At 42.1% G+C, this 91559-nt stretch carries 86 protein-coding genes, 1 tRNA gene and 1 riboswitch; of the genes, 40 read left to right on the forward strand and 47 right to left on the reverse strand.

Translation table 11 applies throughout. The features are described from left to right. The first annotated feature begins 183 nt into the window (after nucleotides 1-183). The 7 genes from LZG71_RS27245 to fabF all read left to right on the forward strand — a co-directional run bounded on the left by LZG71_RS27245 (nucleotide 184) and on the right by fabF (nucleotide 5411). Nucleotides 184-1449 (forward strand): sorbosone dehydrogenase family protein, encoded by a 1266-nt coding sequence (locus tag LZG71_RS27245; protein WP_233825900.1) that lies wholly within the window; start codon nucleotides 184-186, stop codon nucleotides 1447-1449. 91 nt (nucleotides 1450-1540) lie between these two features. After that, nucleotides 1541-1768: a UPF0175 family protein gene (locus LZG71_RS27250; protein ID WP_233825901.1), complete on the forward strand. Its 228-nt coding sequence runs from the start codon at nucleotides 1541-1543 to the stop codon at nucleotides 1766-1768. A gap of 178 nt (nucleotides 1769-1946) precedes the next feature. Next, nucleotides 1947-2219 (forward strand): DUF3368 domain-containing protein, encoded by a 273-nt coding sequence (locus tag LZG71_RS27255; protein WP_233825902.1) that lies wholly within the window; start codon nucleotides 1947-1949, stop codon nucleotides 2217-2219. 82 nt (nucleotides 2220-2301) lie between these two features. Continuing rightward, nucleotides 2302-2889 carry a TetR/AcrR family transcriptional regulator gene (locus LZG71_RS27260; RefSeq protein WP_233825903.1) on the forward strand — a complete coding sequence of 196 codons (588 nt, stop codon included), beginning with the start codon at nucleotides 2302-2304 and terminating at the stop codon, nucleotides 2887-2889. 186 nt (nucleotides 2890-3075) lie between these two features. Beyond that, nucleotides 3076-3810 carry an SDR family oxidoreductase gene (locus tag LZG71_RS27265; protein WP_233825904.1) on the forward strand — a complete coding sequence of 245 codons (735 nt, stop codon included), beginning with the start codon at nucleotides 3076-3078 and terminating at the stop codon, nucleotides 3808-3810. A 29-nt stretch (nucleotides 3811-3839) separates the two neighbouring features. After that, nucleotides 3840-4085 carry a DUF2798 domain-containing protein gene (locus tag LZG71_RS27270; RefSeq protein WP_233825905.1) on the forward strand — a complete coding sequence of 82 codons (246 nt, stop codon included), beginning with the start codon at nucleotides 3840-3842 and terminating at the stop codon, nucleotides 4083-4085. A gap of 72 nt (nucleotides 4086-4157) precedes the next feature. Continuing rightward, nucleotides 4158-5411, forward strand: coding sequence for a beta-ketoacyl-ACP synthase II (gene fabF / locus LZG71_RS27275; protein WP_233825906.1), 1254 nt, complete (start codon nucleotides 4158-4160; stop codon nucleotides 5409-5411). A 192-nt stretch (nucleotides 5412-5603) separates the two neighbouring features. Here the strand turns inward: fabF and LZG71_RS27280 are convergent, their stop codons facing one another. After that, nucleotides 5604-6410 carry an HAD family hydrolase gene (locus LZG71_RS27280; RefSeq protein WP_233825907.1) on the reverse strand — a complete coding sequence of 269 codons (807 nt, stop codon included), beginning with the start codon at nucleotides 6408-6410 and terminating at the stop codon, nucleotides 5604-5606. Between the two features lie 189 nt (nucleotides 6411-6599). Here LZG71_RS27280 and LZG71_RS27285 point away from each other — a divergent pair, with 189 nt between their 5' ends. Beyond that, nucleotides 6600-7499 (forward strand): EamA family transporter, encoded by a 900-nt coding sequence (locus LZG71_RS27285; protein WP_233825908.1) that lies wholly within the window; start codon nucleotides 6600-6602, stop codon nucleotides 7497-7499. A 521-nt stretch (nucleotides 7500-8020) separates the two neighbouring features. On the opposite strand, the gene LZG71_RS27290 is transcribed toward LZG71_RS27285, so the two are convergent. The 4 genes from LZG71_RS27290 to LZG71_RS27305 form a co-directional block, all read right to left on the reverse strand. Then, a complete protein-coding gene (locus LZG71_RS27290) occupies nucleotides 8021-8251 on the reverse strand; it encodes a hypothetical protein (RefSeq protein WP_233825909.1) in 231 nt (76 codons plus the stop codon). Nucleotides 8252-8357: 106 nt separating this feature from the next. Next, nucleotides 8358-8996 (reverse strand): class I SAM-dependent methyltransferase, encoded by a 639-nt coding sequence (locus tag LZG71_RS27295; protein ID WP_233825910.1) that lies wholly within the window; start codon nucleotides 8994-8996, stop codon nucleotides 8358-8360. 13 nt (nucleotides 8997-9009) lie between these two features. Then, nucleotides 9010-9921, reverse strand: coding sequence for a UbiA family prenyltransferase (locus LZG71_RS27300; protein ID WP_233825911.1), 912 nt, complete (start codon nucleotides 9919-9921; stop codon nucleotides 9010-9012). Nucleotides 9922-10026: 105 nt separating this feature from the next. Beyond that, complete coding sequence (locus LZG71_RS27305; protein ID WP_304488670.1) at nucleotides 10027-10290, reverse strand: acyl carrier protein; 264 nt, start codon at nucleotides 10288-10290, stop codon at nucleotides 10027-10029. A 309-nt stretch (nucleotides 10291-10599) separates the two neighbouring features. Between LZG71_RS27305 and LZG71_RS27310 the strand changes: the two genes are divergently transcribed. The 3 genes from LZG71_RS27310 (at nucleotide 10600) to LZG71_RS27320 (ending at nucleotide 15804) form a co-directional block, all read left to right on the forward strand. Continuing rightward, the gene (locus LZG71_RS27310) at nucleotides 10600-12150 is read left to right on the forward strand and encodes a M20/M25/M40 family metallo-hydrolase (RefSeq protein ID WP_233825912.1); all 1551 of its coding nucleotides are present in this window, start codon (nucleotides 10600-10602) and stop codon (nucleotides 12148-12150) included. 179 nt (nucleotides 12151-12329) lie between these two features. Continuing rightward, nucleotides 12330-14579 (forward strand): M1 family aminopeptidase, encoded by a 2250-nt coding sequence (locus LZG71_RS27315; RefSeq protein ID WP_233825913.1) that lies wholly within the window; start codon nucleotides 12330-12332, stop codon nucleotides 14577-14579. Nucleotides 14580-14949: 370 nt separating this feature from the next. Beyond that, entirely contained in the window at nucleotides 14950-15804 is an 855-nt protein-coding gene (locus tag LZG71_RS27320) for a hypothetical protein (protein ID WP_233825914.1), read from the forward strand. A gap of 171 nt (nucleotides 15805-15975) precedes the next feature. On the opposite strand, the gene LZG71_RS27325 is transcribed toward LZG71_RS27320, so the two are convergent. The 3 genes from LZG71_RS27325 to LZG71_RS27335 all read right to left on the reverse strand — a co-directional run bounded on the left by LZG71_RS27325 (nucleotide 15976) and on the right by LZG71_RS27335 (nucleotide 19439). Further along, nucleotides 15976-16407 (reverse strand): hypothetical protein, encoded by a 432-nt coding sequence (locus tag LZG71_RS27325; protein ID WP_233825915.1) that lies wholly within the window; start codon nucleotides 16405-16407, stop codon nucleotides 15976-15978. A 349-nt stretch (nucleotides 16408-16756) separates the two neighbouring features. Next, nucleotides 16757-18085: a rhamnogalacturonan acetylesterase gene (locus LZG71_RS27330; RefSeq protein ID WP_233825985.1), complete on the reverse strand. Its 1329-nt coding sequence runs from the start codon at nucleotides 18083-18085 to the stop codon at nucleotides 16757-16759. After that, nucleotides 18051-19439, reverse strand: coding sequence for a glycoside hydrolase family 105 protein (locus tag LZG71_RS27335; protein ID WP_233825916.1), 1389 nt, complete (start codon nucleotides 19437-19439; stop codon nucleotides 18051-18053). Before LZG71_RS27335 ends, LZG71_RS27330 begins: the two co-directional genes overlap by 35 nt. 180 nt (nucleotides 19440-19619) lie before the next feature. Between LZG71_RS27335 and LZG71_RS27340 the strand changes: the two genes are divergently transcribed. The 3 genes from LZG71_RS27340 (at nucleotide 19620) to LZG71_RS27350 (ending at nucleotide 23068) form a co-directional block, all read left to right on the forward strand. Beyond that, nucleotides 19620-21023, forward strand: coding sequence for a M17 family metallopeptidase (locus tag LZG71_RS27340; RefSeq protein WP_233825917.1), 1404 nt, complete (start codon nucleotides 19620-19622; stop codon nucleotides 21021-21023). 146 nt (nucleotides 21024-21169) lie between these two features. Then, entirely contained in the window at nucleotides 21170-22384 is a 1215-nt protein-coding gene (locus LZG71_RS27345; protein WP_233825918.1) for an acetyl-CoA carboxylase biotin carboxylase subunit family protein, read from the forward strand. 138 nt (nucleotides 22385-22522) lie between these two features. Beyond that, nucleotides 22523-23068 carry a hypothetical protein gene (locus LZG71_RS27350; protein WP_233825919.1) on the forward strand — a complete coding sequence of 182 codons (546 nt, stop codon included), beginning with the start codon at nucleotides 22523-22525 and terminating at the stop codon, nucleotides 23066-23068. A gap of 85 nt (nucleotides 23069-23153) precedes the next feature. On the opposite strand, the gene LZG71_RS27355 is transcribed toward LZG71_RS27350, so the two are convergent. The 7 genes from LZG71_RS27355 to LZG71_RS27385 form a co-directional block, all read right to left on the reverse strand. Next, nucleotides 23154-23585 (reverse strand): nuclear transport factor 2 family protein, encoded by a 432-nt coding sequence (locus tag LZG71_RS27355; protein ID WP_233825920.1) that lies wholly within the window; start codon nucleotides 23583-23585, stop codon nucleotides 23154-23156. Nucleotides 23586-23644: 59 nt separating this feature from the next. Next, nucleotides 23645-24925, reverse strand: coding sequence for an MFS transporter (locus LZG71_RS27360; RefSeq protein WP_233825921.1), 1281 nt, complete (start codon nucleotides 24923-24925; stop codon nucleotides 23645-23647). 36 nt (nucleotides 24926-24961) lie between these two features. Next, on the reverse strand, nucleotides 24962-26521 hold the full coding sequence (locus tag LZG71_RS27365; RefSeq protein ID WP_233825922.1) for a tagaturonate reductase: 1560 nt from the start codon (nucleotides 26519-26521) through the stop codon (nucleotides 24962-24964). Between the two features lie 40 nt (nucleotides 26522-26561). Continuing rightward, nucleotides 26562-27635: a pectate lyase gene (gene pelA / locus LZG71_RS27370; RefSeq protein ID WP_233825923.1), complete on the reverse strand. Its 1074-nt coding sequence runs from the start codon at nucleotides 27633-27635 to the stop codon at nucleotides 26562-26564. Nucleotides 27636-27644: 9 nt separating this feature from the next. Next, the gene (locus LZG71_RS27375) at nucleotides 27645-29474 is read right to left on the reverse strand and encodes a glycoside hydrolase family 88 protein (RefSeq protein WP_233825986.1); all 1830 of its coding nucleotides are present in this window, start codon (nucleotides 29472-29474) and stop codon (nucleotides 27645-27647) included. 167 nt (nucleotides 29475-29641) lie between these two features. Further along, nucleotides 29642-29986, reverse strand: a complete 345-nt coding sequence (locus LZG71_RS27380) for a cupin domain-containing protein (protein ID WP_233825924.1) — start codon at nucleotides 29984-29986, stop codon at nucleotides 29642-29644. A 356-nt stretch (nucleotides 29987-30342) separates the two neighbouring features. Further along, on the reverse strand, nucleotides 30343-32679 hold the full coding sequence (locus LZG71_RS27385; protein WP_233825925.1) for a glycosyl hydrolase family 28 protein: 2337 nt from the start codon (nucleotides 32677-32679) through the stop codon (nucleotides 30343-30345). A gap of 324 nt (nucleotides 32680-33003) precedes the next feature. On the opposite strand from LZG71_RS27385, the gene LZG71_RS27390 reads away from it, so the two are divergent. Continuing rightward, on the forward strand, nucleotides 33004-34167 hold the full coding sequence (locus LZG71_RS27390; RefSeq protein WP_233825926.1) for a DUF4105 domain-containing protein: 1164 nt from the start codon (nucleotides 33004-33006) through the stop codon (nucleotides 34165-34167). A gap of 57 nt (nucleotides 34168-34224) precedes the next feature. Here LZG71_RS27390 and LZG71_RS27395 read toward each other — a convergent pair whose 3' ends face one another. The 6 genes from LZG71_RS27395 to LZG71_RS27420 all read right to left on the reverse strand — a co-directional run bounded on the left by LZG71_RS27395 (nucleotide 34225) and on the right by LZG71_RS27420 (nucleotide 37876). Then, nucleotides 34225-34461: a DUF6364 family protein gene (locus LZG71_RS27395; protein ID WP_233825927.1), complete on the reverse strand. Its 237-nt coding sequence runs from the start codon at nucleotides 34459-34461 to the stop codon at nucleotides 34225-34227. A gap of 151 nt (nucleotides 34462-34612) precedes the next feature. Continuing rightward, nucleotides 34613-34951 (reverse strand): DUF86 domain-containing protein, encoded by a 339-nt coding sequence (locus tag LZG71_RS27400; protein WP_233825928.1) that lies wholly within the window; start codon nucleotides 34949-34951, stop codon nucleotides 34613-34615. Then, on the reverse strand, nucleotides 34941-35243 hold the full coding sequence (locus LZG71_RS27405) for a nucleotidyltransferase family protein (protein ID WP_233825929.1): 303 nt from the start codon (nucleotides 35241-35243) through the stop codon (nucleotides 34941-34943). The genes LZG71_RS27400 and LZG71_RS27405 overlap by 11 nt, the downstream gene beginning before the upstream one ends. A gap of 170 nt (nucleotides 35244-35413) precedes the next feature. Continuing rightward, on the reverse strand, nucleotides 35414-35782 hold the full coding sequence (locus tag LZG71_RS27410) for a hypothetical protein (RefSeq protein WP_233825930.1): 369 nt from the start codon (nucleotides 35780-35782) through the stop codon (nucleotides 35414-35416). Between the two features lie 255 nt (nucleotides 35783-36037). Continuing rightward, on the reverse strand, nucleotides 36038-36868 hold the full coding sequence (gene kduI, locus LZG71_RS27415) for a 5-dehydro-4-deoxy-D-glucuronate isomerase (protein WP_233825931.1): 831 nt from the start codon (nucleotides 36866-36868) through the stop codon (nucleotides 36038-36040). 237 nt (nucleotides 36869-37105) lie between these two features. Then, entirely contained in the window at nucleotides 37106-37876 is a 771-nt protein-coding gene (locus tag LZG71_RS27420) for an SDR family oxidoreductase (protein WP_255713257.1), read from the reverse strand. A gap of 422 nt (nucleotides 37877-38298) precedes the next feature. Here LZG71_RS27420 and LZG71_RS27425 point away from each other — a divergent pair, with 422 nt between their 5' ends. From LZG71_RS27425 to LZG71_RS27450, 6 genes are all read left to right on the forward strand, one after another. Continuing rightward, nucleotides 38299-39333 carry a LacI family DNA-binding transcriptional regulator gene (locus tag LZG71_RS27425; protein WP_233825932.1) on the forward strand — a complete coding sequence of 345 codons (1035 nt, stop codon included), beginning with the start codon at nucleotides 38299-38301 and terminating at the stop codon, nucleotides 39331-39333. Nucleotides 39334-39345: 12 nt separating this feature from the next. After that, nucleotides 39346-39837, forward strand: a complete 492-nt coding sequence (locus tag LZG71_RS27430; RefSeq protein WP_233825933.1) for an NUDIX hydrolase — start codon at nucleotides 39346-39348, stop codon at nucleotides 39835-39837. A 130-nt stretch (nucleotides 39838-39967) separates the two neighbouring features. Beyond that, nucleotides 39968-40576 carry a peroxiredoxin gene (locus LZG71_RS27435; protein ID WP_233825934.1) on the forward strand — a complete coding sequence of 203 codons (609 nt, stop codon included), beginning with the start codon at nucleotides 39968-39970 and terminating at the stop codon, nucleotides 40574-40576. 123 nt (nucleotides 40577-40699) lie between these two features. After that, entirely contained in the window at nucleotides 40700-41863 is a 1164-nt protein-coding gene (locus LZG71_RS27440; protein ID WP_233825935.1) for a methionine aminotransferase, read from the forward strand. A 79-nt stretch (nucleotides 41864-41942) separates the two neighbouring features. Then, nucleotides 41943-42374, forward strand: a complete 432-nt coding sequence (locus LZG71_RS27445; RefSeq protein ID WP_233825936.1) for a hypothetical protein — start codon at nucleotides 41943-41945, stop codon at nucleotides 42372-42374. Beyond that, nucleotides 42371-42838, forward strand: a complete 468-nt coding sequence (locus LZG71_RS27450; protein WP_233825937.1) for an RES family NAD+ phosphorylase — start codon at nucleotides 42371-42373, stop codon at nucleotides 42836-42838. The genes LZG71_RS27445 and LZG71_RS27450 overlap by 4 nt, the downstream gene beginning before the upstream one ends. A 3-nt stretch (nucleotides 42839-42841) precedes the next feature. On the opposite strand, the gene LZG71_RS27455 is transcribed toward LZG71_RS27450, so the two are convergent. Further along, the gene (locus LZG71_RS27455) at nucleotides 42842-44077 is read right to left on the reverse strand and encodes an FtsX-like permease family protein (RefSeq protein WP_233825938.1); all 1236 of its coding nucleotides are present in this window, start codon (nucleotides 44075-44077) and stop codon (nucleotides 42842-42844) included. A 28-nt stretch (nucleotides 44078-44105) separates the two neighbouring features. Here LZG71_RS27455 and LZG71_RS27460 point away from each other — a divergent pair, with 28 nt between their 5' ends. Then, nucleotides 44106-44360, forward strand: coding sequence for a hypothetical protein (locus tag LZG71_RS27460; RefSeq protein ID WP_233825939.1), 255 nt, complete (start codon nucleotides 44106-44108; stop codon nucleotides 44358-44360). 38 nt (nucleotides 44361-44398) lie between these two features. Beyond that, nucleotides 44399-46459 carry an NAD(+) synthase gene (gene nadE, locus LZG71_RS27465; RefSeq protein WP_233825940.1) on the forward strand — a complete coding sequence of 687 codons (2061 nt, stop codon included), beginning with the start codon at nucleotides 44399-44401 and terminating at the stop codon, nucleotides 46457-46459. A gap of 69 nt (nucleotides 46460-46528) precedes the next feature. On the opposite strand, the gene LZG71_RS27470 is transcribed toward nadE, so the two are convergent. The 4 genes from LZG71_RS27470 to LZG71_RS27485 form a co-directional block, all read right to left on the reverse strand. Continuing rightward, nucleotides 46529-47536 (reverse strand): hypothetical protein, encoded by a 1008-nt coding sequence (locus LZG71_RS27470; protein ID WP_233825941.1) that lies wholly within the window; start codon nucleotides 47534-47536, stop codon nucleotides 46529-46531. A gap of 66 nt (nucleotides 47537-47602) precedes the next feature. Further along, nucleotides 47603-49360 (reverse strand): STN and carboxypeptidase regulatory-like domain-containing protein, encoded by a 1758-nt coding sequence (locus LZG71_RS27475; RefSeq protein WP_233825942.1) that lies wholly within the window; start codon nucleotides 49358-49360, stop codon nucleotides 47603-47605. A gap of 82 nt (nucleotides 49361-49442) precedes the next feature. Beyond that, nucleotides 49443-50480 carry a FecR domain-containing protein gene (locus tag LZG71_RS27480; protein WP_233825943.1) on the reverse strand — a complete coding sequence of 346 codons (1038 nt, stop codon included), beginning with the start codon at nucleotides 50478-50480 and terminating at the stop codon, nucleotides 49443-49445. A gap of 2 nt (nucleotides 50481-50482) precedes the next feature. Continuing rightward, nucleotides 50483-51103, reverse strand: a complete 621-nt coding sequence (locus LZG71_RS27485; RefSeq protein WP_409013687.1) for an RNA polymerase sigma-70 factor — start codon at nucleotides 51101-51103, stop codon at nucleotides 50483-50485. A 185-nt stretch (nucleotides 51104-51288) separates the two neighbouring features. On the opposite strand from LZG71_RS27485, the gene LZG71_RS27490 reads away from it, so the two are divergent. Then, nucleotides 51289-52005: a head GIN domain-containing protein gene (locus tag LZG71_RS27490; RefSeq protein WP_233825944.1), complete on the forward strand. Its 717-nt coding sequence runs from the start codon at nucleotides 51289-51291 to the stop codon at nucleotides 52003-52005. Nucleotides 52006-52008: 3 nt separating this feature from the next. Here LZG71_RS27490 and LZG71_RS27495 read toward each other — a convergent pair whose 3' ends face one another. From LZG71_RS27495 to LZG71_RS27515, 5 genes are all read right to left on the reverse strand, one after another. After that, nucleotides 52009-52716, reverse strand: a complete 708-nt coding sequence (locus LZG71_RS27495) for a M15 family metallopeptidase (RefSeq protein WP_233825945.1) — start codon at nucleotides 52714-52716, stop codon at nucleotides 52009-52011. Between the two features lie 76 nt (nucleotides 52717-52792). Further along, a complete protein-coding gene (locus LZG71_RS27500) occupies nucleotides 52793-53812 on the reverse strand; it encodes a LiaF transmembrane domain-containing protein (protein ID WP_233825946.1) in 1020 nt (339 codons plus the stop codon). 5 nt (nucleotides 53813-53817) lie between these two features. Further along, entirely contained in the window at nucleotides 53818-54003 is a 186-nt protein-coding gene (locus tag LZG71_RS27505) for a LiaI-LiaF-like domain-containing protein (RefSeq protein WP_233825947.1), read from the reverse strand. 57 nt (nucleotides 54004-54060) lie between these two features. Beyond that, entirely contained in the window at nucleotides 54061-54696 is a 636-nt protein-coding gene (locus LZG71_RS27510) for a PspC domain-containing protein (protein WP_233825948.1), read from the reverse strand. 232 nt (nucleotides 54697-54928) lie between these two features. Further along, nucleotides 54929-55552, reverse strand: coding sequence for a hypothetical protein (locus tag LZG71_RS27515; protein WP_233825949.1), 624 nt, complete (start codon nucleotides 55550-55552; stop codon nucleotides 54929-54931). Nucleotides 55553-55703: 151 nt separating this feature from the next. On the opposite strand from LZG71_RS27515, the gene LZG71_RS27520 reads away from it, so the two are divergent. Further along, the gene (locus tag LZG71_RS27520) at nucleotides 55704-56351 is read left to right on the forward strand and encodes a hypothetical protein (protein ID WP_233825950.1); all 648 of its coding nucleotides are present in this window, start codon (nucleotides 55704-55706) and stop codon (nucleotides 56349-56351) included. 54 nt (nucleotides 56352-56405) lie between these two features. Here the strand turns inward: LZG71_RS27520 and LZG71_RS27525 are convergent, their stop codons facing one another. The 9 genes from LZG71_RS27525 to fumC all read right to left on the reverse strand — a co-directional run bounded on the left by LZG71_RS27525 (nucleotide 56406) and on the right by fumC (nucleotide 65046). Next, entirely contained in the window at nucleotides 56406-56666 is a 261-nt protein-coding gene (locus LZG71_RS27525) for a DUF2442 domain-containing protein (RefSeq protein ID WP_233825951.1), read from the reverse strand. Further along, nucleotides 56663-56965 (reverse strand): DUF4160 domain-containing protein, encoded by a 303-nt coding sequence (locus LZG71_RS27530; RefSeq protein ID WP_233825952.1) that lies wholly within the window; start codon nucleotides 56963-56965, stop codon nucleotides 56663-56665. The genes LZG71_RS27525 and LZG71_RS27530 overlap by 4 nt, the downstream gene beginning before the upstream one ends. 121 nt (nucleotides 56966-57086) lie before the next feature. Then, nucleotides 57087-58229, reverse strand: coding sequence for an aldose epimerase family protein (locus LZG71_RS27535; protein WP_233825953.1), 1143 nt, complete (start codon nucleotides 58227-58229; stop codon nucleotides 57087-57089). Between the two features lie 26 nt (nucleotides 58230-58255). Continuing rightward, nucleotides 58256-59443, reverse strand: coding sequence for a galactokinase (gene galK / locus LZG71_RS27540; RefSeq protein ID WP_233825954.1), 1188 nt, complete (start codon nucleotides 59441-59443; stop codon nucleotides 58256-58258). Between the two features lie 54 nt (nucleotides 59444-59497). Then, nucleotides 59498-60439, reverse strand: coding sequence for a D-2-hydroxyacid dehydrogenase (locus tag LZG71_RS27545; protein ID WP_233825955.1), 942 nt, complete (start codon nucleotides 60437-60439; stop codon nucleotides 59498-59500). Nucleotides 60440-60516: 77 nt separating this feature from the next. Then, entirely contained in the window at nucleotides 60517-61878 is a 1362-nt protein-coding gene (locus LZG71_RS27550; RefSeq protein WP_233825956.1) for a sensor histidine kinase, read from the reverse strand. A gap of 192 nt (nucleotides 61879-62070) precedes the next feature. Next, nucleotides 62071-62862, reverse strand: a complete 792-nt coding sequence (locus LZG71_RS27555) for an META domain-containing protein (RefSeq protein ID WP_233825957.1) — start codon at nucleotides 62860-62862, stop codon at nucleotides 62071-62073. A 60-nt stretch (nucleotides 62863-62922) separates the two neighbouring features. Further along, nucleotides 62923-63495, reverse strand: a complete 573-nt coding sequence (locus LZG71_RS27560; RefSeq protein WP_233825958.1) for a hypothetical protein — start codon at nucleotides 63493-63495, stop codon at nucleotides 62923-62925. Nucleotides 63496-63642: 147 nt separating this feature from the next. After that, on the reverse strand, nucleotides 63643-65046 hold the full coding sequence (gene fumC / locus LZG71_RS27565; protein WP_233825959.1) for a class II fumarate hydratase: 1404 nt from the start codon (nucleotides 65044-65046) through the stop codon (nucleotides 63643-63645). Between the two features lie 202 nt (nucleotides 65047-65248). Here fumC and LZG71_RS27570 point away from each other — a divergent pair, with 202 nt between their 5' ends. The 7 genes from LZG71_RS27570 to LZG71_RS27600 all read left to right on the forward strand — a co-directional run bounded on the left by LZG71_RS27570 (nucleotide 65249) and on the right by LZG71_RS27600 (nucleotide 73009). After that, complete coding sequence (locus tag LZG71_RS27570; RefSeq protein ID WP_233825960.1) at nucleotides 65249-65473, forward strand: hypothetical protein; 225 nt, start codon at nucleotides 65249-65251, stop codon at nucleotides 65471-65473. 207 nt (nucleotides 65474-65680) lie between these two features. After that, a riboswitch (cobalamin riboswitch) is annotated at nucleotides 65681-65908 on the forward strand. A gap of 247 nt (nucleotides 65909-66155) precedes the next feature. Continuing rightward, a complete protein-coding gene (metE, locus tag LZG71_RS27575) occupies nucleotides 66156-68477 on the forward strand; it encodes a 5-methyltetrahydropteroyltriglutamate--homocysteine S-methyltransferase (RefSeq protein ID WP_233825961.1) in 2322 nt (773 codons plus the stop codon). 73 nt (nucleotides 68478-68550) lie between these two features. Beyond that, nucleotides 68551-68937: an acyl-CoA thioesterase gene (locus LZG71_RS27580; RefSeq protein ID WP_233825962.1), complete on the forward strand. Its 387-nt coding sequence runs from the start codon at nucleotides 68551-68553 to the stop codon at nucleotides 68935-68937. 348 nt (nucleotides 68938-69285) lie between these two features. Next, nucleotides 69286-71151, forward strand: a complete 1866-nt coding sequence (locus tag LZG71_RS27585) for a carbamoyltransferase (protein ID WP_233825963.1) — start codon at nucleotides 69286-69288, stop codon at nucleotides 71149-71151. Between the two features lie 44 nt (nucleotides 71152-71195). Then, nucleotides 71196-72317 (forward strand): SGNH/GDSL hydrolase family protein, encoded by a 1122-nt coding sequence (locus tag LZG71_RS27590; protein ID WP_233825964.1) that lies wholly within the window; start codon nucleotides 71196-71198, stop codon nucleotides 72315-72317. A 75-nt stretch (nucleotides 72318-72392) separates the two neighbouring features. Next, on the forward strand, nucleotides 72393-72542 hold the full coding sequence (locus tag LZG71_RS27595; protein WP_233825965.1) for a DUF5989 family protein: 150 nt from the start codon (nucleotides 72393-72395) through the stop codon (nucleotides 72540-72542). A gap of 104 nt (nucleotides 72543-72646) precedes the next feature. Then, the gene (locus tag LZG71_RS27600) at nucleotides 72647-73009 is read left to right on the forward strand and encodes an SxtJ family membrane protein (protein WP_233825966.1); all 363 of its coding nucleotides are present in this window, start codon (nucleotides 72647-72649) and stop codon (nucleotides 73007-73009) included. A gap of 45 nt (nucleotides 73010-73054) precedes the next feature. On the opposite strand, the gene LZG71_RS27605 is transcribed toward LZG71_RS27600, so the two are convergent. From LZG71_RS27605 to LZG71_RS27620, 4 genes are all read right to left on the reverse strand, one after another. Further along, nucleotides 73055-73939 carry a Ppx/GppA phosphatase family protein gene (locus tag LZG71_RS27605; protein ID WP_233825967.1) on the reverse strand — a complete coding sequence of 295 codons (885 nt, stop codon included), beginning with the start codon at nucleotides 73937-73939 and terminating at the stop codon, nucleotides 73055-73057. 90 nt (nucleotides 73940-74029) lie between these two features. After that, on the reverse strand, nucleotides 74030-75493 hold the full coding sequence (locus LZG71_RS27610) for a hypothetical protein (protein WP_233825968.1): 1464 nt from the start codon (nucleotides 75491-75493) through the stop codon (nucleotides 74030-74032). Then, on the reverse strand, nucleotides 75483-76097 hold the full coding sequence (locus tag LZG71_RS27615; protein WP_233825969.1) for an RNA polymerase sigma factor: 615 nt from the start codon (nucleotides 76095-76097) through the stop codon (nucleotides 75483-75485). Before LZG71_RS27615 ends, LZG71_RS27610 begins: the two co-directional genes overlap by 11 nt. A gap of 263 nt (nucleotides 76098-76360) precedes the next feature. Continuing rightward, entirely contained in the window at nucleotides 76361-76837 is a 477-nt protein-coding gene (locus LZG71_RS27620) for an Lrp/AsnC family transcriptional regulator (RefSeq protein ID WP_233825970.1), read from the reverse strand. A 200-nt stretch (nucleotides 76838-77037) separates the two neighbouring features. On the opposite strand from LZG71_RS27620, the gene metH reads away from it, so the two are divergent. The 4 genes from metH (at nucleotide 77038) to LZG71_RS27640 (ending at nucleotide 84285) form a co-directional block, all read left to right on the forward strand. Further along, on the forward strand, nucleotides 77038-80859 hold the full coding sequence (gene metH / locus LZG71_RS27625; RefSeq protein WP_233825992.1) for a methionine synthase: 3822 nt from the start codon (nucleotides 77038-77040) through the stop codon (nucleotides 80857-80859). A 318-nt stretch (nucleotides 80860-81177) separates the two neighbouring features. Then, complete coding sequence (locus tag LZG71_RS27630) at nucleotides 81178-81690, forward strand: hypothetical protein (RefSeq protein WP_233825971.1); 513 nt, start codon at nucleotides 81178-81180, stop codon at nucleotides 81688-81690. Nucleotides 81691-81937: 247 nt separating this feature from the next. After that, on the forward strand, nucleotides 81938-83176 hold the full coding sequence (locus LZG71_RS27635; protein ID WP_233825972.1) for a NupC/NupG family nucleoside CNT transporter: 1239 nt from the start codon (nucleotides 81938-81940) through the stop codon (nucleotides 83174-83176). Between the two features lie 188 nt (nucleotides 83177-83364). Beyond that, nucleotides 83365-84285: a YihY/virulence factor BrkB family protein gene (locus LZG71_RS27640; RefSeq protein ID WP_233825973.1), complete on the forward strand. Its 921-nt coding sequence runs from the start codon at nucleotides 83365-83367 to the stop codon at nucleotides 84283-84285. 178 nt (nucleotides 84286-84463) lie between these two features. Here the strand turns inward: LZG71_RS27640 and sppA are convergent, their stop codons facing one another. Then, a complete protein-coding gene (gene sppA, locus LZG71_RS27645; RefSeq protein ID WP_233825974.1) occupies nucleotides 84464-86230 on the reverse strand; it encodes a signal peptide peptidase SppA in 1767 nt (588 codons plus the stop codon). A 195-nt stretch (nucleotides 86231-86425) separates the two neighbouring features. Here sppA and LZG71_RS27650 point away from each other — a divergent pair, with 195 nt between their 5' ends. Both LZG71_RS27650 and LZG71_RS27655 read left to right on the forward strand, forming a co-directional pair. Then, nucleotides 86426-86944: a histidine phosphatase family protein gene (locus LZG71_RS27650; protein ID WP_233825975.1), complete on the forward strand. Its 519-nt coding sequence runs from the start codon at nucleotides 86426-86428 to the stop codon at nucleotides 86942-86944. A 37-nt stretch (nucleotides 86945-86981) separates the two neighbouring features. After that, the gene (locus LZG71_RS27655; RefSeq protein ID WP_310587794.1) at nucleotides 86982-87140 is read left to right on the forward strand and encodes a hypothetical protein; all 159 of its coding nucleotides are present in this window, start codon (nucleotides 86982-86984) and stop codon (nucleotides 87138-87140) included. A gap of 3 nt (nucleotides 87141-87143) precedes the next feature. Here the strand turns inward: LZG71_RS27655 and xerD are convergent, their stop codons facing one another. Then, entirely contained in the window at nucleotides 87144-88040 is an 897-nt protein-coding gene (gene xerD, locus LZG71_RS27660) for a site-specific tyrosine recombinase XerD (RefSeq protein WP_233825978.1), read from the reverse strand. 123 nt (nucleotides 88041-88163) lie between these two features. Between xerD and aroQ the strand changes: the two genes are divergently transcribed. Next, the gene (gene aroQ / locus LZG71_RS27665) at nucleotides 88164-88580 is read left to right on the forward strand and encodes a type II 3-dehydroquinate dehydratase (protein ID WP_233825980.1); all 417 of its coding nucleotides are present in this window, start codon (nucleotides 88164-88166) and stop codon (nucleotides 88578-88580) included. A gap of 70 nt (nucleotides 88581-88650) precedes the next feature. On the opposite strand, the gene LZG71_RS27670 is transcribed toward aroQ, so the two are convergent. Beyond that, nucleotides 88651-91140, reverse strand: a complete 2490-nt coding sequence (locus tag LZG71_RS27670; protein WP_233825982.1) for a M14 metallopeptidase family protein — start codon at nucleotides 91138-91140, stop codon at nucleotides 88651-88653. Between the two features lie 261 nt (nucleotides 91141-91401). Here LZG71_RS27670 and LZG71_RS27675 point away from each other — a divergent pair. Further along, nucleotides 91402-91476: transfer RNA gene (locus LZG71_RS27675), tRNA-Glu, on the forward strand. Nucleotides 91477-91559: the final 83 nt, after the last annotated feature.

The raw sequence follows: 91559 nt of genomic DNA on the forward strand, positions 1-91559 counted from the left end.
ATTTAAAAGACATCGAATAGTCCTTCTGCGTTCGTTTAACATACTTGGTTTCAGGATTCTCTTGCATAGCTGTACAATTTGTGTATCGCTATTTCAGGACGGGACAATTATTTATGTAAAAGGGGTGTCCGGCAATTGCCGGACACCCCTTTTACATTTAGTAGAAACTGAAATAATCTAGTTATGAAGAAAATTCACGTTCTAGTAGGCTACCTGGCAACCGTCGGCATACTTGCGAGCTGCGGAGGTAATACAAAACAGGAAAAGGATGAAGCCAGAGCTTCCGGACCTGATTCCGTCCAAACGGTTACCGATAGCCTGGTTTTACCAGCACCATTCGCCACTGAATCGGTTACTAACAGACCCGAGGAAGCTGGCTGGCCGGAAGGGAAAATGCCTGTGGCACCAGAAGGATTCACGGTAATGAAGTTTGCAGACAAGCTGAAAAATCCCAGATGGACTTACATCGGGCCCAACGGGGATATTTTCGTTGCAGAGTCAGCAACCAAGAAAAGCGCGGATCGCATTACACTCCTAAGGGATGTTAATAAGGACGGTGTGCCTGAACTAAGAGAGATATTTCTGGAAAAACTAAAACAGCCGCTGGGAATGATGATTCTCAAAAACCACTTTTACGTAGCCAATACCGACGGATTGTACAGGTATCCATATAAGGAAGGAGATACCAAAATAACGGGCAAGGGTGAGAAAATTATAGAGCTGCCCGCCGGAGGCTATAACAATCACTGGACGAGGAATTTGTTAGCGAATGCTGATGGATCAAAAATTTATATATCTGTCGGCTCGGCAAGTAATGTTGCAGAGCACGGCATGGATACCGAGATTCGCCGGGCCAATATTCTGGAAATCAATCCGGATGGTACAGGCGAGCGGATATATGCAAGCGGTTTGAGAAATCCGGTCGGGATGGACTGGGCTCCCGGGACCAATACCTTATGGACTGCCGTGAATGAGCGGGATAAGCTGGGCGATGAACTCGTTCCTGACTACATTACCAGCGTTAAAGACGGCGGATTTTACGGTTGGCCATATTCTTATTTCGGACAGAACAAGGATCCAAGAATGAAAGGAGCAGGAGCTGATCTGGTTGCAAAGGCGATTGTGCCTGATGTACCGGTAGGATCTCACACGGCTTCTCTCGGACTTGCCTTTTATGATAAGACCAGGTTTCCTGCAAAGTATCACAACGGTGCTTTCGTGGGACAGCACGGGTCGTGGAACCGGTCAAAATTGTCGGGTTACAAGGTGGTTTTTGTTCCGTTTAAAAATGGAAAACCAGCAGGTAATATGGAAGATTTCCTAACTGGATTTGTTGACAGCGAAAAAAAGGTATTTGGTCGGCCAGTCGGTGTGACCATTATGAATGATGGTTCGCTACTTGTAGTTGACGATTCTGGAAATACGATTTGGCGGGTTGTTGCAAAGTGAGGCGATCTCTAAGAATCAATAAAAAAGTGACTCATTTCAAGCGAATTGAATCACTTTTTTATGAAGGAAATTTTATTTGTATATTTACAGTATGACTACGATAACGCTTAATGTTCCCGACAGCCTGGTTGAATATCAGAATGATACCATTCGGTTTATAGCTGCCAAACTATATGAGTCGGGAAAGTTGTCACTTGGCCAGGCAGCAGATATGGCGAGTCTGTCCAAGCTCGCATTTGCGGAAATTTTAAAAGACTATGGTGTTTCACTTATGAACTACCCATTGTCCGAAATTTGGAATGATGCAGAAGGATTATGAAGTAGTTATTGCGGATACAAGCTGTTTTATTCTTCTATCTAAAATTGGAGAGTTAGAATTACTTCACACCATTTTTGGGCAGGTTACAACAACCGCGATCATTGCAAAGGAATTTGGAATTGAATTACCTGCATGAATTTCTATAAAGTCAGTTCAAAACATTGCTCTTCAAAATTCTTTGGACGTTGATATAGGCGAAGCTAGCGCCATTACATTGGCATTAGAAACAGAATCTTCACTACTAATTATTGACGACAACAAGGGTAGAAAACTAGCGAGAAAGTTTGACCTCAAAATAACGGGAACACTTGGAGTTCTGTTAAAGGCAAAACAGGATGGATTTATTCCTTCACTGCTACCACTGTTACTTAAAGTTCAGGAAACAAATTTCCGTTATTCTAATGATATGCTTGCCTACATTTTATTGTTGGCTGGTGAAAGCGATGTTTGAAATGGCTGGTTTTAAATAAGGTGGATTTTTTTTTGCAAAATAATACCAATCGGTATATATTTGCATCGCAATAACAAATACCATGAGCAAAGCCGAGAGAACCAAACAGTTTATTGTTGAAAAAACTGCGCCGATTTTTAATAAAAAGGGGTACGCAGGAACTTCACTCAATGACATGATGGATGCTACCGGTCTTACGAAGGGAAGCATTTATGGCAACTTTGTGAATAAGGACGACGTTGCTCTTGCTGCTTTTGACTTTAATTTGAAAAAAGTAAACACCATTATTAGCCAGGAGATTGCTGCCTCTTCTTCATTTAGAGAAAAACTAATGGCGTACACCAAAGTCTATGAAAACTATTTTGGATTTCCTTTTCCAGATGGCGGATGTCCGGTGCTCAATACGGCTGTGGAAGCAGATGACACGCATCCTGAATTAAAGAAAAGGGCTGCCGAGGCGATCATTTCGTGGAAAGACATGGTTTCTTCTTTAATCCGGAAAGGAATAGACAGTAAAGAATTCAGGTCGGATACAGATCCTGAGCAAATAGCGCTGACAATGATTGCCACTATCGAAGGTGCCATCATGATTACCAAACTTACTGGAAGGCTCAACTACCGTGCATCTATTATGAAGTCTGTTGAAAAATTGATCAATGATTTAAGTTGAATTTTTTTTGTATAAAAATATACCGATCGGTATTAATTTAAGATTAGGAGTTAAGAATGAACCAGGTGGCGGGGACAATTGAGAAGGAGATTCCGGTCTGTACGCTTTTGGGTGGACTGAACGGTGTTTGTATGAATTAAGAATGAACCGGGGTCGTGTTAGACAATTAAGAAATTTTATTATAAAATGAAAACAACAGAAAATACAGTACTAATCACTGGCGGGAGTGCCGGGATTGGGTTTGAAACGGCTAAAATACTATTAGCAAAAGGGAACAAAGTGATTATTACAGGCAGGAACAAAGACCGGTTGAAAAAAGCTCTGGAAGCCCTGCCAGGTGTAACTGGTTTCGTATGTGATGTGACAAAAAAGGAGGAAGTAGACGAGCTTGTACAAGTTTTAGAAAGGGATTTTACAAGCTTAAATATGGTGATCAATAATGCAGGGCAAGCATTTGTGAATACTTTAACTAGTGGAGATGCAGCTGGTAAAGCAGGTGAAGAGATGCTGACGAATTATCTGTCCATCGTCAGGATCAACGAAAAAGTATTGCCCTTGCTTGGAAAAAATCAGGATTCGGCAATTGTGAACGTATCCAGTATAGTCGCTTTTGTGCCTAATCACATCATGGCGACTTATGCAGCCAGTAAAGCAGCACTACACTCCTATACACAGTCATTGAGAATTTTACTTGCAAAGACCGGTGGAATAAAAGTATTTGAACTGATGCCGCCGTTGGTCAATACTGATTTTTCTCAGGAAATTGGAGGTGCCAATGGAATTCCTCCTGTTGCAGTTGCCCAGGCATTGCTGGAAGCACTGGAAGCCAATCACTTCGAGATCCACGTTGGTCGCACTGCTGATGTATATCGTTTGTCGTTAGCTTCACCTGCTGATGCGTTGTTGGCGATGAATCCATAATCAATATCCCCGACCCAAACAGAAACTGTATGAAAACGAAAGTCGCTTTTGCCATGATAATGGGCATAATTACTACGGGAATAATTTCTTTCACGCTGATTTCCATCAATATCGGTTTAAAACCGGGGTTTGTTGCCATTTGGATGAGATCCTGGACAATGGCTTACATCATCGTAATTCCCGTTATTTTACTTGTCGGGCCAGTAGTACAAAATTTTGTTGAAGACATTTTCAAGGAAAAAATCCCATTGGACATTGAAAAGCACAAGGAATGAATATTTTTGCGCAAAAATTAAAGTATTCACAAAGGAAAACAGCTAACGGCCACAAGCTAACAGCCCATCAATATGAAAAGAGTAGTAGTAACAGGCCTTGGTGCACTTACGCCGCTGGGGAATACAGTTGACGAGTTCTGGAAGAATATTCTGGCCGGTAAAAGTGGTGCCGGACCAATTACCAAGTTTGATACTTCAAAGTTCAAAACGCATTTTGCCTGTGAGGTGAAAGGTTTTAACGCAGAAGAATTCATTGATAAAAAGGAGATAAAAAAATACGACACTTTCACGCAATATGCGATCGTGGCTTCTGATGAGGCTATCAAAGATGCAGGACTGGACTTCTCGCAAATGAGCGAAGAGGAGCGTTACGAAGTAGGAGTGATTTGGGGTAGTGGAAACGGAGGCATCGGAACTTTTGAAGATCAGTTACGTGAATTTCATACCGGTGACGGGACACCAAGGTTCAGTCCATTTTTTATCCCTAAAATGATTGTGGATATAGCGGCAGGTGTTGTTTCTATCCGCCACAAACTGCACGGGCCCAACTACTGTACCGTTTCGGCCTGCGCGTCGTCAAATAATGCGATCATCGCGGCATTTGACACAATCCGCTTGGGCAAGGCCACCATTATGATTGCAGGTGGCTCCGAGGCTGCCATTACACATTCTTCGTTAGGTGGTTTCAGTTCGGCTCAGGCTTTATCGAAACGCAACGACGATCCCGAAAGGGCTTCCCGTCCGTTTGACAAAGATCGTGATGGTTTTGTAATGGGCGAAGGTGCAGGTGCGCTTGTATTGGAAGAACTGGATCACGCTTTGGAACGCGGTGCAACAATATATGCTGAAATGATCGGAGGCGGAATGGCTGCTGATGCATATCACCTGACAGGAACTCCTCCTGACGGTTTAGGAGCCTACCTGGGTATGGCCAACGCGTTAAAAGATGCAGGTATTTCTGCTGATAAAATTGACTATGTTAACGCGCATGCTACATCTACCGGCTTGGGAGACATGAGTGAATTGAACGGGATCAAGCGGGTTTTTGGAGAACATCCGGTGTTAGTAGGTGCTACAAAATCCATGACCGGACATTTACTTGGAGCTGCCGGTGCTGCTGAGAGCATTATCAGTATTCTGGCGATAAAAAACGATGTGATCCCTGGTACGATCAATACCGAAAATCTGGATGAAAATATTCCAGCAGGTTTGAATATTGTATTGGGAGAACCTGTTCACAAGCCTGTTAATTACGTACTGAACAACACTTTCGGCTTTGGCGGACACGTTGCAAGTTCTATATTCAAGAAGTTCACAGGAAAGTAACAGGGTTAGATTACAGTGAGTTTCTCAGAGAAACTAAAACGAGTTTCACAGAGGTTTAATACTCTCCGTGAAACTCGTTTTTAACTAATATTCAAATGAGCCCGGTAGTACCCTGAGACACATATAAAAATTTGAGGTCTTGCCTTTTGTTCTTATTTTCTTTGCGTGAAACAGGCAAGCAAAATACCTTCCTTACTTTCTTCCTTCAAGCAACTCGCTCAGCACCTCCACCACACCATTCTCATCGTTGCTTTTGGCAGCGAAGCGTGCAATATTCTTAATATCCGGATGTGCATTAGCCATGGCGTACGAGAAATAGCCCTTTTGAAGCATTTCAACGTCATTGAAGTAATCGCCGAAAACCATCGTCTGATCAAACGTAACCCCAAATTTCTTTTGCAATACATCCATTGCCACACCTTTGTTGGCCAGCGGATGGGAAATATCAAGCCAGATCGGTCCTGACACTTTAACTTTCAAGGTATTTTCCAGGTGTTTGTAATGTGGATAGCTGTTGGCTTCTGATCCTGTAAGATCGCACAATGTGAATTTGAGAAATTGGTCATCATCCACCTTCAAAAGGTCTTCAACAATCTCATAACGTTCAAAATACAGTTCGAGCCGACTTATAAATTCGGGTTCTGAGTTTTGCACATAAGCTTTCTTTTTTCCACAAATGATCGGGAATGTGTGCGGAATACTTTTTGATATCCGGATCAGATCCCGAACAATTTCATGATCAATCGGCTGAACATGAATTTCTTCGTCTCTGAAAACCACATAACTTCCATTTTCAGCAGCAAAAATGACCTCGTCCTTCACTTCATCCAACGCTTTCAAGAGGTTATAATATTGTCGTCCGCTTGCTGCCACGAATACAATTCCCTGTTCTTTTATCTTTCTGAAAACGGGTACAAAAGAGTCGTTGAGTTCATGTTTTGAATTTAAAAGGGTGCCGTCCATGTCGGTGGCAATAAGGCGGATATCGGAAATCTCCATAATTCTGTTTTAGGTGCTAATCAATTTAGAAAGTCAAAAAAGCCGTGCTTGGTTCCGTTTTGGATCACTTATTGGCTGATATTCAACACAGGTGAAAACTTTAATCAGCCAATAAATGAACCTGGCTTTACTTCCTGCTGTTTGTTTCAGCATAAGTTACCGCTGCAAATAAAACGTTTTTCTGCTTTTATGAAGTTGTCTAAGTATTATCTGATCGCTTTTCTTTCTTTTGTGATCTGGGGTTTTTTCAGTTTGGCACTAAAACCGTTACACGATTATCCTTCCCTGGATATTCTCTTTTACCGTGTTTTTTTGTGTGCAGTCATTATGCTCGTGATCAGCCTGCTCGTTCGGGGAAGTGTCCTGAAACGGAATATTGCAATTTTTAAAGCAATGCCGGCAAGAGAGAAGAAAAGTATTATTCTCAGAACACTGGGAGGTGGTGTGTTGCTGACTGCCAACTGGTTTTTCTTCATCTATGTAATGAACCACATTAGTGTAAAAGCGGCATCTTTCGCTTATCTGGTGTGTCCTATATTGACAACTGTTATCGCTTTTTTTGTCTTACAGGAAAAACTGAGTAAATGGCAATGGACGGCTGTTGCACTAAGCATCATGAGCTGTTTGTTGTTGTCTTTCAATAATATAGCCGATGTGGCTTATAGTATGATCGTTGCCTTGTCTTATGCTTTGTATCTGGTAACGCAGCGTAAGAATTTTGGCGTGGATAAGTTTCTCCTGCTCACAATCCAGATCGTATTTTCGGCATTGATACTGTTGCCCTTTTACCCGTCATTCAGCGCACCTCTGCCAACAGAACCTATATTCTACGAATTCATATTGCTTATAGCAGTACTCTTCACGATCATGCCTCTTTATATGAACCTTTACGCTTTGCAGGGCGTGAACTCATCCACGATGGGCATTATGTTGTACATCAATCCGTTAATGAATTTCACAATAGCATTATTATACTTTCACGAACCCATCAACATGTTCCAAATTGTTGCCTATTCGCTGATATTACTGTCCATTGTGGTATTTAACGAGCGGCATATTTTTAGAAGAAGGAGTGTTTTGGCCGGGTGATAATTTATCGGTCAATCAAAGATCTTACCACCAATACGGAGCTGGATTACGTATTTCCACCAAATATCAGATTCCAACTGAAAGTCCCACAAGGATGTTTTATCAGGATGCATTTCATATTGTGGCACAATCACGAAACGTTCTTATGGAACGTAGGTTAGATTTGGATGTCAACGCTTTCTACCGACAAGACGTCCCGAGAGAGACGTTTGTAGACGGTATGCTGAACCGGTAGGTTCAAAGATTGAGTCATAAAAACGTTTTCCATTAGAGTGATTGGCGAGTAAAACGACAATTTGCAATGCGCCCTTTTATCAAGCTGTTTTTTGCTCAAGCACAAATCTCGTCACATCAGAAGCGCTCGTCCCAATAGGGACGATTTGTCGGTAGAAAAATAAATGGGATAAATTGATCTCGTTCCGTCGGAACGTTTTGTGAGGAACACAACAAACTGAAACACCTTCGTAGCTGGAATATTTCCTTCTATCCTGGGATTCGAGCCCCGGTAACAGAAATTGCCACTACTGCGCTTCTTTCCGCGACTTGTAAATACCAAAAGCGATGGAGGCAACCACGTATACAACTAGCTTAGTGGAGTTGAAACTCACGGCTTTCCAATACGCGTAAGCATCAGAGAAGGAAATTCCTTTGATGAGTTGAAAACCAACTTCAAGAATAAAGCTCACAGCAAAAATGGTAACAAAAAATCTGAGCGCGTAAATGGCTATTACATTAAGTTTTAAATCTTTCATCTGAGGTTGGCTTGTCTATTAATTCGGCAAAATAGGAATAATTTTCAGTGAAGCAATGAGCCACTTCTTTACAGTCAATGGCCGAATTCGGTCCACAAACAACCATCTATATCTGAGATAGTCTTACGTAGACCGACGATTTTATGAAGCTATACATCCGTTCATAAGCATACATTTCCTGAAAATGATTTCCTTCAAAAAACGATTTCATAGGGATTACCTTTCGAGCTTCTATGTTACATACAACTCTGAAAAAGAATAACATAGAAGTAAGCAAACCTCTTTGCCACCATTTGCTTTTCTTTTCGTTTATGTTAAAATCAACAAAAAGCCATTTGCCATTTTCTGTAAGCATTCCGTCAAGTTTTTTGAAGACCAGCTCTGCCCGCTGATCTCCGAAGTTATCAAACAGAAATGCAGTAAAAACAATATTAAAAAAACTGTTGGTGGAAAACTCTTCAATCGGTTGATTTACAAAACGTACCTCATTCTGAGCTGCGTCCCGTTTACGGGCAAGCTGAATCATTTTCTCTGAAATTTCCACGTAAGTGATATGCAAACCGGAGGGGTGAACTTTCGATATTTCTTCCAGTATCCAGCCCGTTCCTCCACCCACAATCAGAATGGAACTATTGGCAGGAATGTGTTGAAGCAGGCAGGTTTGAGAAAGCACCAGGTTGCGGCGGAAAATAACTCTGCTCAGCCAGTCGTAATTGCTTGCAATGGGGTCATAATTGTTTTTCACAGTGTGTTTTGGGTTAAGGAAATGCTCGCAGCAATACAATGCCTGATATTCCACATAAAGCTTTAACGAGCAGCAACCCATCGATCACAATCAAATAATAAAGAATCTTTTTGGGTCTTTGTAATGAATAGGCAACATATAAAAGACTCAAAAAGGGCAGAAGGTTTACGCCAATAACCAGGGCGCTGAAATTTTTGTAATGGGTAAAAATCAGTAACGACACAATGCCGATAATTAATAAAGGGATCAGTACAAAAAATATGGTTTTTTGTAAACCGAACCTTACCACAAATGTTTTGAGCTGTCTGTTGGCATCATCGTCATAGTCTTTGATATCAAACATGATGGCGTTTACGGTGCAGAACATCCAGTTTTTCAGGAATAGCCAGAGCATAAAACCCGGCTCCGACACATGTATTCCGTATTCAATTTTCGCCATGGTGACAGGCAAAAAATTTACACAGCCAGCCCATACAAATCCGATTACGAATGCTTTGAACCAACCGGTATTCCGAAGATTAAATGAGCTGGGAAGCAGGCCGTAATACAGCAGCCCGGCTACGGGAATGGAAACCAGCAATAGCCAGTAATACAAGGGCAACTTCAGAATGGCTTCCTGATATTGATAAAAAAGAATGACTGCCGCCATAAGGCAAATGACAGCAAAAAATTTTTGACTCTGTCGGACAAAAGTGTGATGCTGGCGGTACCACTCGGTTCTTGGATTGGAAGATATCGCAGAAGCCGCAGCGCCGGAATAGGCATAGGTGTAGTACATCACTGTTGCCGAAAACAACAGGATGTAATATACCGGCGATGCAAGGGGAAGTCCGAGTTGAAATACAGTTTCTACCGATAATGCAACCGCAAGCAGACCAACAAAATAATTAGCAAAAAAAATGAACTGAATTATTCCTGAACGCATCTTTAAATGTAAGCATACCTCAAATGTAAAAATAGCTTTTCGGGCTTACATTGGATGTATGTACTGTCAAATAAGAAGTCCACACAGTCCTGATTGTTGTTTCAGTTATGCCATTACAGCGTTTTTGTGCTGTAAATATTCATATATAGCTCCCACCGTCTTGAGCTTGGGATAATCTTCGTCGGGAATGCTTACTTTGAAGTGATCTTCCATTTGGAGTACCAGATCCACGGTATCCAGGCTATCAAGGCCGAGATCGTGGGTGAGGCTTGCTTCATCAGTTATAGAGGAGCCGGGAAGGCCTGTGGTTGCTGCTAAAAGGTTACGAAGTTGCTCTTTCATCTTACATGGTTTTGGGTAAATACTCATTCGGGAAAAATATTCCTGTAAAGTTCAACGCATGCAATGGGATTTGTGTGAGAAAAAGTATGAATGGTTACTTAGACTGCCAACGGGAAAACACAGTTCAGTTATATATCAATTACTATAAATCTTTCGAACTTGTGGCAAAGTATTACTAAACGGTTACCAAAATCTGGAGGCGAAGAAGGGTTCTCATAGCCTGATGTAGTTAATTTGGTATAATTGCCTGATTCAATTCGAATGTTTGGGCACGATGAGTCAATCTTCCGGCGGATTTTATAAATTAGAAATTCTTAACAATCCTACTTAAACTCTATGAAAAAAATATCCTGTTACCTGGTGGCAATTATGTTGTTTGCTGGCGGCCCGGGCATCGCTCAGAGAAATGATGCTATTGTCGAGGGCATCGTGAAAGAAGCAACAGAAAATTCACAACTGGAAAAACTTGCTCATGAACTACTTGACGTTATCGGACCCAGACTTGTAGGGTCACCTCAAATGCAACAGGCCAACGACTGGGCTGTTGCTAAATACAAAAGCTGGAACATTGTTGCAAAAAATGAGAAATGGGGCGAATGGAGAGGATGGGAGCGTGGCGCTTCACATATTGACATGGTGGCTCCGCGAGTGAAATCTCTGGAAGGAATGCAGCTGGCATGGAGCCCTGGTACGGCGGGTAAAACCGTTACGGCTGATGTGGTGATCGTTCCGGATCTGGCCGATTCTCTTGCTTTTCAGAAATGGTTACCTACTGCCAAAGGTAAGTTTGTGATGATCAGCATGTATCAGCCTACAGGCCGTCCGGATTACAACTGGAAAGAATTTGCCACGGAAGAGTCATTTGAAAAAATGAAAAAGGAGCGCGACCAGCAGACAGAAGCCTGGACCAAAAGGATTGCTAAAACAGGATTAAATGCACGCACTTTGCCGGCGGCTTTGGAAAAAGCGGGAGCAGCAGGAATAGTGATGTCGTACTGGTCGAAAGGTTTTGGTGCAAATAAAATTTTTGGAGCAAACACGAAAAAGATACCAACTGTTGATATTTCGCTTGAAGACTACGGCCTGCTTTACAGACTTGCGGAATCGGGCAATACGCCTAAAATAAGCGTGCGTGCGGATGCAAAGGAACTTGGCGTTGTGCCTACGTTTAATACCATCGCTGAAATTATAGGAACTGAAAAACCGGAAGAATATGTGATTCTATCCGCACATTTTGACTCATGGGACGGCGGAACCGGAGCAACAGACAATGGAACGGGAACTATTGTGATGATGGAGGCGATGCGAATTCTTAAAAAACTTTATCCAAATCCTAAAAGAACGATTCTGGTAGGGCATTGGGGCAGCGAAGAGCAGGGATTGAACGGGTCGCGTGCCTTTGTTGAAGATCATCCTGAAATTATAAATAACATACAGGCTGTTTTTAATCAGGATAACGGAACGGGAAGAGTTGTAAATATGGCAGGACAGGGTTTCCTGAATTCTTATGACTATCTGACCCGCTGGTTGTCAAAAGTTCCTGAACCTATTCGTAACCAAATCGAGACGAAATTCCCGGGTGCTCCCGGTGCAGGCGGATCTGATTTTGCCTCTTTTGTAGCGGCTGGCGCACCGGCATTTTCGCTGAGTTCACTCAACTGGTCGTATGGGACTTACACATGGCATACCAACCGTGATACGTATGACAAAATCGTGTTTGACGATGTTCGCAGCAATGCAATACTTGCAGCTATTCTTGCATACGAAGCCAGCGAGGATCCTGCCAAAACATCTCGAGACAAGAGTGTATTGCCTTTGAATTCGAAAGGTGAACCCGGCGTTTGGCCAAAACCTCAAAAAGCTACGCGCAGAGGAGGGTTAGATTAAAAATATACGCAGCAAGATTAGCCGGCATAACCAGATTTTAAACTCTGGCTCTGCCGGCTTTTTTCTTTTATCAGCTTTTTAAGTCATGTGATTATCGCGCTAATTGCTTACGGCTAATCGCCAGCAGCTACATATAAATTTTAAATCAATCATTATCTTTAAGGATAAAATTGAAATCTATGCGCGCTATTCTACTCGTTTTTAATCTATTGATTTATAGTTATGTATATGCTCAAAAGGATGCCCATCTGGTAAATTCGGATTTCTCTACTGACAGTATTTCTGCGATGGAACAAAGTCGGCATAGCAAACTATTTTCAGCCCGCAGCACGGCAGCATTGGCTTCCACCAATTTTGATGTAAAATACTACCGCGGAGAATGGGAAGTGGATCCGGCGATTAACTACATCAAAGGAAAACTGACCGCCTATTACGTAATGACCGAGGCGGGCAATTCCATTTCGTTCGACTTGTCGGGAGCATTGTCTGTTTCGCAGGTTCTGCAACGAAATACACCTTTGGTCAAGTCGCAAACAGGTGATGTGTTACAAATCACCTTTCCTGCAAATGTTGCCGTGGGAACACTCGATTCTGTCAGCATAATTTATGAAGGCGTGCCTGTAAGTTCCGGCAACGGATCATTTATAAAAACAACCCATGGAAGCCCAGCCGTACCGGTGATCTGGACGCTGAGTGAACCTTTTGGAAGTAAAGACTGGTGGCCTTGCAAAAATGGTCTGGACGACAAAGCTGACGACGGAATTGACATATTCATCACACATCCCAACATCTACAAAGCCGCAGCCAACGGTGTACAAAAAAGTGAAACACCAATTGCCGGAAATAAGACGGTTACGCATTGGAAACACCAATACGCGATAGCGAGTTATCTGGTTTGTTTTGCGGTGACCAACTATACCGTTTTTAACAACAGCGTAACGATTGGATCAGTCAACCTGCCTATGCAGACGCACTGTTATCCGGAAAGTCTGACGGCCTTTCAAAATGGAACACAAAACACGCTCGATGGACTTCAATTGTTTAGTAATCTATTTGGAACGTATCCTTTCATTACGGAAAAGTACGGGCATGTGCAATTTGGCTGGAACGGAGGAATGGAGCATCAGACGAGTTCATTTATGTTTAACCTGAGTGAAACGCTTGTGATGCACGAACTGGCGCACCAGTGGTTTGGGAACAAAATTACATGTGGCAGTTGGGAGGATATCTGGCTTAACGAAGGATTTGCGACCCATTTGGCCAGTATTTACATGGAAAACAAGTATCCTGCCACTACGAAAACAACCAGGGCAAGTGAGATCAACTTCATCACCGGTACCCCAGGCGGATCGGTAAAAGTGGATGATGTGACCAATGTTTCCAGAATTTTTAGCAACAGATACAGTTATTACAAAGGATCACATTTGCTCTACATGCTTCGCTGGATTCTGAGCGATGCGGTATTTTTTACAGCCGTGCGTAATTACCTGGATGACCCTGCACTAGCATTTAATTTTGCCAAGACCCAACATTTAAAAGCGCATCTCGAAAGCGCAAGTGGTAAGGATCTTACCTACTTTTTTGACCAATGGTATTCCGGGCAGGGTTATCCTTCTTATCAATTGGAATGGTCTACGGTTGGGAATTCTGCCAGGTTTAAGCTAAACCAAACAACTTCCCACGCCAGTGTTGGCTTTTTTCAATTGCCTGTTCCATTGTTATTCAAAAATGAGGGTGGTACGCAACAAAAACTGGTTGTGGCAAACAACACTTCCAGCGGGCAATCATTTATAGAGGATCTGGGTTTCATAGCTGAATCTGTGGAAATAGATCCGGATTTTTGGCTTATCACCAGAAACAATAGCATAGTGAGAGGTGATCCCTTGCCGGTTGTTTTCACCTATACCAAAGTCGGATGTGTGGGAGAAGCAGCTCAAATCTCCTGGGGAACAACATCAGAAAAAAACGCTAGTCATTTTGAAGTAGAAAAAAGTAGCGACGCCATTCGCTGGTCTTTAATCGCTTCGCTGGATGCTGCCGGAAATTCTACTGAGATAAGAAATTACAGTTTTACTGATCAATCTGCGTCCAGCGGAAAAACCTATTACCGCATTGCGGAACATGATCTGGATGGAACGGTGATGTATACCCGAGTCCTGCAAAGCAATTGCGGTTCGGAATTGGTAAATAACTTATTCATCACACCCAATCCGGCGTATACCAATCTGGAACTGCATAACGCCAATGGAATTGTGAAGCCAATCTCGTACCGAATTTTCGATATACTCGGACGAAAAGTTTTTGAAGGGAAACGTTTACAAACTCAGGGCAGTATTCCGGTTGCCGGGCTAACGTCGGGGCTTTACATTTTGCAATTGGAAACGGGGAAAGGGGATGTTTCCAGGTCGTTTCGGTTTGTGAAGAATTAGGTTGTGAGAAGTGAGAGTACACTGTTTACGTCCCAAAATCAATCTGGATAGACAACATTGGAGAAAGCCTAAAATCTGATGATATTGGAGAAAATAGTATAGGGCTTGGGTCGCAACAGGAGAAAATTGAGGTTGAGCATATCCGACATGGGATTCAAGCTGATATCTATAAAAATGAACTTCAGTTAGCAACGGACCGGGATAAACTTCGGAGGGAAGGGTATGATGTTGAGAAAGGTCAAAATAAAGGATTGATTCCCGGATAAAAAAATCGCCGATGGGCAGATTTTACAAATATCAGCGAATTTTGCTCTGTGAAACCCAGGGCAATTTTTGCACCAAATTTTAATTTAGCCTATCCATTTTCTCTATGATACAACCCAATAAGAAATACTCCATAAGTGCGGTGTATTCTCCAATACAGCGCATCAGAACAATTGTGAGAATTGGTCAAAACGAACATGATTGTACTGAGAAAATGAGATCTGAGGGCTTTACCGATCCTTTTAAAGTAACAGAATTAATTGATGATCCATCGGAAAGACAAATGAGTTACGCAACAGATTTAGGTTTAACTATACCTGCTCGCGCGAGTATGCAGGATGTAGCAGCAATGATCGATTTTAAAAAGGATAACGACAGCAATCCGGATTCGGGACTCTTGGAATTTGCTTATCAGGAACGTTTATATGTTTCTAAGTATATTGGAGAAAAAGCGTTGTATGACTTCATTTTTGAGTCGGTTGACTTGCCAATTAAAATTGCCTTTTTTATTTTCTCTGTACATCGAAATCATCATAAAGGAGAGAACTACAACCTAAATGAACACCCTCACAAGGATCATTTTATGGATTTTGCAACTCAAAAAATACATGATGTTCAGTTTAAAAAATCCATGAATAGGTATTCAGGTAATGAGCTCCAGTATTTTGGAGAATCCAATCAGGCTGATTATGAATATGTACATAGAGGAAGTAAAGCAACGATAGCATACAAAGCGGCATATGACTTTTTAAAATCAAAGGAATTAGTGAAGTTGCCTAGTGAACAAGCATCAAAATATCAAAAGAAGTCTAACTATTTTTCGTTAGGGAAAAACTATCCAATATATCAGGAGAAATATTCGGGCTATCAATATAAAAATGAGGAGAATTCAGGAGTGAAAGGTTGTATTATATCATTAGTGGCTATATTCTTCTTAATATATCTTTTATTTTCTTGCTAATAAAAAAAGTACGATCTGTTTCACTTAGTTGCATTGTAATAAACTATAACAAAACCCATAAAGGGCCTCTGGAGTTTGCATAACCCATTTTTATGTTAAGTAACAAAGCACAGAACGATACCCAGGCAGCCGTTTTGTGAAAGTTCTTCGGATAGTACAAGGTCAGCTGTATCAATTCACTTTATCTAACCAAACCATACTTCCATTGATTAGATTTTTTGATGGGTAGTCGTTACCAATGTTTAAAGTTAAAGTAGTGCCCACTAGACCACCTTTTATTGATAATATTGTTTCTACGGATTCACCTGGCTGCCCTCCAAAATTGGTAAATTGAGTCTCTTTGTGATCGATAACCATCATTTCATTAACGGTAACATCCTTAAACTTCCAAGTACCCCATGTTTGTGCTTGATCTGTCAATTCTGTTGTTCCGATGTATCTTTTGACACTTCGTATGTAAGCTAGATCTACTGCGTTTATGCTTGAGGTAGATTTTGTAATTTCCATTTGTGTGAATATCGTTGAGGTACCACCATAAACATCTTTGGATTCATTTCTTGACTGATATGTCCCTAATAGCTCTGATACATAACTTGGTGGCATAGGATCCTTTGTTGTGTGCTTGCAGGACGAACAAAATAGTAAAGCGCACAATAACAGGAGAGATGATGTCAGTAGATTCAAATATTTGAGCATAGTTTTCTTCAGTTACTTATAGTCTATTATAATTCTTTCCCATTGGATCACAAAATATCATTTTGCGAGCTGATCTGAGTTATTAACCCGACGGCACTGTATCGATATTTTCAAAGGTGTAAATTGTTAGAAATCAAAATTTTGTAACTGTATAAAATTACGTTAAATATCCGTCGGGTTAATAGTGAGACGCCGATTACTTTTCCCATTATTCAATGAATAATCTCACATCTCAACCAAAAGTCAACCCGTTACACTAGTTCCCATCTGGTTTTACCACATTTACCAACGGACTCAACGGAAAATCGAATGAGTTTGTCGGATCCGGTTGTGAAGGATCGTAAGTTGGGATGCCGGGGAGTAAATAGGCGGCCAGATCTTTATCTGCTTTTTTGATACCTTCAACAATACACTTTGCCAACTGGTAGGCACCATAATTGCTAAAATGCGTGTTGTCTTTTATTTCTTCGGTTCTTCCAGGAAATGTATTTGCAGGATAGTGAACAAATGCTTTTTTCGATTCTTCTTCTCCCAGAGCTTCCCAAAGGGTTTTACTCATCGCGTTCAGGTCGATCAGTGCTACGTTGTGTTCTTTGGCGGTGAGTCTTGCCGCTTCCGGAAAGTCGCCCAGGGTGTTGATGATGTGACCTGTTGAATCAAAATTGCGGCGGTGCATGGAAGTGACCAATACAGGAATTCCACCTTTTGCACGTGTTTCGGTTATAAACTTTTCAAGAAGCGCCTTGTAACCAACAAACGGAAGCAGATCCTTTTGTTTTTGATCGTTGTGTGCAAACTCTATGAAAAGATAATCTCCTTTTTTCATTTGGGAAAATACCTTGTCCGAACGTTTGGCAGCGATAAAGCTTTTAAGCGATTCGCCGGATTCGGCATAATTGGCGACAGCAACCGACTTTGGTTCAAAAAAACGGGGAATCATTTGTCCCCAGGAAGCATAAGGTTCAATAGCCTGGTCTACTACCGTGGAGTTGCCAGCCAGGAAAATGGTTTTTGCCGTCTCATTCCGGGTAATTTCCAGTGCGCAAATTTTTGGTTGTTTGCCCGTAAATTCAAATGTCAGCTGGTCGTCCCAATGTAAATAATCCAGCTCTCTTGGTTTCAGAGATATTTTCTCCGTGGCGTTGATTTGTGGCGTACGAACATTGACAGTAAAGATTGAATTCGCGAATTCACCATTTTTAGTAACCACATTTTCAACCATCAATCTTCTGCATTCCACTTTCACAGTGGTGTGCGAAGTGCCGTTTTTATCGCCGGTGACAAGTTTTACGTCGTAGTTGCCTTCGGGAAGTTTTACAGAGAAAAAGAAAGGTGAATCTGCCGTAACATAATCTGTTTCGAGCCGATTTTTTCCTTTGGTTTCAATGCTTTTAACCTGAGTTCCCGGAAGGAATCCGTATCCTTTAGCCTTGTCATAAATGACATCCGGCGTAACCTGCGTATAGCCTTTCTGTACTTTGCCTGCTCCGAAATCAAACCGTAAGGATTGAGCCGGAGCAAGCTGAGAAATGCCGATAAGGATGAAGAAACTACTTTTTCTGAAGTAACTGAACAGAGCTGTCATTGATCTCAAAGGACTTGTTGTTAAGTAAGCTGATCACCTCTGCACCAGCCATAATCACCGGGCCGTAACCATGCGCTGCAAACGGGCTGATCGGTCGGTGGTAGTAAAATGCAGGATCAAATCCCATTCCTGTTCCTACACAGGTTCCTTCAACTTGTCCTTCTTTATTGATTTTGGTCGAAACCGCATTCCATGCCAATAAGGTCATTGGTGCGTAAGTAAGTCCGTCAATCCAGCCGCTGTTGATGGCTTTTGCAATGGAGTACGCATAGATTGCCGTAGCAGAAGTTTCCAGATAAGAATCGTTGCGATCCAGAAGCTGGTGCCAGAAACCCGAGCCCGACTGATACGAAGCAAGTCCTTTTACGTGCGCTTTAAGTAATGCAAGAATTTTCGGTCTGGCAGGGTGGTTGGCAGGAAGTACGTCCAGTAATTCTACCTTAGTCAGGATCGCCCAACCGTTGGCACGTGCCCAATGGAACTGCGGATGCTCTGTCATACCTTCAACCCAACCGTGCATGTATACGCCTTTGGTTTTGTTAAACATGCGGTCAGATATTTGCAAAACCTGCTTCACAGCTTCGTCATAGTATTTTTTATCGCCCGTCAATTTACCCATTTGTGCCAATGCTGGAACGGCCATAAACAGGTCGTCAAGCCAGATTGTATTGGGCTGGGGGCGCATTCTTGCCAAAGAGCCATCTTTCAGTTTATGCTCTTTGTTCATAATGTAATCAATGTGGCTATCGATCAGCGGGCGAAAATTTCCTTTGCTGCCATCTCTGGTTGCTTTGATCATTGCGGCGCACATGGCTCCACAGTCGTCCAAAGCATGCGGATCAACCAAACCACGTAACGGACCGGAAGTTGCCCAGTCCGCATGTTCCTGGCTGGTCTTTTTGAAAAACGGAACAGATTCTACTATAAATTGCAGACGTGTGTCCGAATATTCTTTAAACTTTGGATCGCCTGTAACTTTGCTTGCAAGCAGCATAGCGGCATAAGTAACACCCCATTCATAACTCACAATGCGGTAATCGCCTTTGGCCAAAGCTGTATTCTGGTCAATTTTGGTAAGATCTGTAACTGGTTTACCGGTTTTGGAATCTACAAAAGCAGTAGGTGTTACCTTGTTGAGATAGGCATGAATGCGATTCAGATCTTCTACAATGTTTTCCTTCTTTACGATGCCGTATGGTACCGGATAATCTGGCTGTAAAAGGTGTAACGGTGTGTTGGAGTCATTGGCTTTTGTCTCGTTGCGCTGTGCGAAACTGGTACTGCTAACGGCAATGAATGCGGAAAGAACCGTAGTTGCGGCTATATGTTTCTTTAATAAAGATATTGCTGTCATATGGGTGTGGTTAGAATCAGGGAAATGTTTACAAATATGCCACTTTAATAATATTTCACAGTCCCGTACTCACCTGCCCGAAATAGAATAGGGTAGGTGCGAAGTTTCTTTCTGAGAAATTTTTAGAAAATACATGTACTCTTTTTTAGCTTTGGTTTTATCAGAAACTAAAATACTAAAATGCATATCAGTCAAATACTGGAAGCGGCAGAAGATACGCTGCTACTTCGCACTTTCGAACAAGGATCAGAGCCAGGCAACCAACACATGTTTAAGGCCGAAAAAGGAGAAATGTGGTGGTATTCTTCACAGGAATTGTGGCTTGGGTTGGGAAAACAACCGAAAACATCTGCATTGATCAAGATTTTTCGCTCCCTGTTTTTCAAAAGAAAAGACCGTTGGTCAAACAGTATAACACTTGATGCGCGGAGCTTGTCGCCGGAATCGGTCGAGGTAATTGTAAATGGCATCATACTTGGTGGTTATGATTTACAGCTATACAAGTCTGAGCCAAAACCTTTAAGCGCATTTTTCGGAAACGAAGGGCGCTTGAATATTTTGGTTGAAAAGGAATCCGAAGAAACTGGAGCTGCGATTGATATTGCTCAAAAAACGGCATTGGTACAAATCCGCGTTATGGACCTGATGAATGCACCTTCTAATTATAAAACACCTCAAACACTGGCTCAGTGGGCAGTAGATTCAGGAAGTGAAAATAATTATAAAGTGACCATTCTTGAAAAACACGATTTGCAGCAGATGGGCATGCATGCCTTGCTTGCGGTTAGTAAAGGGAGCGATGCGCCACCGGTGATGATCGTGACGAAATACACGCCTGAAACTTATACGAAAACAATAGCTTTTGTGGGTAAGGGCGTCACTTTCGATACGGGTGGGATCTCTATTAAGCCTTCTGCCAACATGCATTTGATGAAAAGTGATATGGGTGGCGCAGGCGCGGTATTGGGAATTGTTGAACTTGCTGCGCAGTTGAAATTACCCGTCAGGATTATTGGCATTATTCCTTCCACCGAAAACAGTGTGGATGGGTCGGCCATGAAGCCGGGAGATGTGATTGGCTCATATGGTGGAAAAACAATAGAAGTAATTGATACGGATGCCGAAGGAAGGCTGATACTTGCCGATGGACTTGCGTACGCGGTAAAACATTTTAGTCCGGATGTACTTATTGATTTGGCTACGTTAACAGGAAGTGTAATCCAGACGCTTGGTTATGAGGCCGCAGGTTTGTTTACACCAAATGATAATCTGGCAAACGAACTGACTGTTGCCGGAGAAAAAACAGGAGAAAGGCTTTGGAGATTACCGGTTTGGGACGAATACAAAGAAGAAATTTCATCCGATATAGCAGATTTAAAAAACTATCATGGGAAACCTTTGGCCGGTGCCATTGTAGCTGCCAAATTCCTGGAAATGTTTACTGAAGAACATGCTTCATGGGCACATCTGGACATTGCCGGCACTGCATTTGGAGACAATGAATTTGCTCCCGGTCGGGCAGGAACAGCTTATGGCGTTCGTTTACTGAGGGAATTTTTAACTTCGTCTGTAAGTAACAACTAATTTACAAAGGCTTGTCAGATAACTGATTTCACGGAAAATTAAGATGATTTTTCTTGTGAAATTGGTTCTTTTGGTTAGATTTGAGAAAGTAAGAATACGCCACATCCACAACTAAGTTACGCTATCATCCACCGACAAATATTCATATGAGCCAAACATTAACCTTTCTTTGCATATCGACATTTTTTAAAGGAAATGACTTTTTGAGAGCCTGTAAAAGTGCTGGAAATACGGTTTTTTTATTAACGGCAAAAAAACTGGAACATAAGCCCTGGGCAAGAGACAGTGTGGATGAGTTCTTTTACGTGGAAGAGCGGGAAAATGGCCAGTATGATATGGATCAGATCATTACCGGGCTTGCCTTTGTGATGAGAAGCCGGCCAGTGGACAGGATTGTTGCACTGGATGATTTTGATGTTGAAAAAGCAGCACATCTGAGGGAATACTTCCGTATACCTGGTATGGGACAAACCACCGGAAGGTATTTCCGCGACAAACTGGCTATGCGTACCAAAGCAGCTGAATCGGGAATATTGGTTCCGGGTTTTTCGTCGCTTTTTAATGATGAGGAAATTAACAGGTTTATCGACAAATATCCGGGTCCGTGGATGATCAAACCGCGTTCGGAGGCTTCGGCGACCGGTATTAAAAAAATGCACAACGTGGATGAGCTGTGGGAGACGATCCATAGCCTGGGAGATAACCGGCATGCCTATCTGGTTGAGCAATTTAAGCCCGGCGATGTTTACCATGTTGATTCTATTTCGTACAACGGTCGGGTAATCTTTTTGTGGAACAGCAAATATCTTTCCCCGCCTTTCGACGTGGCGCACGGTGGAGGTATATTCAGGTCGGTAACTGTTCCTTTTGATTCGTCTGAAGAACATGCACTTGAAACACTTGCGGTAGATTTGTTGAAAGCTTTTGGTCTGCGGCACAGCGCGTCACATACGGAAGTGATCCGTTGCCACGACGATGGGAAGTATTACTTTCTGGAAACATCTTCAAGAGTAGGAGGTGCAAATTTGTCGGAAATGGTGGAAGCTTCGTCGGGTATTAATCTTTGGAAGGAATGGGCGAAGATGGAGACCGCTGAAGCCAAAGGCGAAGGATACAAACTACCTCCTCTGAGAAAAGATTATTCGGGAATTATCATCTCGCTCACCAGACAGGAATATCCTGATCTAACGCAGTTTGCTGATCCTGAAATTGTATGGAGAATGGAAGAGCCTTATCACATCGGACTTGTGGTTCGAGCTCAAACACGTGAAAAAGTAATGGAGCTTTTAGATAAGTATGCAGAAATTATCCAGCAGGATTTCCATGCATCGGCCCCCGCTCCGGAAAGACCAACTCATTGAGTAATAAAGTTAATTAGTAAAGGTAGTGAGGGTATAATTTGAGTTTATATATAAGAATAGCATCCGGATCACGAGCGTTTTGCTGTAAATTCCGGGTGCTTTTTTATTGAATGTGATACAGTTTCAACCAATGCAGGAATGACAAGTCTTAAAAGAATACTTTACCTTTTTATTTTTCTATCCGCTGTATGGGGTTGCGGCAATAATGATATTGAACCAAAGAATCAGGTGTTTAATGATGGCGTTTCATACGAGCTCGATAAAGGAGCGGTCATAGATTATGGAAGGACGGATGGCGCGACACAGGGATACAGTCTCAATTTGTACCTGATGTCTCCCGAAATTTCAATTCTCGGCAAAAATGGCGTGCCGGATTCGATTTCAGGAAAGGGACATTTAATATTGTTTGAAATGTACAGTTCCACAGCGAAGGAACTGGCAATAGGGAAATATGAATTTGATGCTACTGCTTCTACGAAAGAGAAGTCTTTTGGACCTGCGCGGGCGATATTCAATGCGAATTATCAGACAAAAACGGGAGATGAATATCAGATTGTTTCCGGATACGTAATCGTTTCAAAAAGGGATAACCGGTACATCATCGATTTCGACTGCATGGACAATCGTGGAAAGCGAATGAATGGTTATTACAAAGGAGAAATTGCTTATTACAACATGGAATAAGCTGCGCTGTATATTTTCTATTTGAACTAAAAAGCCCGCCATTCCTGAAAATAGCGGGCTTTGATATTTTAAATCGGCAGAGTGTTTAAGGAAGCTTAAATGCCTGTCTTGCAACAAGAAGCCACTCACTTTTTGTTTTTTGGAAAACCAATAGCACGCCGAGTTTTACTGAACCTGGCTCTTTCCCTTTATTATGGGTTTCTCCAATCAATTTATGGCGTACCAAAGCAACATCGCCGGAAACGGTAACCGTCTGCTCACTCAGGTCTATTTTGGTAAACTTGGATTCACCGCTTACAATAGCCCTAACAAACTCCTTTTGATCTTCAAGTAAACCATTAGAATGGCCGTATGTAAGTTTGGGTGACGTAAGTTTGTTAAGCTCAGCCTCGTTGGCACCCACAATAGCCACACGTAGTTTTTCAACCGTAGCAGCAACAGCAGCTTCATCTTTTTGAGCAAAAGCAACGAAGTTTATCAAAAGAAGAAAGGCAGCAAAAAAGAGTGTTTTTTTCATTTTAATTAATAAAAAGTTGAAACTTAAATTCTCACAAACGGATTTCGCTAACAGCTAACTTAAATCTTCACCTGCTCCATTTTAGGTGCAAACAAGTGCATAACCAGCCAGGCTACTAAATAAGCACATCCGCAGATGATAAATATTATGTTGTAACCTGCCCCGATATTACCTAATAGTTTGTATTTGTCAAGAATGATACCAACCATAAGCGGGAAAAGAATGCCACCTACTGATCCGGCCATTCCACCAATTCCTACTACGGAGCTCACTGCTTTTTTCGGGAACATATCTGATGCAGTTGTGAAAATGTTGGCACTCCAAGCCTGGTGAGCCGCGGCAGCAAGGCTGATCAGGAATACGGCCTGCCAGATATTGGTTGTATACTGAGCCGCCATGATAGGCATTACCAGCAAAGCAAAAATAAACATGGATGTTTTTCTTGCCTTAAAAATCGGCCAGCCTTTATTAATCAGATAACCGGAAAGATAACCTCCACCAATACTACCGATTGTTGTAGCCGTATACACAATTACAAGTTCGAGACTTGGTTTCGAAAGATCAAGTTTGAATGCTTCTGCGAAGTAGGATGGAAGCCAGTATAGGAAAAACCACCAGATTGGGTCTGTAAGCATTTTACCAAAAACGAAAGCCCAGGTCTGGCGAACTTTGAAAAGATCCAACCATTTTACTGGTGACTCTTTGCTTGTATCAGGCTCGTTGTCGCTCAAGATGTATTCAAGTTCAGCTGCGTTGGCGCGTGGTTGCTTGCTTGGGATTTCATAATATTTTATCCAGAAAAACAACCAGATGAAACCCACGGCACCGGTGATCAGGAATGCTTCCTGCCAGCCGTAAGCACCCAGAATCCAGGGAACCATAATTGGGGCTACTACCGCTCCGATATTGGCACCGGAGTTGAAAATGCCGGTTGCAAGTGCACGTTCTTTTTTAGGAAACCATTCCGCCGTTGCTTTAATGGCCACCGGAAAGTTTCCTGCTTCACCTAACCCAAGCAAGGCGCGCATAAATCCGAAACTGAAAGTTCCTGTTGCAACTGCGTGTAATACGGCAGCGATACTCCACACAACTACTGAAATAATGTAACCCAGTTTGGTGCCTATTCTGTCAATAATAGCACCAAATCCAATTAATGATATTGCATAAGCGGCCTGGAAAGCCATTACAATATGACTGAAATCAGATTCTGTCCAGCCGAACTCTGCTTCAAGTGTAGGTTTTAGCAAACCTAATACTTGCCTGTCCAGATAGTTGATTGTCGTTGCAGCGAAAAGGAGTGCTACAACTCGCCAACGGTATTTCGTCATTTGGTTTTCCATGTAAAGGTTTTTTGGGTTAGTGGTTTAAAATTCGATTTAATATTGGGTAGGGGTTTCGATCTGGTTTACCAGACTGTACTCCGTTTTATGTCTGAATATTTTTAAAGCTTCCAGAGCTCCGTGTTCTTTGATGGACTCAAGATAGACGACGACACTCTCCCCGGTTGTCCCTACTTGTGTAAGGTCCTCGCCCCAGATAAACGGATCTTTCATGATTGCATGTACCATGTCAGGAAGTGATGGTATCTGCCATTTTTGATGAAAATATGACGCTCTTGCGTCCTGGATAAGATAATATTTTCCGTTGGCGAATCCGTAGTAATTGTCTCCTCCTTTTCTTGCCGGCTTCATGTAATAGATGTAAGCTGCGAATCCGAACGTCATGAAATCAGGATTTTGACCAAACAATTTTTCATAATTCAGAAAAGTGGGCATTACCCTGGAAAGCATTTTGGCTGAAAAATTAAAATTGATATTCAGCCATTTATGTTGGATGTAGGGATTTCTGAACCGGTCAAGAACCATCCTTCCAAAGTTGCGCGCTACTTCCTGTTCCAGGGGATAAGGTATCGCAGGAGCTATTTCATTTCCCAGCAGATTACTTAAAAATCCTGAGAAGAAAGGATCATCCATGGCTTCCACAACCGTGGTGAATCCGCATAGATGTGCAAGACCTCCGCCCAGTGTATGCGCCCCATTCAATAATCTGAGTTTGAGCTCCCGGTAAAGTTCTATATCCGGCTGAATCACGATGCCTCCTTCGCTGGCCTCTGCAAAAGAAAGAATGTTTTTCACCCTTTCGTCTCCTTCAATGGCCCAAAGATGATAGTGTTCTGCGGTGATCATCAGTTCGTCCTGAAAACCGAGTTCTTCCTCCATTTCCTTTTTGGTAACATCGTCCGGCCGACCGGGTACGATACGATCAACCAATGAGTTACAGAAAGAATTATGCTGTTCGAGCCAGTCAATGAAATTACTTTCGAGCCCGTTTCGATGTGCGAGTTCCAGCACGATCGATTCCAGTTTGGTGCCGTTTTCGGCAATGAGTTCGGTGGGAACAACGACCACGCCATGATCCGGACTTCCGCTGAATGCAACAAAACGAGCATAAAGAAACGCCAGGAGTTTGCCCGGAAAAGAAACCGGAGGCCACTGGTAAATGTCATCCGGAACGAGCTGAATTCCCAGTTCGGTAGTATTAGAAATCACAATACTGATGGCAGGATTACGTGCCAGATCAAGCACCAACGACCATTGTGTACGGGCAGAAAGTACACGACTGATTGAGGAAGAAATGATGTTTTCTTCAACCATGCGGCCTTCTTTTATTCCCCGGCTACAAATTGTATAAAGGTTGTCCTGACGATCAAATGCCTTTAAATCGCCCTCGTCCGTGGATTTAACTACCACAATACGGCCGTTGAAAATCCCTTCACGATTGGCTTTATCGACAAAGTAATCGGCCAGACCACGGAGAAATGCGCCGGTACCGAACTGAAGAATTTTTTCAGGAAGTTTGAAAATAGCATCCTGCGGAACTTCAACCGTAGGATGTCCTCTTAATTGCCGTAGGTTTTCACGAAAAAGATGGTTCATTTTCAAGTCCGGTCAGATGGATGTAAAATTTTTCTATAACTTATTTTGTTTGCCAGCCTTCGTAGGTAGCTGAAAGTAATTTTTCCGGCCAGGTGCCATAATAGGCATAACCAACCCTGCGCTCATTCTCTATCTCACTCAAATTTTCTTTTTTGATCCCGTCGCGTCCGCAGAAAAATGGCTTTCCAGTTTCCAGATCATAGAACCTGGCCCATATTTTCGCTCCCGGCGCAGGAACCACTACCACATCCTGTCCTTTGGGTTGTAATGGATCTTTAATTCTTTTCGCTTGAATATCTTTAATTGTAGCGGAATTCAGCCAGGTCAAAGCACCCAACACAGCCTCTTTTATTTCCGGTGTTGGATTGGGAATTTTCATGAGGAAGCGGGTGATGTCCACACTTTCTGCCCCGCTGAATGAAGCCAGCTCAAAAGCCCGCGCCTTTGCCGGTTGGTAGGTAACAAAATCATGTTGTGCACACCAAACCGTTGGTTTCCCATTGATTCTGATCTGCGTTTTTAGAATACATGCAATGCCCGATTCAACTGCCTGAGCAGCCTGTTTTTTCAATTCTGTGTTGACAGGCTCAAATGCCCCTTTGCTTTCAGACACCTCTTTCAGGATCTGCAAAGCGTTGATCATGGCATTGTCGTTGTACGTAATGTGTTTACGATAGCCGCTCGTATCCGGGAAAAATTGAGGGAAACCTCCGTTTTTATATTGCATTTTAAGTAAATACCGAATCCCGGTTTCTGATGCTGCAAGGTATTTCGCATTACCTGTTTCTTTGTATGCTTTTACAAGAAGGCGGATTTCACGGGACGTACCATGATTGTCAATGGTAGCATCCGGTTTGTTGAAACCAGCTTTTACAGCCCCGATAAATTCCTCACTCCATTTGTTGTTGTAGTCAAATGCCTTGGTGTCTATCTGCTTTGGCCAGCCTCCTGATATACGTTGTGCAAGAAGAACTTTTTCTGCGGTAGTGTCAATGTCGACAGTTGATTCAGAATGAAGCTTTGGTAAAACAGATGTTTTACCAAAGCTTTTTATAGAGAAGCTAAGACCAAATACGACTAAAATGATTACCAGAAAGTGACGCATACCTGTCATTGGGTTTCCTTATTTAGCCTGTTTCAACAACCATTGGGCAAGATCTTTCCCTGCTTCAAAGTTCTCAAAGCTGGTATCGATTCTTCTTCCGTCGGTATACTCATTGTAAAGCCATGGATCACCAACGGCGAACACAGTTCCTTTGCCATATTTAGAAATACCAAATATGATATCACCATCGTCTGTAAGTCCGGATTTTGCAGGACCTGTTAAGGCCAGCGGAGACAGCTCCTTGATGTAAATTTTAGAGGTGTTCTTGAAAATCGGGTCACCTGCCGGAATGTTCAGTTTTCCCTGTTCAAACTGCAAACCCTGCACCATGTTACGGTTTTTACTGGTAAACTGAATGCCAAAAACCTTTGCAAGCTGATTGAAATGAGGAATTTCGCAGTTAGCCGTATCATTGGCCATCAGTACAAGTACACCTCCTGCTTTTACCCATTTTTCGATCGCGGCAATATCCTTTGCTTCAACGAAGTTCGGTGCAGCAGTCTCCTTTTTTGTATCCGGGTCAACGATGATATATACACCCACACCTTTCAGATTTTCCGCAGTAGGAGCGGTAGGAATGGATACGGTTTCTGCACCAAGTTCACGGAATGTATTGCCCCAAAGCCAGAAGCCAGAATGCGCCCGGTCTTCCCAGGTATAGTGAAACTGCTCCTGTTTTCCATTCAGATCTTTTCTGAACTCACGGTTGAAATGATAATCCAGACCTACTTTTTTGCCTTTTCCAACTGTATTTTCTGCTGCAATCTCCATTTCCACAGCGGCGAAAATAAATGGTCCTATTCCTTTCAGGTCATTTTTACGGATGGGCTCGCTCAGGTAGTATTCATAACTTCCGTCACGATAAGGGGATCCTCCAAGACCTCCAACGCTCACCGTTTTATTCAGGCTCAACAAACCATCAGATTCTACTTCTACGAAGTTTTTAATAATTCCGTCGAATCCTTTTTTCGCACTTGTTGCATAGGTTGCCGGAATGTAACCCAAACGTGAAGCTTTTGCCAATGCATATACGAACATACAGGATGCTGATGCTTCCAGGTAATTGCCCTCACGTGTTCCCTGGTCAACGATCTGATACCAAACGCCAGACTTCTTGTCCTGATATTTTGTCAGAACCGGAGCAAGTCTTTGAATGTAGCTGATCAGTTGTGCCCTTTTAGGGTGGTTTTCAGGGAAATAATCCAGCACCTCTACAATGGCAACGGCGTACCAGCCAATGGCTCGTGCCCAGAAATGTGGTGAACGACCAGTTTTTTTATCTGCCCACTGCTGCTCGCGGCTTTCGTCATAAGCGTGGTAAACCAGTCCTGTTTTTTCATCAACGGCGTATTTTTCAATCAGTTCAAATTGTTTAGCGATGTCGTCGAAATGTTCAGGATGATCGAAAATTTTGCTGTATTCTGCTGCAAATGGCTCGCCCATAAACAGCCCGTCTAGCCACATTTGGTTTGGGTAACGTTTTTTGTGCCAATATCCGCCTTCTTTGGTGCGCGGCTGCTCTTCAAGTTGTTTCCAGAGTAGGTCTGCCGCTTTTTTGTATTTTTCCTTACCTGGCATGGTTTGCTGGTAAAGTGTAAGTAATGCACGTCCGGTTGGGATGTTGTCGATGTTGTAATCCGCAAATTTATAGGTGCGAATGCTACCGTCTTCCTTTACGTACTGGTCAATATCTTTTCGGATGTAATCAAAATATTTCCCTTCACCTGTGCGGTACCACACTTTTTCAATTGCTTTCAACATCAGCCCCTGCTCGTAATCCCACCTAGCGTAAGTATTTTTTCCAACCAGAATGGAGTCTTTATGACGGGCAATGAATGAGTCTGTCATCCTCCTGGACCAGGGTGCATCCTGGGAGAATGTGGCTGTTGTGATGAATATCAGCAGGAGAGAAGAGAGCCAGGTTTTGAGTCGTAAGCGGTTATTATTCATTGTTTTTTCTAAAAAGTAATTCCTTTATTTTGAGCTGAGGCATCTTTGTGAACCACTGCTTTTGTTCATTTGACAAAATCTTCACGCATAGGTGTGAAGACATCAATCAGCACACCCGCTTCCAGGCACAATGCGCCATGAACTACATTTGGCGGGATGTAATAACCGTCTCCGGTTTTAAGTACACCCACTTTATCCCCGATTGTCATCTCAAAAACGCCGCTTTCAACATAGCTCATTTGTGTGTGATAGTGACTGTGTAATGCACCAATGCCGCCGGTTTCAAAAGCTACTTTTACCATCATCACGTTCTCGTCATAAGACATGATTTTACGTTTTACACCGCCGCCAAGCTCTTCCCAGGGGATGTCGCTGTCGTTGATGAATTGATTTTCTTTTATTTCTAACATATTATAGTTTTTTTGAAGAACTAGATTGATTAATCGTGGATGCTGTCACACTGAGCGGAGTCGAAGTGTTAGCCATAACGCTTCAATTGGTACACTGAACAGGTTGGCATTAGTTAATTAACGTCAAGTGATTAGCACCAACTTGTTTTACACTTCGACTCCGCCATTAATGACGATTTTTGTAAGTTTTGATTATTAATAATTTAAACTTGGTTGCTCGCACTTCGACTCCGCTCAGTGTGACAAGCATTTTAGCGTCATCGCACCAGGGATCCGGTCATATTGTTTTTTATAAAATAAAGTTATCCCTCAGTCTGACCGGCTCTTCGCAGATTCTTATGAAGATTATAACCTTCTCAATTCCTGCTAAAAACCTTTTCACTTGCATTACCACCAAACTGAACTGCTTTCTTGGCTTTCTTCTCATCTGTATTGATCAGCTTGATGGACTTGGAACGATCGCCTGTAACATTTAGCAGCAGATCCCGTCCTTCCGAATATTTAATGCCATCCATTGTCACTTTTGAGCTGTTCTGAATCTGCATGACCGTTTTGTCTTTTGTAAAAAACGATACATTTTTCAGGTTGATGTTTTCACCTTCGATGCACACAAAACCTTTATTACTTTGTAACACAGCATTTTCAATGTTGATATTTTTGATGCTCATTTCCGGTAAGCCGCGAACCATGATGCCCGTTTCTGCTCCTTTGCACACGACATTACGGATGTGGAAATTTTGGAATTGCGGTGTTCCATCATTAACAGGCTCGGATTTCATCACCGGCAGTTCGTTCTTCTCGCCAGGTTGAGGAACAGGATCTTTGGCCATGTAGTACATGTCAAACAGGATGGCTTCACCCGGAATGTTGGTCATGTTTACGTCAGAAACAAAAATATTCTCCACTACGCCACCACGGCCACGTGCTGTTTTGAAGCGTAAACCCACATCCGTTCCAAGGAAATTACAGTTGGTGATGAAAATGTTTTTAACACCACCCGACATTTCACTTCCAATAACAAATCCACCATGACCATGGAAAACGGTTGAATTTTGCACAATGATGTTTTCAGTCGGTACGCCACGTTTCCGACCTTCTTCATCTCTCCCCGATTTAATACAAATGCCATCGTCGCCCACGTCAAATGTACAATTATCGATCACTCCAAACCGGCAAGATTCCAGATCCACACCGTCGCCATTTTGGGCATACCATGGATTACGAACCGTCAGATTTGTCAATGTAATATGTTCGCAGAGCATGGGGTGAATGTTCCAGGCAGGGGAGTTCTGGAAGGTTACGCCATCCAGAAGTATTTTTTTACAGTTGGTAAACCGAACCATATTCGGGCGAAGGAAATCCTTGAATTCAGCCACGTTACTTTCGTTGTATCCCGCAGCAATGTTGCCGGCTCCTTTTGTATTGTTACCAAGGAATGATTTTTCGGTTGGGTACCAGATCCGCTGGTCTTTATCCAACACACCGCCTGATGCCACAAGCTTTTTCCATTGTCCGTCTGTCAGTTTATCTTTTTTAACAGAACGCCAAACCTGACCCGCGCCATCCACAATTCCGCCACCTGTAATGGCGATGTTGGTAACACCAGTTGCACTGATCGGCGACTGACAACGTACAGCGTCTAATCCTTCCCAGCTCGTTTTTACCACCGGATAATCGTCATAGTTGTCGCTAAACTGCAACAATGCACCTTTTGAAATATGCAGGTTTACATTGCTTTTGAGCACAATTGGTCCGCTTAACCAAAAGCCGTCAGGTATGAGAACCGTACCGCCGCCTTTGGCAGAGCAGGCGTCGATTGCTTTGTTTATTGCAGGTGAATTCAATTGGACTCCATCACTTTTGGCTCCGTAGCTGAGGATGTTAAATGTATCTTTTTTGAATACCGGAACAAGAACTTTTGGTAACTCATATACATACTTGTCCGTAGTGCCGAAATGTTTGAGTGATTTGGCAAGATCAGGAATCTGGTTTTTAATACCTTCGGCAACAATGCTCGCCATTACAGCCGCGCCATAAACAGAAAAGTGTGTATCGTCAATCAAACCTTTTGGAGTCCGGGAGAAGATCCCGGCATCGAGGTGCATAAATAATTCTTTTGAAGCATCCGGTCCCATTGTTTTGATCACCTCGCCACTTTTGGCATGCAAGTCGATCAAAGGCACTTTCAGTTCAGCTGCAACGGCCTTTACTGCCGCGGGATATTCGCCGTGCGTATCAAAAAACACACCTTTTTCGTCGAACCTTCTGCGCATTACCGGCGTGATGAGAACCGCTTTGCCACCTTTTGCCTGTGTTTCTTTCACGAACCGGATCAGATTTTTACGGTACTCGCCATTTGGAGCAGTAAACCGACTTGTGTCCTTGTCTTTCTGGTCATTGTGTCCAAATTGTATAAACACCCAGTCGCCTGGTTTTAAATCCTGTAAAACTGCTTTCCAGCGTCCTTCCGTAATAAAGCTTTTGGAACTTCTTCCATTCTGAGCATGATTCTGAACGCTTACATTTTCTGACACGAAATAATCCTGCAATACCATTCCCCAACCCGTTTCAGGTGCATCACCCGGTTTTTTGGTAGACAATGTTGAATCGCCAATAAGAAAAACCTGTACTTGTTTTTCGGCAGGACGAAATGCGAAGAGAATGACGAGGGAAAAGAGAAACAATTTTTTCATGCAATTGACTTATTTCAATATGAGAAAGTGAATCATCCAACATGTACGTCAGGTGAGTAAGACGAGTTTAGGTCTATTAATTATAATTATCAAATATTAAATTGTGTTTAATTGCGCAATCGTTGTCGGGAACGTTGCCAGAGGGCGGGCATCAAGGTAAATAGTGTCGTAGGGGATAAATTTAGAGCAATAGAACGCATTTGATCCACTGTGTTTTTCAAAAGTAGTTTTCATTAGTTTTGGTATTATCCTTATACGCAATAGAATTCGCAGTTGAAAGGAGAACGGCTTTTTTGCCTAAAAATGATTATCCATAGCTTTACTATGATGAAAATCGCAATCGTTACGATTTTACTTTTTACTAGCTTATCTGCATCAGCACAAGTTGCATTGTCCGATTCCGCTGAGGTTTCTATTATTACCTGTGGGCCTTATCAGGAAGAGGTGTATTCTGCTTTCGGGCACACAGCTATCCGAATTTATGATCCCCTGAATGGTATGGATCTGGCTTTCAATTATGGAACCTTTGTTTTTAACTCGGCTTTTTACCTGAATTTTCTCAAAGGAGATCTGCTTTATAAACTTGGAGTATCCTCATATGCGCCTTTTAGAGATTCTTATATTTCAGAGGAGAGATTTGTTCATGAACAGGTTCTGAACTTCAACAGAAATCAAAAACAGGAGATTTACAATCACCTGCACAAGAATGCTCAGCCAGAAAACGCTACATACAGATATGATTATTTTTACAATAACTGCTCGATCAAAGTAAGAGACTTATTTATTGAATTGTTTGGGCAGAATTTAAAGTTTAACAATTCGTATTTGAAAGGTGGTTTCACCATTCGTGATCTGACCAGAATGTATCTGCAACAACAGCCTTGGGGAGAGTTGGGTATTGAGGTGTGTTTGGGATTGCCAATGGATAAACAACTTTCTCCGTTTGAATACATGTTTCTTCCTGATTATACCGAAAGGGGTTTTGATCATGCCACCCTTAATGGCGCACCTATTGTAAAAAGGAAAAATATTGTTTTTGAACCAGATCAAAAAAATAGTGCCATTTCAATTTTTCATCCTGCTATTGTGTTTTTCCTCTTTCTGGTTGGAGTTATTTTTATTTCTTTAAAAGATTGGAGGTGGCGGAAAATTACGAAATGGTTCGATGTGAGCATTTTTTTGATCATCGGTTTTATTGGTTTGCTCTTATTTGCACTTTGGGCTTTTACCGCTCACGAAGCTGCTGCTAAAAATTTCAACTTGTTGTGGGCAATTCCGTTTCACGTTATAGCTGCTCTAATCCTGATCAGCAGAAAGTACGCATACACTCTCGCCGGATATTTCAAAGTGGTCTGGATTTTATCAATTATAACGTTGTTGCTTTGGTTTTTTATCCCTCAGAAACTTAACGTCTGCCTGATCCCATTAGTGATTGCATTGGGAATCCGTGCATTTTTGATCTCTCGTTTGTTGGTGAAGGACAGGTAGATGCCAGAAAAACTGGAATTAACAGGGAATTTTATGCATCGCCTGGAGGTGTTTTTTTTATAATTTCCTTGTAAGTTCTTTTTTGTAGTCAAAATATTCAGGCGCATTAAATGAGCCTTTCAGCGATTTTACAATAGGGGTAAGCTCGGTCTCATCCTCAATCGATGATTCTCTTGTGATCGTTTTGAGATAATTTTCAATGATATCAGACAAACTACGCTCATTGTCTTTTGCGTATCGTTTCGCCTTATCGCTAACGGACTGTTCTATGGTGAGTGTGAGTTTGGTATTCATAGTGAACTGGTGGTGATATTAGGAAACATCAATTTGAGAATTCAAATCTTGGAGTATAAGAACATTCAGTATATTGATTGCTTGAAAGCCGTAAGTTTTATTAATGCTATGATCAAGTCAAGCCACTTTTGGGTGTTAACTAAGGAGGTTTCTACTCATCCAACAATGCGTGTATTTCTATTTTTAAAATTGGAAGGTGGCGGATAACGATACCCCATATTACATCGTCTGAAACAGAATCGTAGCCGTGAATTATTCTATTTCTGGTGTCAACAATTTTTCTGGAATTTGAAATTTTAACAGTTTCATCATGCTTTAAGACTCGGCTTAGAGCTTCGCCAATTATTTCGATATTTCTTTCAACAGCTCGTTTGGTTCGGAGGTCACTCTGATATTTTGCAAACTCCTTTGGGGTATCATTCAGAAAACTTTCGATTTCGATAATTGCATTCAAGATATCATAGAGCCATACCTTTATGTCATTGTCCATAAAGTAGTTGTCTTTGGTGATTGACAGACTGTCTGAAATAGGGATTTTTTATGGCTTTTTCTTCTAATAGGTCAACAGGTCTTTGCAAGATGTCTTGAAGAGAAAATTTGAAGTCAAAGTAGTTATCAGCATAGTCCTCTAGCTTTACATCCGAGAAATCAACAATCAGGTCAACATCACTTTCTTTGTTGAAACTGTCAGTAAGAATCGAACCAAAAGCATACAGGCTTTTAACTTTATGAATTTCACAGAGTTTGATTATGGCTGGTTTATACCTTTCAAGTCGATTCATTGTTCAAAAAATTGTGAGTTGAATTTACATAGTTTTTGTGGAAGATTTTTTCCTAGGTTGAATTTTGTTCGGTGATGAGATGCGAAATTTTAGAAACTTTATCCAGGTGGAATGATTAAGATTTGTTTATATTTATTTGATTTGTAATTAGTTAAATAATTTTTATTGATCTATTTGCGAACATATTTGATATCAATGCCATCGACTCTTTCATCTTCTTCGAAGACCCGCGCTAACTTATCGTATGTAATTTTAACCGTTCGATTGTCAAGCCATTCTATATTAACATCAATGAGCGTATCAAAGCTTGGGTGCGACCTGGCTTTGCCGTGATCATCATCCGCAACAAAAGTGTTTCCCGCGCCATCGATCATTTCGTCACTTTCAATGAGGGAGATATGAGTGGAAAAACCGGTAGTAGCTCCACAGTCGTAATTATGTAGTACAATCTTGTGCTTTTGATCAGGAGAGAAGAAAGTAGAGTGAATTGTATTTTTACAGCCTCCATCTGTGAAGAAAAAGAACGCAAAAATCATCATAATAAAGATGGCAATTATGGATGCAAAAATGCCAATGATCTTTAGTAAAAAGTATAGAATTTTTTTCAATGAGGGTGTAGGTGGTTTGTTGCTACGTAGATTTACTCCTAGAATAATATTTTAAATCGCTGTAAGATTAACTTATCCACTAGATTTGGTTATCTCATGATAAACTCATTATGCTTGTGATTTTACTAAAAAAGCCGAACAAGTCCTAAAACTTATCCGGCTTCAATAAATAACATTAAATCCAGCTTACTTCAAATCTCCAATCAGAACAGGATCCATATCGGTGTAATCCTTGTTTTCGCCTGCCATTCCCCAGATGAATGAGTAATTGGATGTACCGCATCCTGAGTGAATCGACCATGGCGGAGAAATAATCGCCTGGTGGTTGGCTACCCATAAATGGCGTGTTTCCGAAGGTTCGCCCATCAGGTGAAGAACTCTTTGGTTTTCAGGAACGTCGAAGTAGCAATAGGCTTCCATACGGCGGTCGTGCACGTGCGATGGCATGGTGTTCCATACGCTGCCGGTTTGCAATACGGTTAGTCCCATTACAAGTTGGCAGCTTTGGATTCCTTCAAGATAAATGTATTTGTAGATCGTACGGTGATTGGAAGTTTCCATACTACCGACTGTCATTGGCGTCGCATCTTCTTTTGAGAAAAAGCGGGTAGGGTAGGTTTGGTGAGCCGGAGACGACAGCAAGTAGAAAACAGCCGGATTTGCCGCATCAGTACTTGTAAATATCACCTCTTTCGTTCCTTTTCCTACATAAACACAGCCCAACTTAGAGATGTTGATCGTTTCGCCATCGGCTGTTACGTGTCCGTCGCCACCAATATTGATGATCCCGATCTCACGTCTTTCCAGAAAATAATCAGCTCTTAGCGAATCAAACGTTTCGAGGCGTAAAGGTCCATTAGCAGGAATGGCTCCACCGATCATCACACGATCATAATGTGAATAAACGAATGAAATTTTATCCGTTTCGAAAATATTTTCTATCAAAAAATTCTCACGTAAACTGGCGGTATCCATCTGTGATACCTCTTTACGACTACTTTCAAATCTTATTTGCATGACTTTTTTAGCTATGAGCGGTTGGCTATCAGCTGTTAGCTCCAACCTGTTTAATTTACTTTTAGTGAAATGTGAGAAGCCGGGCGGTGAAATAACTATCTGTTCACATGTCTCGCTAAGTCCGTTCAGCCCGCCAAAAAGCGTTCAGACCGGCACTTCATTCTTTTGTATGGCTTTAATGTTAGCTATGAGCTTTTGGCTCTTAAAACTATAAACTTATAACTGTAAACTTTAAAGCTACCTTCCCATCCATCCGCCATCAACTGTGAGCGTAGTGCCGCTTACGTAGCTGGATGCGTCCGATGCGAGGAAAACGGCTGGTCCTTTAAAATCTTCCGGCAATCCCCATCTTCCCGCTGGTATACGGTCCAGTATGGATTTACTTCTTACCGGGTCGTTCCTTAGTGCCTCGGTATTGTCGGTATTGATGTAACCAGGAGCAATTGCATTCACATTTACACCTTTTCCTGCCCATTCGTTGGCAAGTGCTTTTACCAAACCACCAATCGCGCTTTTGGCCGCGGTGTAACCCGGCACATTGATGCCGCCCTGGAAAGTAAGCAAAGACGCCGTGAAGATAATCTTACCATATCCTCTTGCCACCATTTCTTTTCCAAGTTCTCTGGATAGGATAAAAGGCGCGTCCAGATTAATGTTCAAAACCTGATCCCAATATTCATCCGAATGCTCGGCGGCTGGCTGGCGCAGAATAATTCCGGCATTGTTGATCAAAATATCAATTTTTGGATGATCGATTTTTACCTGACCTACGAAATCGTAAAGTTTGGCACGGTCTCCCAAATCAACCTGATATGGATAAAACTTACGGCCTAAGCCTGTAATTGATTTTTGCACTTCGCTGTCAGCGGATGGTAAGGATGACGATATTCCGATGATGTCGGCTCCGGCTTCTGCCAGTGCTTCGGCCATGGCTTTCCCTATTCCCCGGTTACATCCTGTTACAAGCGCGGTTTTTCCGGTGAGGTTAAATTGGTCGGTAATGCTCATTAATTATTGGTTTGAATTTTTCTCAGAAGAAAACTTTTGGGCAGGATCCGGTTGGTCTGCCCAAAAAATAGGTTGATCACATCTATATATTAGCGATGTTAGATGTATTTATTATAAATATCAAATAAAAAATTGTCTTTTTAATTGCACACGTTACCGGGAACGTTGCCGGATTTTTAATTCTTCTTCCTCCGAACCTTATTGCTGACACAGCGCTGTAATCGGGGTGCGAAGCATTTTGCACCGTCCTTATCTTTATCAGGAACAAGTTTGGGTCAAATTTAGCGAGGGATTGCAAAAGGATGTGTTTTGAATCAAAATTGATGGCTGCGGCTGGTTTTGAGAAAAATGTAGTATATTCCCTATTCGTAGAAAAGTATGATATTTTTGACATATCGAAACTGAATTAATTAAGTCTTTCTTTGGAAACAATTACAATAAAAGATATTGCACGTGCGCTCAATCTATCCACATCCACGGTTTCCCGTGCATTGCGGAACAGCTATGAGATCAATGCTGAGACAAAGAAGCTGGTGATGGAGTATGCCGAAAGGATGAATTACAGACCCAATCCCATTGCGCTCAGTTTAAGGGATAGCAAGAGTAAATCCATAGGCGTAATCATTCCTGAAATCGCCAATAATTTTTTCTCCCAAATGATCAATGGAATTGAGTCCATTGCGTACAATATGGGTTATCACGTTGTGATTTTTCAAAGTCACGAGTCTTATGAGCGTGAAGTAGCTAATACCAACTACTTGGTTTCCAGAAAAGTAGATGGACTTCTCGTATCGCTTTCAAGCCTCACGACGGATCTCCATCATTTTGAGGAACTGATGGATAAAGGACTGCCGATCGTCTTTTTTGACAGGGTACCCAAAGAAATAGAAACGCATAAAGTGGTGGTTGATAATTTTTTGGGAAGTTACGAAGCGACCGAACATCTGATCAAATCGGGACGGAGACGTATTGCGCATCTCACCAGTCCTATCTATTTGTCTATCACCACGGAAAGGCTGGCCGGCTACAAGAAAGCATTGGAAGACAATGACATACCTTTTGATGATGCCTATGTAAAATATTGCCATCATGGCGGGAAAGTGGTAAGTGAAAATGAAATCGCCATGCAGGAACTGCTCGATATGCCGGAACCACCAGACGCAATACTTGCTGCAAGCGACAGGCTGACTACGGGTTGTCTGGCTGTTTTACTTAAAAATAAAGTGAAAATTCCGGAAGAAATCGCAGTGGTTGGTTTCACAAACATTGGCGTAGCTGAGTTATTGAATCCACCTTTGACTGCCGTGGTACAACCCGCATTGGAAATGGGTCAACAGGCTGTGGAATTACTGATCAGGCTTATTGAACATCCAAAAAAAACCAGTGCGTTTGAGACCCGTTCTTTCAAAACATCGCTCGTAGTAAGGGAATCTACGGCTTCAAAAATCACTGTCTGACAATTTTTTAATATGAATGGTCCGTCGACAATTAGCCTTCCGCTTAATGGAGGGCTATTTAATTTTAGGGTTGCAGGAGTGGCTGTTTGTAACGACAGAGTACTGCTTCACAAAACGCCTTCCGACAACTTCTGGAGTCTTCCGGGTGGCCGTGTTGACATGTTCGAACTTACAATGGAAACGCTTCTTCGGGAGATGGCGGAAGAAACGGGCATAACCGCAGAAGTTGAAGATTTGATGTGGGTGGTTGAAAACTTTTTCTCTTACGATGGCAACAAGTACCATGAGGTTGGATTTTATTATAGAATGGTAGTTCCGGTTCTCGAAAATCAACATGATTTTCAAACAATTGAAGAAGGAGGAGAACTTTTGTTTCATTGGCATGAAATAGATAAACTTCACGAGATTAGAATATATCCTGATTTCATCTCGGCGGACCTGATTCGCAATACCAAATTTACAAAACACATTACATCCGCTTTCAAGGATTTAAATGCAGGTTAGATAACGTTTTTCAGGAATATTATACTTTGGTATGCATGAATTCAAATCTGATAAAATAATAATCTATTAAGTTTGTAGATTATATAGATTTAAATATATTTGTGACAGAATCAATACAACCCTGGCAAATATGTATTATGAAATTGAGGATGAAGTAGGAAATATTTCTACCATTCAACTACGGGAAAAATTTGTGGAGGAACCAATTGAGGTTCTTAAAGCAGGTGATTTTGCACCATTGTTTTATTTGAAACCAGACGAAGGTTTTCAGGTAACGTCTATTTCGGGCTCCAACGAATCGAGGTCGCTGATAGAATTACTAAGAAACCGACCGCTTGTTTTAAGTTTCTATTGTACATGCTGGGGAAGTTATGCACCGAAACATTTGAATATGTTGCAAGAGATTGCGCCGAAAATCGAAGCATTGGGAGGACAATTGTTGGTGCTAAGTAATGAATCTTCCAAATACATTGAGCGCCTTACAAGAAAATTGGATACAGAACTTACGATTGTTCATGACAGAGATCATAATGTGGCAAGGACGTACGGGGTTTATTCGGAAACCTCGCCTATATGGGATCGTATTGCAGGTATTTCAGAAGAGGTATTTACACCTTCGCTTTTTGTGATAGGTAAAGACAGGAGGGTCTCATACACATTTATAGACGAAAATTTTGATCATTCACCCGACACAAAAACATTGCTCAGAGAGGTATACGCCTGGAAAGGTAAAAAGTAGTTGGTAATTATATTTTGACACCCCGTATCCGCTGGTAGCTATCGACTATATTTGAAGCTTCCGTTGCTGATACGGGCTTTTTTTGTTGTTCCTATTCCTGTTTTTATTATTACAGAATTAAATATGTTATCTGCCGGGACAGAAATCCGATCTAAACTCCCTAAGGTTGGAACTACCATTTTTACTAAAATGTCGAAATTGGCTGAGGAATACAAAGCCATCAATTTGTCGCAGGGATTTCCCGAGTTCGATTGTTCACCAGGTCTTCAGATACTGATGGATCGATATGTCCGGTCGGGGAAAAATCAATACGCACCCATGGCAGGTGTAATGGCTCTGAGAGAAGCGATTTCTAAGAAAACGTATGCTGCGACGGGAGTGGAATATCATCCGGAATCTGAAATAACGATAACCAGCGGAGCCAGTGAAGCGTTATATGTTGCAATAAGTGTGGCGGTGCATCCGGGCGACGAAGTTATTGTGTTTGAACCGGCTTACGACAGTTATGTTCCGGCTATTGAGCTCAACGGTGGGATTCCTGTGTATGTTACCCTGGATCCTCTCTATGACGGAATTGACTGGGATGTGGTGGCAACACGTTTTTCAGCTAAGACAAAGGCGGTTATCATTAATACACCGCATAATCCGACAGGTAAGCTTTGGACAGAAAGTGATCTGCAAAAGCTGGGAGAATTGACCACTAAGCATGATGTGGCCGTGATCAGCGATGAAGTGTATGAGCACATTATTTTTGACGGAAGAAGTCATGTTTCCGCGTCTGCGATACCATCTCTTGCCAACAGGACCTTTGTGTGTGGTTCGTTCGGTAAAACCTTTCACATTACTGGTTGGAAAGTTGGCTACTGCCTGGCTCCGAAAGAGATTAGTGCTGAATTTCGTAAAATACATCAGTATCTGGTGTTCAGTGTCAACACACCTGCGCAGTTTGCTTTGGCGGAGTACCTATTCGAGCCGGAACATTATCTTGGCTTGTCTGCGTTTTATGAAAAGAAGAGAAACCTTTTTATCAATTCCATCAATGATATTGGGTTTGAGATAAAGCCTTCGGAAGGGAGTTTCTTTCAAAATGTTTCTTACCATCATCTGTCCGGGGAGCACGACCTATACCTGGCAGAGCGGCTAACTCGTGAAGCAGGCGTGGCTTCCATACCTTTATCTTCGTTTTACAATGAAGCAGTTGATTACAAAGTCCTGAGATTTTGCTTTGCAAAAAATGATGATACCTTGTTAAAAGGTGCGGAAATGCTTCATAATGTAAAATGGTAAATGTCTTGTAAGATATTCAGGAATAGATATTTGTATTTTGTAAAAATGTCGTATGTTTGTATGACAAAATACGGATATTGTGAAAGCGATTAACTATAAGATGCCGAGGGAACTTCCCCTGCAAATGGCGTCAGAGCCGGAAGTTCTTTATTTTGCAAAGGATAAAATCGCTGCTTTCTCAATTGCTGATTTTAATTCTTTGTCACAAAAACTGCTCTTTACACAATTGGAATGGGCTGCTATTTTGCATATAAGCGACCGAACTTTGCAGCGTTACCTGAAAGAAAACAAGCCGTTTGAAGGGCTTTATGCAGAGCATCTATATCAGCTCGAAAACATGGCTGCAATAGGCATTCAGGTTTTTGGTGAGGTAAAACACTTCGACGAATGGCTGCGCCAACCTAAATCAATCCTGGATAAAACCATTGATTTTTCTGCACTGCAATCATTTTGGGGCGTGAAGCTGGTATGTAACGAGTTGGGGCGTATGGAGCATGGCGTGTACATATGATGGTATATCGCCTGGCCGCCATGGATTACATTCATGACCAAACGGGAACCGGAGCGAGGCTGTTTGGCGGGAGATGGAACCCGGAAGGTTACTCCTGCATCTACACGAGTGAACATGCGTCTTTGGCATTTTTGGAAAAGTACGTCCATGCAAAGTCAAAGGAGAATATGAGCCGAATTGGATTGCTGAAAATTGAAATACCGGATGATGAGAATGGGATATTTCATGCAGATACTAAGCTTTTCAAATCTCGTTGGGAGGAAGATATTTCCTATTCGCAATGGCTGGGAGCGCAGATATTGAGTGATTTGTCTATCGTGGCTTTTTCTGTTCCTTCTGCCATTATTCCCTCAGAAAGAAACATTATTCTAAATCCGCTCGCTGCTAATTTTAAAGAGGTGAAATTCCTGCCTGTCACTGACTTTAAAACAGATTTCAGGTTTCTGAACAGACTCTTATCCTGATTTTTATTTCTTGAAAAGCAACGCTTTGATAGGCTGAATTCGGGTGATGATCAGTGTTGGAATAAGTAATATAAGTGCGGAAACAACGATGGTAACCACATTTACAAGCGCAAATATCGACCAGTCGAATACAATTGGCACAGTGTCCATGTAGTAATTGACAGGATCAAGGGATATTAATTTGTACTGATGTTGCAACCAGCAAAACAGTAGCCCAACGCCGTTTCCAATTAACAATCCCTTTTGCACCATGTGTATTCCTACCTGAAAAAACACCATTCTAATTTGTTTGTTTGGGCTACCCAGTGTTTTTAACAGACCGATCAGCGGCGTTCTTTCCATGATCATTACCAATAAAATGGAGATCATGTTGAAACAGGCTACAAACAATATCAGCGAAAGGAAAACGGCGGTATTACGATCGAGCAAAATAAGCCAGTCGAAAATTTGTGGAAAGCTGGTCGTGACCTTTTGCAGATAAACTGCCGGAGGCAGTACTTTCCTCAGTTGGTTGGAAACATCATCTATCTTGGCAAAATCTTTTAGGTAAATTTCATAAGTACCAACGGAATCTGGTCCCCAGTTGTTGAGCCGCTGCACGAGCGCGAGGTCACCTATCATCAATACGTTGTCAAATTCTTCCATTTGGGTATTGTAGATACCTGCAATCGTAAGCTTTCGGGGTCGTGGTGGGTTTTGTAACGAATACATGATCACATCATCCCCTGATTTGAGACGAAGCTGTGATGCAATTTTTTGACTTATAATGACTTCCGAAGAGTATCCGTAATTAATGGATGAAGAATCTTTATAACCGATCAGTCGACCGGAAACGAGACTTTTTTTGAAAGTATCCCAGTCATAATCTTTTCCAACGCCTTTCAACACAACACCTTTAATTTCATCAGGTGTTTTCAGAATACCCGATTTATTGGCCACAACCTGCCAATGATCAATTTCCGGTATTTTAGGTAATTCTTCTGCAATAGGATTTTTGAGTGGGAGCGGACCTTCTTCATAAGTATTCCCCATTGTGAATGCACTCACATTGATGTGTGCCCCGAACAGGAAAATCTTCTGCTGAATGGTTTGTTTAAAGCCTAAGAGAACGGCAAATGCGATAATCCCGACAGCTACACCGATGGCAATACTGGCAATACCGATACGCGAAACCGTTGCAGAGAAGGAACCTGCTTCATTGTGACGAATTCGTTTGGCGATAAATGAGGGAAATTGCAAGGGTACTGCGCTGGTTTAATTTTTTTGTTTGGCAAAAATAGAAAAAAAAAGGGAAGGTGGAGTCGGAGGAGGTAAGGGGCTTTGGTGGAAGATCCCGGTTTGTACGCTTTTTAGCGGACTGAACGGTCGGTATGTAACTTTCCCCAAACAGTTTGCTATCTCAACGGTCAAAACTAAAATGGATGCAAATGAACTTTATATAGGAATGGCACATTTTAGCCGACAGCCGCTCAATAACTTCTTCTCCTCATTTTTTGTTAAGTTGCAGACAGATTTCTGTTGAAGTTTTAATCACGATATCATAATCGAATAACATATAATATGCCACAGATAAAAGTAGCATCCGGGGTGGTGAACCAAACACCGATGGCCTGGGAATCGAATACCAAACATATTATTGGGGCAATAGAAGAGGCAAGGAAACAGTCTGTGAGCCTGTTGTGTATGCCTGAGCTTTGTATTTCCGGATATGGTTGTGAAGATTATTTTTTCGCTCCTGATCTGGTTGAGCAGGCCCAGAAATGTTTGTTGGATATTGTGGATGAAACGGCAGGTATCACAGTGGCTGTGGGCTTGCCTTTGAGGCATAATAACAGCTTGTACAATGCTGCCTGTCTGATCGCCAATAAACAGATACTTGGTTTTTACTGCAAACAGAATCTTGCAAACAATGGCATTCATTATGAAGCACGTTGGTTTCGTCCCTGGCAGCCAGGCGTTGTAGATAGTATTGAAATCAATCAAATGAATTATCCGATTGGTGATGTCATTTTTGATTTGTCAGGAAGTCCTTTGCAGGGAGGTACGCATGGTGTGCGTATCGGGTTTGAAATTTGTGAAGATGGCTGGGTTTCCAACCGTCCTGCGCGCAGGCACTATGAAAGAGGCGTGGATATCATTCTGAATCCAAGTGCAAGTCATTTTGCTTTTAATAAATTCATGACACGTGAACGCCTGGTTGTAGATGCTTCCCGAACATTTGCATGCAGTTATATTTATACCAATTTATTAGGAAATGAAGCTGGTAAGGCTATTTACGATGGTGATGCCATGGTGGCTTCCAATGGTGAATTGCTGGTGAGCAGTCCAAGGTTTAGCTATGAGGATTTCTTTGTTACGACCGCTGTAATTGATACCGACGTTACAAGATTGAGTCAAATTCAAAACTATATTTCGGCTCCGTCCAAAGACAAAAGCTGGCGTGTCTCCGGAAGATTCGATTTCCCGGAAATAGAACCTGTTTTGCCACAAGTTGCGGAATTAGAGGCTTTTGAAAAAGGAGGTGCGATAAAAGAAGAAGAATTTGCCAGAGCCGTATGCCTTGGTCTTTTTGATTATTTGCGAAAAAGTAGATCCAACGGTTTCACTATATCGCTGTCGGGTGGCGCAGATTCCTGTGCTTGTACTGCTCTGTGCGGACTCATGATCCGCCTTGCCGATGAAAGCATTGGGATGAAGCGAGTGAAGCAGAAACTTTCGTACATCAAGCACATCCAGACTGCTAAAACAGAAGAAGATCTGGCTCTGGTTTTGATACACAATATTTATCAGGGGACTGAGAACAGCTCCAAAGATACGCTGGAATCGGCCAGATCTCTTGCACATTCAATTGGATCGACTTTTTATAATATCAATATTAACGGGCTGGTAGAAACCTACAAAGGTTTGATCGAAGATCAGATTGGGAGACGGCTGTCGTGGCAGGAAGATGACATCGCTTTGCAGAACATTCAGGCCCGGGTACGCGCTCCCGGAGTTTGGTTGCTTACGAACTTGTCCAACCATTTGCTCCTTGCTACTTCCAATAGGTCGGAAGTGGCGGTTGGTTATGCAACCATGGATGGTGATACCGCTGGAAGTATCAGTCCGTTGGCGGGTATTGATAAGCATTATTTGCGGCAATGGCTGAGATGGCTGGAAACGCAGGGGTGCGAAGTGAAAGGCAAACATATCAAAATTGAAGGACTAAAAAAGGTGAACAGCCTGCAACCTACCGCAGAGCTACGACCTTTGGAAAGAAACCAGACGGACGAAGCAGATCTTATGCCTTATGATTTTCTTGATGCTTTGGAAAAACTTGCCATAAGAGACAAAAAAGCGCCTGTTGATGCCTTTCGGACTTTACTGGTTCGTTACAAAGGACTTTATGCACCCGAACAGATTCATGCATGGACAGAGCGTTTCTTTAAGCTATGGAGCCGAAATCAATGGAAACGTGAACGTTATGCGCCATCGTTTCATTTGGATGATCTCAATCTTGATCCAAGATCCTGGTGTCGTTTCCCAATTTTGTCAGGCGGTTTCGAAAAGGAATTGGCTGAACTGAATGAATACGTAAAAGGAAATGTATTGAACGGTTCGAGGCGAAGGATTGGGTTTTAAAACTGGATAGGAAATTATACAGAGCCATGGAGATGTTTATTCTCCGTGGCTTTTTTTATTTTGCACTGTTCAGAAATTAGTTGGACCAGTCTCCTTGATCGCCTCAATAAATTTACCTGGTTCATCCACAAAGAGTGAAAGCTTCAAGACGGTCCTTTGTATTCCATAGGGGCCATCGATTTTCGTTGGTGTTTTGAAAGCGATTAGGATATTTGGAGTGACCAACAATGATGCATTCAAAGCATCTTTTCCTTTTTTCGGGCTCTGTCTTACAAAACTCACATCGTCAATTAAAGAGAAGGGAATACTTGCCCTCCATCTCATACCCAATCTTATCTGAAACTTGTCATTGGTTAGATATGATGGGCGTTTAATACCAGCAAAAAGCTCTGCCAGAATGAATAATAAACCATATAGGCTTATTCCTGAGACAATATATGAAACCATTGTGCTCCATTTCGTAAGCATAAGATGGACAGCCCAGGTTTCGATAATGCCAATTAGAATTATAGCAAACATTATCGCTGTTTGAGCAGATTTTTTGTGAGTCGTAACTGCTTTTCGATGTACACAGATATCATTTTTGAGAGTAAATCCCAACAAACCGTAGTATACGATCAGAATTTCAGAGCAAATAAAAGGGGTTACTTTGGAACCGAAAATGTTTTGAAATGTAGTTGTGAGTGCAGTTTCAAAGTCCTGATATATTCGAAACTGCTTGAACGTTCTGGTCAAGTAGCGTATTCGAACAAGAACTGTGGAGAGTACAATACTTTCAAGGAGTATCAGCAATACAGGCCAGAAACTTAGCTGCGAAGGAGTGATAAAAAATGCAATTCTTAAAATCAGAGAAAGAACCAGAATGAGTCGTAGACCGGATAGCGAAAGTGGCTTACCGATGAGATAGTAAAACAGCCCAAAAGGTATTATGGTCAGGTCAAACAGAACAGTCCATGTCAGACTGGAATATTTAGTAAATACCACCGATTGCGTTATCTGAAAACTGATAGCCAATATGACTGTGTAAGCTAACAGAAAGATAAGGAAGCGTTTTTCGGGTAAATGATATGGAAACATTTCTACTTTATATCAAACCTTTGGAATGCAAGCAATTTGAATTCTACTGGTTTAAAGTTATCATTTTCAATTCCAATTACAAAACCGGATCCCTGCCTGAAAACCGATCCAACCATAATTTTTTGTCTGACTGTCGGGCTTTTTACCCAGCCAGATTGGGCTGATAACATTGCTTTTTTCTGTATTTACAAAGCCGGTGTAGTTGCTCGAAAGCAGATTAATAGATGGCCCTGCGAAGAGTGCGAAACGCTGACCAAATTTCTTTTCGATGCTTGTGGAAAATCTGAAAAGTCCTGCCGGTATTTCATCAATATTCTGATTTTTAACAAGTACCACATTTGCAGTCAGATCCGCATTGATCATCCAGTTTTTACCTAGCCTTTGTGCTGTACCAAATCCATAGCCCAATGTTCCAATGGATTTGTCATTGGAAAGACCGCTGAAACCAAGTGAGAAAATGTTGTAAAATCTGCTTACCCCTGTTTTGAAGGAAAAGGAGAAATAGTCAAATTCATTGCTGCCAAATTCGTATCTCCGATAACCGTTCCTGCGAACATAGCTAAAAATTCCAAAAGGTACTGTTTTGGAATAATTGGCATAGTTAATAAGCCCTATCTGATGCCCGCTATCCACGGTATGAGCATAGTTATATACCCCCGAGAGCTGGTATCCGTTGAGTGTACCCACTACCACGTTACCCACACCGGCTAGCTGGAAACCCCGGAAATTCTGGCCTGTATAGTTCAGCATTTGTGATCCCTGGAAACCTGTAAAATTACCCAGTGTGAGGTTCAGCATATTGGCATATTGAAAACCTGTGACGTCATTACCTACAATGTTACCGATTCCGGCCAGCTGAAAACCAGTGACATTGCCTCTGACAACATTCAAAAATGCACCAAGTTCGAACGCACTAACTCCCAGAGAATAACCTGCGAAAAAGTTTAAGGAAACGTTATTTACCACGTTACCACTCAAATGATGATTCGTACCCAGAAATGGCAAAATGGAAGCCTGGAAAGGTCTGTAAAGTGTGTCGCTGATGTTTTTGATATTGATCGCCTGCCGTGCCGACGCAAATGCATTCTGTACTTCGCTTTGCAGGGTAAGATAGGTTTTTCTTAAATTTTCATAACGTCGGGCATCCGTTATCCGTGCTTCTTCTATTGCCAGGGAATCCATCACCGGTGATTTGTATTGAGGTATGGTTAAGCGTTGGTGAAGGGAGTCGGATCGTTGTGGTATTTTGGGTGAAATGGACGATATCGGTTTGAGTGTATCCGGATTCATTCCGATCGGGAAATAGGTGTCTTTCCGATTGGCTACCGTAATGGACCTGGCAATATAATCTTCTTTCCTTACTTCGAGTCGTAACGATGTTTTGGATGTAGGGAGTTTTATTTTATAGTAACCAAACTGATTACTAATGGTAGATGCCAGCGTTACGGATTCGTAAATACTGGCATTGGCAAGCTTCTCTCCTGTTTTCTGATCAATGATATAACCGTTCAGATTGAAGTTCTCCGGAACCGCATCTTCTTTTTCAGGAGGAGCATTTTGGAGAATGATGTATTTTCTACGCTCTTTGAAATTTACCTTACTCTTAAAAATGTCATTAAGTATTTCTCTGATAGTTAGATTGTTAGCCTGTAAAGATATATTTCTTTTAACATCTATGGCATCAGGACTGTACGAAAAGCTAAAATTTCCAAGATTCTCTATTTTTTTCAGAACTTCATCCAAAGGCTGATTGGTTACCCTTATCGAAATTTTCTTTTCCAGCACATTCTGAGACATTCCTGTGACGGACGCCAGTAAGATCATACAGATAACTAAAAGAAAAGAAAGAGAGTAACGATTTTTCAAGGCAGCAAAAATTAGTATTGATATTCACAAAGGGAAGATATTACTGGCATCCGTTTCCTTCCAGCCAATACACTTCGCCTTCCTTCCTGATTTTCAGATCAAGCGTTTCGGCGATTACAGCCAGTGTGGCATCTACGGGCTCCTTTTCGAATCTGATGGTCAGTCTGCATTGGGCGGTACGTTCATTTGCCAACCGAAGATCAATGTGGTAGCCGTTTCGTATTGATGTTACAACATCTTCGAGATTGGAGGCATTAAAATCAAAAATTCCGGTGCGGTAGCCCATCGTATTCGCGTCTGGTATTATACTTCTGATTGTGTCTTTCAAAACTACTGCACTTTCTCCTTTGACCAGATTCAGCGTAGTGCCCGCTTTTTTAACGGCTACTTTTCCTGTGGCTACATCCACCCTAACGGGTTCTTTCGAGTAAGCTTTTACGTTAAATGAAGTTCCCAGCACTTTTACTTCCACACCGTTCGCCTCAATAATAAACGGATGGGCGCTGTCTGGCTTAATTTCGAAAAACGCTTCTCCCTGTAAGGAGACGGATCTCAGATCTCCATCAAAGTTTTCCGGGTAGGTTAAAGCGGAGTTATAATTCAAGAATACCTTTGAGCCGTCAGGCAGAATTTGCTCGGTTGTATTTTGTAAAGTAGCTATTTGGAAAGATTGAGTAACCGGATTTCCCTGACGAGTAATAAACCAGCCATAAGACATGACAAGCAAAGCCACTGCAGCTGCTGCCCACATATATGGCGGGAGTTTTTTCTTTACTGCAATCGATTTTATAGTTGTTTCCTCAATAGCGGTTTGTTTTATTTGACTTATACCATTCCCTTTTGAAGTTTCCATTTGAGCCTTTACTTTCTTCCAGGCGTTATCTGTATCTACCCGGAATTTTTTTTGACCCATTTGATCTGTTTTCTCCCAAATAATTCGGTAGGCATTCAATTCCTGTTCATTATCGGCAGATTGTGTCAGCCAGGCATTGACCTGTTCTAATTCTTGTTTAGAGGCTGTTTTTGACAAATATCTCGTCAACAGCTCCTCCGGTATGTTTTCATGAGGTTTGTTCATGGTTACGGTTTGGTTAGCTGTTCGACGAATAAGTACATTGACAAAAACATGGATGGAAGATAGGCCGCAAGTTCGGCTCTTAATATCTTCAAAGCTTTGCCAATCTGATTTTCCACTGTTTTTATAGAAATTCCAAGCTGATCTGCAATTTCCTGGTATTTAAGTTCTTCAAAGCGACTCATCCGAAATGCTTTCTGACACTGGTCCGGCAATGTACTCACCGCTTTTTCAATACGTTCTTCCAGTTCATTGGCATGAATTACTTCCGTTACTGAATCATGTGACTGAGGAAGAAAATGCTCTGTATATTCCTTATGTGCCTCACGGACAGTCGCGTGTTTGAAACGGTTGAGACAATGGTTGTGAACGGCCCTGTATAAATAGGATTTCAGGGAAAGTGTTATTTCCAGATCGGCACGTTTTTCCCAGATCGTGAAGAAAACGGTTTGTACAACCTCTTCCGATTCATCTTCGTCTTTCAGCAATGAGCATGCATATTGGCACAAACGCTCGTAATACTTTCGAAATGTTTGTTCAAATGCTTTTTCATCACCTTGCCTGATCGCACTGACAATATCCGGGTCGGTAGGGTACAACGCTCTAAATTTTTGGTTTCGGTCCAAAAATATGAAATCTCTTTCGATTACTGCGTTTCTATATACAAGAGCGGTCGCTGACACGGTTGAATTTTCCTTTTTACCACGACAATCCTGAAACATTTTACCCCTATGTCAAAAAATATTATTGATGTTGGGGGTTAACGTCTTATGAGTTGTCTGTAATGGGAATGCCATTTAATTTATTAGCCATGAAAAAATTATTCTTTTACGTCCTATTTCTATCCATTCTCACAACCTTACAATCGTGTATTTACATCAATTCAGAAGACAATATTCCGTTGAGAGGCGTTACCACACAGACCTTCGGACTGAGAGATTTTGACCAGCTGGAAATGGACAATGCATTTCGGGTAACAGTGAGGGCAGGTTCGGACTACGCTGTTTCAGCTAAGGGAGAGCGCAACGATCTTGACGATCTGAACATTTTTGTAAGTGAAGGCAAACTCGTGGTACGGTACAAAAATTCATGGCGGAAGCGTCAGGAAATGGATATTGACATTACAATGCCACAGCTCAGATCTGTCGATTTCTCAGGTGCCGTGGATGGAGATATAGCCGGTTTTGAAGTTGAAACCGCCATTGATCTTGAACTTTCGGGTGCGTCAAGATGTAGCTTCTCAGGGTCTGCACGTACGCTCCAATTTGATCTGGATGGTGCCTCACAGCTTAATTTGTCGGGTGAATCGAGGTTTTTGGATGGCGAGCTTTCCGGCGCATCTAAACTGGAAGCTTCCAACTGGCTTGCCGAAGAATCTGATCTGAATTTATCAGGAGCGAGCACCGCTCGTATTTGGGTTTCGCGTTTGCTGGATGTTGAAGCCAGCAGTGCAAGTACCGTTCGGTATAAAGGAAATCCGTCTGTAAAACAGGAGTTATCGGGCGGCAGTACGCTTCGGAAAGAGTAGTTTCTACTTAATCATGCCGTATTTTGCTCTTGCTGCTTTTTTTGACATGCCGTCATAATGCCACCATTCCGTTGTGTTTTGCGTGAATCCGGCTAGAGTCATAGCTGAACGCAAAATTTTTCGGTTTGAAATTTGCTTCTGGGTTAGTTTTCCAAGTCTCAACATTTCGGCCTCAGAACGAGGGTAGGCAAGTGGACCAAAAAAGTCATACTTGGTTCCCATATCTAGCGGAACACCTTTTTCATCTGTAACAGTGAGGTCAATGGCGCAACCAAAATTATGATTGGATCCAATTTTTGGATCTGCTACATATTGGGTTTTACTACGCTCCGGAATCTTAAGTGCATCCAATGCTTTCCACAATTCGTATTGAGCGGAATTGGGACGGGCAGCATCGTAAATCAGAAATTTGTAACCGGGTTTTGTTTTGCGCAACAGTTGATGTGCCTGCACCAGTCGTCTTGCCATTTCCGGTTGCAGGTAAGCTCTGGTAAGATCACCGTACACATCCTTGCCGATAAAATTATCTGTTGTTGAATATTTGAGATCAACGAGAATCTCGGGATCAAGTTTTTGTATATCTACCAAACCCTGACTGATCATTCGTTCTTCAATTTCAGGCAATGCGGTATGGGGTGCAGCTTTTTTTTCTTTTTGGGCAAAACAGAAAAAAGAAAATGAGCAGAGGAAAAATAGGAAATATGAGCGCATAAAAAATGAATACCTTTAACCATAGCTGGCAAAGATATTCATTTGAAATTTATTTCAGTACCGGTAATGCCCGTTACTAGTACCTTCTGAGGTTAAAGCTTGTAAGTCCTCCTTCGTAACTAACAGTGATTTTGTTTTTCGCCTGATCGTATCCCGCGGAGCGGTAAAGACCGTCGCTGATTTTATCCATACCATCAAAGTGCTTGGAATTCAATGCTCCTTCCATACGCATTTCGCAACCGCTGTCCGATGGTATTTCCAGAGTAACAGAGGCTACACCAGCTTCAATATCAACCTCCGAATTGGCAAATTTATTTCCTAATTTAATCTTCATGTCGGCCACACCAGTACTCACTTTCAGCTTTTCTATCTTGTAATTACTGAAATCGAAGTCGCCCTTCCCAGCACCAATTCCAAGATCGATTTTCCAGACTGGTTTTTCATTTAAATGGATTCTGGCTTCGTTGGAAACTTTTCCATCCTTGATTTTTACATTGCCATCCTCCATTTTGAGATTTACAGTGGCGCTGTGATCAAGTTTATTAATTGATGTATTGGATAAGAATCCAACAAACGAGCTGCGTGTGGTCGCTTCATACAGCTTGGTGGTATTTCCGTCCATCGTAAATGAGCCTGCTCCACCTTCCAGATTGAAGTTCGCTTTCTCAATAAAATCTTCCATGTCGTACTGGTAAGAGCCATTAATCGCCTTGCCATCCTTCCCTCCACGATCTTTCAGATACTCCTGATCTTTTTCCTGTTGCTCTTCGTCATCATTGTCGTAGCGATCATGTTCCTCATTGTCATCGTCGTTCCAATTGAAATTCCAGTCTCTGTCATGGTTAAACTTACGATCGGTTTTATTAACAATGCCACCAAATACCGCCAGCGTGATCAGCAATGCAACGAGTCCTCCCGAAATACCATTGCCACTTCTGGTGACCACAAGAATTAGCCCCGCTGCAATAAGCAGGACAGGCCAGTAAGGAAGCACTGCGCTCCATTGAATATGGATCAGATCCATATTGCGCAACAGCCAGAATGTTCCAAGTATAACCAGTAATCCACCCCAAACGATGCCTCTTGAAGTTCTCATGTTGCTTAGATATTTGATTGGTTGGAGTAATCAGTTTTTAGAAAGTTTTTGAGCAAAAGCAGCCCGCCCGACACAATCATGATGATGGGCCAGAAAAACCTGCCGAAGTCAAAATCTGTAAGTTCTTCTACAAGGAAGAGAGAACCCACAATGATGAGGATGACTCCCCAGAAAATGTTTTTAAAGTTCATGGCGCTAATTTTATTAATGGTTGAATTATAACTGCTCAATATTTGCAATTTACTGGCTTAATTCACTTTGATCACCTGGTCATCTTCTTCATCGCCAGGCTTTTTATTTTCAGGATCTTCCGGAAAATGGGTTGGCGAGTGGGTGGAACTGAACGGTGTGTACGGTTGCGGATCTGGCTCTACAGGAGTCGGATCAACCGGTTCAGTTGGCGCAGGAGTGGTCGGATATACTGTTGTATTTGTGTCGCTTTCCTGTGCTTTATCGCGTTGGCGAAGAATAAGGAAAGCACCAACTGCGATTAAGGCGATAGGCCAGAAATAGGATTTGATTTTATACCAGATCGGCAGATCGTCTACAAGCATCATACCGCCAAAGAAAATGAGCACGCCACCTAGAATCATGATCGTTTGGTCAGACCGTTTTTTGTCCGCCACGGGATCGCTGGATTTAAATGGATTGGAATCCAGATTCACAGTGCTGTCATAAGGCACCGACGGCCCGGTTGGTAGCACGGCCCAGAGAATGATATATAGAATTCCTGTCCATCCGAAACTTGGTGGAATAGGAAGAAACAGCATCACCACGAACAGTACGCGGATGATAACAACGTCTATTTGAAAATATTGGGCAATTCCGGACGCTACTCCTCCAAATACTGCCTGATCGGGAATACGGTGCAATTTCTTTTCCATGAGTTGGTTCAGTGTTTATTTGTTATCAAAGGTAGTGGGTTATGCAAGATACTGCAAGCCGGAACATTATTATCGGTAAAGTAACGTGTTGAAAGGTTAAAATGGATGTACGGAGCAAAATCTCACCGCAATGGATGCAACGGTTTACGCTATGGTCGCAAGGATATTATTGCGAAAAACTTATACTATTGCGTCCATAGCGAAATCTAGGGCGTATTATTGCGGTTAATGTCTATTGCTCTTCTAGTGCTTCAAGAATGTCCATCATACTGCCGAAGTCCTTATAACCCGGGCGGATTTCTTCGCTGCCTCTTAGTGCAATTCCTATTTGCGGAAAAAGTTCGGTAAGTGCGCTGACGGAATACTCATTGTCCAATCCAAAACCGGTGAGAATAGGGTATTCGGAAGAAAGGTTACCTAATACTTGCATCCATTCTTCTGAAAGCTCGGCATCATTGTCACTTTCCAGCAAGAAATGTGTGACGTCGCCTTCATATCTGCTCAAAATTGAACTCACTTCACCTGCCTCGTAGGTGTCAACACTTATCCGGAGGATGAGCGGAAGATTCAGTTCGCTGTGTAAGTAGTTAAGAAGACCTGGGTCTTCCACCTGTACGGCATGCACAGGATAGTTGCTCAGGGATTTGAGAATATTTTCAGGATCGGATTGAGCCGTCTCTGCTACAAGCGTAACACCAGCCAGCCAGGAACATATATCTTCGAATTTTTTGGGAGTAATGTAATTCGGAGAATCTTCATCAATTGAAAAACCAAGCATTTCCACGCCCATTCCGGCACAATAGCGTGCATCTGACAAATTGGTAACGTTGCTGATCTTTACGGTCCTGGTAAGCATGAGATGGTTAATGTTTGTGGCGCAAAGATAAGCCATTGTGTTCAAAAACACAGGATTTTCATTTCTGTTTAGTCCAAAACTCGCATCCTTTGATTATCTTGCTCCTAAGCTTTTCTGTCTTGCAAGGCAGTATTTTATCCTCTACATATCAATGTTTAAATTAAATAATGCATTTGTGTTTTTGGCAATATCTATTCTCTTGTTTAGATGCGCCGGTTCTAGTCCGAAAATTAATCAGTCTCCAAGAAAGCTGAATTACAGTAGTGCCGACACGGTTAATGGAGTAATCCTATTTTCATTTTCTGCTCCCAAGTCATCTTGGCAATACTACTATAGCCTTGAAATTCTTAATGTTGACACGAAGACTAAAACAACTCTCCGAGGTTCTTCCTATGAACCGGATATCAGTAACGATTCTTTAAAAACGGGTTATGAAGCCATCGTACTTCCAAAAGGGAATTACAAACTTTACAACTGGACGATTTCATCGGGACAAACGAAATTTTTTCCGAAAGGAAATTTTTCACTTCCTTTCACGGTGTTTGGGGGAGATGTCAATTACATCGGAGATTACGAGGGTGTAGTGCATAGTAGCCGCAGTAGGGGATCGGGTCATTGGCCGTCAACAGAGGTGTACTATGTGGTTTCCAACAGATATAGTCAGGATGCAGGTGTTGTAGCAAGTAAATTTCCTGATGTAGACCTAAGTAAAGTTGTGAACTCTATGCCTGACTTTGGACAAAACAACAGCAAGTTTAGTTTGATGTATTTGAAAGGAATAAATATTCCTGGTGAGTAGTTTGCCTAAACGTAATGCTAAGATCTGACAAGTGGGACTATTGATAAAAGAAGATTAGCTGCCGCTTAGCTCTCCTGTATACAATTCTTCCACAGGAAAAATTAGATCCCAGTCTTTGCCCCAGACGATATTCCCATTTTCGATTTTGAATTTTTTAAAATTCTTCATGTCCAGATATTTGGAGAACTGTGGATGAGGATTCTTTTGCAGGAATTTTTGAAAATCTACGGTTTGCTCAGTGTTATCTGAAAATAAGAGCAACACGCTGTAATCTGATACATACTTGGCATTTATAACTCTGATTGCTTCAGTCATAATTTCTTGGTGATTTTTTTGCTTTTAATTCGCTTTTTTAAAACGAAAAAGTCAGTCCATCTGTCTACAATTTCTTTTGCATAAACCTCAATTACCTTTTCAGCTTCTTTAATTTGCTTTGAAGGTAGCGGTTCAATTCCCTGCGCCTTTCGAATTTGTACATCTTTGAGCTCACCGTTCTCGAAAAATATTTCAAAAATACTTTCGTAGCCATTGTACGAAACATGCACATGAATTGGCAGATGCTCGTTGGAATAGAAATAAAATATTATTCCGAAGTATTCGAAAACTTTTGGCATTGATGTCAGATGAAGTGTTGATTATCAAATTTAATCATTATTTGCCTCAAAAATAAAACCGGAAATAGTGGGGCGAGTTACCCACTATTTCCGGTTTGAAATCCATTGGTATTAAACCGACCTACTTAGCCGAAAACTTATAAACTGTTGTAGTCTTGTAAGCATCACCAGGTTTCAAATTCGTGCTTGGAAACTGTGGTTGGTTTGGAGAATCGGGATAATGCTCTGTTTCAAGGCAGAGTCCTGATCTTTTTCCAAATGTTGCTCCTTTGCCTGATAGTTTACCATCCAGGAAGTTTCCTGTGTAAAACTGAACGGCCGGTTCTGTTGTGAACACTTCCATGAATCTTCCGCTTTCAGGATCTTTTACCGTTGCAAACGGAACAAGACCTTTATCAGTACGGTTTATTACCCAGCAGTGATCATAACCTCCGCCGTTTTTGATTTGTTCATCCTCCGTTTTATCTATTCCTGCACCAACAACAGTCGGTTTTCTGAAATCGAATGGTGTTCCTTCCACAGCCCGGAGTTTACCGGTAGGTATCAAATCAGTATTTACCGGTACGATGCTGTCAGAAGCAATACTTACTTCATGTCCAAGAATGTCTCTTTTGTTTCCGGTAAGGTTGAAATAAGAGTGGTTGGTAAGGTTGATTACGGTCTCCTTATCAGTCGTTGCAGTGTAGTCTATCTTCAAAGAGTTGTCATTTCCCAAAGTATAAACCACCGTAACTGTAAGATTTCCCGGATAACCTTCTTCCATATCCTTGCTGGTGTATTCAAGTTTTAGTCCTACGGTTGAATCTTCCTTTACCTCGGTCGCTTTCCACAATACTTTATCAAAACCAACTTTACCACCGTGCAGGGAGTTTGGTCCATTGTTAATAGCCAGCTTATATTCTGTTCCGTTAATTTTGAATTTCCCGCCAGCAATACGGTTACCAAAACGGCCTACCAACGCTCCGAAAAAAGGATGTTCGCCTAAATAAGGAGCCAGAGAGTCAAAACCTAGTACAACGTCCTCCCATTCACCTTTTTTGTCCGGTGCAGTCAGTTTGGTAATGATACCACCATAGTTGGTGATATTAACGGTCATGCCGTTTGTATTGGTCAATGTATATAAGTCTGCTGTTTGTCCGTCGGGAAGTTCTCCGAATGCCTCTTTGGAAATCGTACTGATCATTTTGTGTTTTTCGTTGGTTTTAGAGCAGCTGATAATGGCAAGTCCAATCAGTGCAGTGAACAAATATGTAATTCTTTTCATTGTAAATGGGTTTAGATTTGCGGCGTTTAAAATGCTAATTCTTCGGTTCCGTCAGTAATTTTTACGCGGTAACATGGCAGGTCAATGTCATACTGTTTTTTGTATTCTGACTTCATTTTACTTTCAAAAGCATCAACTGCATCTTTTTTAACCAAATTGATTGTGCAACCTCCGAATCCACCGCCCATCATCCGGGCACCAAGGACATCGGAATTGTCAATTGTCTGATCTACCAGAAAGTCGAGTTCGGGGCAGCTTACTTCATAGTCGTGTTGTAATCCCTGATGCGTTTCATACATTTTCTTGCCAAAACTTTCCAGATCCCCGGCTACAAGTAAGTCACACGCTTCCTGTACCCGAACAATTTCGCCTGTCATGTACTTGCATCGGCGGTAAACCACGTCACCAAGTTCTTCCTTGTGTTGCTCAACGAGCTCAGGTGCTGCATCCCTCAGGCTGCCAATAGTAGAATCGTATTTTTGTAAAATAGAAACTCCTTTTTCACATTCCAGTCTTCTGGTATTGTATTCAGAGCTCGCAAGGGAATGTTTAACGCTCGTGTCGCAAAGAACCAGAAGATAATCTTTCATAGGGAATGGGAAGTATTCGTATTCCAGACTGCGGCAATCCAGTCTGATCACCGATTCTTCTTTTCCAAAAGCAGATGCAAACTGATCCATGATTCCACTTTGCAGCCCCACGAATTCATTTTCTACTTTTTGACCCATTTTTACAATGTCCCAGCGGCTAAGTTTCAGATCAAATATTTCATTCAGAGCGAACAAAAGACAGCATTCCAATGCGGCAGATGAGGACATTCCGGCTCCGGCAGGAACATCTCCGCCAAATGTGGTTTGAAATCCGCCAATAGTTTTCCCAAGTTTTTGAATCTGATCAATCACGCCAAGCTGATACAATGGCCACGATTTGTCGGGCTTTGAAAGGTCATCAAGTGTGAAGGAATAGGTGTCGTTCAAATCCGCGGCATGTAACAGTACTTGATTGTCTGTGCGAGGTTCAATTACGAAATACACAGCCTTGTCTACACTTGCAGGTAATACGAATCCATTGTTGTAATCGGTGTGCTCGCCTATGAGATTTATCCGACCCGGCGACCGGAATATGCGTGGAGACTGCCCGCTGGCTGACCTTCCGAATTGTTCAAAATAATGTGCTTTAATCCGATCTGCAATACTTACTTCTGCTACTGACATTTTAATATTTTTTGAAGATAATCTCATTTAAGTCCCGCCAACAGAACGTTTGCTTTAATATCCCTTTGATAAACTGACAAGATCAATGATATCACTGCCGTTTTCTATTGCAAAAATGTTATTGAGGAACAAATCTACTTTCCCAAGATGTTCGTCGTGCCTGCCGCCTCCGGTATGCTGCGTGAGAATTACATTTTCGAGATTCCAAAGCGGACTCTCTGCCGGAAGGGGCTCAACTTCGGTCACATCAAGTACGGCACCATCCAGTTGTTTGGAGTTGAGTGCATTTATCAGTGCCGATTCATCCGTAGTGCTTCCTCTTCCCACACTTGCATAAACGGCCCCTTTTTTGATTGTGTTGAAAAAATCTGCATCGACAAAGTGCGTAGCTGTACCGGGCAGTGTGTTAATCACAAGATCGGCATTGGGAAGCTCCTGGAAAAGATCCTCCCGGCTATGCAGGTCTGCATCCGGAGATGTACGTGCCAACATATGCGTGCGACAGCCAAATCCTTTAAGAATTTCGTTCACAGCCTGACCAATGGTGCCGGCTCCCAGAATGATTACATTTTGGCCATGAAGAATTTTGAGGTCGCCGCGAAGTTTTGAACCTACCCATTCCAATTTCTTTTTTAACAAAGTAAGCGTATCCAGCCCTCGGTAGAGCGCAACCACACCGCCAACAATGGTTTCGGCACAAGGGCGGGCAAACCAGTTGCCCATATTGGCTACTTTAACACCATCAGGAAGTTTTACGGAAGCATACTGATCAAATCCGGCGGAATCCAACTGCCAGAATTTAAGGTCGGCAGGAGCATTTTCAAACCACTCTACGGGTGGATTTCCCAGAATGAAATGGGCACTTCTGAAGATATTTTTCGCATCATTTTCATCTGATAATTCTTTCTGAAAATGAACTTCGTGGCGAGGTGAGAGGACCTCGGTCAGCTTGTTACGCAGCGTTTTATCCAGCGTTGAATGGCAATATATGATCATTATTTTACGTGTTAAAGGGATGTTTAACCCCGTTTCTACCTGCACATATTTCCGGTTCTAAGAACCAACAGGGCATGCTATAATTTAACCATGTCCAGCGGGCAGCCGACTGTCACAGTTGTTCCTTCACCTGGCAGGCTTTCCAGTGAGAATATCCCTGCAAATGCTGAGGTCCGCTGTTTTAGGTTCAAAAGACCGTTTCCATGACTTTTGCTTGCATTATTCACAAAACCTATACCATCGTCTTTTACGATCAGATTAAGATAGTTGTCATGGACGTATAACCGGATGTGTACGTTCTGCGCTTTTGAATGCCTTACAATGTTATGCAAAATCTCCTTATAAACTAAAAACAAATTACGCCTGTGTTCTGCCGGGATACGGAAATCGACTTCTTCGGAAGGTAGTTCGAGATGCAATGCTATGGGATGATGTTCGAGAAGTGTGTATGCTGTTTCCTTTGCACGAAAGGAGAAATTTTCCACCGAATCGTGTGCGGAATGCAGGCTCCATACGATCTCTCTCATGCGGGCAATCACTTTTCTGGAAGTTTCTCCAATAATCGTAATGGTTTGTTCAGCCCCGCTTCCGTTAAGTTGTTTGATGGCCGCATAGCTCATGGCACTGATACTACTCAGGTCGGCTCCGAGTTCGTCATGGATATCACGCGAAATGTCGTCCCGAATGCGAAGTAATGTGGATTGTTTTTTCTCATTTTCGAGCAGTTGTTCAATTAGCTGTTCCTGAGCCTCAATTTTTTCAAGCTCGTTGCGTCTGTTCTGAACGGACATGCCGAGTGTAAAACAAAGCACCTCCAGAATAACGCCGAATTCCATAAACGTTACGGGGAAAGTGAGCGCATTTGCCGGATTGAGGTTGAAAAATGATGGCATGAAGTTGGTAGCCAGTGCAACAAGGCAACCTAACACGAAAAAGAAAGAACCCGCAATGAAGTAGCCAACCGCAACTTCTCTCAATTTGAGTATACGGGGTACAACTACGAGTGCACCAAAGGACAGAATACATCTGAACAATATGTAGCTGTTACTTTTAAGATCGTTGGAAACATCCAGAAGGTAAAATGCCAGATCTGCTCCAATCTCAATGGCCAGAATGATGCTCATTATTTTTAAAATCCGGTGACTGAAAGGATCCAGCCGTGGAATATCAATAAGGAGAATGGCGAAACGGATGTAAAGCAGAAAAGCGAGGGACTCAACCGCAGCTACTTTGAAATTTGTACCCGGGAGATAATCTGTTTTGCCATAATCAATGTCATCCCAATAAAATGTTACGATCATACAAAGAATGTACAATGCATATTGCCAGTAAATGGGTTTGCGGTGCTGGGTATATGAGAGTAATGCGTACAATGCCATCATGCACAGCATACCATCAAAAAACAACCGTAGCTGAGGGTAGGGGATTAAAGCAAACATGTTCAATTGTTAGGGAGCGTATAGGTCTACAATTTACACACGTTTTCAGAAACTTACCACAGAGGGAGCCTGTGTTCTGGATAATTTGGGTTGAGTGGAAGTATTTAGTGGGAGAATTGGGTAAGAACCGGGCCGCCGGGCGGTGAAAAGTAAGATGTGAAACACCATTTCACTTCTTACTTTTACAAAAAATTAATCCACTTTTTTGTAGTTATAAGAGGAATCCGCACTTATTTGTAATATCAATTTACCGGGTTCTATTCTAAAAGGGATGGTTTTATTGGCAAGTTTACTTAGATATTCACTTTCAAAGTTCATGTTCTTGCAGGCCATTAATGTGCCCGAAAAACGTCCGAAATGGATTCGTTTTCCCTGAATTTCCATTGAACCACTGAATTCATTACATCCGGCAAAAGCGAAAACCTGGTTCATCGTCAGATTCAGCTCAATGCGGGGTAATCCTCTTGGAAAAGAAGTGATGTCTATCGGACTTTGATTGATGCTTTCAAGAACCCAAATATCGTTAAGACGGTAATCCGACAAATAGGAGCCGCAACCAGCAAATTTTTTAGTACCGTAGCTTATTTCTACCGTCTTGGGTAGTTCCTTTCCTGACATGTTATCCTCGCACGGCTTGTCATAAATGATAACGTTCAGGTATTCATCATCAATTTTCGTCCGATAGCTCGTGGCAGCCACATCCATCAGTTTTGTTGGCTGCGGGCTGGCCACTACCAGAGAGTCTCCCTGTAAAACTTTGAAGGTTATATTGTTGTCAAAATCAATTTCCATTGACCAGAATGGCTCATTTCCTGATGCCACGAAGTCAATCCCTTTTTCCAGCTTATTCATCAACTGGTCTGAATATTTATCGGGCCCTTTCTCACCGTAGTCGAAGGGCGGAGTGTGGTTACTTACGCGTTGTTGTTGACTACAGGCCACCAATTCAAACAAAATCAGAAAAGCAATTAATGTATTTTTCATTCAGTTTTCTTTTGGTACCTACTTACTCCAAAGTCAGGAAATGATGGCGGAGTTCTAAGTTTACTTCAATTTTGCCAGTATTTTCTTTCCTCTGGACCGGAATGCCGCTGTTTCAAATTCAATATTTTCCTGAATTATCAATTTTAATTCATTTTTGATCTCAGGATAAAACTTTGTAAGATTAAAAAGCACATGCAGCGAAAATGCCTTTATGGCAATTGCTGTTTCTCTTTTCTGAATAAAATCAAAACAGGTGTTCAAAAGCTGTGCATGATAAATCTCAGGGATTTCAATGTCCTCTAAAACCCTCAGACTGTTACGAACAATGGCATTATGCACATCGGACCTTCCCAATTGATTAACGAGCGAACCAATATAAGGTTGTACCATATCCGGTTTTTTCCGGGCTGCCCAGCTCACACTCCATGCTGCTCTTTGCGCAAGCCGGCCATTATCGGATAGGAAACAATTGATGAGTTCTCTAAATCTTTCATCAGAAGAGCTCGCGTATTCTGCTATTGCAATTGCCCGGACTTTGGATTGTACCTGATATTTTAACAATTCTTCCCCGATATTCATCTTAATTGTTATCATCTGCAAGTCCAGAAACTGCATTGCAGTTTGTATTGCCAATATAGGGTATTTTAATAAAATACGGGAAGATATTGTTTGAAATTCAATCCTGATTGATTTAAAATTGAAGCAAAAAGAAAGCCCCACGCCGAAACGTGAGGCCTTATAGCTTTATTTCCAGTCAGGTAAACGGGCTGGCAATGAACCTTAGAAATTATTATCTCCAACCATATCTTCCGGTTTAACCCACTCGTCGAACTCGTCCGGCGTGAGGTAACCCAGCGCTACGGCTGTTTCTTTCAGTGTAGATCCGTTCTTATGGGCAGTTTGTGCAATTTCAGCTGCTTTATAATAGCCAATTTTAGTGTTCAGGGCAGTCACAAGCATCAGCGAATTGTTAACGTGTTTTCTGATATTTTCATGCAAAGGTTCAATACCAACCGCACAATTGTCATTAAACGACACACACACATCACCGATCAGTCGCGCCGAATGAAGGAAGTTGTATGCCATCAAAGGTTTGAAAACATTCAATTCGAAATGACCGTTAGATCCCCCAATACCGATTGCAACGTCGTTACCCATTACTTGTGCCGCGACCATGGTCATGGCTTCGCATTGTGTTGGGTTTACTTTGCCTGGCATAATTGAACTACCCGGCTCGTTATCAGGAATGTGAATTTCGCCAATTCCGGAACGGGGGCCAGACGAAAGCATGCGGATATCGTTTCCGATTTTCATAAGACTCACTGCCACAGTTTTAAGAGCGCCATGTGCTTCCACAATCGCATCGTGTGCAGCAAGTGCTTCAAATTTATTTTCGGCAGTAACAAACGGAAGACCCGTTAGCTGGGCAATGTGTTTGGCAACATTTTCTGAATAACCGGCAGGTGTGTTAATTCCCGTTCCCACAGCGGTACCTCCCAATGCAAGTTCCGACAAGTGAGCCAGTGTGTGGTAAATAGCTCGCAAACCGTGGTCAAGCTGGGAAGCGTATCCCGAAAATTCCTGTCCGAGTGTTAAAGGCGTAGCATCCATGAAGTGCGTACGGCCAATTTTCACTACGTTTCTGAACGCCTCAGACTTCGCCTTCAATGTATCGCGCAGTTTTACAATTCCTGGTATGGTTACATCCACCAAAATCTTGTACGCTGCAATATGCATTGCAGTCGGGTATGTATCGTTCGATGACTGCGATTTGTTCACATCATCGTTAGGATGTAAAAACTTTGTTTTGTCTGCCAGTTCACCGCCCTGCAATACGTGTCCGCGATACGCGATCACCTCGTTGCAGTTCATATTTGATTGTGTTCCGGAGCCGGTTTGCCACACCACCAATGGAAACTGGTCGTTTAGCTGCTCGGTCAATATTTCATCACAAACCTCACCAATCAGATCACTTTTTTCTTTTGGAAGTATACCTGCCTCGTAGTTGGTAATCGCAGCTGCTTTTTTCAAATATGCAAAAGCTTTGATGATTTCCTTAGGCATCTTGTTGATATCCTGTGCGATAGGGAAATTTTGAATAGAGCGTTGTGTTTGTGCTCCCCAATATACATGAGCAGGCACCTGTACTTCGCCCATGGTATCTTTTTCTATACGGTATTCCATTTTTAATTTAATAAATAAGGTAAAAAGGTATAATTCACATGATGAGGTAAAGTTAGGGCTGGGCGGGGAGTTTTCGGTATTTTTTACGGAGAAATGTTTCCTGTCCGATATGGATAGCTGTTTGCAAGTTGTTATATCAGCCAAAGGAATTTAAATTAGAGGTCAGTTAAAAGAATAATTTTATTAACCTAATTAGGAGAGCATGACACATACACTGATAATCGAAACGGAAAATGAAAAAGACTTTGAGTTGATTAAAGGATTGACCGATAGGCTTGGGCTTCCTGTGAAGGAACAGCATGCGGAAGAGCTTCTGGAAAAACAAAAGAGAGCCTTTAATAATCTGGTTGGAAGTTGGGAAGGAGATGAGTTAGCGGACCAAATACGATCTGTTCGAAATGATCAACCAAGAGATATTAATTTATGATTCAATATCTGCTGGATAAAAATATTCGTATTCAGTCAGAAATAACATAATTAACTTTTTAAAACACTTTTCGCCTCCGTTTTTATACTGCAAAAAAGATAATCTATCTTCCCGAAAACAGAATTAGTACTTATCTCCACTTAATTCCAGACCCCTCAAAACAACTCACTATATCCCCAATTATCTTTGCAGTGTTCTTTGTGAACACCCGTCAATCGGAATAGTGGTTTTTTGCCGGCAACCCTCATGCTGGTAGTAAAATTAAAAAGGAACCGTGTGAAATTCACGGACAGTCGTGCTACTGTAAGCGCTGGCCTGCAAATCAGGTGAGTTTTTACCCTCGTGTCCCATTGTTTGGTCCGGCATTCCGGAAGAACGAGAAGGGCGGTAAAAATGGCGTAAGTCAGGAGACTTGCCTCTATTCTCAATGGCTATTCCCTCACGTTTGGGGTTTCGTCACGCATTGATTTTACATATTTTATTGGCCGCTGACTCATGAAATATTTATGAGGGCATTATTGTTGCGCTACTATTTTGAAGCGTATAGCGAACAAATAAGAGTACTCATTTGATGATCAATGGTGTTTAAGGATGCATTTATTCTTCATTCAACATTCCTCATTGACTAGGGACGGGTAGGGTGTTTCCAAAGGGTTTTTATTAACTCTTTAACACATTTTTTATGTTGTCACACAATCTGGGTTATCCACGTGTTGGAAGCCAAAGAGAACTCAAAAAGGCAAGCGAGCAGTTTTGGGCAGGAAAGATTAACCGCGATGCGTTACAAAAAGTAGCACGGCAAATTCGTCATGAAAACTGGATTACACAGCAAAGTGCTGGTATTCAGATGATTCCTTCCAATGACTTTTCGTTGTATGATCAGGTTTTGGACACCTCACTGATGGTGGGTGCTATTCCTGAAAGATACAACCAGCTTGTAGACGGGAAGTCGAACAACGAGCTGGATTTATATTTTGCAATGGCTCGTGGCGTGCAAAAAAACGGTGTCGATATCAAGGCAATGGAAATGACCAAATGGTTTGATACCAACTATCATTATATCGTTCCTGAATTTGTAAAAAATCAAAAATTTAACCGCTATTCTGATAAAGCTATTGTTGAATTTGAAGATGCTAAACAAAAAGGGATATTGACAAAACCGGTGTTTTTGGGTCCGGTTACTTATCTGCTATTGGGTAAAGAAAAGGAGGCCGGTTTTGATCGGATCAACCTGCTCGACGCACTATTGCCTGTTTACATAGAAATTATTAAGGAGCTGGTATCACGGGGAGCAGAATGGGTGCAGCTGGATGAGCCTTGCCTGGTTCTTGATTTGACCAATGCAGAAAAACTTGCCTTGCAAAGTGCCTATGCTCAGATCAGGGAAGCTGTTCCAAATGTTAAAATACTTCTTGCGACCTATTTTGGCGCTCTGAATGACAATGCAGATCTCGCGGTTCAACTTCCCGTTAATTCCTTACACATTGACCTCACCCGTGGCGCAGAAAATCTGCCTGACTTAATAACAAATCAGAACTTTGTAGCATCTTCAAAGTATCTTTCTTTGGGTGTTGTGGATGGAAGAAATATATGGAAAAACGATTTTCGTAATTCTCTTGATTACCTCAACACCGCGATTACGGCCTTAGGTGCAGAACGCGTTTGGATTGCACCATCTTCTTCTTTGCTGCATAGTCCGTATGATCTGGATCTTGAAAAAAATGAAGACATTCTCACGCCGGAAATGAAAAACTGGATGGCGTTTGCCCGACAGAAGTTGAGTGAAGTAGCGGTACTGGCTGCTATGGCTGGAACTGATTATGAAAAGGAGGACGCTTTTATCGCCAATCAGGCGGCCATTGAAAGCAGGCGTTCATCTGCATTGATCCACAAGCCTGAGGTAAAGACCAGAGTGGAGGCAATAAAATTGAAAGATTTTGAACGTGAGAATGAGTTTTCTGTACGTCAGGCAATTCAGCTGGAAAAATTGAAACTGCCTTTATTTCCCTCAACAACCATAGGTTCATTTCCGCAAACAGACGAAGTTCGTCAGTTGAGGGCACAGTTGAAAAAAGGAACACTTTCTCAACAGGATTATGAAAGCCAAATTGAAGAAGAAATAGTTAAATCATTGCGTTGGCAGGAAGAACTGGGTATCGATGTACTCGTTCATGGTGAGTTTGAGCGGAATGATATGGTCGAATATTTTGGAGAAAGTTTGTCCGGATTCGTATTTAGCCAGAATGGATGGGTACAAAGTTATGGAAGCCGTTGTGTGAAACCTCCAATCATATATGGCGATGTGGAGCGCCCTGCGCCTATGACGGTTCGTTGGTCTGCTTTTGCACAGGCTAATTCCGGTAAACTGGTAAAAGGAATGCTAACCGGCCCGGTTACGATTCTGCAATGGTCGTTCGTAAGGGATGATCAGCCAAGAAAAGATACCACTTTCCAAATCGGACTGGCAATCCGGGATGAAGTTATTGACCTTGAAAAGGCTGGAATTAAAGTGATACAAATTGACGAACCTGCTATTCGCGAAGGGCTGCCGTTAAGAAAATCGGAATGGAAAGCCTACCTGAAATGGGCTGTCGACGCATTCCGGTTGAGCGCCGCCGGCGTAGCGGATCAAACGCAGATCCATACGCACATGTGTTATTCGGAATTCAACGACATCATCGATTCCATTGCAGCGATGGATGCAGATGTGATTACAATTGAAACTTCACGTTCGCAAATGGAATTATTGGACGCCTTTGCAAACTTTAATTATCCAAATGAAATCGGGCCGGGTGTGTATGACATTCATTCGCCAAGAGTTCCAACTATTGAGGAGATCACGCTTCTGCTTGAAAAGGCTTTAAATGTGATTCCTGCACGCAACTTATGGGTAAATCCGGATTGCGGATTGAAGACCAGAAAGTGGCCAGAAACCGAAGCAGCTTTGCGTAATATGATTTCAGCGGCTAACTTGCTGCGTGAATCAGTGGCAGTAGAGCGGTAAATACAATTTATTCATAAAACTTTATAATCTCCCGGTTGTCAGCACTGCTTCCGGGAGTTTTTTTAATTTTATCATGACTTTAGAAGAAAAAATAAACCAATCCGAAACACGCGTTTTTAAAACAGTTTTTCCAAACAATACCAACCATTACGACACGCTTTTTGGTGGAACCGCGCTGTCCATGATGGACGAAATTGCTTTTATTGCGGCAACACGTTTTTCCAGATTACGTTGCGTAACGGTTTCTTCCGACAGGATTGATTTTACGCATCCCATTCCGGCAGGAACCATCATCGAACTGGTAGGAAGAGTAGAACATGTGGGAAATACAAGTATGAAAGTCAGGGTGGATATTTTTGTGGAGCAAATGTATCAGGAGGGTAGAGAAAAGGCGGTTACAGGTATATTCACTTTTGTAGCACTAGATGAAAATCACAAGCCTACGAAAATTTTGCAGTAATTTATTTGTAGAAAGAGCGGTAATCCACACCCGATGATATGTAGTGAAAAATGCCACATAATTACTGGTTGGATATGATTGAATGAATTTGGTTATGCAACGAATTATTGTAAATAGCTCACAGTCAGTTATGCGGTATGGTGATGTCCGTCACTAAGATATCTGGTACAATTTTTGTAATATTGCTGTGCACTCCTATTGAGTCGACTCTAATTACTTTTATATCCGCGTGGATCAATCATGTCTTAATAGAAGTAATGTCTTAGGGATAATTGTTATGGTGCTTATACGATACACCGTTGACAGAGTTCATCAAAGGCACCTGATTTATAATATTTGAACTGTTAAATGAAAATTTTAGGTATTTCGGCGTTTTATCATGATTCAGCCGCCGCTCTCATAGATAATGGAGAGATCGTTGCCGCCGCTCAGGAGGAACGCTTCACCCGTAAAAAGCATGACCCGGGTTTCCCATCAGAGGCTATAAAATTTTGTCTGGAATACAGCGGATTGACCTTGAATGAACTGGATGCTATCGTTTTCTACGATAAACCTCTGCTGAAATTTGAGCGTCTTCTTGAAACGTATTATGCCTTTGCGCCAAGAGGGATCAGGTCGTTTTTGACGGCAATGCCGGTTTGGATAAAAGAGAAAATGTTTCTCAAACGCCTCATTAACGAGGAATTGGAAAAACTGGGATATGATAAGAAAAAGGGAAAGGTAAAAATGCTTTTTCCGGAACACCATCTTTCTCACGCGGCAAGCGCATATTATCCTTCACCATTCGAAAAATCTGCCATTCTGACAATCGATGGCGTAGGAGAGTGGGCAACCGCTTCCATTTGTTTGGGCGAGGGGAAAGACATCACGATTTTAAAGGAATTGCGTTTTCCCCATTCACTGGGACTTTTATATTCCGCGTTTACCTATTTCCTTGGATTTCGGGTTAACTCAGGAGAGTACAAATTGATGGGCCTTGCACCTTACGGGAACCCTTCGTCGCCTGACATTAAAAGGTATGAAGATATCATTCTCAAAGAGCTTATTGAGTTGAAGGAAGATGGCTCCGTCTGGCTAAACCAGGATTATTTTGATTATGCTACGGGGCTCAAAATGGTGAATGAGCACAAATGGGAAGCACTTTTTGGTTTCAAAACCAGAAAACCCGAAGATGCGCTCGAAAGCATTCATTGTAACCTGGGTCTGGCGATCCAGAATATTACAGAAGAAGCGGTGGTTCGTATGGCCAAAGAAGCCAAGCGCCTTACAGGAGCAGACTATCTTTGTATGGCAGGAGGTGTTGCATTGAATTGCGTTTCCAACGGCAAGCTTCAAAAAGCCAATATTTTCAAGGATATTTTCATCCAGCCTGCTGCGGGTGATGCCGGCGGAGCACTAGGCGCTGCGCAGGCTGCCTATCACATTTTCTTTGGTCAGGAACGGAATATTACCTGGAAGGCAGATGCCATGCGTGGATCATATCTCGGACCTACATTCTCTGATCTTGATGTGGAATTGACAGCCAAAAAATACAAAGCGCCTTTCACTTATTACGAAAACTTCAAGGATCTTTCTGTGGACGCTGCAAAACTGCTTTCCGAGGGTAATGTAGTTGGCTGGATCCAGGGGCGCATGGAATTTGGGCCGCGGGCTTTGGGTGGCCGGAGCATCCTTGGCGATCCGAGAAATGAGGAGATGCAAAAGAAGCTGAACCTGAAAATTAAATACCGGGAGTCTTTCCGTCCTTTTGCTCCGTCAGTGTTGGCGGATGATTGTGCTGAATACTTCGATTATGACGGAATTTCGCCTTATATGCTTCTGGTCCATCCTGTTGCGGAAACCAGAAGAAAGCCGTTGCCCGAGAATTACGACGGTATGGATCTTAGGAATAAACTCTATTATTCAAGATCAGATCTACCGTCTATCACCCATATCGATTATTCTGCCAGGATCCAAACCGTGCATAAAGATACAAATCCAAGGTATTGGGATTTGATCAATTCATTCAAGGAACTGACTGGCTATGCGGTGGTCGTAAACACGAGTTTTAATGTAAGGGGAGAGCCGATCGTTTGCACTCCAAACGATGCATACCGTTGTTTTATGAGAACTGAGATGGATTATCTGGTGGTAGGCAATTTTATTTTCGATAAGAAGAGACAACCAGAGTGGCTTGAAAAAGATGGCTGGAAAGAAGAGTTTGTACTTGATTGAGAATCGATTGATCTACAAAAAATAATTCACGTTCCGTTTTTCCTATGGCTTCAAAAATTGTAAGTAGTCTTTTCAGGCTATCGTTTCTTGCAGTAATATTTACATTTTTGTTCTACCCGGATAAGTTCAATATCGTTTTTGAATCCCCGGGTAGCCCACAAAGCGACAGCCCGTATGTTCGGCTGGCGAAAGTTGCTTTCTGGCTGTTATTCATTATTGAAATACTTCGCATATTTTACTACGGTGTTGTAAAAAGCAAAGCAAAGGGAGTGATTGCCAACGTTGTAACCATCACAGTGCCTCTTTTGGTTACCATTATTTTGCTTGAAATTATTTTCATGTACATTCCGCAAAGCCATGAAGGAGTGCTTTCCAAGGCATCACAAATCTGGTGGGAAAAGTACTGGAAACCAGTCAATTCGCTTGGATATCATGATCGCGAGATAGTTCAGGAAAGCGGTAAGAAAAACATCCTGTTCATTGGAGATTCCTTTGCGGCAGGGCATGGATTGAAAAGTGTTGACGAGCGTTTTTCCAACATCATCGCAAACAAACTCGGTACCGAAAAATACAGCGTTTACAATCTTGGCATGTCTGGTGCGGACACACGTGATGAGGCCCGAAGGTTGGAGGAATTCCCCGTGAAACCCAATGTGATCGTACTGGAGTATTTCCCGAATGATATAGAGAAAGTGGGGCGGGAAAAAGGCCTGACTTTAACCGGTGCTGAGCCTTACGCAGATCTGACCGGCCCGTTTGCAACTTTGGTGAAGCGTTTTTATTTGCCAAACTTCATCTATTGGCAGCTCCCGCATACATCCTTTGGCACCTTTGAAAAATTTGTTCAGACTGCCTATACCGATACAACCATATTAAATTCCCACCTTCGTGATCTTTCTAAAATGGTTGATTACCGCGATAGTACCAAGTCTGAAATGTATGCGGTATTCATTCCTTTTTTATTCCAAATGGATAAAAGTGCAGGATATACCAAGCCGGTTGAAGGTTATCTGAGATCGAAAGGGGTTAAAGTAATTACGCTTACCGAGGAAATTTCCGGGATTCTGGAGAAAAACCGGGTGGTTGGAAAAAATGACGGACACGCCAGCGCGGAAGTCAATGCCGCTATTGCGGAAAAGTTGTTAAAGTCGATGAACCGGCCTTAGTATCAGTGTATCGATCTAACGGTTATCATCTCAATGTATCAATGTCTTAAATTTGAATTTTAAATTTCGAAAATAATGGATTTTCTAACAGACTTATTTGCATTCATGAAGGAGCGGAAAAAATGGTGGCTTGCTCCTGTAATTCTTGTTTTATTGCTGATCGGCGTTCTGATCGTGATTGGCGGTGGCTCGGCGGTGGCCCCTTTTATCTATACCTTATTCTAGCCAAAATTTGGTCTGAGTATAAAAGTGTGAATGATGAATTTCAAATCATGGTTAACAGCAATTTGACTGAAAAAAATTGCTGTTAACCTTATTGTAACTTTAAAATGAGTGAATCGGATAAAATTAAGGCCCAACTGGTTATCGTTACGGGACTTGTCGTATTGTATTTTATTTTTGAATCCCGGTATTTCCTGATAGCCGCAGCGGTAGTCGGCGTATTAAGTATTTTTATTCCGGTGGCCGGGGACCTTATTGTGAAGGGCTGGTATAAATTAGCGGAAGTCCTGGGTGCTATAAACGGGAAAATTTTACTTTCCGTGGTGTTTTTTGTTATTCTTTTTCCGGTTGCAATTATTGCGAAACTGGGCAAAAAAAATCCTCTCGGTTTGAAAAGAGAGGATGGAGATTCTGTATTTGTGGACCGCAACCATAAGTATTCATCAAAAGATATGGAGAACGTGTGGTAGGCGGCTGTGCTTACATTATTGCGGTTTAAGAAAATCTGAATTAATTCAGATTTTCTTTTTTCTAAGGTTCCTTTCGTAAAGCAGTTGAAGCATTCCGTCTTTTAAACCTACATCCGGAACATGAATGATTTCGGCACCTGCCCATTTCATGGCCGACGTGTAAATATCTCCTGCCGGTACTATTACATCTGCACGGTCAGGATTGAGTTGTAATTTATTGATTCGTTCTTCAAGCGAGAACTGAGCAATATAATCCCGCATTCGTATAATCTCTTCGAGACTTGCCGAGCTCTCACTTAGCTTGGAAGACAAATCAAACAGCTTGTTGATATTGCCTCCTGTTCCTACGGCTTGTATGGGCTGTGTATAATCTACGTTCGCCTCAATCCATTCCTGAACTTTTGGCCAGATATTTTTCGATTCTTTGCCTTCCAATAGCCTTACGGAACCCAGTTTAAAGGATTTTGCAATAATCTTTTTTCTGTCTTTATACAGGTTAAGCTCTGTACTGCCACCACCTACGTCAATGTGGATATATTGACCTTCGCTGAGTGATTTAACAACCACATTATTTACCAGTTCTGCCTCGCGCTGTCCGTCAATGATCTGAATGTGAATGCCGGTTCTTTGCTCTATATGCTCACGTACTTCATGACCATTATCAGCTTCACGCATGGCAGAAGTGGAGCAAGCCATGTAATCTTCTACTTCATGCAGCTCCATCAACAGCTGATACGCCAGCATGAGTTTCATCATTCTGTCCTCGCTCATGGAAGAAATTCTTCCCTGTGTAAAAACATCGTGACCCAAACGAAGTGGAAATCTTACGTATTCAACTTTTTTCAAACGGGTAATGCCCTCATCCTGCAAAACTGAGGATATTTGCATACGGGCACCGTTTGATCCTATATCTATTGCAGCGAATTTCAAGTGCTTATTGTAAAGGAGTAATGAAAAGCCAAAAATAGCGCTTTTCAACCGTAATTTTCAAAGATCGTTCTTTGATCCACTTCTATATCCTTACATTTTTTTTCCAATCTGGTATAGCAATTTCATTTTTACACCAGGACCAGTTCTCTGATTTTCAGGTGTAAGTGGCTTAAAATAAGTAAAAAGATAACCTTCGATTTGAATCACGATCGGATGCCATGTTTTTTCAATTCCGGCATTGATATTCACAGAGTTGAATAAAGGGACATCCATTTTTCGCTCAAAAGACTGTCTCTGGAACTCTTTACCGTACATCGGGAAACGGGAATCGAAGGAAATATTTTCTTTCGCTTTTACGGTAACGTTGGTTCCTGCACCAACAAAATAGCTGAAATCACTGGTAATGTCGTTTCTGAATGCAACGGTAAGCGGGATTTGAACCAAAGTTGGTTTTACATTGATATTTGCCACTTCAAAAGCCGTGGGAACTTGTCCGGGATGCGCTTTTCTGAAATCTTTTTTATTTTTTTCCTTGAACATTTTCTCAGAAAAGAACTCCATCGGCTTGATTTTTAGCCAGCTAAGTCCGGCCGATACTGAGAACTTTTTAGATACAAGTACTTCCCCAACTACTGTTTTTACCTGATTATTTCCTTCATACTGATAACCAACACCGAAACGGTACGGTGCCCGGATGTTGAGCTGAGGGATAATATTTTCTGTTTTTGTTGCTTTCTCTACTTTTTTGTCTTCAACTGCAACCTCTTTGCTTGTTTGTAACGCACTGGCAAGCCACACTTTTTTAGCCTGGCGCGGCGAAAGCCTGCTGGCCAAAGCATATTGCAGGTTGCGACTGCCGCCTTCTCCAATAGATGCAGGAGAGATTTCCACTAAATCAGAAAAATTATCGAGGCTTTTGGCAAACACTGCTGGCGGAGAAACGTCGCCCTTGGCATCTCCGTTGTTAGGATGCATTGCCAGTTGTTCCTGAGATGTATTTTTTGAAATCGTTGAAATGCCTGAGGCCACATCTTGCGGTTCATTCATCTCGGGGCTTTTAACGTGTTCGTTGGTTTTTACATTGTTTTGTGCCAGAGCTGAATTGTCGGTGGATAGCGTTTTATGCTCTGTATTCCGGTTCAAGGAATGTCCAGCCGCTTTTACTGTTTGAGATTGAACAGTGGCCACAAAATCCTCTGATTGGTTATGAAGGAACTGGTCTTTTGTTACTTCTTTTTGTACAATGTAAATGGTATCAACCTTTTGTACCACAGAAGGTGTGCTACTGATGAGTTCAATCTGACTTTTCAGTTTGGTTACATCAGCAACCAGGTCGTTGTTCTGCGACAGTTGGTTAACATACAAAAAGACCATTACAGACGTGACAGAAGCCGCCGCCGCATAACCTAGCCAGGAACCGTATTGCTGCCAGATAGTTGGTGGGTTATGGACCTGCATATAATTTTGCATTTTGGTCCAGTTATCCTCTTGAAAGTCTGGTGAAATACTCTCTAATTTCTGGCGTATAGTATTTTCAAATTTATCAGTTTTCATTTCCTTTGAACGACTTTACAGCCCAATCACTTGGGAAGAGATGTGGGTAATATTTTTTAATCAAATGCTGTAAACGGGCTCTTGCACGCACATAATGAGATCGTACGGTAGCTTCGTTAATTTCAAGCATTTCTGCTATTTCTCTATGATTGTATCCGTCGACAACGTACATCAGAAAGACGTTTTTGTAAACGGGCTTAATTTCATTGATCAGTTTTAAAATCTCATCGGCCGTTATCTGGCTCACAATATCTTCATCGAACCTGGGATACGGCGCATCTTCCAGCGAGACCATATCTTCGTTATGCTTTTTATGCTTGCGATAATAACTAATGGCCGTATTCACCATAATAGTCCTTAGCCATGCCTTGAAAGGATGCCCCGGGTCATACCTTTCTATGTTATTAAAAACCTTGAGAAATCCTTCATTCAAGACCTCCTCGGCTTCTTCGGCGGAAGAAGTATACCTTAAACATATACTTTTTGAGTAGCCGAAAAATTGTTTGTACAAAGCTCTTTGCGCCTGACTGTTGCGAGCCACACATGCAGAAACGACGGACCCGAAGTCGTTTTCGTCAAAAGATATTTTTCTTCCAAATAGCAAAGTTAGGGCGTCAAGTTGTCAGGGATATGATTATTGAATTAAGTTACGCACCGGCACGCACATCTGTTGCAGAGGTTCTTCAAAATAAATTTTAAATTTTTTTCTGGTCTTTGCAACAGGCGTAGAAAGCCTTACGTATAGGTTTACAGCAAGAAGCCAAAAGTCCTATTAGCGGTCTGGAATGCCTTATAAGCCTGAAAAGTAAAAAAAGAATTTTGTTAGGGGTGAGTTGGAATACGGTGCTGGAATTTCCGGTACCGTATTTATTTTTTAAAGTTCAGCATTTCCAGCTCCGACGAATTTTTTATTTCTCCCATCACAAACAAACTGTGGGTGCTACCAATGTTTTCCAGTGAACCAAGCTTTTGCATCAAAAACTGCTGGTATTGCGACATGTCTTCCACCACAACTTTGAGTAGGAAATCGTAATCTCCCGATATATTGAAGCATTCCATGACTTCAGGCATGGCGATCACAGCCTTTACAAATTTCTCTCCCATATTTTTGGAATGCTCTTTGAGAGCTATGTTGCAAAAAGCCATTAATTTTTTGCCAATTTTCTCACGGTCAACCAGCGCAACGTACTTTTTGATGATCCCCTCTTTTTCAAGTCGGCGCACACGTTCGTAAACGGGAGTATACGACAAGTTCAACTTTTCGGATAGTTCTCTTGTTTTTAACGTTGCATCCTGTTGCAGGTAATGCAGTATTTTGGCGTCGGTCTCGTCTAAATTGTGCATAGATAGAATATCTTTATTCACTTTTTATCTCTCGGTGGCTGAGATAAATTATGTAAAAGTAAACGATTATGTAGATCAATAATCTGATTTTTTTGATTTTATTGAACAAAACATCTATTGAGCTAAATTTGTATTCTCAGAAAAGTGCGGCAAAAGATTCTAACGCATTTATTCACATTGAACTAACGGAAATTGATATAATGGTAGCTACAAAGCAAAATGATATTCGTGAAATTTTGAAAAGTCGAATCCTGGTACTTGATGGTGCTATGGGAACGATGATACAACGCTACAAACTAGAAGATCACGATTACAGCGGAGAGCGCTTTAAAGACTGGGCTCACGATGTGAAGGGAAATAACGATTTGCTTTCTCTGACCAGGCCAGATGTAATTAAAGAAATTCACGCTGCTTACTTTGAAGCCGGTGCAGATATAGCAGAAACAAACACTTTTTCTGGAACCACCATTGCGATGGCGGATTACGGAATGGAAGAACTCGTATATGAACTGAACTTCGAATCGGCTCGGTTGGCACGTGAAGTTGCAGATGAATTCACTGAAAAAAATCCGGATAAGCCAAGGTTTGTTGCGGGTTCAATGGGACCAACCAACAGAACGGCTTCCTTATCTCCGGACGTAAACAATCCGGGTTACAGAGCTGTAAGTTTCGATCAGCTGGTGGATGCTTATTATGAGCAGATCAAAGGACTGACCGACGGAGGTAGCGATATTCTGCTTGTTGAAACTGTTTTTGACACGCTGAACGCCAAAGCAGCTCTATTTGCTATTGATAAGTTTTTCTCGGATGCAAAAGAAGGGAAGGTTGAAAGACTGCCTTCATGGAGAGTAGCGGAAGGGGAAGCTTTGCCAATTATGGTTTCCGGAACAATTACGGATGCATCAGGACGGACGCTATCCGGACAAACAACCGAAGCGTTTCTGACTTCCATTTCGCACTTGCCGCTGCTTTCAGTAGGGTTGAACTGCGCACTTGGAGCGGATCTGATGCGTCCTTATGTTCAGATTTTGGCAGATAATTCTCCATTTTTTACTTCGGCTCACCCCAATGCAGGTTTACCCAATGAAATGGGCGAATACGACGAATCGCCTGAGCAAATGGGTGAGGTGATTGATGGATTTTTGAGAGACAATCTGATTAATATAATAGGTGGATGCTGCGGAACAACGCCGGATCACATCAGATCCATTGCTGATATAGCAGGAAAATATAAACCACGCGTAATTCCGGAAAAGGAGCCTATCCTGAAACTTTCAGGTTTGGAACCGATGGACATTACCAAAATGACGAATTATGTCAATATTGGTGAAAGGTGTAATGTTTCAGGATCAAAAATGTTTGCGCGTCTGATTCGTTCCGGTGATTATGATGCGGCATTATCTGTTGCCCGCGACCAGGTGGAAAACGGAGCGCAGGTGATCGATGTGAACGTGGATGAAGGGATGATCGACGGAGTTGAAGCGATGAAAACCTTCTTAAATCTTATCGCAGCAGAACCGGATATTTCACGCGTACCCCTTATGATTGATTCGTCCAAGTGGGAAGTAATTGAGGCTGGGTTGAAATGTGTGCAGGGTAAAGCCATTGTGAACTCAATATCCCTGAAAGAGGGTGAAGAAAAATTCAAAGAGTCGGCGAGAAACGTATTGCGTTACGGCGCTGCTGCGGTTATTATGGCTTTCGACGAAACCGGACAGGCTGACAATTACCAACGTCGTATTGAAATATGTAGCCGTGCATATCGCATACTGGTGGATGAAGTAGGTTTCCCGCCTCAGGATATTATTTTTGACCCAAACATCCTTACCGTTGCAACAGGGATGGACGAGCATAACAACTATGCTGTCGATTTCATAAATGCAACACGCTGGATAAAGGAAAACCTGCCGCACGCAAAAGTTTCGGGTGGTGTATCCAACGTTTCTTTCAGTTTCAGAGGAAATGAGCTTGTTCGCGAAGCGATACATACTGCATTTTTGTACCACGCTGTGAAAGCTGGTATGGATATGGGGATTGTGAACGCCGGTCAGCTGGGTATATATGATGAAATTCCGAAGGAGACACTGGAATTGGTTGAAGACGTATTGTTGAACCGCCGTCCGGATGCAACAGACAGGCTGATCACTTTTGCTGAAACCATCAAGGACAAAGGAAAAGTAGCGAGTGGCCCTGATCTGACGTGGAGAACGTTGCCTGTGACGGAGCGTATCAGTCACGCACTTGTAAAGGGTAATGCCGATTATATAGAAGAAGATGTTGCAGAATGCCTGCCGATGTTCACAAGACCACTCGAAATTATCGAAGGACCACTGATGGACGGAATGAGTGTCGTTGGTGATTTATTTGGAGCAGGGAAAATGTTCTTGCCCCAGGTTGTAAAATCGGCCAGGGTAATGAAGAAGGCTGTTGCATTCCTTCAACCATATATTGAAGCAGAAAAACAGGAAGGATCTTCGTCAGCAGGGAAAATTTTATTGGCGACTGTGAAAGGAGACGTGCATGATATTGGTAAAAATATTGTGGCGGTGGTGCTTGGCTGTAATAATTATGAGATTATCGATTTGGGTGTGATGGTTCCGACAGATAAGATTCTGGCGGCAGCTATTGAACACAATGTAGATATCATTGGTCTATCCGGTTTGATTACGCCTTCATTGGATGAAATGGTTGGGGTTGCAAAGGAAATGGAAAGACGTCAGTTCAAAATGCCGTTGCTCATTGGCGGAGCAACAACCTCACGCATTCATACCGCCGTTAAAATTGACCCTAATTATTCGGGAGCTGTAATTCACGTATTGGATGCATCACGTTCTGTACCCGTTGCAGGAAAACTGATTCAGAGTGATGCCAGCCAGGCTCAGGTATTATCGGATATTAAAATAGAATATGCCAAACTGCGTGAAGATCATGCAAAAAGAGGCGGAGAAAAAGCGCATGTAGCTATAGATAAAGCTCGTGACAATAAGGCTAAAATAGACTGGAGTAACTTTACAGCAAGGAGACCAGAGTTTCTGGGAACCCGCGTATACGACGATTACGATCTTTCGGATATAGCGAAATACATTGACTGGACACCTTTCTTCCAAACCTGGCAGCTGCACGGAAAATATCCCAAGATATTCGAAGACAAGGTAGTAGGGGAGGAAGCGTCACGTTTGTTCGAAGATGCTGCCGTATTATTGGGAGAGATAATTCGTGACAAAAGTTTGAAAGCAAAAGCTGTGATCGGTTTCTGGCCTGCAAACTCTATTCATGATGACATCGTCATACACCATTATGAAGAACAGCCTGGCGCAGGAAATGAAGGACATGGTTCACAACAGCATTTGGAATACAAGCTTAGCCAGTCGGCAGAAGCTAATTTGAATGCGGGTGAACTTGTGAACGATACTGCTGTTGTGTTGCATCACCTGCGTCAGCAGAGCCAGAAAGCTGCTAATTTGCCAAATTACTGTTTGTCAGATTTTGTGGCTCCTCTTGAAACCGGACATACCGACTACATCGGAGCATTCGCAGTTACTGCGGGAATTGGCATTGAAGAATTGTTGGATCGTTACGAAAAAGACCACGACGATTACAACAGCATCATGGTGAAAGCTTTGGCCGACAGGCTTGTTGAGGCATTAACTGAATTAATGCACGAACGGGTAAGAAAAGAAATTTGGGGATATTCAAAAGAAGAGGAATTTAGCAATGAAGAACTCATTAAAGAAGCTTACAAGGGAATTCGTCCGGCTCCGGGATATCCAGCCTGTCCGGATCATACTGAAAAGCGTATGTTGTTTGACATGCTGGACGCTGAAAAATTGGGCATTACCCTTACAGAGAGTTATGCTATGTACCCGGCAAGTAGCGTAAGTGGTTGGTATTTCTCTCACCAGGACAGCCGATATTTCCCGGTTGGGAAGATATTTAAAGATCAGGTTGAGGACTATGCGAGAAGAAAGAATATGCCTTTGGAAGAAATAGAAAAATGGTTGTCTCCGGTTTTGGGATACTAACCAAATAGACACTCCCTGATTTTAGCCTCAAATCGAAAGATTTGGGGCTCTTTTTTATCCGGTTGCTGATTTTTGTAAAAATTGGTAATTTTTTTTACCCTTGATTATGAAGGTGTTGGAGTAAAATTTTAGTTTTTGTGGCTGTGATACTTAAATGTTCCCTGTTACTTTCTTTAGAATTTGTCGTTTAAGTAAAGATTTAGCGAAAGATATATACGTGCATTAAAAATCAGGTAATTATACGCTATTTTCTTAATATTAAACGTTAGATATTTGTAACCCTCTCAACAATAAAGATTACATATCATTCTCAAGGCCATGAATAGGAAAATATCAGTTTTTATTTTATTGATTTTACTCGCTTCGTCATTTAAGTACAGAGCCAAAACTTACGAATCAAAAGCGCAGGCAATGGAGAAGCCAGTTGCGTCGTCACAAGCTAAAAGTTTGCCTGCTAAGAAAGACACAAGCTTTGAGGAGTTTACAGATCGTTTACACAAGGCGAATCAGGAACTTGTATCCGGAAATCCAGAACCTTTGAAAGCGCTTTGGTCAAAGGCAGAGGGGACAACAGTTGCCATCCACGAAACCCGTGAGAAAGAATGGGAGACTGTTTCTGTTAATCTGGGCAACAAGGCAACGATGGCAGCCAATGAATATTCGTTTGAAAACATTACTACCCAGGTCGGGACCGATCTGGCCTGTTTGCTTCAAACCGAGCATTACAGGAGAAGTGGTGAAAAGCCAGTTGATCTTCAGGTGACTATCCTTTGTAGGAAAGAAGGCAATGAGTGGAAGATCGTCCATAGACAGGCAGAAAACACAAAATAGAATTACTATTCAAGTATTACACAGGCAGAGGTCCATCCGGGGCTTCTGCTTTTTATTTTGAAAATTGATCCATCCTTTCCATCCCTGACGGCATGTGCAAGTAAGCCCTATTGTGAAAGTATGGGCCAAATCCGGTAAAAACGTATGTACGGTCGCCTTATTTACAACTCCTTGTAATTCCCTGTGCTGGTAACAATTAATTTGTTGTTATTTTGCAGCCTGGAAAAACAGCATCAACTTATTACACATGGAGAGATTTACTGGTCTGATTGGTATTGCATTAATTTTAGGAATTGCATACGCAATGTCCAATAATCGTAAAGCTATAAATTACCGAACCGTTGGGGTCGGGCTGGGTCTCCAGTTTGGTTTGGCTGTTTTCATTCTTCGTACAGATATCGGACAAGCCATTTTTCAATGGCTTGGGGAGAAAGTTCAGAAGCTTTTGGGGTTTTCGGACAAAGGAGCTGATTTCGTTTTTGGAACACTAGTTCGTCCTGAACTGATGCAACGTGCATTCGGTCCCGGTAACGATTTTGTATTCTTTTTTAAAGTTATTCCAACAATCATTTTTGTAGCCGTTTTGGTTAACATGCTCTACCATTTGGGTATCATGCAGCGAATTGTATCAGTTATTGCCCGCGGCGTATATTGGCTTATGGGAGTAAGCGGTGCCGAAGCGGTTTCGAACGTAGCCAGTACATTTGTTGGTCAGGTAGAGGCGCAGATCATGATCAAGCCATATCTGAAAAATATGACCAATTCGGAGCTCATGGCTTCTATGACTGGTAGCTTCGCCTGTATCGCCGGCGGTGTAATGGCCGTTTATATTTCACTTGGTGTACCGGCACCCTATCTGATTGCTGCAAGTTTGATGGCTGCTCCGGGAGCATTGGTAATATCCAAAATCGTATTTCCTGAAACGGAACAATCCAACACAAAAGGTGCAGTGAAGCTGGAAATTACGAAAACACACGCCAATTTACTTGACGCCATCGCCGCAGGTGCGAGTGAAGGTCTCAAAGTAGGCTTCAACGTGATTGCAATGTTAATCGGCTTTATCGCTCTTGTGGCCTTGCTTGATTATTTGTTAGGTTTAATCGGTGGTGTTTTTGCTTTTCCACAGCTGAGTTTTAATTTTTTGCTGGGTAAAGTGTTCTCCATTTTTGCGTGGGCAATGGGTGTTCCGGGAAAAGATGTAGAAGCTGCTGGTTCTTTGATGGGTACCAAAATGGTGATCAACGAGTTTGTTGCCTATCTGGATATGGTAAAAATGAAAGATACTCTGGATCACAAAACAATTGTAATCACAAGCTTTGCATTATGTGGTTTTGCCAATTTTAGCTCTATTGCTATTCAGGTAGGAGGTATTGGCGAACTTGCTCCATCCCGCCGTGCAGATTTGGCACGTCTGGGTTTTAAAGCATTGATTTGCGGCACATTGGCTTCTTACATGTCAGCGACTTTGGCTGGATTACTGTTGTAAAAGGAGTTGCTTAAAAGATTTATGGATAAGGAATGGAGCCAAAACCCATTCCTTATTTTTTTGAGTCATGTTTAAAAAAAGCAGGAGATGTTGCCTAAAAACTGCAAAATTGAATGATTTACATCATTTTGGCATGATTATATCTAGCCTTACCCAAAGCAAGATTACTATCAATTTAAAGTTAAGACATGAAAACAATTAAGCTATCCTTCACTTTGCTTAAAGACAGTTTTAGTGCATTCATGGACGACAATGGACTCAAACTGAGTGCGGCGCTGTCTTATTACACGATTTTCTCGCTGGCTCCCATGTTGTTGGTTATCATTTCGGTTTTGAATTTTTTCTATTCCAATGGGAATATCCAAGCTGAATTGTTTGGGCAAATCACAACACTTGTAGGAGCCAATGCGGCTCAGCAATTACAAGAGATATTGAAAAATGCAGAAATGTCGAATAAGTCAGGTGTAGCGGCTGCTATTGGTGTCGGAACGTTGTTGATTGGTGCTACTGGAGTTTTTGCGGAGATTCAGGATTCTATCAATTTTATCTGGTCTATTAAATCGAAACCGAAAAAAGGTTGGTTACAATATTTAAAAAACAGGCTGTTGTCATTCTCTATCATTCTGACTCTTGGTTTTCTATTGATGGTTTCACTTGGCGTTAATGCATTGGTAGAATTATTAAGCTCACGACTTGAACAGATCTTTTCAGAGGCTTCCGTGGTGCTTTTCTATATTTTAAACATGGCTTTACTGCTTGGTATCATTACGGCCTTGTTTACAGTCATTTTTAAAGTGCTTCCCGATGGTTATTTGAGGTGGAAAGAATGTATCGTAGGTGCAACCTTCACTGCTGTCCTATTCCTGATCGGTAAGTTTGTAATCAGTTTTTACATTGGTCAGGCAGATCTTGGAGCAACGTACGGAACATCTGCTTCCATCGTAATCCTGCTAACATGGGTTTACTATTCTTCCATTATTCTATATTTCGGCGCTGAGTTTACCAAAGTGTATGCTGCTTTGGACGGAGTTGCCATCGCACCCAATAAACATGCAGTACTGATCGTAAGAAGAGAAATTGACGAGAAAACCGGTAAATTGGTTTCATAAATGGATATCATCACAAACGAAAAATCCCCCTTGCATCTCGCAAGAGGGATTTTTCTATTATATATGAAGAAATAAAATAACTCGCTTAACTCCTTACTCCTCTAAACTACCTGTCAATTTCTAATTTCTTAACTACTATAACTTCTTAACTACTATAACTTCCTACTCCTCTAACTCCCTACTTAATAACCATCTCAAAAGGCATACGCGTTTGCATTCCGCCCATGTTCATCAGTTTTTTATACATTTTGGCATAAGTGGCCATTTCTCCGAAGTTCCTTGCCATTGCCTTGTCTTCCTCGTCACCCATTATTTTGGCTAGCATTTCCTCCAATGGCTTTTTCTTTTCAGGGTAGTAACGCACCCGGTAATCGCCGTCTTTCAGTTTGGCAGCAGTTGCTGCAAGTTTCACAGCATCATTCACACCGCCCAGTGCATCCACGAGACCGTTTGCTTTGGCTTCTACACCAGACCAAACACGTCCCTGAGCCAGGCTTTTAAGTTTTTCAACAGGCATTTTTCTTCCGGCTGCTGCTTTCGAAGTGAATTTCTCATAGCCTTCGTTCACGCTTTTCTGGATCATCGATTTCTCGAAGTCAGTCATATCACGTGTCGCAGTTGGCCAGTCGGCATGCGGACTTGTACCCACACCATCAAATGTCACGCCCAGTTTGTTATTCATGAAATCTGTGACGTTGAAAACCAGACCGAATATGCCGATTGAACCGGTAATGGTGTTAGGTTGAGCAACAATTTTGTCACAACCCATTGCCATGTAATAACCACCAGATGCGGCAACGTCCGACATAGAGGCAATTACAGGTTTCGTTTTGGCAGTGATCAGGATCTCTCTCCACATCACATCCGATGCAAGAGCACTTCCCCCTGGAGAATTGATACGGAGCACAATCGCTTTGATTTTATCGTTGTCACGAAGCTTTTTCAGTTCTTTTACAAACTTATCCGATCCGATTGCTCCGTCGCCGCCATCACCACTGTTGATCTCTCCCTCAGCAACCAAAACCGCAATACGTGTATTGAAATCACCCTCTCCTGATGTATTCGTGCTTTTTAGATATTTGTCTACACCAACATAGGAAACATCCTTTTTAGCATCAGTTTTCAGCGTGGATTTAATGCTATTTTCAAATTCATCCCAGTAGCCCAGGTTGGTAACCAGTTTATTTTTAAGAGCTGATTCCGGATTTTCAACTGCAAGTGAATCTGCAAGGCCTTTTAGCGTAGCGGCAGGAATACCTCTTGAAGCTGATATTTTTTGCAGATAGTGATCATTAATCGCCGTAATCAGTTCCAAAGATTGCTTTTTGCTCGCTTCGCTCATATCAGGGCGTACAAACATCTCAATTGCACTTTTAAATTCACCTACACGGAAGATCTCAGGTTTTACACCGAGTTTATCAAACGTACCTTTAAAGAAGCTGTATTCCGCCGAAAGACCATTCCATTCCATTCCACCGGCCGGATTCAAATAAATTTTGTCGGCAACAGAAGCAATGTAGTATCCTTTTTCAGTAAATGTCTCGCCGTAAGCGACAACGAATTTTTTAGATTTTTTGAATTCAGTTAGTTGATTTCTAATCTCTTCCAGTGTAGCCCATCCTGCGTTTGGTCCTTCTGTTTTAAGGTAAATACCCTGAATTTTATCATCGGTTTGGGCACTTTTCAGCGCATCCACGATGTCTTTAAGACCAACGATATTTTCTTCTCCCGAAAAAGGTCCGCCTATACCCGAAAAAGGATTTTCAACGCCAACTTCCTGTATCGGTTTGTTCAGATCCAGCTTAAGAACCGATTTCTCAGAAACAACAACCTTGTCGTCCGAAGAAAACATAGCTCCGATTCCTGCCAACAGGAAGATGGATCCGATGAAGAAAACAAACAAGCCAACCAATGTGGCGAGTACGTATTTAAAGAACTGTAACATATTATATTAAACCTTTGATTTGAAAGTTCTATGATTCCTTGTCAACAAAATTAATGATTAATTGTCCCAGTTAGGTGTACAATTAATGTCAAAAGGTATTTTCGGTGTATTAAGTGGTCAAATATCTTTTCAAGTATATTTGTGCTCAGGCTTTCAGCCATAACCTTTCCGTAATCGATCTTTAAAATATAAAAGATGAAAAAGACACTTATTCTGGTTCGCCATGCTTCGGCCGAGGAGGACAATTTTCGTGTAAAGGATTTTGATAGACAATTGGTGAGTAAGGGTCTGTCGGAGGCGGCGATCATGGGTAAGTGGCTGGCAGGGAAAAGTATAATACCTGATCGTTTTGTAACCAGCACGGCGGCTCGTGCCTATAAAACAGCAGAAATTGTAGCCGATCAGCTTCATATCAATATTTCGGATATTGTTCTGAACAGCTCTCTTTACGATGGAGGCCCGAGGGCTTACCTTGGAGCTGTAAATACCACACCCGATGAAACCGATAAACTGGTGTTGTTCGGGCACAACCCGGATATTACCTATTTTGGCGAATATCTTTCGGGCAGCGATATTGGTTCCATGAAAAAGGGGAGTATTGCGATACTTGAATTCGAAAATTTAAAATGGGAAGAAGTTTCTGCAAAAACGGCGAAACTGGTTTCATATACTACACCAAAAGATGCAAAGGAGGCGCAGGAAAGGAATGAATAATTCGAATAGAAACCGCAAAATTTTCATCGTTGTCTTTTTGGCATTTGTAACATTGTTTGCATACATCAGCTACGACATGTCGAGCCGAACCACTGCACCCTGGAACAAACCCAAGCAGCTAAAACGAGCCTTACCTGGAGCACTGCCAGATTCGGACTCACTCAAACTGGATTCTTTGCTGGAAGAGGTGAAGTGAAATCTACCCCCTCGGATGAAACTCTGTAATTACCTGCCTCAGATAATCGCGGTCAAGATGGGTGTATATTTCTGTGGTGGTAATGGACTCGTGTCCAAGCATTTCCTGCACAGCCCGGAGGCTGGCGCCGCCTTCTACCAGATGCGTCGCAAATGAATGCCGGAATGTGTGCGGACTCACATTTTTATGTATTCCTGCAATTTCTGCCGCATCTTTAATGATCAGGAAGATCATGACACGGGTAAGCTGCTTTCCTCTTCGGTTAAGGAAAACGATGTCTTCACTTTCCTTCTGTACAAACATCCCTTTCCTTACATGTTCCAGATAGAGTTCGGTGTATTTAATCGCATCCTTGCCAATAGGAACAAGCCGAACCTTATCGCCTTTTCCCAGTACTCTTATAAAACCAATATCGAAATGACAATTGGTAAGCTGCAAATTGACAAGTTCGGAAACACGCAAACCGGTGCTGTAAAGTACTTCGATCATCGCCCGATTCCGGGTACCTTCGGGTGTGGAGTGGTCTATGGCGGAGATAATTTGTTCTATATCCTCATAAGACAGCACATCAGGAAGTTTTCGGGGTAGGCGAGGAGCGTCGATCAGCTCGGTGGGATCCTGCTGAATTTCATTTTCCAAAATCAGATATTTGTAGAATGCCTTGATTCCAGATAGCATCCGGGCTTGCGAATGCGCAGCTAGTCCCAACTCTGCAATGTATTTCAGGAAAGCAAGAAGGTGCTCTTCTCTGATGTCTTTGGGGGAAACGCTAATGCCCGCTATTTCGAGGTATTCAGCCAGTTTCTCAATATCACGAACATAGGCCTGAACAGAATTGTCAGAAAATGACCTTTCCAGGCGCAGATAATTTTTAAAATGTTTGATGTAGCTTTGCCACATGATCAATGAGCTGTTTTTTCCTGAACTGCAATATTAGACAGGAAAAGCGAATCATTTGCATTGGGCGGGGTTTTGCAAACAGCTTAGAAACCACATTTTCCCCGCAGCCAAAAGCATTAAAACATGAAAAAAATATTAATTCTGAACGGTCCGAATCTGAATCTCTTGGGTAAAAGAGAGCCCGGAGTATATGGAAACGAGTCTTTTGAAGATTATTTTGAAAAACTAAAAGCACTCTTTCCGGAGGTGGATCTGCAATATTATCAGTCGAATCACGAAGGTGCTTTAATTGATAAAATACATGAAACCGGATTCAGTTTTGATGGAATCATCATCAACGCCGGCGGACTTACCCATACGTCCATCGCTCTGGCAGATGCGTTGTCGGCCGTCACTACTCCTGCCGTAGAAGTGCATATTTCGAATATACATGCAAGAGAATCATTCCGTCACCATAGCTATCTCACGAGCCGTAGTAAAGGTATGATCTGTGGTTTAGGATTAAAGGGATACGAACTGGCTGTTCGTTATTTTTTATAAAAAAAAGTCTGTTTACAGGCTAATGAAACCTTGTAAACAGACTTTCTGTAATTGCAATCAGTTATTTTGATTATCTGAATATCGCATTGGCAAACAGTATCTTACCATCGTAAAGCATGCCACGGAACAACGGATCGTCAAGCATGTAAATTACCTGGCCTCTTCCCATTTCCTGCGCACCGAAAATCAAAGTGTTTTTAAGTTTGCTGGTCATTTTTTGTCCGACAAATCCTGCCACATATCCTTTCTCTCCAAGGTAACCCACATTCCAGCCATCTTTAAGCAGTTCAACGTCATACGCGTCCCTTACCAGCGTATAGTAATCCTGTTTCAAGCCGAATGATATCGGATGGGTTCTGTCGAAAGTTACGTTGTACATACTGCCCGGAGAAGAATCGCTGGTTTCAACACGTTCCTGATCGCCGTACTTTTTGAAAACATCAGGTTCTTTTCCTTTGTCAGTCGATTTTTTGGTTAAACCAAACCCCGCTTTATTTACCAAAGCCTCGTTGGCTCCTTCCATGGCAATCAGCTTTCCGCCTTTTTTTACCCAATCCTGAATCTGATCCAGAACTTTGTCATTCAAAATTCCTGAATATCTCCCCGCAGGAAGTATAAGCACATCTATCTCGCTCCAAGGCAAGCCTGCTAATTTTCCCGGATCAACAAGCGTCATTGGGTATTGAATTTGCTGTTCGAAATAATGCCATACCGCACCAAACGAAGTGGCGGAAACACCTGGACCGGCAACGGTCACAATTTTTGGAGATTTAATTGCCGGAACAAATTCTGAACCGAAATCAGCACCTGAGGTAACAAAACCGGTTTGAACTGGAGTGAGCTGCACGTGGTGTTTGTTGGCGAGGGTAGTAATCACTTTATCGAAATCCACATTGTTGTTGCCCTTTTTGGTAATTACGAGCGTACCTGCATCATAGCTTACCTTGTCCATTTCAAAAGGAACATTCGAACTTCTTACAAGCACATTTTTCTTCAAAAGTTCGGCAAGGAACACGGCATCTTCCACATCAGCCCATCTTGCCAGATATGCGTAAGGCGTAGCGGTTGGTATTTTATTGTCAACAGGAGTTGCCTGATATGGCGCAGGAGACAGTTTTTCTTTGAAACCGTACGTTTTCAAACCAAACAAATAAGAAATTCCCCAACTTGTAAGGTCGTACGTTACAGAATCTTCCAGCACAGGTTTTGTTTCAAAAAGCACCCTAACCAGGTTTGATTTAGGCTGATAAGCCGAGATCAGCAAATCGTTGCTTTCAATTTTTACCGACTGATCGGAAGAATTGCTCAGTTCCGTGCCTTTGGCAGTAATTGCTTTTCCGGCCTGACCGTATTGGAAACCCTGGTTGGTCATCCATTCTGTAAATGCCCGTACGCGCTCCTCGTTGCCTTTTGTTTTGATGATATAGGTTTTGTACTGACCGATCGGATTGACAGCAGCGTCCTCATGGAATTTGATAAATTCACTCACAATACGCTCCTGACGGGATGAAACCGCTTCCAGCGTGGCCAGACTTGTCGCAAAATGGTGGTCGATACGGCTCACCAGCGTCAGCGTATCTTTTTCCCTTTTGCGCTCAATTGCGAGCCCGGCAGCGCCGCCACCTGCTTGTTCGTACGTAATGCCGATAGCCCCGTTGAACGAAGGCCATGTATCGCCGTAACTTGGGTAAAACAAATCGTAATTGTAACGGGTGAAATATGCCCAGTTGTTTTTGTCAAAGTACCGACGGCAGTTTTCGCCTACAAGTTCATTGAATTCACGCTGCCACGAGGTAATATCCTTGTGAAATGGCTTGGCAGCAGGAGGGAAGTAGTAACTTCTGTTGGAACCCATTTCGTGGAAATCAGCATGCAAATGTGGCATCCACTGGTTGTAAAGTGCAATTCTTGCTTTGGTTTCCTTTTGTGTTTGCCACGCCCAGTCACGGTTCAGGTCAAAAAGATAGTGGTTGAAACGTCCGCCTGGCCATGGTTCGTCGTGTTCAAGCGCAAACGGCGTCACATCCGGAACAGCATTCTGATAACGGTTATACCATTGTGTATATCTGTCGTATCCATCCGGATTCTGGCACGGATCCAGAATGACCACCGTGTTTTTCAATATGCCCTGCGTTAACGCATTGTCTTTGTTAAGTAGTTCATAAGCAACTTTCATACTCGAATTCGCAGAAACTGCCTCGTTACCATGTACGTTGTAGCTCAGCCAAACAATAGGAGGAACCTTGCCATCGGCTTTCCCGTCCAGCATTTTAATGCTTTTCAGGTGGTTGGTACGGATGGTTTCCAGGTTGGTGATGTTCTCCGCCGACGATATAAAAGCAGTAATAAGCGGCCTTCCCTCATTGGTAGAGCCATATTGAATGATCTTCACCCGATCCGGATTCTGCTTTTGGAGAACCTTGATGTAATCCACGATCTGATGATGGTAAGTGAATTTGGATCCGAGTGGATAGCCCAGGTATTGATCAGGCGTGGGATTTTGCGCTTGCGCTAGTGAGTAGGAAAGCAAAAAGAAAAGACAATAAAGAAATCTAGTCATAGATCGGCCGGTGGTGTTAAAAGAATTAGGTTTACTCAAATTTATAAATATCATCGAATTTTGCACTATACCATGTCAGTAGAAAAAAAAGTTTTGTTTTGAATCCATTGATAATGAGATCGGTGGAAAATATGTTTATTTTATTTTCTCTGTGAATTTGGATTATAAAAATCAACCCTGCATATTTGCACCACGTTAACGGAAACGGGAACGAAAAAGTGAAAGAAAGTGCTAAAAAAGCAGCGAAGTAGGAGACCAGTCGGCCCATTCGTCTAGCGGTTAGGACACGACCCTTTCACGGTTGAAACAGGGGTTCGATTCCCCTATGGGTCACCAAGTTGCTAGTATGCATCGTTCAACACTTTTTAAATCGCTCTGATTCAGAGCGATTTTTTTTTGCCCTGGCGAGTCGGTTTTTG

Source organism: Dyadobacter sp. CY312, from assembly GCF_021390535.1.
GTDB lineage: Bacteria > Bacteroidota > Bacteroidia > Cytophagales > Spirosomataceae > Dyadobacter.

What these genes read in the sequence shown, in the direction of transcription:
- LZG71_RS27245 (WP_233825900.1), top strand. Translation starts at nt 184, where the DNA reads ATGAAGAAAATTCACGTTCTAGTAGGCTACCTGGCAACCGTCGGCATA.
- LZG71_RS27250 (WP_233825901.1), top strand. Translation starts at nt 1,541, where the DNA reads ATGACTACGATAACGCTTAATGTTCCCGACAGCCTGGTTGAATATCAG.
- LZG71_RS27260 (WP_233825903.1), top strand. Translation starts at nt 2,302, where the DNA reads ATGAGCAAAGCCGAGAGAACCAAACAGTTTATTGTTGAAAAAACTGCG.
- LZG71_RS27265 (WP_233825904.1), top strand. Translation starts at nt 3,076, where the DNA reads ATGAAAACAACAGAAAATACAGTACTAATCACTGGCGGGAGTGCCGGG.
- LZG71_RS27270 (WP_233825905.1), top strand. Translation starts at nt 3,840, where the DNA reads ATGAAAACGAAAGTCGCTTTTGCCATGATAATGGGCATAATTACTACG.
- fabF (WP_233825906.1), top strand. Translation starts at nt 4,158, where the DNA reads ATGAAAAGAGTAGTAGTAACAGGCCTTGGTGCACTTACGCCGCTGGGG.
- LZG71_RS27280 (WP_233825907.1), bottom strand. Translation starts at nt 6,410, where the DNA reads ATGGAGATTTCCGATATCCGCCTTATTGCCACCGACATGGACGGCACC.
- LZG71_RS27285 (WP_233825908.1), top strand. Translation starts at nt 6,600, where the DNA reads ATGAAGTTGTCTAAGTATTATCTGATCGCTTTTCTTTCTTTTGTGATC.
- LZG71_RS27290 (WP_233825909.1), bottom strand. Translation starts at nt 8,251, where the DNA reads ATGAAAGATTTAAAACTTAATGTAATAGCCATTTACGCGCTCAGATTT.
- LZG71_RS27300 (WP_233825911.1), bottom strand. Translation starts at nt 9,921, where the DNA reads ATGCGTTCAGGAATAATTCAGTTCATTTTTTTTGCTAATTATTTTGTT.
- LZG71_RS27305 (WP_304488670.1), bottom strand. Translation starts at nt 10,290, where the DNA reads ATGAGTATTTACCCAAAACCATGTAAGATGAAAGAGCAACTTCGTAAC.
- LZG71_RS27310 (WP_233825912.1), top strand. Translation starts at nt 10,600, where the DNA reads ATGAAAAAAATATCCTGTTACCTGGTGGCAATTATGTTGTTTGCTGGC.
- LZG71_RS27315 (WP_233825913.1), top strand. Translation starts at nt 12,330, where the DNA reads ATGCGCGCTATTCTACTCGTTTTTAATCTATTGATTTATAGTTATGTA.
- LZG71_RS27320 (WP_233825914.1), top strand. Translation starts at nt 14,950, where the DNA reads ATGATACAACCCAATAAGAAATACTCCATAAGTGCGGTGTATTCTCCA.
- LZG71_RS27325 (WP_233825915.1), bottom strand. Translation starts at nt 16,407, where the DNA reads ATGCCACCAAGTTATGTATCAGAGCTATTAGGGACATATCAGTCAAGA.
- LZG71_RS27330 (WP_233825985.1), bottom strand. Translation starts at nt 18,085, where the DNA reads ATGACAGCTCTGTTCAGTTACTTCAGAAAAAGTAGTTTCTTCATCCTT.
- LZG71_RS27335 (WP_233825916.1), bottom strand. Translation starts at nt 19,439, where the DNA reads ATGACAGCAATATCTTTATTAAAGAAACATATAGCCGCAACTACGGTT.
- LZG71_RS27340 (WP_233825917.1), top strand. Translation starts at nt 19,620, where the DNA reads ATGCATATCAGTCAAATACTGGAAGCGGCAGAAGATACGCTGCTACTT.
- LZG71_RS27345 (WP_233825918.1), top strand. Translation starts at nt 21,170, where the DNA reads ATGAGCCAAACATTAACCTTTCTTTGCATATCGACATTTTTTAAAGGA.
- LZG71_RS27350 (WP_233825919.1), top strand. Translation starts at nt 22,523, where the DNA reads ATGACAAGTCTTAAAAGAATACTTTACCTTTTTATTTTTCTATCCGCT.
- LZG71_RS27355 (WP_233825920.1), bottom strand. Translation starts at nt 23,585, where the DNA reads ATGAAAAAAACACTCTTTTTTGCTGCCTTTCTTCTTTTGATAAACTTC.
- LZG71_RS27360 (WP_233825921.1), bottom strand. Translation starts at nt 24,925, where the DNA reads ATGGAAAACCAAATGACGAAATACCGTTGGCGAGTTGTAGCACTCCTT.
- LZG71_RS27365 (WP_233825922.1), bottom strand. Translation starts at nt 26,521, where the DNA reads ATGAACCATCTTTTTCGTGAAAACCTACGGCAATTAAGAGGACATCCT.
- pelA (WP_233825923.1), bottom strand. Translation starts at nt 27,635, where the DNA reads ATGACAGGTATGCGTCACTTTCTGGTAATCATTTTAGTCGTATTTGGT.
- LZG71_RS27375 (WP_233825986.1), bottom strand. Translation starts at nt 29,474, where the DNA reads ATGACAGACTCATTCATTGCCCGTCATAAAGACTCCATTCTGGTTGGA.
- LZG71_RS27380 (WP_233825924.1), bottom strand. Translation starts at nt 29,986, where the DNA reads ATGTTAGAAATAAAAGAAAATCAATTCATCAACGACAGCGACATCCCC.
- LZG71_RS27385 (WP_233825925.1), bottom strand. Translation starts at nt 32,679, where the DNA reads ATGAAAAAATTGTTTCTCTTTTCCCTCGTCATTCTCTTCGCATTTCGT.
- LZG71_RS27390 (WP_233825926.1), top strand. Translation starts at nt 33,004, where the DNA reads ATGATGAAAATCGCAATCGTTACGATTTTACTTTTTACTAGCTTATCT.
- LZG71_RS27395 (WP_233825927.1), bottom strand. Translation starts at nt 34,461, where the DNA reads ATGAATACCAAACTCACACTCACCATAGAACAGTCCGTTAGCGATAAG.
- LZG71_RS27400 (WP_233825928.1), bottom strand. Translation starts at nt 34,951, where the DNA reads ATGGACAATGACATAAAGGTATGGCTCTATGATATCTTGAATGCAATT.
- LZG71_RS27405 (WP_233825929.1), bottom strand. Translation starts at nt 35,243, where the DNA reads ATGAATCGACTTGAAAGGTATAAACCAGCCATAATCAAACTCTGTGAA.
- LZG71_RS27410 (WP_233825930.1), bottom strand. Translation starts at nt 35,782, where the DNA reads ATGATGATTTTTGCGTTCTTTTTCTTCACAGATGGAGGCTGTAAAAAT.
- kduI (WP_233825931.1), bottom strand. Translation starts at nt 36,868, where the DNA reads ATGCAAATAAGATTTGAAAGTAGTCGTAAAGAGGTATCACAGATGGAT.
- LZG71_RS27420 (WP_255713257.1), bottom strand. Translation starts at nt 37,876, where the DNA reads ATGAGCATTACCGACCAATTTAACCTCACCGGAAAAACCGCGCTTGTA.
- LZG71_RS27430 (WP_233825933.1), top strand. Translation starts at nt 39,346, where the DNA reads ATGAATGGTCCGTCGACAATTAGCCTTCCGCTTAATGGAGGGCTATTT.
- LZG71_RS27435 (WP_233825934.1), top strand. Translation starts at nt 39,968, where the DNA reads ATGTATTATGAAATTGAGGATGAAGTAGGAAATATTTCTACCATTCAA.
- LZG71_RS27440 (WP_233825935.1), top strand. Translation starts at nt 40,700, where the DNA reads ATGTTATCTGCCGGGACAGAAATCCGATCTAAACTCCCTAAGGTTGGA.
- LZG71_RS27450 (WP_233825937.1), top strand. Translation starts at nt 42,371, where the DNA reads ATGATGGTATATCGCCTGGCCGCCATGGATTACATTCATGACCAAACG.
- nadE (WP_233825940.1), top strand. Translation starts at nt 44,399, where the DNA reads ATGCCACAGATAAAAGTAGCATCCGGGGTGGTGAACCAAACACCGATG.
- LZG71_RS27470 (WP_233825941.1), bottom strand. Translation starts at nt 47,536, where the DNA reads ATGTTTCCATATCATTTACCCGAAAAACGCTTCCTTATCTTTCTGTTA.
- LZG71_RS27475 (WP_233825942.1), bottom strand. Translation starts at nt 49,360, where the DNA reads ATGATCTTACTGGCGTCCGTCACAGGAATGTCTCAGAATGTGCTGGAA.
- LZG71_RS27480 (WP_233825943.1), bottom strand. Translation starts at nt 50,480, where the DNA reads ATGAACAAACCTCATGAAAACATACCGGAGGAGCTGTTGACGAGATAT.
- LZG71_RS27490 (WP_233825944.1), top strand. Translation starts at nt 51,289, where the DNA reads ATGAAAAAATTATTCTTTTACGTCCTATTTCTATCCATTCTCACAACC.
- LZG71_RS27495 (WP_233825945.1), bottom strand. Translation starts at nt 52,716, where the DNA reads ATGCGCTCATATTTCCTATTTTTCCTCTGCTCATTTTCTTTTTTCTGT.
- LZG71_RS27500 (WP_233825946.1), bottom strand. Translation starts at nt 53,812, where the DNA reads ATGAGAACTTCAAGAGGCATCGTTTGGGGTGGATTACTGGTTATACTT.
- LZG71_RS27505 (WP_233825947.1), bottom strand. Translation starts at nt 54,003, where the DNA reads ATGAACTTTAAAAACATTTTCTGGGGAGTCATCCTCATCATTGTGGGT.
- LZG71_RS27510 (WP_233825948.1), bottom strand. Translation starts at nt 54,696, where the DNA reads ATGGAAAAGAAATTGCACCGTATTCCCGATCAGGCAGTATTTGGAGGA.
- LZG71_RS27515 (WP_233825949.1), bottom strand. Translation starts at nt 55,552, where the DNA reads ATGCTTACCAGGACCGTAAAGATCAGCAACGTTACCAATTTGTCAGAT.
- LZG71_RS27520 (WP_233825950.1), top strand. Translation starts at nt 55,704, where the DNA reads ATGTTTAAATTAAATAATGCATTTGTGTTTTTGGCAATATCTATTCTC.
- LZG71_RS27525 (WP_233825951.1), bottom strand. Translation starts at nt 56,666, where the DNA reads ATGACTGAAGCAATCAGAGTTATAAATGCCAAGTATGTATCAGATTAC.
- LZG71_RS27530 (WP_233825952.1), bottom strand. Translation starts at nt 56,965, where the DNA reads ATGCCAAAAGTTTTCGAATACTTCGGAATAATATTTTATTTCTATTCC.
- LZG71_RS27535 (WP_233825953.1), bottom strand. Translation starts at nt 58,229, where the DNA reads ATGAAAAGAATTACATATTTGTTCACTGCACTGATTGGACTTGCCATT.
- galK (WP_233825954.1), bottom strand. Translation starts at nt 59,443, where the DNA reads ATGTCAGTAGCAGAAGTAAGTATTGCAGATCGGATTAAAGCACATTAT.
- LZG71_RS27545 (WP_233825955.1), bottom strand. Translation starts at nt 60,439, where the DNA reads ATGATCATATATTGCCATTCAACGCTGGATAAAACGCTGCGTAACAAG.
- LZG71_RS27550 (WP_233825956.1), bottom strand. Translation starts at nt 61,878, where the DNA reads ATGTTTGCTTTAATCCCCTACCCTCAGCTACGGTTGTTTTTTGATGGT.
- LZG71_RS27555 (WP_233825957.1), bottom strand. Translation starts at nt 62,862, where the DNA reads ATGAAAAATACATTAATTGCTTTTCTGATTTTGTTTGAATTGGTGGCC.
- fumC (WP_233825959.1), bottom strand. Translation starts at nt 65,046, where the DNA reads ATGGAATACCGTATAGAAAAAGATACCATGGGCGAAGTACAGGTGCCT.
- LZG71_RS27570 (WP_233825960.1), top strand. Translation starts at nt 65,249, where the DNA reads ATGACACATACACTGATAATCGAAACGGAAAATGAAAAAGACTTTGAG.
- metE (WP_233825961.1), top strand. Translation starts at nt 66,156, where the DNA reads ATGTTGTCACACAATCTGGGTTATCCACGTGTTGGAAGCCAAAGAGAA.
- LZG71_RS27580 (WP_233825962.1), top strand. Translation starts at nt 68,551, where the DNA reads ATGACTTTAGAAGAAAAAATAAACCAATCCGAAACACGCGTTTTTAAA.
- LZG71_RS27585 (WP_233825963.1), top strand. Translation starts at nt 69,286, where the DNA reads ATGAAAATTTTAGGTATTTCGGCGTTTTATCATGATTCAGCCGCCGCT.
- LZG71_RS27590 (WP_233825964.1), top strand. Translation starts at nt 71,196, where the DNA reads ATGGCTTCAAAAATTGTAAGTAGTCTTTTCAGGCTATCGTTTCTTGCA.
- LZG71_RS27595 (WP_233825965.1), top strand. Translation starts at nt 72,393, where the DNA reads ATGGATTTTCTAACAGACTTATTTGCATTCATGAAGGAGCGGAAAAAA.
- LZG71_RS27600 (WP_233825966.1), top strand. Translation starts at nt 72,647, where the DNA reads ATGAGTGAATCGGATAAAATTAAGGCCCAACTGGTTATCGTTACGGGA.
- LZG71_RS27610 (WP_233825968.1), bottom strand. Translation starts at nt 75,493, where the DNA reads ATGAAAACTGATAAATTTGAAAATACTATACGCCAGAAATTAGAGAGT.
- LZG71_RS27620 (WP_233825970.1), bottom strand. Translation starts at nt 76,837, where the DNA reads ATGCACAATTTAGACGAGACCGACGCCAAAATACTGCATTACCTGCAA.
- metH (WP_233825992.1), top strand. Translation starts at nt 77,038, where the DNA reads ATGGTAGCTACAAAGCAAAATGATATTCGTGAAATTTTGAAAAGTCGA.
- LZG71_RS27630 (WP_233825971.1), top strand. Translation starts at nt 81,178, where the DNA reads ATGAATAGGAAAATATCAGTTTTTATTTTATTGATTTTACTCGCTTCG.
- LZG71_RS27635 (WP_233825972.1), top strand. Translation starts at nt 81,938, where the DNA reads ATGGAGAGATTTACTGGTCTGATTGGTATTGCATTAATTTTAGGAATT.
- LZG71_RS27640 (WP_233825973.1), top strand. Translation starts at nt 83,365, where the DNA reads ATGAAAACAATTAAGCTATCCTTCACTTTGCTTAAAGACAGTTTTAGT.
- sppA (WP_233825974.1), bottom strand. Translation starts at nt 86,230, where the DNA reads ATGTTACAGTTCTTTAAATACGTACTCGCCACATTGGTTGGCTTGTTT.
- LZG71_RS27650 (WP_233825975.1), top strand. Translation starts at nt 86,426, where the DNA reads ATGAAAAAGACACTTATTCTGGTTCGCCATGCTTCGGCCGAGGAGGAC.
- xerD (WP_233825978.1), bottom strand. Translation starts at nt 88,040, where the DNA reads ATGTGGCAAAGCTACATCAAACATTTTAAAAATTATCTGCGCCTGGAA.
- aroQ (WP_233825980.1), top strand. Translation starts at nt 88,164, where the DNA reads ATGAAAAAAATATTAATTCTGAACGGTCCGAATCTGAATCTCTTGGGT.
- LZG71_RS27670 (WP_233825982.1), bottom strand. Translation starts at nt 91,140, where the DNA reads ATGACTAGATTTCTTTATTGTCTTTTCTTTTTGCTTTCCTACTCACTA.